This is a genomic window from Streptomyces sp. NPDC001020 (assembly GCF_053599115.1).
In genome coordinates, this window is sequence record NZ_JBSFLQ010000002.1 from 172,884 (window position 1) to 286,105 (window position 113,222).

Consider the following 113,222-nt stretch of genomic DNA (forward strand, 5'->3'; position numbering starts at 1 on the left):
GCCTCGAGGCCGACGAGCGCGACCTTCGCGCCGCGCGCCGACAGCTTGCGGGCCAGCAGCTCGCCGACGCCGCGCGCGGCGCCCGTGACGACCGCGACCTGCCCCTCCAGGCTCACCCTGCTCATGCGCCCTCCTCCATCCTGGCGTTCGTCCCGTACGCGGTGACAAGGTGCCGGATCCTCCCGGTCACCAGATCCGGCGCCTCCACCGGTGTCATATGGCCGAGCCCGAACAACTCCGTGCTGCCCACGCAGTTCGGCAGGGCGGCGGCCAGTGCCCGTGCGTGCACGGGTGGAGTCAGCCGGTCCGCCGTGCCGACGACGACCTCCGTCGGCATCGTCAACTCACCTGTTCCGTGGTCGAGATCCAGCGTTTCGAGCACGTACGACCAGGCGTGGCGCACATCGCGCGGACAGGCGTGCACCACCCGCGCGCAGGCCTCGACCATCTCCGGCGCCGAACCGACGCCCATGGTCGCCCACTTGAGGACACTCTTGGCCACAGGTGTGACCGGCCCGAGCGGGAGCCGGGAACCGAGGATGCGCGCCGTGAGCCAGGTGCGCGCACGCCCCGCGCGCATCGGCACCACGCGCGCCTCGGCGACCAGGCGCGTACTCCCCGTGCTGCACAGCAGAACGGCCGCCGTGTGCGCCCGGAAGCGGGGGCGCCCGGCCGCGGCCAGCACGGCCATCCCGCCCATGGAGTGCCCCCCGATCACGGCCCGTTCGCCCGGCGCGAGCGTGGCGGCGAGCACCGCCTCCAGGTCGTCGGCGAGCGCGTCGGCGGAGCACCTGGCGCTGGCCGGGCTGCGCCCGTGCCCCCGCTGGTCGTAGGCGATCACACGGTGGTCGACGGCGAGGTCCCGTATCTGCGCCGCCCAGAAGGCGGTCGAGCAGGTCCAGCCGTGCGCGAGGACGACGGGGGGCGCGCCGTCGGGCCCGTGCACCTCGGCGTGCAGCCGCGCTCCGTCGGCGGAGACGACGGTCAGCTCCCGGACGGGAGCACAGGGCGCGTACGGACCGCTCACGACATGCGCCGGCCGGCTCATGCGCTCGCCTCCGCGGCCGGAACCCGCTCCTCGTCCGCCGCGGCACCACTCACCCGGGGCGCCCTCAGCACCTCGTACTCCCCCAGGTCCACGCGCCGTGTCGCGCCCCGGAACTCCGTCGTCGTACCGGGCCAGACGGTGGTGTTGCGGCCGTTCGCGTCGAGGTACCAGCTGGTGCAGCCGCCGGTGTTCCACACCGTGCGCTTCATGCGCTCCTGCACCTTGTGGTTCCAGGCGTCGACGGCGCGCGGCCGGGCGTCGAGCGCGGCCCCGTCACCGAGGACGTCCAACTGCTTCAGGTACTCGGCCATGTAGTTCAGCTGGGACTCGATCATCAGGATCATCGAGGAGTTCCCGAGCCCGGTGTTGGGCCCGATGATCGTCATCCAGTTGGGGAACCCGGAGGCGGTCGCGCCGCGCAGCGCCTTCATGCCTCCGCTCCAGGACTCCGCGAGCGTGCGGCCGTCGGCGCCGACGACCCGCTCGGCGATCGGCATGTCCGTGACGTGGAAGCCCGTACCGAAGACGATCGCGTCGACCTCGGCCTCGGTGCCGTCGGCGGCGACGACGGTCGATCCGCGGACCTCGGCGAGCCCGCTCGCGACGACGTCCACGTTGGGCCGTGCCAGGGCCGGGTAGTACGTGTTGGAGAGCAGGATCCGCTTGCAGCCGATGCGGTAGTCGGGGGTCAGTTTGGCCCGCAGGACCGGGTCCTTGATGGCGCGGGCCATGTTGTACTTGGCCAGCTTCTCGACGAAGCCCAGCTCGCCCGGGCGTTTGGTGAACGCCTGGACCTGCAACTCCCGGATGCCCCACAGCAGTCCGCGCCGCAGTTGTGTGGTGAGCGGCATCGCGCGGTGCAGCGCGCGTTCGGGGCCGCTGATGGCGCGGTCGACGCGGGGCATCACCCACGGCGGGGTGCGCTGGAAGAGGACGAGCCTCGCGACCTCGGGCTGGATGGACGGCACGATCTGGATCGCGGACGCGCCCGTGCCGACCATGGCGACCCGCTTGCCGCGCAGGTCGTAGTCGTGGTCCCAGCGGGCGGAGTGGAAGACCTTGCCGGGGAACGAGTCGATGCCCGGGATGTCCGGGGTCTTCGGGTCGGACAGCGGGCCGGTGGCGGAGACGACGACGTCCGCGGAGAGGCTGCCACCGCTGGTCTCGATGTCCCAGCGCAACTTCTGCGTGTTCCAGGCCATCCGCTTCACCTCACAGCCGAAGCGGAGGTGGGGCCGCAGCCGGTAGACGTCCGCCACGTGCTCCAGGTACGCGCGGATGTGCTCCTGCCCGGAGAAGGTGCGCGGCCAGTCGGGGTTGGGCGCGAAAGAGAACGAGTAGAGGTGGGACGGGACGTCGCAGGCGCAGCCCGGATAGGTGTTGTCGCGCCAGGTGCCGCCGACGCCGTCCGCCCGTTCCAGGACCACGAAGTCGGTGATCCCCTCCCGGCGCAGCCTTACGGCGGCCCCGAGCCCGCCGAACCCGGACCCGATCACCGCCACCCGTACATGCTCGTGCTCGGCCATCCCGAAGCCTCCCGGTCCGCCATGACTCTGCCAGTGAATACTGGCGCAATGGGAGAGTAGGGCAGCGGCGTACCGATGGGTAGGGGGAAGGGCGAGGAAGTTACCGTGGGTACGACGTAGGGTGCGGGCGTGGCAGATCACGGGGAGCGGCGCGAGTACCGCATGGAGGAGCTGGCCAAAGAGGCCGGTATCACGGTGCGCACCCTGCGCTTCTACCGCGAGCGCAAGCTGATCCAGCCGCCGCGGCGCGAGGGCCGGATCGCCTGGTACGACGAATCGCACCTGGCCCGGCTGCGCACCATCTCGGCGCTCCTGGAACGCGGTCACACCCTGAGCGGGATCGCGGAACTGGCCGAGGCCTTCGACCACGGGCGCGACGTCGGTGACCTGCTCGGCCTCGACGCCCCCACCGAGGAGATCCCCGTCCGGCTCACCCCCGAGGCCCTGGCCGACGTGTTCGGCGCCGAGGCGACCCCGGAGAACCTGGCCGCGGCTCTCGACCTCGGCTACCTCGGCATGGACGGCAGCGAGATAGTCCACATCAGCCGCCGGCTGCTGGAGGTCTCGGCGGCCCTGGTGCGCGAGGGCATCCCGCTCGCGGACGTCCTGACCGCCGCCCGCCGGGTCCGCGACCACGCGGAGGCTCTCGCGGACGTCTTCACCGACCTGATGGCCGCCCACGACCGCTCGCCGCAGGACACCCAACGTCTGCGGCCCCTGGCGAAGAGCGTGGTGGAGGCGGAACTGTCCCTGGCTCTGGACCGGCGGCTGCCCAAGCAGGCGTGACCGCCCCCGGGGCCGGGGAGAGCAGGCCTTACAGGTCGTACACGACCGTCACAGGGGCATGGTCGGACCATCGCTCGGCATGGGTGGCCGCGCGCTCCACGACCCCCTTGACGGCCTTGGCGGCGAGGCCGGGCGTGGCCCCGTGGTAGTCGATCCGCCATCCCGTGTCGTTGTCGAAGGCCCGCCCCCGGTACGACCACCAGCTGTACGGCCCCTCGACCTCCGGATGCAGCGCTCGCACCACATCCACGTATCCGCCGTCCGCCGGGTCGAAGACCCGGGTCAGCCACTCCCGCTCCTCGGGCAGGAAGCCGGAGTTCTTGGTGTTGCCGCGCCAGTTCTTCAGGTCGGCCTGCTGGTGAGCGATGTTCCAGTCGCCGCAGACGAGCACCTCGCGCCCGTCGGCGGCGGCCCGCTCCCGCAGTTCCTTGAGGTAGGCGAGGAACTCGCCCATGAAGCGGATCTTCTCGTCCTGCCGCTCGGTGCCGACCTCGCCCGAGGGGAGGTAGAGAGAGGCGACCGTCACACCCGGCAGGTCGACCTCGACGTACCGCCCACTCGCGTCGAACTCCGAGGACCCGAAGCCGACCTGGACCCGGTCCGGCTCACGACGGGAGTAGAGGGAGACGCCCGCGCGGCCCTTGGCGGCGGCGGGCGCGTGCACGACGTGCCAGCCCTCGGGCGTGCGCACGTGCTCGGGCAGTTGCTGCGGCTCGGCGCGCACCTCCTGCAGACACAGCACGTCTGCCCCGGTACCCGCGAGCCACTCGACGAAGCCCTTCTTGGCGGCGGCACGCAGCCCGTTCACATTGGCGGAGGTCACAGTCAACACCCGGGCACCCTACCCGCACACTGGACGAGGCCCCGCAAGGGACCTCCTGCTGTCCCGCCTGTCACTCACTGCACGGATATACGGTTACGAAATGCTCATCCGCCCCGTTCCCTTCGACCATCCGGACGCCGTCAAGCTCAACGACGAGGTCCAGGCCGAGTACGACGTCCGCTACGGCGACGGCGGCGACGCCACGCAGCTGGACCCGGCCGACTTCCGGCCGCCGAACGGCCTGTACCTGATCGCGTACGACGTGGACGGCACCCCCGTCGCCACGGGTGGCTGGCGCAGTCAGGACAAGAACGCCGAGGGGAACGAGGACGGCGACGCCGAGCTCAAGCGCATGTTCGTCGTCGCCGACATGCGCGGCCGGGGGCTGGCCCGACGCATCCTGGCGGCCCTGGAGGAGGACGCCCGCGCGGCGGGCCGCATCCGCATGGTCCTGGAGACGGGCACCAAGCAGCCCGAGGCGGTCGCCCTGTACGCCTCCAGCGGATACGAGCCGTGCGAGAAGTTCGGCTACTACCGCTCCTACGACAACAGCCTTTGCTACGCCAAGCCGCTGCGGCCGTAGCGGACGGCCGGGTGCGGCTCATGTGACGTGCTACTCACGCAGCCCGATGGCCTCGACGGGACGGGAGCGCAGGGCGAGTTTCGTCGGCACCAGGACCGCACCCGCGGCAAGCGTGGAAGTGGCCGCGACGACACCCAGATACATGAGCGGCGGAATGTATGGCACGAGCGACCGGGTCAGGCCGAAACTCACCGTCGTCAGTGGCAACAGCGGAATGACCGTGCCGACCACGACGGCGATGAGAATGAGCACACCGGTTTCGATCCGCATCATCCATGTCACCTGTTCCCGGGTCGCACCCACGAGCCTGAGCATGGCGAACTCCCTGCCCCGGGACAGCGTCGTCATCACAAGCGTGTTGGCGACGGCTACGGCGATGTAGCCGAAGACCAGCAGGAGCGGCAACGCGCTGCCGACCAGGTTGGCGACGGCCATCTCACGCTGGGCCGACGACAGGCCTCCCTTGTTCATGACCTTGATGCCGGGGTAACGCTGACCCAGTGCGGTGAGTTCGTCGGCGACCTCGTCCTTGTCCGCCCCGTCCGCGACACGCACGAGCACCGAGTCGTACAGCCGCTTCGAGCTGTGCCGCAGCACCGTCTGGTAGGAGAGCGTCACGTCGCCGAATCCCAGCCCGCGCGCGTACACGGCGACGACCTTCGGCCGCACAGTGGCACCGTCGGGCAGATGCAGCCTGACCGTGCGCCCCACATCCGCGCCCAGCGTGAAGGCGGCCGACTCGCTGAGGGCCACGGTGTCCGCCGACAGGTCGTCCAGGCTGCCCTTGCGGACATCCAGGTCGAGGAGCTGTCCGGTCTTGCCGGGGGTCAGCCCCTGGGCCTGGTAGTCGAAGACCTCCGGCGAGCCCAGCAACTTGCGGGAGGCGAACAGGTCCACACGCACAGTGCCCGCGGCCGCCGAAACGCCGGAGAGACGGCGTACGTCGTCCGAGACCCCGACCGGCAGTCCCCCGGCCCCTCCGCTGATGGTGAAGTCGGCGACGGTGCCCTGCGTCGCCTGCTTCTCGGCCGCGTGTGAGGTGGTGGTGGGGATGAACAACTGGAGCGAGGCGAAGCCGATCGCGAGGATGAGCGGACCGATCCCCGCTGCGAGCCGCCGGGAATTGGCCCGGGTGTTGGCCACGGCCAGATAGCCGAGGTTTCCGAACCGCCGCTGGAAGGGCCGGGCCAGCATCCGGGCCATGAGGCCGACCACCGGGGGCGCAAGGACCAGCACCGCGATGACCATGACCAGGCCACCGCTGCCCGCGGCGGCCACCGCGAAGATGCTGCCGAAGAAGAGGGGCAGCAACGAGGCCACAAGGCCCAGCACCAGCAGCAGTACGCCGAAGAAGATCCGGACTCGGCCGAGCTTCGGCTCCTCGGCTCGGGACACGCTCAGCGCCTCCACCGGACGGATGGCGACCACCCGGCGGGCGACCGCGAATCCCGCGACCTGGGCCGCCACGACTGCGATGAACACGGCGGCGATCATCGGCAGCGGACCGTACGAGAAGGAGAAATCCTCCGGCAACACCCCGATGACGGACAGCGCCTTGCGCATCACACCGGCCGCCAGCGCACCGGGCACGCAGCCGAGCGCCGACGCGAGCAGCGCGATCACCAGGACCTCGCCGGCGATCATCTTGTGGATCTGCTTCGGAGTGGCACCCGATACCCTCAACAGAGCCAGTTCACGGCGCCTTTGATGCATGTTCAGGGCCAGTGTGCTGCCGACCACCATCATGGTGATGAGGATGACCGTGGCGCCGAGCGAGCCCGCCAGTTCCTTCAGACTGCCGCGGGCCGAGGCCACATCCGGGTTCTCCACGCTGCTGCGCCCGTCACCGGTGTAGAACTCGACGCGCGCACCGTCCAGCGCGTCCCCGACCCGGTCCGCGAGCCGTCCCGCGTCCGTGCCCTTGGCAGCGACCACCCCAATCGCGCTGACCAGGTCGTCGCGCCCGTACAAGGCACGCGCCTCATCCTCCGCGAAGCACACCGGCGGGGTACGCAGCGCCCCGCCGCCTCCCTTGTACGTCACCACGCCGACGACCCGGTAGGTGCCGGCAGGCCCGGTGGAGGCGATCCGGACCCGGTCGCCGGTCTTCACTCCCGCATGCTCGGCCAGTGACTTCTCCAGCACCACCTCGCCGGCGTGCTCCGGTGCCCGCCCCTGCCGTTCGAACGGGCCGAGGGAGGCACTGGCCCAGTTGACGCCGACGGAGCGGTGGCCGTCCGCACCTTTGACCAGGCCGCCGCCCTCGTCGACGACCTGCGCGGGGAACCGCAGCACGCCCACGGCCTCGGCCGCGCCCTCGGCCCGGGCCGCTTCGGCCACCAGGTCGGTCGGCACACCGACCTCGTCCTGGAGAGGTTTCGTCTTGGTGTGCTTGCCCTCGTGGACCGAGAACGACTTCTTCCCGCCGACGACAACGGCCGCGTCCGCGTACCGCTGCACCGGAACGCCGTTACCGATGCCCGACTGGAGGATGATCCCGAACGCTGTTATCAGCACGGACGCCCCGAACAACGCCACGAAGGCACCCACGAACCCTGACTTGCGCTGGGCAAGGGTCTGCAGAACAAGCCGGACCACTGGCTACCACTCCCCCAGCCGTGTCATGCGCTCCGCGACGCGCTCCGGCGTAGGACGTGTCATCTCCTCCAGATAGCGTCCGTCGGCGAGGAACGCCACGCGGTGGGCGAAGGAGGCGGCGACCGGGTCGTGGGTGACCATGATCACGGTCTGCCCCATGTCGTCCACGACGTCCCGAAGCAACTGCACCACCTGCCGGGCGGTGCGTGTGTCCAGCGCTCCGGTGGGCTCGTCGGCGAAGACGACCTCCGGGCGGGCGGCCAGCGCGCGGGCGATGGCGACCCGCTGCTGCTGACCGCCGGAGAGCTGGTCCGGTCGATGGTGCAGCCGGTCGGTGAGCCCCACTTGGCCGACCACCTGGTTCAGCCACTGGGCGTCGGGCTGTCGACCGGAGAGCATCAGCGGCAGGGTGATGTTGTCCGCCACGGTCAGCGCGGACATCAGGTTGTACGCCTGGAAGACGAAGCCGACGCGCTCACGGCGCAGGATCGTCAATTCCACTTCGTCCAGCGTCGACAGATCCGTACCGCCGAGGACGACCGTGCCGGTGTCCGGGCGGTCGAGGCCCGCCGCGCAGTGCAGGAAGGTGCTCTTACCGGCCCCGGAAGGACCCATCACGGCCGTGAACGAGCCGCGCGCGAAGGCCAGTGACAGATCGCGCAGCACGTGCACCGCACCGGCGCCCTTGCCGTAGGTCTTTCGTACTCCGTCAAGTCGTACGACCTCGTGAGCGACCAGCGGCGAACCGACGTCGGCGCGGTACCCGGGAACCGCGCTCCCCTCCGTGTCCCCGACGTCCTCGACCCGCCCCGCCCGTCCCCTTCTGCTCACGTCAGGTCCTCTCCCCGTGGTAGTGCTGCGGCTTGCTCCCGAAGGACGGTAGGTGGGCAGTCCGGCCACGGACCATGACGTGCACTGGAGACTCTCAGGTGCACTTAACTGCCCCTCTGCGAGATCACTCCCGCTGGTAGGCTGCCCCCGATGTCGACTCGGGAGCGTCGAAGAACGGTGCGAGCACCCGGTCTCCGCGCATCAGGGCGCGCGCATCCCGAGCTCTGGGTCCGCCGGACGGTGATCCGCTTCCCATCAGCCATCACCTACATCTTCGTGAGCCTGGGCACCGGGTTGCTCGGTGTGGCGCTGCTGTACCTGGTCGTCATCGTCTTCGTGCTCTGCCTTGTGGGCACCGGATTCCTGCTGCTCCCGAGCACGCTGCGGCTGCTGCGTCGGTACGCGAACTTCCACCGCGGGCAAGTCGGCCGGCTGACCGAGCGGCCCCTGCAGACCACTTACCGCGACCAGGCCCCGCACGCGCCACCACGTTCTCGGCCTTCGCTGCGTGACCCCGCGGTACGCAAGGATCTGGTGTGGCTCCCGGCGCATGCCATTCCGGGCAGCGCGCTGTGCCTGCTGACGCTGAGCGTGTGCGGAAGAGTGGCCAACTGGCTTACCACGCCGCTGTGGTGGAAGCTTGCCCCCGGCGAACGCGATGCGATCCTCGCCCTCACCGTCGACTCCTGGGGCAAGGCGGTCGCCGCACTGTTCGTGGGCCTCGTAGGCTCCGTGATCGCGATGCGCGTGACCTGGCTGCTGGCCCGGGCACACGGCGAGGCCTCCCGGTGGCTGCTGACCGCCCGGCCGCAGGTGCGACTGGATCAACGAGTACGCGAGTTGGCGGCCAGTCGAGCCGAGGCGCTGGACGCGCACGCCGCCGAACTGCGGCGCATCGAGCGCGATCTGCACGACGGGGCCCAGGCCGGAATCGTCGCCGTGTCGCTGCGCCTGGGCATGATCAAGCGTGCTCTCGCCCAACGGCCGGAGCAGGTTCCGGAGATGGTGGAAGCAACGCAGCAACTGACCGAGCAGGCCCTGAAGTCGCTGCGGAATCTGGTGCGCGGAATCTATCCGCCCGTCCTCGCCGACCGCGGTCTGGTCGACGCCGTACGGACCCTGGCGGCCCTGTCCGAGGTGCCGGTGAGAATCGACGCGGACGGGACGACGGACCGGGCTCCCGCCGCGGTGGAGACGGCGGCCTACTTCGTCGTGTCCGAGGCGCTGGCCAATGTCGCCAAGCACAGCGGCGCGCAGGCCGCGCTGGTATGGCTGCGCATCACCGAAAAAGCGATCTCCATCAGAATCGAGGACGACGGCCGCGGAGGCGCGTCGGCGGACGCCGGCGGCGGAATTCTCGGCCTCAAGCGCCGGGTTGCCGCATTCGACGGCACCACGGAACTGGTCAGTCCGCACGGCGGACCGACCGTACTGAAAGTGGAGATTCCATGCGGATCCTGATTGCCGAGGACAACGTTCTGCTGCGCGACGGACTGGAGCTGCTGCTGACCGGCGAGGGGCACGACGTGTGCGCGACCGTCGACAACGCGGACGATCTGCCCGGTGCGCTGCTCGGGCACCGCCCCGATGTGGCCGTCGTGGACGTACGCCTCCCGCCCGACTTCCGGGACGGCGGCCTCAGGGCAGTGGTCGAGGTTCGCAAGAGCCTGCCGGACCTCCCGGTCCTGGTGCTCTCTCAGTACGTCGAGCGGGCCTACGCCTCGGAACTGCTGGCACAGAGCGCATCCGGGGTCGGCTATCTCCTCAAGGACCGGGTGGGACGCACCGACGAGTTTCTGGAGGCTCTGCAGCGAGTCGCCGAGGGCGGGACCGTGATGGATCCCGAGGTCATCTCCCAGCTGATGATCCCTGCGGTCGGCGACGATCCGCTGGCCTCGCTGACACGCCGGGAGCGCGAGGTGCTCGCCCTGATGGCGCAGGGGCACAACAACAGCACCATCGCCGAGACGCTGTTCATCGTGGAAAGCTCGGTGAACAAGCACATCGGGAACATCTTCGCCAAGCTCGGCATGCCCACACCGGAGAGCGGCCACCGCCGGGTTCTCGCGGTGCTGGCCTATCTGCGGGCTTGAGGGCGCGGTGTGCTTCCGCTCGGCCCACAGGGCGTGGCCGTCGGCGACTGCTCAAGGACAGGCGCGACGACGGGGTGTAGAGAACTGCACCCGGAGATCGGAAGCCAGCCTCACTGAAATGCGCGGTCGCCCGGCCCAGGATGGTCCGAGGGCCCCCGGCCCGACACCGTTCAGCAGCGAGGAGCAGCCATGCCAGAACCCAGCGGATGGAAGCCGGCCAAAGAACGCCCCATGTGGCCCTGGGTCGTCCTTGCGGCGGTCGTGGTCGGCGTGATCATCAACGTCTTCCTCACGATCTGAGATCACTGCCAGAAGATCTCTACGGGTCCTTGGCGGTGACCAGTTCGGCGCGGGCCTCGTCGACAATCTTCTGGGCCGGCTCAGGCAGTCCATCGCGGTCGGCCAGAGCGTCGAACCGCCAGTCCATCTGCCAAGGCGGTCCCATGAACTCGTCGGTCACTGGCCAGGCTCCGTGTCCCGCGCCCTGTGGCGGATCCTCGAAGCTTCCTCGAGGAGGGCCTTGGCCTCGGCGATGTCGGTGGACTCTGCCGCGCGGTGGTGGAGGTCAGCCATGTGGGCGTCAAGCTCGGGATCACGTGCGATCGCGTACTCACCCCACCAACGGGCCATGAACGCCGGCAGCGGCCCGATGTCGTAGGTATCGGCGATCGTCCGCTTCCAGTGCTCGTCGAAGTCGGGAAGAAGTTGGGGAGCGTGCTTCGCGATGGCAGCGCGCAGCGCCTTCGGGTTCCGCTCGGGCATGGGCGGGATGACCGGCGTGGACTCTGCGGCGTGTGCACTCATGGCCGGATGTACTCCTTCGTGCTCCTTTGACGCACCGTGTCTTCGACGACAGCCCGCCTCGACGGCCCGGGTGAGCCGTTCGCTGCCAGGTCCCCTTGCTGGGTCCAGTACCCGGCACGGGGGATCACGACCGAGCGCCCGGGTTGTCACCAGTTCCGTCGCCGGACTCACGGCCGGTGGCGTCTTCACTGTCCTGCGTGGGCAGGCGTCGGCCGCGGGACTCCGCGAAGCGCAGTACGTCGGCGAGGCATTCGGACAGCCGGATCGCGGCGTACCGCACCTCGACGTTCGGGGACAGAGGATCACCCAGCACCCGTCGTGCCTCGACGAGCACCTCCAGGCCCTCGGTGAGTTGCAGGGCCTCGGTCTCGTCGGCCATCCGCGAGAGGTATCCGCCCTCGGCGGCGTTAGCGAGGAAGCAGGGTTTGCCGTCGGGCGGGAGCCAGGGCAGCAGCCGAAGCGTGGTGCGGGCATCCATCAGGCCACCGCCTTCTCCGCACCGATCACACGCCGGTTGAGGTACGCGGGGTGATGGCGGTGGAGGCGAGGGGCGCCCGCGCGGTGGGTTCCGGTGCCGGGGCCGAAGAGAAGCCTCAGCCCATGAGCGGTGCGGCGGATAAGGTCGTACATGTCGACGCTCCTGGTAAGCGTTGGCCGTGCCCCGGGGCCCTGCCAGGCCGCCGGGGTCTTCATGTTGTCTGCCCACTCTGCATCAGGGTGCGTTAGGTAGCAATAGGAAGCATGTGGTTGCATCCATATGTGGTGCCGCGCTACTCGGCGCTTTAGCGTGCATCCATGGCTGATGAGCGTGATTGGCGACCCGACCCGGCAAGTCACGTCTACGTGTATCTCCAGGTCGTGCACCACATCGCCGAGCAGATTCAGACCGGGCGGCTGCCTGTGGGTGCACGCCTTCCCGCCGAGCGCGACCTCGCGGAGCAGTACGGCGTAGCCGTCAACACCATCCGCCGAGCCGTCCGCGATCTACGCGATCAAGGTCTGGTCATCACCGTCCCGATCAAGGGAACCTTCGTACGCCCTGAGACGCCCTCCGCCGACGCACCGGCGAACGAGGACGGGCCGACAGACTGACGGCCCCGCCTGCCGCCCGACCCAACTCCCCCGAAATGAACGGCTGACCCACCACCAGCGGACGAACTGCCCCGGGTCTGCGGCGAGTTTGGCATCACCATCCCCGCCGACGGCGTCGGCGACGTCAAGGCCACTGAGTTCCAGCAGGACATCGATTCCTGCCCGACGGCTGATGATTGCCGCCTACGACCCCATCCGCCACACCACGAAGGCATCCACGGCCGTCTCCAAGCGTGACGGGACCGACATCGGCAACGCCACCCCTCGAACAGACCCCGGAAACGACGAAGATCCCGCCCGGTCTTCCGACCGAACGGGATCTTTTCAACTCCCTGAGACTCAAGGAGTTGTTGCGGTGGACCTGAGGGGATTTGAACCCCTGGCCCCCTCGATGCGAACGAGGTGCGCTACCGGACTGCGCCACAGGCCCTTGCAACGAGTGAAACTCTAGCATCCCGATCGGCGAGTCCGGAAATCCGTTCCGCCCAGGTCAGCACCACGGGGTGCGGCAGGCCGCCGGGACACCTACTCGTTGGCGGCCCGCGGCCGTTCCCCGTCCTCGTACTGGTCGAACAGTGGCGTACGCCCCCGCTCCCGGGACCGCCGCGCGGACGCCGCCCGTCGGGCGTCGCTCCGGCCGCCGTCCCCGGGCTCCGCCGCCCCGGCTCCGGGCTGCCCCGGCTCCGGCTCGGCCCCGGACACCGACGCCCCAGGTACCGGCGCTGTCGCCTCCGCCGCGCTCGACCGGGCGGAACTCCACGCGTCCGGCGCCCCGAGGTCCACGCTCGGCGTCGCCCGCGGGGCGACCGGCGCGGTCACATACGTCGGCAGCGGCACCGGGACCGGGTCCCAGGTCTCCCCGTGGCCCGGCCGGCGCTGCCGCTCGCGCTGCTGGTCCACCCACTCCGCGTGGTCGGTCTGCTCGACGAGCGCCCGGCGGTCGGCGGCGAGCGCGGACATCCCGGGGTCGCTTTCCGGCTCGGGCCCGTCCTCAGGTTCGTCCAAGTGGGGGTCGACCGGGGGCCGGCGCCTGGGCTGCCGCTCCCTGAGCCGCTGCGCCGCCGCCTCGGCCCGCCGCCGGTCCATCGTGTACGTGTACCGCTTCCGCTCCTGCACCCGCAGATACACGATGTACGCGCTCAGCAGCACGGCGGGCGCGCCGGGCGCCCACAGGAAGGCGAGGCCTCCGACCGCGGCGACGATCGCGCCGAGCGTGAACGCGACGAAGAGCGCCACAGTCGTACGCTGCCGGCGCGCGAGCACCTTCGAGCGTCGGGCGCGCGCCGCAGCCTCCGCCGAGGGTGCCTTCCGCGCCCGGGGCACACGCTTGTCCACAGGCGGCCGCTCGGCCGCCGGCTCCGCACCGGAGGGTGCCTGCGCCGCAGGCCTGGGCGCCACCTTGCCCGCCGACCCTCTTCGGGGGCCCTCCGGCTCCGCGCCCGGCCGTGCCTGCGGCTCGGTCGGAGGCATGGCGAAGTCCCGGACGTCCACCGAGCTGGTGACGCCGTCCGGGAGGGCACTGTGCTCCCCCTCTTCGGCGGAGCGCGCCCGCAGGTCCTTGGCGTATCGACGCTCCATGCCCGCCCGTCCGGACAGCAGCCGGATGGCGGTACTGAAGCGTTCTGTCGGACGAGACTCGTTCAACTCGTCCTGCCTACGGAGCCACATCGGCACCAAGTAGGCGGCCCAGGCCCCGACAATGACTGCGTAGATGAGGCCGCTGCTGCTCACGTCTCACACGGTAGAGGGGATTGCGTGAGGCCATCCGCCAATTGGGCCGGTGTGTCGCACGATCTGGCTGATATTTCGAGCTTTTTTTGGGACCGATGCGATCAGCAGGCCACCGGAACCGCTAATTCAGAGGACCGAGACAATCAGTAACCGATCGATTTCGAACATATTTTTTATTTCAGTGGGTTGACCGGCTTCCCCGGATCCGTGCCCGCTCTCCGCGCCCGCGAACCCGGGCCCGGCGTGCCGGTCTGTCCGTAGCGCGCACGGTGCCAGCGCGCCAGCAATCCCTCGGGCAGCTCTTCCACGGTGAGCGCGAAGACGAGGTGGTCCCGCCACGCCCCGTCGATGTGCAGATAACGCGGCCGGAGCCCTTCCTCGCGGAATCCGAGCTTCTCCACCACCCGGCGGCTCGGCCCGTTCTCGGGGCGAATGCAGACTTCGATGCGGTGCAACCCGACGGTCCGGAAGCAGTGGTCGACGGCGAGGGCCACGGCCGTCGGCGTCACCCCGCGGCCGGCGACCGCCTCGTCCACCCAGTAGCCGATGTGGCCCGAGCACATCGATCCCCAGGTGATCCCGGCCACCGTCAACTGTCCGGCGAGCCGACCCTGGTACTCGATGACGAAGGGCAGCATCCGGCCCGCGTTGGCCTCGCCGCGCAGATGCCGGACCATCTGGCGGTAGGTCGGCCGGTGCGTGATCGGGCCGCCGGGCGTGGGTGGCGGAATGGTCGCCTCCCACGGCCGCAGCCAGTTCCGGTTGCGGCGGTTGACCTCGCGCCAGACCCGCTGGTCGCGCAGCTTTATCGGCCGGAGGACGACATCGCCGTCCGCCAGTTCGACGGGCCAGGATGGGCTGTTCAGCTCGCACCCCCACTCGGTCCGGGGTCCTCGCCGGTCACGGAGCCGCCCGCGTCGGCCCTGCGGTGGTCGCCGCCGCGGATCTGGTCGACGGCGTGCATCAGCAGGGGTTCCAGGACGGCCAGTCCGTCCTTCACGCCGCCGGTGGATCCCGGCAGGTTGACGATCAAGGTCCCTTCGGCGACGCCGGCGAGACCCCGGGACAGCGACGCCGTGGGCACCTTCTCCCTTCCGAACGCTCTGATGGCCTCGGGAATGCCCGGCACCTCGTAGTCGATCACCGCACGGGTGGCCTCGGGGGTGCGGTCGGTGGGCGAGACACCGGTGCCGCCGGTGGTCACGATCACGTCGTAGCCCGCGCGAGAGCCGACCCGCAGCGCGTTCTCCACCGGTTCCCCGTCCGGAACCACCCACGGTCCGTCGACCGCGAAGCCGGACCGGATGAGCGCCTCCGCGATCAGAGGCCCTCCCTTGTCCTCGTACACGCCCGCCGCCGCGCGGTTCGACGCGGTCACCACCAGGGCGGAGTACGCCGCCGAGAGAGCGTTCCCCGTCGGCGGCTCGACCGGGGCCGTCACGCCCGGCTCCAGTCGCCCGAGGTGCCGCCCGTCTTCTCCTCCACGCGCACGTCCGTGATCACCGCCCCCTTGTCGACCGCCTTGACCATGTCGATCACGGTCAGAGCCGCGACGCTGACCGCGGTGAGGGCCTCCATCTCGACGCCCGTGCGGTCGGTGGTCTTCACGGTGGCCGTGATCTCGACGGCGTCGTCCGCCACCGACAGATCCAGCTTCACGCCCGACACCGCCAGCGGATGGCACAGCGGGATCAGGTCGGGTGTGCGCTTGGCGCCCATGATCCCCGCGATCCGCGCCGTGGCGAGCGCGTCGCCCTTGGGGACGCCCTCGCCGCGCAGCAGCTCCACCACGCGCGGCGAGACCAGGACACGGCCGCTGGCGCGCGCGGTGCGCGCGGTCACGTCCTTCCCGGAGACGTCGACCATGCGGGCGGCTCCCGCGTCGTCGATGTGGGTCAGTCGGTCGTGCGTACTCATGTGCTGCGGCGCTCCCGGTCCGGGCCCGACGCGGTACGGCATGCGGGCCTGCTGTGCGCGACACGGTACCGCCAAGTCGACGCGTGCAGGCGAAGCCCTGGAGCCTCTCGTCCGGATCTGGTGCTGCGACCGGACCGCTCAGCCGAGCAGGACCACCTCGACCTCGGTGCCCGGCTCGACCGCCGTGTCGGCCTCGGGCACGACGATCAGCGCGTCGGCCTGTGCGAGGGCCGCGATCAGGTGAGATCCGGCGCCGCCGACCGGGGTCACCGCGCCGTCGCCGTACTTCCCGCGCAGGAACTGCCGACGGCCCGCGGGCGAGGTCAGCGCCTTGTCCGCGTGCAGGACGGCGCTGGTTCTGGGCCGGTGGACGTCCTCCAGGCCCATCAGGGTGCGGATCACGGGGCGGACAAACAGCTCGAAGGAGACGTACGACGACACCGGGTTGCCCGGCAGTGCGAGCAGCGGCGTGTGGTCGGGGCCGATCAATCCGAAGCCCTGGGGTTTGCCGGGCTGCATGGCGAGCTTGCGGAACTCGACGCCGCGGCCCGCTTCATCACCGTCGCCGCCGCCGTCACCGTCGCCGTCGTCGTCGCCGGCGCGGTTGTCGTCGCCGACAGCGGAGAGCGCCTCCTTCACCACGTCGTACGCCCCCACGCTCACTCCTCCGGTGGTGACCATGAGGTCGGCACGGACGAGCTGGTCCTCGATGGCGGAGCGCAGCGTCTCGGCGTCGTCGGCGACCGCGCCGACCCGGTAGGCGATGGCACCGGCGTCCCGGGCGGCGGCGGTGAGGGCGAAGCTGTTGGAGTCGTAGATCTGGCCGCTCGCCAATTCCTCGTCGGGCTGGACGAGTTCGCTCCCGGTGGACATGACGACCACGCGTGGGCGCGGGCGCACACGTACCGTGCCGCAGCCGATCGCCGCGAGCAGCGCGATCTGCGACGGACCGAGGACGGTGCCCGCCGCGAGGGCGAGGTCACCGGCCTTCACGTCGCTGCCCTTCGCGCGCACATGCGCGCGGGCCTCGACCGGACGGTGGACCCGCACCTGCCCGGTGGCGCCCTCGGGTGACAGGCTGCCGGCGCGCATCCCGGAGACCGGGCCGCCGCCCAGCCCGCCGTCGGTCCACTCCACGGGCACGACGGCCTCGGCGCCGGGCGGCAGCGGGGCGCCGGTCATGATGCGCGCGGCCTGACCGGGCCCGACGTCAAGCAGGTCGGCCGAGCCCGCCGCGACATCCCCGATCACCGTGAGGGAGGCCGGGAACTCCTCGCTCGCGCCCTCGACGTCGGCGACCCGCACCGCGTATCCGTCCATCGAGCTGTTGTCGAACGGCGGCAACGAGACCGGCACCGTGACCTCGTCGACCAGAACGCAGCCCTGGGCGTCGAGCAGGTTCAGCTCGATGGGTTCCAGGGGGCGGACGGTGGCGAGGATGTCCTTCAGGTGTTCATCCACCGACCAGAGGTGTTCCTGCCCGCTGGTCCGGGTCACGGCGGCGCTCAAGATCGCTACATCTCCTCGGCTACAAAACTGCGAAGCCAGGTCCGGAAGTCCGGGCCCAGGTCTTCACGTTCGCACGCGAGCCTGACAATGGCACGCAGGTAGTCGCCACGATCGCCGGTGTCATAGCGGCGGCCCTCGAAGACGACGCCGTGCACCGGGCCCCCGACCTTCTCGTCCTCGGCGAGTTGCTGGAGGGCGTCGGTGAGTTGGATCTCGCCGCCGCGGCCCGGCTCGGTGTTGCGGAGGATGCCGAAGATGTTCGGGTCGAGGACGTAGCGGCCGATGACCGCGTAGTTCGACGGGGCGTCCGCCGGGTCCGGCTTCTCGATCAGGCCGGTCACCTTGACGACGTCGCCGTCCTCGGTGGACTCCACGGCGGCGCATCCGTAGAGGTGGATCTGCTCCGGAGCGACCTCCATGAGCGCGACGACGCTGCCGCCGTGCTGCTCCTGGACCTCGACCATGCGCGCCAGCAGGGGGTCGCGCGGGTCGATCAGGTCGTCGCCGAGGAGGACGGCGAAGGGCTCGTGGCCGACGTGCGGGGCGGCGCACAGCACGGCATGACCGAGGCCCTTGGGATTGCCCTGGCGGACGTAGTGGATGGTGGCGAGATCGCTGGACTCCTGGACCCTCGCGAGCCGTTCGGCGTCCTGCTTCTTCTCCAGGGCCGACTCGAGTTCATAGTTGCGGTCGAAGTGGTCCTCGAGAGGGCGCTTGTTGCGGCCGGTGATCATCAGGACGTCATCGAGACCAGCGGCCACGGCCTCCTCGACCACGTACTGGATCGCGGGCTTGTCCACGACCGGCAGCATCTCCTTGGGAGTGGCTTTGGTGGCCGGCAGGAACCGGGTGCCAAGGCCCGCCGCGGGAATGACAGCCTTGGTGATCCTGGGGTGCGACTCAGTCATGCTCGCAACCATATCCGCTGGCTATGCACGGAATCTGTACTTCCAGACAATTGGCTCTCATATGAGCGCATTTACGAAAGGTGGGGTAGTGACCTGTGGTTCCCATGGGACACGAGACAGAGGCTGACAAAAGAAGGTTGCGGCGCGACTTCCTCGCGGTGAGAAGCGGGTTGACCGCGGATGACGTGCGCGAAGCGGCGGCGGCGCTCGCCGGGCACGCGCTGGAGCTGACCGAACTCGGGCACGCACGCACGGTCGCCGCGTACGTCTCCGTGGGAAGCGAACCGGGCACTCTCGCGCTCCTGGACGCGCTGCGCGCGCGGGGTGTGCGGGTTCTGCTCCCGGCGCTCCTGCCCGACAACGACCTCGACTGGGCGGTGTACGCCGGGCCGGACTCCCTCGTACGCGTCCGGCACGGCGGGCGGATGGCCCTCCTGGAGCCCGCCGGGGAGCGGCTGGGCCCGGAGGCCGTCGAGGAGGCCGACGCCGTGCTGCTACCCGGCCTGGCCGTCGACGCGCGCGGCATGCGGCTGGGGCGCGGCGGCGGCTCGTACGACCGGGTACTGGACCGCCTGGAGCGTGCGGGCACCGACCCCGCGCTGGTGGTGCTGCTGTACGACACGGAGGTCGTCGAGCGGGTTCCCGAGGAGGCGCACGACCGGCCGGTGCACGCGGTGGTGACGCCGTCGGGCGTACGCCGCTTTCGCTGAGCCCCGCCGTCGGGCTCCCGGCTGCCCCGATCCGTGCCCGTACGCGAAACGGCCCTCCACGCGCGCGTGGAGGGCCGTTTCCTGCCGGGACCGTCAGGTCAGGGCTTGAGCACCAGGGTGTCGGTCGTGTTCTTGTCGACCGCGCCCTTCGAGAAGTGCCACGACAGCAGTTCGCCCTTGGCCCACTTGTCCGTCTGATCGGTGTAGTGGTCGCTGTAGGCGTGGCCCGAGGCACCGGAGAGGTTTATCCACTTGGACTTGTCGAGGTCGTCCAGGTTGACCACCATCCGCATCGACGGCACCCAGATCGCGCTGTAGCCGCCCGCCGCGTTCCAGCCGGTGGCGTTCACCGTCGCCTCACCGCCGTCGATCTTCCAGGGACCGCGGTTGAGCATGTACCGCACTATGCCGGGACCGCCGGTGCCCAGGGTCTGGTTCTTCAGGAACAGGCGGTGCAGCCGGCCCCAGCTCCAGGTGTCGATGTCCTTGCCGAGCTTGGCGGTCAGCTCCCAGCGGGCGTCCTTCAAGGCGCGCGCGAACAGTTCGTCGCGCGTCTCCGTGGCCGGCTCGGTGCGCGTCTTGGGCGACTGCCACCAGTCGTTCTTCTGATCGTCGATGATGTTGCGCACCACCTCGAACCAGCGGTCGCCACCGTCCGGCTGCGCCTGGTCCGCGTCGCGCTGACCGCACTCGCGCACCTTCTGGTTCTCGTCCGCGGGCCCGGTGCTGGTGACCGGCTCCACCCACAGGCACTGCCCCTTGACCCGCAGCTCCTTGGGCAGCTTGTTGCCGAAGGCGAGCTTGAGGATGTTGCGCCAGACGGCGTTGAAGTACGCGGCCGCCGCCGAGTCGGAGTTCTGGGTGTAGTCCCAGCCCTCCAGCAGCTTCTGCGCCTCACGGACGTACTTGTCGGAGACGTCGATCTTGAGCAGCTTGGGCACCAGGAGCCTGGCGATCTCGCTGCTGTTGTCGAGCTGCATCTGCCGCATGTCGTCGGTCGAGATCTTGCCGCCGCCCTTGATCTTCGACTCGATCAGGTCGGCGATCCGCTGGCTGCGCGTGCCGTAGCCCCAGTCCGTGGTGAGCGTGTAGGGGTACTTGTCCTTGTCGATCACGGCCTGGTTGGCGGTGACGATGTAGCCGCGCTTCGGGTCGAACTCGTAGGGCAGCGCGTCCTGCGGGATGTACTGATCATTCCAGCTGTACTTCGAGTCCCAGCCCGGCACCGGGAGCGAACCGCCGTCGCCCTTCTTGCGCGCCGGGATCCTTCCGGGCAGCTGGTAGCCGATGTGGCCCTCGGTGTCGGCGTAGATCAGGTTCTGCGAGGGAACGTCGAAGGACCGGGCTCCCTGGCGGAACTCCGTCCAGTTCGAGGCCTTGTCTATCGCGAAGACGGCGTCCATGGACTTGCCGGGGTCCAGGGCGGTCCAGCGCAGCGCTATGCCGTAGCCGTCGCCGCGGTCGGGCGCGGCGGTGGCGACGCCGGCCTTCTTGCCGACCTTGACGAGCTCGTCGTCGCGGTCGGACAGCAGGGGGCCGTTGTTCGTCTCACGCACGACGATCTTCTTGGACCCGCCGCCGGCGATCTTGATCGTTTCGGTGCGGGTGGTGAACGGCTTCACCTTGCCGTCGTACAGGTAGCCGTCGCCGGACAGCTTCTCCAGGTAGAGGTCGGTGACGTCGACACCGGAGTTGGTCATGCCCCAGGCGATGTTCTGGTTGTGGCCGATGATCACGCCGGGCATACCCGCGAAGGTGTAACCCGTGACGTCGTACTGGCACTTGCTGGAGACCGCCGTGCAGTGCAGGCCCATCTGGTACCAGACCGACGGCAACGAGGCCGACAGGTGCGGGTCGTTGGCCAGCAGCGGCTTGTTGGTGATGGTGTGCTTGCCGGCGACGACCCAGGAGTTGGAGCCGATGCCGTGGCCGTTCACGCCGACGGCCGTCGGCACGTTGTCCAGGACCTTGTAGAGGCCCGTCAGCTGGCTCTGCAGAGCCGAGCCGGCCGACATCGTGGTCGCGGTCGACGTCGAGGTTCCGTTCGTCGCGGTCGACTGCGTGCCCGCCGTCGAGCCCCGTGCGAACGTCTGGGTCAGGGCGTTGTACTGGCCCTCCTGGACGATCGCCTTGTTGCGTGCGTACGGGTACTGCGGGTACAGGTCGGCGATCTGCTTCGGGCCGAGGCGGCTGGTCATCAAGGAACGGTCGATCTCGTCCTGCATGTTGCCGCGCAGGTCCCAGGCCATCGCCTTGAGCCAGGCGACCGAGTCGACGGGGGTCCAGGCCTCGGGCGTGTAGTCGTGGGAGAAGCCCAGGGCCGCGTACTCCAGGGAGATGTCCTTGTTGTCCTTGCCCTTCAGGTAGGCGTTGACGCCCTTGGCATACGCCTGGAGGTACGCCTTGGTGGAGGCCGACAGCTTGGTGTCGTACTCCTTGCGGGCCACCCGGTCCCAGCCCAGGGTGCGCAGGAACTCGTCGGTCTTCACCTGGCTCTTGCCGAACATCTCGGACAGGCGTCCGGACGTCATGTGGCGGCGCACGTCCATCTCGTAGAACCGGTCCTGCGCCTGGACGTAACCCTGCGCCATGAACAGGTCCGCGTCCGACGAGGCGTAGATCTGCGGCACCCCGTAGCCGTCGCGCTTGACGTCGACGGGGCCCGAGAGGCCGTCGAGGGTGACCGAGCCGCTGGTCTGCGGGAAGGAGGCGCGCACGGTACTGACGGACCAGTACCCGCCGTAGCCGACGCCTCCCACGAGAGCCAGAACCAGGACGATCACGAGCAGACGGGCTCTGCGCCCCTTCTTCCTGCCGGACTTGCCGGGCTTCTGGCCGGAAGAGGCGGTGGTGTTGGGGGGCATCGCTGTCCTTGCTGTCCTTACGCGAGCGGCAGGGCGGGCTGTGCTTCGTACTGAGCGCTGGAGCAACCATAGGCGCAGGATCCGCCTTGCCTTGACGCGGAGTCGGGAACCCGCCCGGACCGGAGTTCGAGTGCCGTCGCCGCGGAGCGTCAAGAAAGCGTCAAGAGTTAGGTAAAGTAATGAAGTAGTTGCGTTGAAGTCCGTGGTAGCAACCGGCTTCACGTGCTCGGATCGAAGCGTTCGCATCGCGGCGCGCGGATCAGCGAGAAGGGAACGGCCACTGACTGTCCACCACCTCAACCAACTCCTGCTCATCTGCGCACTCGTACTGCTCGTCGCGGTGGCAGCCGTCCGGATCTCGTCGCGCAGCGGGCTCCCCAGCCTGCTCCTCTACCTGGGCATCGGCATGGCCCTGGGCCAGGACGGGTTCGGCCACGTCTACTTCAGCAGCGCGGCGCTGACCCAGGTCATGGGGTACGCGGCCCTGGTCGTCATCCTGGCCGAGGGCGGCCTGGGCACGAAGTGGAAGGAGATCAGACCGGCCCTGCCGGCGGCCTCCTCACTGGCCCTCGTGGGCGTCACGGTGAGCGTCGGCATCACCGCCGCCGCCGCACACTACCTGACCGGTCTCGGGTGGCGGCAGGCGCTCATCATCGGAGCGGTGGTGTCCTCGACGGACGCGGCGGCCGTCTTCTCGGTACTGCGGAAAGTACCCCTCCCCGCGCGCGTGAAGGGCGTTCTGGAGGCCGAGTCCGGCTTCAACGACGCCCCGGTGGTCATCCTCGTCGTCGCCTTCTCCACCGCGGGTCCGCTCGAACACTGGTACGTACTCCTGGGCGAGATAGCGCTGGAGCTGGCCATCGGTGCCGCCATCGGCCTCGCGGTGGGCTGGCTCGGCTCCTGGGGCCTGCGGCACGTGGCGCTGCCCGCCTCCGGCCTCTACCCCATCGCCGTCATGGCCATCGCGGTCACCGCCTACGCGGCCGGCGCACTGGCACACGGCAGCGGCTTCCTCGCCGTCTACCTCGCGTCCATGGTGCTCGGCAACGCGAAGCTGCCGCACTGGCCCGCCACGCGCGGTTTCGCCGAGGGTCTCGGCTGGATCGCCCAGATCGGGATGTTCGTCCTGCTCGGACTGCTGGTCACCCCGCACGAGCTGGGCGGCGACATCCTGCCCGCCCTGGTGATCGGCCTGGTGCTGACCATGGTGGCGCGGCCACTGAGCGTGGTCGCGAGCCTGGCGCCCTTCCGGGTGCCGTGGCAGGAGCAGGCACTGTTGTCGTGGGCCGGGCTACGCGGCGCGGTGCCCGTCATCCTGGCGACGATTCCCATGGTCAACGGCGTCGACGCCACCCACCGCATCTTCAACATCGTCTTCGTACTGGTCGTCGTCTACACCCTGGTCCAGGGGCCGACGCTGCCGTGGCTCGCCCGCAGCCTGCGCCTGGGCGAGGGCCCCGAGGCCGCCGACCTCGGCATCGAGTCGGCACCCCTGGAGAGGCTGCGCGGACATCTGCTGTCCGTGGCGATCCCCAAGGGGTCACGGATGCACGGCGTCGAGATCAACGAGCTGCGGCTGCCGGCCGGGTCCGCCGTCACCCTCGTCGTGAGGGACGGGAAGTCCTCCGTGCCGCTGCCGACGACGGTGCTGCAGCACGGCGACGAACTCCTCGTGGTCGCCACGGACCAGGTCCGCGACGCGGCGGAGAGACGGCTTCGGGCCGTCGGCCAGGGTGGCAAGCTGGCCGACTGGCTGGGGACGCCCGAGAAGGCGGCGCCCGGCCGCTGACGGGATTCCGCAGCGTTCGGCGCGGCCTCGCGGGCGCGCTCCGGGGCGGGCGTGACGCCGGCGCGAGCGTCGATCAAGGGTGGGTTTCGTACGGTTCACACCCACTGGTAATCCCAGGTGGAAGCCCCAGCGCCACCTGTTTTCACAGGTTGCTCGAACCCATGTTCTGTACAATCAAGGCGCACCCTGATCGAACCAACTCTGCCTGACGCAGAGCTGGCGCGACCGTATGGCGGCCGGGGCGCCCCTCTCTGCGGGCGTCGGCATCTACCGCAGTCCGCGCAAGAGGACAGCTCTCGGCGCCCCCGTACGGGGGCGCTACCAGGCGGCAGAAAGGCACGGGCCGTGGCGTCCACGGTCACCTCGAAGTCGTCCCGTCCGGGCTACGGACAGTTGCTGCGCACCCGTGGCTCCTGGACGTTTCTGCTCCCCGGCTTCGCGGCGCGCCAGCCGTTCGCGATGCTCACCATCTCCATCGTGCTGCTCGTGCAGCACACGACCGACTCGTACGGGGCCGCGGGTGCCGTCGCGGCGGTCACCGGCGTCTCCATGGCGCTGTTCGCGCCGTACGGCGGCCGGCTCGCCGACCGCTACGGCCAGCGCGCGGTACTGCTCCCCGGCGTCCTTGCGCACTCTGTCTCCGGTGTGTCCCTGACGGCGCTCGCACTGGCCCACGCCCCCCTGTGGGCACTGTTCGCGGCGGCCGTCCCGACCGGCGCCTCGGTGCCGCAGATCGGCCCCATGGTGCGCGCCCGCTGGGGCGTGAAGCTCCAGGACTCCCCGCTGATGACAACGGCGGCCGCCTTCGAGTCCGTCACCGACGAGCTGACCTTCGTGCTCGGCCCCCTGCTGGCGACGGCCCTGTGCACCACCGTGGCCCCGGCCGCGGGCCTGCTCACCGAGGCGGCGCTGACGCTGGCCGGCGGTCTGCTGTTCGCGGCACAGAAGAGCACGCAGCCGCCCGTCGCCGCCGCGGCGCACGCGCGCGTGGAGCACGCTTCCGCCCTGCGCGTCCCCGGGGTGCGCGTTCTGGCCGTGATCTTCCTGGGCATCGGTTCCGTCTTCGGCGGCATGCAGGTCTCGCTCGCCGCGTTCAGCGAGTCGATCGGCAAGCCCGGCCTGAACGGCGTCCTGTACGGCGTCTTCGCCGTCGGCAACATGCTCTCCGGTGTCGTGTGCGGCGCCATCGCCTGGAAGGCCGCCCCGCAGCGGCGCCTCGTCATCGGCTACGCGGCCCTTGCACTCACCGCATCCGGCCTGTGGACCGCGCACTCCGTGGTCGTCCTGGCGGGCCTCGGCCTCCTGGTGGGCATGTGCGTCGCGCCCGCCCTGATCACCGGCTACACGCTGGTCGAGGGCCTGGTCCCGGCCGGAGCCCGCACCGAGGCCTTCACCTGGCTGACCGGTGCGGTCGCGCTCGGCCAGGCGGCCGCGGTCACGGTGGCCGGGCAGCTCGAGGACCACCTGTGGGACGGCGCCGGTTTCCTGGTCCCGATGGCCGGTACGGTGCTTGCGCTGGCGACCCTGGTGTCACTGCGGTCGTGGCTGGCGACGGAGCCCCGCGACCGCACCGCCGCACGTGGCGTCGGTCACCGCGTACCGGCATCAGTGGACTGATCCCGAGGAATACGCCACTATGGAACGTCGTTAGCACTCATTGAGTGAGAGTGCCAGGAGGAAGACAAGTGCCGACCTACCAGTACCAGTGCACCGAGTGCGGCGAGGGCCTCGAGGCGGTGCAGAAGTTCACCGACGACGCCCTGACCGAGTGCCCCAACTGCGGTGGGCGCCTGAAGAAGGTGTTCTCCGCCGTCGGCATCGTCTTCAAGGGCTCCGGCTTCTACCGCAACGACAGCCGCGGCTCGTCCTCGAGCAGCAGCCCCGCGTCGTCGAAGCCGTCGAGTTCCTCCACGGCCTCGAAGCCGTCGAGTTCCTCGTCGTCCGACTCCGGGTCTTCGTCCGGCTCCGGGTCGTCGTCGGGCAGCACCACCTCCTCCAGCTCCGCCGCATAAGGTCCGGCCGGAAGACCCCACCGTCGTGACGACGGCGGGGTCTTCGGTGTTTCCCGGGCCAGCTACTGTGCTCGCCATGGAGAACGCAGAGATCGGTGTCATCGGCGGCTCGGGCTTCTATTCCTTCCTGGACGACGTGACCGAGGTCCAGGTCGACACCCCCTACGGCGCACCCAGCGACTCCCTCTTCCTCGGCGAGATCGCCGGTCGGCGGGTCGCCTTCCTCCCCCGTCACGGCCGCGGCCACCATCTGCCGCCGCACCGCATCAACTACCGCGCCAACCTGTGGGCGCTGCGTTCGGTCGGGGCGCGGCAGGTGCTCGGGCCGTGCGCGGTGGGCGGGCTGCGCGCCGAGTACGGCCCCGGGACGCTGCTCGTACCGGACCAGCTGGTGGATCGTACGAAGAGCCGCACGCAGACGTACTTCGACGGGCTGCCGCTGCCCGACGGGACCGTGCCGCACGTGGTGCACGTCTCGCTCGCCGACCCGTACTGCCCCGTCGGCCGCAAGACCGCGCTGGAGGCGGCGCGCGGGCGGGACTGGGAGCCGGTGGACGGCGGCACGCTGGTCGTGGTCGAGGGCCCCCGGTTCTCCACCCGCGCCGAATCGTTGTGGCACCAGGCACAGGGCTGGTCCGTGGTAGGCATGACCGGCCACCCCGAGGCCGCGCTCGCTCGTGAACTGGAGCTGTGCTACACGTCGTTGACCCTGGTCACGGACCTGGACGCGGGCGCCGAGACTGGCGAGGGCGTCTCGCACGACGAGGTGCTCCAGGTGTTCGCGGCGAACGTGGACCGGCTGCGCGGTGTGCTGTTCGACGCGGTCGCGGGACTTCCGGCGAACGAGTCGCGGGACTGCCTGTGCACGACGGCGCTGGGTGGCATGGATCCGGGCTTCGAGCTGCCGTAGGGTCGCCCCAAGAGCCTGGAACCTCCCGTTCGGGGGAGCGAGTTGTCCACAACCGGCCGGTAGTCCACGGCCGCCGACGAGCTTCCTCCGAAGGCCTCATCGTGGATGGCGTCTCGATCTCGTCGATCTCGCGATGCAGGTGGTGGTCAGCATGGCTCAGCTCCCCCTTTCCGCAAGCCCGCTGCGCTCGGATGCTTCCGTACGCCCGCCGGACCGGGGCTCGGACATCGCGGTGCGGCCGCCGGACACGGACATCGGGGTGCGTGCGGACACGCCGCCGACCTGCACCGTGCCGCACTTCGCCCCCGTACGCGTACGCGGCGGCCGGCTGCGGCGTCTCATGAGGAACCGGAGGCGGGTTCTGGCCGTGGGCCTGGCGGTCACCGCCACCGCACTCGTGGCGGCGGGCCCGCGCGGCCCCGAGGGGGCGCGGGGACATCCTGACGCCGAAGCACGCCCCACGACGGCCGGACCCGAACGGGCGCGACGCCCGGTCGAGACGGTGACGGCGCCGGTGCGGATCGCCGACGGCGCGACGGTGCGGATGCTGCGGCCCGGCGACCGGGTCGACGTGATCGCGGCCGACGGCGGCGCCTCGAAGGTGGTAGCTGCCGGGGCCCGCGTGACACGGGTGCCGGACGTCGACCTCACGGAGAGCGGCGCGCTGCTCCTGCTTTCCGTACCGCGTGCCACGGCCGCGCGCCTGGCCGGTGCAGGCGCGACCTCACGGCTGGCGGTGACGTTGTGCTGAGCACGTCCGGACAGCGGCCGGGCACCCGGTTCCTGGTTCCTTGCGCCGCTGGGTTCAGATGTGGTGGGGCGGCTTCTCGTCGAGGAAGCGCTTCAGGTCGGCCGCGCTGTCGTTGTCGGTGCGTGGCTGCTCGCCCCACCCGCGGTCCGTGTCGTCCGTGGACTGCTGGTCCAACGGGTCGTCGAAGATCAACACGTTCTTGGGATCGCGCGGTTCGGGGGCAGTGCTCATGCCCCCAGGGTACGTCTCTGGGTGCGGTCCGGGCCGCGACGGTCCAGCGGCCCGGACCCCGCTTGCCGTCGGCCTCGTGGGGTACGTGGTGCGAGTGGGGCGCAAGGTGCGCGAGGGAGCCGACGCGCCCCCTCCCGGCCCGCTCGAAGTCCGCCACTTCCGCTGACAGCCCGGCGCTCTCACAGGTGTCCGCACTCCAGCAGGTGGGCGTTCCTGTGGGGTTGTCTGATCTTCGCCTCGACGGCGGCGGTGACCACGGCACTTGAGGCCACGGTGCCTGCGGGAGTGACACGACGGCGCCAAAGGCCGCGTGTGAGGTCAAGTTTGCCGAGTGGCAAGTAATCATGAGCTCTTGGCATGCTCCCCCTCCTGATGGAGGGGGATTCCTACGGCTCGCGCTGTAGGGGTTCCTGCTTCATCGCCGACTGCCCGCCCGGAGTGCTCCGTTGAGGTCTTACACCGGCTCCACAGGCCGACACCGCCAGCCCGGCGGCCAGAAGGTTCTTCGCGGCATTCTCGTCGCGGTCGTGGGTGATGCAGCAGTCGCCACACGTCCAGGTGCGGACACTCAGCGGCATCTTGTTCTGCAGGCTTCCGCAGTTCGAGCACAACTTGGAGGACGGGAACCAGCGGTCGATCACGATCACCTCGCGGCCGTACCAGCGGGCCTTGTACTCCAGCATGCTACGGAACTCGCTCCACGCCGCATCCGAGATAGCGCGGGCAAGACGGCCGTTCTTCAACAGGTTCCGAACGGTGAGATCCTCGATCACGATCGTTTGGTTCTCACGAACGAGCCGAGTGGTGAGCTTGTGCAGGTAGTCGCGCCTGCGGTCGGCGATGCGAGCATGGATGCGGGCGACCTTCTGGCGGGCCTTGGCCCGGTTGGCGCCCTCGCCCCTAGCCTTACGGGACAACTCCCGCTGGGCCCTGGCCAGGCGTGCGCGGTCACGCCGCTCATGGCGGGGGTTGTGGACCTTCTCCCCGGTGGACAGGGTCAACAGGTGGTCGAGCCCCGCGTCCACACCGACAGCGTTATCGCTGCCCGTGAACGGTTTGACGGTCGGGTCCTCACACAGGAGAGACACGAACCAGCGTCCGGCCGCGTACTGCGACACCGTCACCGTGGACGCAGTGGCACCCTCCGGCAGAGGACGCGACCACACGATGTCCAACGGCTGCGCCATCTTCGCCAGTGTCAGCTCCCCCTCACGGAAACGGAACGCGCTGGTGGTGTACTCGGCACACTTGCGGGACTTCTTCCGCGACTTGAAGCGCGGGTACTTGGCACGCTTGGCGAAGAAGTGGGTGAACGCCGTCTGAAGATGGCGCAGGGCCTGCTGCAGCGTCCACGCCTCCGTGCGAGCCGCGAGCGCGAGGTTGTAGACCTTCCGCACACACCCGAACGTCCGCGACAGCTCGGCTGCCTGCGCATCGGTCGGATAGAAGCGGTACTTGAACGCCCGCTTCACAGAGGTGACCCCCACCACTCACACGCTAGCCCGTCGCCTTGTGGGTCGTGTGGCAGTTACGGAAAGTGCGCCGGTCCGCCCTGACGGCGAGCCGGCGTCCCCTGCCCTGCTCCGCAGGGGTTCGATTCTCCCCCGCAAGCGGGAGGCACCCCCACCCCGCCCTGAAGGACGGGGTTTCCTCGAAGGAGACCAGATGACAGTTGACGCTCTGACGGATGTCGCGGGCCTGCGGGTAGGGCACGCCACACGGATCGGGGAGGGTTGGCTCACCGGCACCACGGTCGTACTCGCCCCCGAGGGCGGTGCGGTCGCGGCCGTGGATGTGCGCGGTGGGGGCCCCGGAACCAAGGAGACCGACGCACTCGATCCGCGCAACCTCGTGCAGAAGGTCGAGGCGGTCGTCCTGACGGGCGGCAGTGCGTACGGGCTCGACGCGGCATCGGGTGTGATGGCCTGGCTGGAGGAGCGCGGACGCGGAGTGCGGGTCGGCCCCGACCCGGCGCACGTGGTGCCGGTGGTACCCGCCGCCTGCGTCTTCGACCTGGGCCGTGGTGGCGACTTCAAGGCCCGGCCGGACGCGGCCGTCGGCCGGGCAGCGGTCGAGGCCGCCGCCGGGAGTGGGCCGGGTGCGTCCGTCGCGGAGGGCTGCGTGGGCGCGGGCACGGGCGCGGTGGTCGGGCCGATCAGGGGCGGGGTAGGCACGGCGAGCACGGTGCTCGCCTCGGGAATCACGGTCGGCGCCTTGGTCGTGGCCAACGCAGCGGGTTCGGCGGTGGAGCCGGCGACGGGCGCCCTGTACGGGGAGTTGATCCAGGGCCAGGTCGAACACCCGGCGCGCGAAGTGCACGAGGCCGCGCGGCGGCGGCTTGCCGAGGTCGGCGCGGAGAACCGGCAGCCCACGCTGAACACGACCCTCGCGGTCGTGGCGACCGATGCCGATCTCACCAAGGCACAGGCGCAGAAGCTCGCGGGAACCGCGCACGACGGAATCGCGCGTGCAGTGCGGCCGGTTCATCTGCTCAACGACGGGGACACGGTGTTCGCGCTGGCGACCGGCGCGCGCGAGCTGGCCCCGGCACGTCCCCTCGCCCTCAACGAGGTCCTCGCGGCGGGCGCGGACCTGGTGACGCGCGCGATCGTCAGCGCCCTGCGCGCCGCCGAGCCGGTGGCCGGGCCGGGCGGCACCTGGCCGTCGTACGAGGAGTTGTACGGAGGACGGTAGGCACCAGGGCCGGGCGATTGTCCCGGTTCTGTCACGCGATACCGCCCACCGCGGTGGGTTGGAACGCTTTGGCGCGGCGTTCGCTCTTCGTCCACGTACCCGAACAGATCACGCACACCACGACAACGACCTGGAGAAGCCCGTGACAACGCCGGACCTGCGAGCGCGGCGCGTACTGGGGGCCAGTGCCGCCCTGGTGATCGGCGCCCTCACCCTCACCGGCTGCGGCGGAAGTGCCAACGCCGACAACGACAAGGACGGCAAGCACTCGGCCAAGACCTCCTCCGCGGAGATCACCATCTCCGCGAAGGACGGTTCGACGGGTGTGTCGATCAACGGGACCGGGGTGAAGGTCAGTGACGGGAAGCTGACCGACGTGAAGATGACGGTGGTCGGGACGGGCACGGCCGTTCCGGGAGAGATCTCCACGGACGGTACGTCCTGGAAGCCGAAGGAGAGGCTGGAGCGGGGGACGAAGTACGAGATCAACGCCACTGCCAAGGACATGGACGACCGCGTGGCGGCCGCCAACTCCATCTTCACGACGCTCACATCGGCCAACAGCTTCATCGGGACGTACACGCCCGACGACGGGACGACGGTCGGCGTCGGCATGCCGGTGTCGTTCACCTTCGACAAGGCGATCACCGACCGGAAAACCGTGCAGTCGCACATCACGGTGACCTCGAGCAGCGGGCAGCAGGTCGTGGGGCACTGGTTCGATGCGCAGCGGCTGGACTTCCGGCCCGAGGAGTACTGGAAGGCCGGCTCCAAGGTCACGATGAAGATCGACCTGGACAGGGTGCGGGGCGCGAACGGCGTCTACGGCGTGCAGAAGAAGACCGTGACCTTCACCATCGGCCGCTCGCAGGTCTCCACAGTGGACGCGCACACGCAGACGATGACGGTCGTGCGGGACGGGCAGACCGTCAAGACGATTCCGGTGTCGACGGGCAGCCCCCAGAACACCACGTACAACGGGCAGATGGTGATCTCGGAGAAGTTCGAGCAGACGCGCATGAACAGCCAGTCCGTCGGCTTGGGCGGCGAGTACGACATCCCTGACGTGCCACACGCGATGCGCCTGACGACCTCCGGCACCTTCATCCACGGCAACTACTGGTACAACCAGAGCAACCCGCCCTTCGGACGCCAGGGCACCAGCCACGGGTGTGTGGGGATGACAGACGTGCAGGGCGGACAGGGCGCCACTGCCGCCAAGTGGTTCTACGACAACTCGCTCATGGGGGACGTCGTGATCGTCAAGAACTCCCCCGACAGGACGGTCGCGCCGGACAACGGCCTCAATGGCTGGAACGTGCCGTGGAGCGCGTGGACCGCCGGGAGCGCCGTCTGAACTGGGCGGTATGGAGAGTTGACGGGCCGCACGGGAACTCGTCGCGCGGCCCGCCCGTTTTCCCCGTACGTTTTCTCGGTTCTCGGACATGATGTCCGACCGAGGGGCTACGGTATGCACCCACAAGGTGACATGCAGCAACGCCGGGAGGGACCTTGAGCGTTCCGTACGAGACGGCAGCGTACGAGCCACCTGAGTCGGCCGAGTCTCCTGAGGAGCACCTCGCCCGACTCCTCGGCCGCACCCTGAACTCCTTCGAGCTGCCCGACGAGACCATCGGGCAGCTCGACTGCGCGCTGGCGTACGACAGTTCACTGCACTCCGCGCACCACAGCGCCGGGCTGTACCGGGAGACGTACCGGCATACCTGGCTGCTCGCGGACGGCTCGGCGGTCACCTTGTGGGAACTCGCCCACAACACGGGACCGGGCGGTCTTCTGGAGCACGAGATGTACGTGGACGAGGAGGAGCTGCGCGCCGCCACGGCCCGGCTTCCGCTGCCGCAGGACGCACCCGATGTCGAACTGCCCGTCCTCGTGCAGTTGTCGCCGGCCCCCGAGCCCCGCCACGCGTACCTGCCGGACGATTCCGCGGACCACGCGCGCCGGCTGCTGCGCCGGGCGGAGAACGTGGACCGGCCGGGCCCGGACCTGGCGACGTTACTGCTGCGCTCGGCCTTCGCGCATGAGATCACCCAGGCCTTCGGGCGGCCCTCGCGCGCGGGGCGGGCGGGGCTGTGCTTCTCGCTCTACGAGCACGCGTTCCTGTTACGGGACGGCCGGGAGCTGTCCCTGTGGGAGGTCGAGCACACGGCGACGCCGGACGGACGGCACATGTGCGAGGTGTACGCCACCGAGGAGGCGGCACGGCAGGCGATGGAACGACGCGCCGCGACGCTCGGCCGAGGCGGCTGAGCACTTCCGGCGCCGCTCGGCCCCGTCGCGCTCCCGCGGCCCACGGAAGAGTGGGGCACCGCCCCCGCTCGCGCGAAGCGAGGGTGTGGAAGGAGCCGGGCGCGGTTAAGTCCGGCCGCCGCATCACACAACAGCGCCCGGCGAATCGCGTTTCGCGCGAGTCCCGCCGGGCGCCTTCGACAACCGCCCCGGATACCGGCACCGTTCAGGAGACGAGCACCCGCTCCTCGGCCGCCTCCACGCCGGTGGCCGCCTCCGGGCCGTCTGTGCCCTCCAGGTGCTGCGCCGGCCGCTTCGGCAGGGCGAACATCAGCAGGAAGATCACCACCAGCACGGCCGCGACCCAGCCGAGGGCGTGCTGGAAGGCGTGCACGAACGCCGGGCCCACCTGCTGCAGGGTCAGCCGGTCGCCGATCTCACCGAAGAAGACCACCGACACCAACCCGAGGCCCAGTGCGTTGCCCATCTGCTGCACCGTGTTGATCAGGCCCGATGCCGAACCGGAGTGCTCCCGCGGCACCCCGGACAGGACCGCGTCCGTCAGCGGGGCCACGATCAGGCCCATGCCCAACCCCATGACCACCAGCGGCAGCGCCATCTGCCAGGGGGCGATGGCCAGGCCGTACCGGTCGGACTCGACGATGTAGAGAAGGACGCCGGCCGCCATCACCAGCGCACCCGCCTGCAGCACCTTACGACCGAAGCGCGGGACGAGCTTCTGCACGGACATCCCGGCCGCCACCGAGACCGCGATCGAGAACGGCACCCCCGTCAGGCCGGCTCGCAGTGCGCTCCAGCCCAGCCCGACCTGCATGTACAGCGTCCAGACCAGGAAGAAGATGCCGAGGCCGACCCCGAACACCGTCTGCACGGCGATACCCGCCGCGAAGCTCTTGACCCGGAAGAGGGACAGCTCGATGAGCGGGGATCCGTCGCGTGCCGCCTTCCGCTTCTCGTACGCCACCAGCACCGCGAAGACGACCAGCGCGCCCACCATCGACAGGTGGCCCCACAGCGGCCAGCCCAGCTCACGGCCTCGAGTGAGCGGGTAGAGCAGCATCAGCAGGCCGAGGGTGACCAGGGCTACACCGACGAGGTCCAGCCGCAGGGCCCGCGGGGCCTTCGACTCCGTGATGAACCGCCGGCCCAGGACGAGCGCCACGATGCCGACCGGCAGGTTGATCAGGAAGATGGGCCGCCATTCCAGCCCGAACAGGTTCCACTCGGTGAGCAGTGCGCCGAGCAGCGGCCCCGAGACCGCCCCCAGTCCGACGATCGCGCCGAAGAGCCCGAAGACCTTGCCCCGCTCGTGCGCCGGGAAGGTGGCGTGCACGATCGCCAGCACCTGCGGCACCATCAGCGCTGCCATCGCGCCCTGCAGGATCCGCGAGGCGACGAGCATCTCCGGGTTCACGGCGAAGCCGCACAGCGCCGAGGCGAGCGTGAACCCGGCCACACCGGCGAGGAAGAGGCGTTTGCGGCCGTGGATGTCACCGAGGCGGCCACCGGTGATGAGCCCGGCTGCGAAGGCGAGCGCGTAACCAGCGGTGATCCACTGGATCTGACTGAACGACGCGCCCGCGTCCCGCTGGATCGACGGGATCGCGATGTTGACGATCGTGACGTCGACGAGGTCCATGAAGGCCGCGGTCATCACGATCGCGAGCGCGAACCAGCGACGCCGGTCGCCCGCGCCCGCGGTGGTACTGAGTGTGCTCTCGGTGCAGGTCATGCAGCAAAGCTATGCAGGCATTAGGACAGATTGTGTCCTAATACTGAGGCATGCTGGCACATATGACGACCGACACTCCGGCGCGGCTCCTTCAGCTCCTCTCCCTCCTCCAGACCCCACGCGAGTGGCCTGGCGGCGAACTCGCCGAGCGGCTGCGGGTCTCCCGGCGCACCGTCCGGCGGGACATCGACCGGCTGCGCGAGCTGGGCTATCCGGTTCAGGCCACCAAGGGGGCCGACGGCGGATACCGGCTGGCAGCCGGGAAGGCCATGCCGCCGCTGGTGCTCGACGACGAGGAGGCCGTGGCGATCGCAGTGGGACTGCGCGCCGGCGCCGGGCACGCGGTGGAAGGCGTGGACGAGGCGTCCGTACGGGCCCTGGCCAAGCTGGAGCAGGTGTTGCCGAGCCGGCTGCGCCACCGCGTCGCCACCCTCCAGGCCGCCACCACGCCTCTGGCCAGTGGTGACGGGGCGAGCATCGCGCCCGAGACGCTCACCGTGATGGCCTCGGCGATCGCGGGCCACGAGCGGCTGCGCTTCGCCTACCTCTCCGGGGACGGAACGCCGTCGCGGCGCCTCACTGAACCGTACCGGCTGGTTTCGACCGGGCGCCGCTGGTACCTGGTGGCATACGACCTCGATCGCGACGACTGGCGCACGTTCCGGGTCGACCGGGTCGGTGAGCCGTTCGCGACGGGGGCCCGGTTCGCGCCGCGGGAGCTGCCGGCGGGGAACGCGGCGGAATATCTGCGGCAGTCGATGCACCGGCGGCAGGAGACGTACGAGTTCGAGGCGACCTTCGCCGCACCGGCCGACCTCGTCGCGGCGCGCCTGCCCCGCTGGTTCGGCGCGCCCGAGCCGCTCGACGAGCAGAGCTGTCGGCTGCGCGGCACGTCGAACGACTCCGTGGACTGGCTGGCCGTACGCCTCGCGCTGGTCGACTGCGAGTTCACGGTGCATCGACCGTCCGAACTCATCGCGCGTGTAAGGGAGGTGGGGGAGCGGATGAGTCGGGCGGCGGAGTCGCGGAGGACGTGAGGGGACCGGCTCAGGCGCTCTGCCAAGTGGTCCCGCCGCCTCGTCGGCGACCTCCGCAGGGGTCGCCACCTTGCGCCGCCCGTCCCGCGATTACCGGCCATCGGGTGGAGTGGGTACGTGGTCCTGCTCGCGGAGTGACACCGATCGGGGACAGCGTGTTACTTCGCTGTGGCACAATCTGCCGTCCGGGCCGCCCCGGGGTTCAGGTGCGGGGCGGCCCCTCAGCTCTGTCTCCGTCCCGGAAACCCGGTCCGCACACGCTCCAGGCGTGCGCCGTCTCGCGTCGGGCATGAGAGGAGCCGGGCCCGGCGCCCGGGGGAATAGCGCCGAAGCCCGGCTCTGGGAAGAGCCCCGGCGCCGGGGGGAGTGCGTCGGGACTCGGGTCTGGGGGGCGCGAGCCGTATGGCCCGGCGCCTGCCGACGAGGGACTCGCTGGTCTTGTTCCCCGGTCCGCGAGGTTGAAGCGGCGCATCAGCGCCACATCGTCAGAGACGGGAGCGCCACCGGGCCGACGGTGCGGCCGTCGGCCCGCGGACGCCGGTCCTTACGCCGCGGCGTCGAACCCCGTGTCCCGCGCCAGCTTCTTCAGCTCCAGCAGCGCGTGCTTCTCAATCTGGCGGATCCGCTCACGCGTCAGGCCGTGCTCCTTGCCGACCTCTGTCAGCGTGCGCTCCCGGCCGTCCTCGATGCCGTACCGCATCTTGATGATCGAGGCTGTGCGCTGGTCGAGCCGGCCGATGAGGTCGTCCAGCTCCTCGCTGCGCAGCAGCGTCAGTACCGACTGCTCGGGCGACACAGCCGAGGTGTCCTCGAGCAGATCACCGAACTGCGTCTCGCCCTCGTCGTCCACCGACATGTTCAGCGAGACCGGGTCACGGGCCCAGTCGAGCACATCGATGATGCGCTCCTCGGTCGCGCCGAGTTCGGCCGCGATCTCGGCCGGTTCCGGCTCCCGCCCGTGCTCACGGTTGAACTCCCGCTGCACACGGCGGATCCGGCCCAGCTCCTCGACCAGGTGGACGGGCAGCCGGATGGTTCGCGACTGGTCGGCGATGGACCGTGTGATGGCCTGGCGGATCCACCACGTCGCGTATGTCGAGAACTTGAAGCCCTTGCGGTAGTCGAACTTCTCGACCGCGCGCACCAGGCCGGCGTTACCCTCCTGGATCAGGTCGAGCAGCGGAAGACCGCTGCGTGGATAGCGGCGCGCCACAGCGACGACGAGCCGGAGGTTCGAGCGGATGAAGACGTCCTTCGCCCGCTCCCCTTCGGCGACCAGGGCCTCCAGCTCCTCTCGGGTGGCATCGGCCTTGGCCTTCTCCTCACCTTCGAGGATCTGTCGCGCGAACACACCGGCCTCGATGATCTGGGACAGCTCGACCTCCCTTGCGGCGTCGAGCAGCGGCGTACGCGCGATCTCGTCGAGGTACATGCCGACCAGGTCGCGATCGGCGATCTCGCCGCCATGGGCGCGAACACTGTGTGCCGCGTCGCTGGTCTCGCCTTCGGCGGACTTGCGACGGGCGACGGCACGGGTTGCCATGCGTGCTCCCTTGCGGTTGGGGGTCCCCCGCTCGGCCGGAGCCGAGATGAGGGGAGGGCTGGCGATGGTCCTGTGACGCTTCGGCCACTCTTTCGGGTGCCCGGCATCTGATGGAAACAACGACTGGAATCCGGACAGAATTCCCAACCTGCCCCTCAATTTTTGTGATCATGCAGTACCCTGCGCCGCCACGAAGGGGGGCCGGACACCGACGGAACGTGATGAGGCGCAGGTCAGACCAGGAGGCGAAGGTGACCTCGCAGCCCTCACGGGCGTCCACAGCCACTCAGTACGCGAGACGCCCGTCACATTCGACACCGAAGCCTTCGGACCGTAGGAGCGACACCCTTGGCTGCTCTCCCACCGTGAAGACGGCTCGCACCGGCTGAAGGTTGCTGCGGTCGAGCACTCACGGGCGATCCGGCGTACGCCGCATCCAGCGCCCTTCCGCCCGGATGCGACCTCGCATCTCGCACCTCGTAGGAGAAAGGAACTCCGCCCGGGACCAGGCTCCGTTGCCCCCTCAGGACATCAGAGCCCGGTCCGCTACCCGAACTGCACCGACCTCTTGGCGAGCCCCATCCAGAACCCGTCGATCACCGACCGCTGCGCGTCCAGTTCGCCCGTCGCGTCCGCCGCGCCCATCGTCACGAAGAGCGGGGCGAAGTGCTCCGTGCGCGGATGGGCGAGACGGCCCGCCGGGGACTTGTGGGTGAAGTCGAGAAGGGCGTCGACGTCGCCGGCTTCGAGGGCGCGGTGGCCCCAGTCGTCGAACTCCGCCGACCAGCCGGGCACTCCCCCGCCCACGTGACGAAGAGCCGCGAGGTTGTGGGTGAAGAAGCCGGAACCGATGATCAGGACACCCTGGTCGCGCAGCGGCGCCAGCTTGCGGCCGACCTCCATCAGCTTGACCGGGTCGAGGGTCGGCAGGGAGATCTGCAGGACCGGGATGTCAGCCTCGGGGAACATCTCGACGAGCGGGACGTACGCGCCGTGGTCCAGGCCGCGGTCCGGGAAGTCCTGTACGGGGATTCCGGGGGCGCGCAGCAACTTGCCTACCTGCTCGGCCAGTTCGGGAGCTCCGGGGGCCGCGTAGGTCACCCGGTAGTAGTGCTCGGGGAAGCCCCAGAAGTCGTGGACCAGCGGGACCGTCCGCACCGCGCCGAGGGCGAGCGGGGCCTCCTCCCAGTGGGCGGAGACCATGAGGATCGCCTCGGGTCGCGGCAGACCGGCGGACCATGCGGCGAGCTGTCCGGGCCAGACCGGGTCGTCGGCCAGCGGGGGTGCGCCGTGACTCAGATAGAGGGCGGGCATGCGCTCGGGCACAGCGCGCCCCCCGGCGACGACGGACATGACGGCGGCTCCTTTCTCGGGCCTACGCGAGATCCTCGCTATTTGAAGTCTCAAGTTCTACCCGCACAGCGTAACGCCCACTTGTTTAATGTTCAATAAGCGCTCTCGTACAGTGGTACCCATGAGGACGGCATCCGCTGACGACAAACGCTGGCTCACCGACGAGGAACAGCGCACCTGGCGCGCGTACATGCACGCCGTCACCCTTCTCGAGGACCATCTCGACCGCCAGTTGCAACGGGACGCGGGCATGCCGCACGTGTACTACGGCCTGCTCGTCCAGCTCGCCGAGGCGCCGCACCGTCGGCTGCGGATGACCGAGCTGGCCATGCAAGCGAAGATCACCCGTTCGCGGCTCTCGCACGCCGTCGCCCGCCTGGAGAAAAGCGGCTGGGTGCGGCGCGAGGACTGCCCCTCCGACAAGCGCGGGCAGCTCGCCGTCCTCACGGACGAGGGCTACGAGGTGTTGGCGCACACCGCGCCCGGCCATGTGGCGGCGGTACGCCAGGCCCTCTTCGACCGGCTCACCCCCGAGCAGCAGAATTCCCTCGGCGAGATCATGACGATCGTCGCCGAGGGGCTGCAGCCGAAGGAGGCAGGGGCTGACCTGCCCTGGTGCCGCTGAGCCCCGGGCGGAACGTCCCGGACACGGCTGACCCCAGGTGTCCGCGCTCAGGCAGCACGGTGCGCCCACCGCTCACACGACCGGCCCCGTGCCGGCCCTCTTGCTCGAGCTTTCCTGGTCATCACCCCTTCCGCACCGGAGAATCCCTCGTTCGGTCCGCTCGACGAGCGTCCCCGCACGCCGCGCCACAGGGTGATCGCAGGGGTGCAGCCGGACACCGGCGGCTGCCGTGGAGCGAAGGGCACCGCATGCAGCCGTCCAGCCGCCGGATACGCCCGCGCCGTGTCGCCGCACTCGCCTCGGTCACCGTTCTGACGCTGGCGGTCAGCACCTCCGCCACCAATGGGCACCTGTTGACGGATTCCACGACGGCGGGCCCCATAGCCCCGACCCGCTCCTTCGCGCTCCGCCCCTGCCTGATCCACGGCCGCGCCGGCGTCCAGATGTCGGAGGGCATCCCGACCGTCTCCGGCTACGCCCGCTCCACCGGCACCGTCCGCGCACTGAACCTCATGATCGACTTCGCCGACGCGCCCGGTCAGGGCCGCGCGCTCGACCGGTTCGCGGAGTTCTTCCCGCAGACCCAGAGATGGTTCGGCACCAGTTCGTACGGGCGCCTCGACTACCGCCCGGAGGCGCCGATACGCCACTGGCTGCGCATGCCCAAGCCGTTCAAGGCCTACGGGATAGAACGCGGCGCCCCCTTCGACCCCGGCTACCGCGCACTCGTCCAGGACATCGCGGCCGCCGCCGGACCCAAGGTGGACTTCCACCACTACGACCTGCTGAACGTGCTGGTCACGCCGAACGCGGGCCCCTCCGCACTGGACACCGTCCTGTCGGTGACCTTCGCCGCCAACACCGAGGCGCCGGATGCCGACGGCGTGCCGGTCGCGAACGCGTCTTTCATATACGGCCGCCAGGACGACGGCTCCGGCTCGTACGCCCTGACCGGCTACCGGGTCCTGCCCCACGAGAACAGCCACATCTTCGGCCTGCCCGACCTCTACACCCAGGAGGGCGGGACCGCGGTCGGGCACTGGGACATCATGAGCGAGGACTGGGGCGCGAGCAACGACCTGCTCGCCTGGCACAAGTGGAAGCTGGGCTGGCTGGACGACTCCCAGGTCAGCTGCGTGACCAGACGTGGCACCGCCGACTACACGCTGACGCCGTTGGGCCGCGCCGGGGGCCGCAAGCTGGTCTTCGTACCGATCAGCTCCAGCGCCGGGTACGCCCTGGAACTGCGCACCCCCGAAGGCAACGACGCGGTGGTGTGCCGGCCCGGCATCCTCATCTACAAGGTCGACGCGAACGTCGACACCGGCAACGGACCCGTCACGGTCTACGACTCCCGGCGCGACAGCGGCGGCTGCACCCGCAGCCCCAACGTCCAGGCCGAACTGTCCGACGCGCCGTTCACCCCTGGGCAGACCTTCAAGGATCCCAAGGGCGGCATAGTCGTCACCGTCGCGGGGACCAACCCCTCCGGTGGCTACCGGGTGCGTGTGACGCGAGGGTGACGGGACAGAACCGCGGCCCTTCCCCCTGTCCCGCGAACCGCATCGGCCCGCTCCGACCGGTGGTGTGATCATCGGTCGACATGACCTATACTTGATCATGAGCCGGTCACCAGAACTCCTGGTACCCGCCCATGCGTTGGTGGTCCAAGGAAAGACGCCCCACTTCCTGTGGGGAGATGCAGGTGCAAGGCCTGCCCGGCGCTCGAACGGAACCCCATTCCGCACACTGCGGGGTGGGGTTCCTGCGTTGCCCGCCCCTATGACCGCTCCCTGAGGCCGAGCAAAGTGATGGTGGACCTGGAGCGCCTGCCTTCCGGTGGGTGGCGGGTTACGCGATGCAGCACGCCGAGGTCGTCGCCAAGAACATCATCGCCCAGATCAAGGGCGAGGAGCCGACGGAGACCTACCAGCCGCTGGGCTTCCCGATGATCCTTCTCCCACTGGGCGCCAAGGGCGGCGTCGGCCAACTTCCCTCACCCGAGGGCCCGTTCATGGCCACGGCCGAAATGGTCTCCGAGTACAAGGGCCAGGACCTGTACACCGGCCGCTTCGTCGGCACGCTGGGCCCCACGGCCGCCTGACCGGTCGCCGTCGGCCGACCCTCGCACCACGGCACCACCACGCGATGCAACCACCGCACCACCGCACCACCCGACCTCGCCGCGGAAGCGCCGGCCCTCCTGAATCCCCCGAATCTCCTGACTCGGACCGGCGAGCCCGCGCGGCGTCTGCGCTTCCCGATCCCTTGGCGACCCGTCGGCTGAAGGGCTTCCGCCAGGACAGCAAGTCAGCCCACCCCCTGCGACACTCCCGCCGCGAGTGCCTGCATACGGCGCCCGGGGTGACCTTCTGGTCCACCTCGGCCAGGCCTGGGTGAACGACTCCGTCACCCGAGCACTCAACGCGATCCACTCCTACCGGCACCCAGCAGGTCACCGTGCCCCGGTCCCCCAGCACCCAGCACAAGATCCCCAGCGAGCCGCATCCCCCGAACGCCGAGCACGCCACCCGCTACACTGGCGGCGGCGAGCAGGCCCTCACGGGCCGATCGCCAACCTGTCCAAAACAGGTCAGGAAGCGATTCCAAGCGCGGCATCGTTTCGGACACGTTCACGGACAGTTCCCCGCCTTCGTAGCTCAGGGGATAGAGCACCGCTCTCCTAAAGCGGGTGTCGCAGGTTCGAATCCTGCCGGGGGCACAACGCTTTACCGCTCTGACCTGGGGTTTATCCCCCAGGGAGGGCTCCTACTCGGCCTCGGACTCCTCGTCCGGGGCCGTTTGCGTGAGCGGTGCGTGAGCGGATGGAGAGTTGATCTCCGAAATTCCTCCCAACGGATCAGCATCATCCGGCACGGCCTCCGGGCCGGGATGCTCCGCGTCGTTGGGCTCGGCCTCCGCCTCGGGGGCGGTGTTCTCGGAGGTGGCACGGGCGCGCGGGACGAGCCGGGCTGCGGCCTCGGCGATCGCCAGGTCCGCCTCGGGGAGCAGGCTCGTGTACGTGTCGGCCGTGATGGTGATCGAGGAGTGGCCGAGCATCTCCTGGATGTCCTTCAGGTCGGCCCCGGCCGCGTGGGCGAGGGTCGCGGCACCGTGGCGAAGGTCGTGGAGCCGGACCGGCGGGAGACCGATCTCCTCGTACAGCTCGATGAACCGCCGTGTGACGTTGGCGGGGTGGAGCAACTCGCCGTTCTCCTTGGTGAAGACGCGTCCGGTCTCCACCCAGGCGTTCTCCCACTCCTTACGGTCCTTGTCCTGCTGGGCGCGGTGCCGCTTGAGGGCCTGGACCGTGTCGGAGTCGAGCGCGATGGTCCGCGCGCCGGCGTCCGTCTTGGGGTCGTCCTCGTACACCTCCCAACCGTCCACGACGAGTTGCTTGGCGACGGTGATGAGACCGGCGTCCAGGTTGGTGTCGGTCCACTTCTGCCCGCATGCCTCGCCCCGCCGCAGTCCGCGGAACGCAATCAGGTGGAACAGGGCATACAGGCGGTCCTCCGCGACGTGGTCAAGGAAGAGGCCGGTGTGCTCCGGCGTCCAGACCATCACTGACGAGGGCTTCTCGCCGGTGCGCTTCCAGTGGAGGATGCGCTCTTCGGTCCATACGAGGGCCTTGGGTCGCTTGCCCGCCTCCAACTCGACGTGGGCGGCCGGGTTGAAGGTGATGAGTTGCTGGGCGGTCGCGGCGTTGAGTGCGGCCCGGAGGGTGGAACGGACGCGCTGGCGGGTGGCCGGACCGACGATGCGGCGGTACGGCTCCATCTCGGCGATGGCTGCCTTCATCGCCTTGCGGCGAGCGCGGGGCTCGCGGCCCTTCCAAGGGATCTGGGCGAGGTCCTCGAACGCCTTGCGGCGGGCCGCGTTGCCTTCGGCGATCTCGACGTTGGCCTCGGCAATGGCCTCGAACATCTCCGACAGGTGGGCGACCCGGAGGCGGTCGAGCCGGTAGTGCCCGATCCGTGGTTTGAGGTGGACGCGGATGTTGCTCTCGTCGCGGCTGATGGCGCTCTGCCGCCCCTTCTTGCCCGCCAGCCACATGTCCAGCCACTCGCCGACCGTGAGCCTGCTCGTCAGGTCCAGGCCGTGACTGAGGCGCCTGCGGGTCGCCTCGATGTTCGGCAGCGGAGCCTTATCGTCGGCCACCTTCTCCAACAACTCGGCTATCTGGGCCAGGCCCTCGGAGTCGTCGGCGTCGGCCAGGCCGACGAGCGCGCGCACGTGGTCGAGGTCCGCCTGGGCGGCCTTGAGGGAGTCGTAGCCAGCGCGGCTGAAGGAGCGGCGGGTGCCGTCTTCGCGGGGCGGGAGCTCCTGGCGTATGGAGTACGAGCCGTGCTTGCGGCTTGAGAGCTTGGGGCATTTCTTGCCAAGTGGCTTGCCCGTGTGGGGGTCGCGGCAGTAGCAGCGGCGGTGGGTGGAGCCCTTCAAGGGCGTTCCTCCGGGGTGGTTTCGGTATCGGGTTCGGGTGGGTCGACGTCGCCCAGTGCGGGTGGCAGATCGGGCGGGGTGGCCCCCTCCTCGCGGAGGTCGCGGCGGAGGTAGCGGAGCCTGTACTTGGCCGAGACGGCTTGATCGGCGTACTTGGCCTGCTGGCGCTCGGCTTCTTCCTTCTCGGCGCGGCTGGTGGCCGTCTTGGCCGCGAACCGGGCGCGTTCTTCCTCTTCGAGCGCGGCGAGAGCGGTGCGGACGAGGCTGGCGTGGAGTTCGAAGTCGGGGACGAGGCCCGCGTCGTGGCCGGGCACGTCCTCTTCCCCGGTGAAGCGCCGTAGGGCGTCCCAGGTGGGCACGAGGTGCTGGAACGGCAGTTCCTGGGTCTCCTCGACGTAGCCGACCGGGAAGATCAGGCAGACCGGGTACGTCTCCAGGGCGGCAGCCAGGACCATGACGTCCACAAGGGGGAGGGTGGCCCGGCGCCCGGACTCCATGTTGGCGATCACGTTGCGCGGGATGGGATGCCCGAGCTGCTCGCACCGGTCCGCCAGGTCCTGCGCACTCCATCCCATCTCTTTCCTTCTGCGCCGCACTTCGCCGGCGACGTTGGCCTTGATCCGGTCCGCCCACTCAGGGACGTCGTCCTCGTCACTTCCATCATCGAAACGGTGTTGTGTCATGAAGACACATTAGCTTGGCCATCCTGGTTTGTAGGCGCCTGGAGCCGGATGTGATGACCGCGTTCGCCGAGGGCTGCATGGAAAGGGACGCACTGCATGCGCGACGACGCGATGGCCGGAGACTCGAAGCACTCGAAGGGGATGAGCCGGGAAGAGGTACTCGCCCTTCCCGTGGCGGTTGACCTGGACACCAGCAATCGAGCGCTCGGGCTCGGCCGGAGCAAGGGCTATGAGTTGGCGAAGCGGGGCGCCTACCCGTGCAAGGTGCTGCGGCTGGGCAACGCCTACCGGGTGGTGACCGCAGATCTGTGGGAGCTGCTCGGGCTGGCGGCGTGAAGGCGGGGGAGCGTAGCAGACAGTTCTGCGCTGAGCTGACACAGAAACGCTGGACTGTTGCATGGGCTGGACGTACTGTCCGTGTTCCCTCGGGGAGCAGACCGAGTGTCCCGACTCGGGACAGAGCACGTGTTCGGTCGCTGAACACAGCGAGCCTCCGGCGCGGCAACGCCGGAGGCTCGGGAATCCCCGTCGCCCGCATCCAACGAACGATCCGCGCCGCTGGGCCTGCATGCCCGGCGGCGCAGAAGAGGAGCCACCTGGTGCAACCTGAGAACCCCGCGCCCTATTCCACCCCCGTACCCCTTGCCACCGCATGGCCGCCGGTCGCAGTGCCGGGCAAGCCCGACCAGGGCGAACCTGAGCCGACTGCGCAGGGCGAGGCGGTCGAGACTCCGGCACCGGATCCGGAGCCGACCGTCGGCTCGGCGCTGCTGGACGAACTACGTGCGCAGATAGCGAAGTTCGTGATCCTGCCCTCGTCGGAGGCGCTGGATGCGGTGACGCTGTGGGTTGCGGCGACGCATCTGCAGCCCGCCTGGCAGCACGCACCGCGCCTGGCGGTGGTGGGGCCGGCGAAGCGGTGCGGCAAGTCGCGGCTGCTGGACGTGCTGACCGAGACGGTCCACGACCCGATGCTCACCATCAACACCACACCGGCGGCGGTGTTCCGGTCGATCACCGAGGAGCCGCCCACGCTCCTGGTGGACGAGGCGGACACCATCTTCGGCACGCCGAAGCAGGCGGAGAAGAACGAGGAGATGCGCGGCCTGCTCAACGCCGGCCACCAACGCAACCGCTACGTCACGCGGGTGGTCGGCAACGACCACACCCCGCACCGGTTCGCCACCTTCGCCATGGCGGCGCTGGCGGGGATCGGTGACCTGCCCGACACGATCATGGATCGGGCTGTGGTGATCCGTATGCGCCGCCGGGCGGAGGGCGAGCGCGTCAAGCCCTTCCGTTCCCGACGCGACATCCCCGCTCTGCACGACCTGCGCGACCGGATCGCTGCATGGGCAAGGCCGCTGCTGGATGAGGCAGCGGACCTGGAGCCGGACATGCCGGTGGAGGACCGGGCCGCAGACACCTGGGAGCCGTTGGTCATCATCGCGGACCTGGCCGCCGGATCCTGGCCCCGTCGCGCCCGCGAGGCGTGCGCACGGATGGTCGCCGCAGAGGTCGAGGCAGAGGAGGACCGGCCCGGCGGAGCCCGAATCCTCGCCGACATCCGCAGGGTGTTCGTAGCCCAGCGCGAGCCCGACAGCCTTACCACGGACGAACTACTCCACCAGCTCCGGCTGGATGCCGAGAGCCCCTGGGCGGAGTGGGGACGCAACGGGCTGAACGCCAAGGACCTGGCAGCGATGCTCCGAGAGTTCGATATCAGGCCCGGCAACGTTCGCCTCCCCGACGGAACCCAGCGCAAGGGCTACATGCGCAACAAGTTCCTCGACCCGTGGCGGCGCTACTGCCCCACTGTCCACCCAGTGGATACCGAGCCTGCCGCCCCCAGCGCAGACTGACCCCCGCATCCCCCGGGTGGGCGTCCCTGCCGTCCCTCCCGTGATTCCGCAGGTCAAGGCACGTGTAGGCAAGACGGCAACCGGCGACAAGACGGCAACACGATCATGGTGAGTTGCGGCCGTCGAGAGGACGCCGCCCGGACCCGTCTTGCGCCGTCCCACGCGTCCTCGCCGTATCACCACAGGTCACAGCCCCGCCGAGCAGGACGGCACAACGTAGCAGTGCCGTCCTGACCGGCAGGGGGACACGACGAGACGCCGCCGGCAGGCCGCTGGCCGTCAGGCCGCGCCGCACACGCCGGAAGACCCCGAACGCCGCCGGTACGGCACATCCACGCCCTGCCGTACCGGCCCTGACCTGCGCTTGCAACGGCCAAGACGGCAAGACGGATCACACCACCAAAGCCCAGGAGCACCCCGCTTGACCCTCCCCACCCCCATACCCACCCGTCGGGGGCACCGCCCCGACGGAGGACGGCTGTCGATGACGAAGAAGGACATCGAGCGATACACGCTCGGTGCGGCCGGGGTCGTCATCGTCGCCCTCACCATCAGCGGATTCTGGCTGTCGTACGCACACCTCGCCGAGGTCGCCGGACAGCACGGGCTGCGCAACTCTCCCACCCGCCGCTGGGCCTGGCCGGCGACCCTCGACGCCTTCATCGTCGCGGGCGAACTGCTCATGCTCCGCGCGGGCCTGCGCCGGGTCACCGACAGGTGGGCGATCGCCCTCACGGCCACCGGATCGGTCGGCTCCATCGCGCTCAACGTCGCCGGAGTCAACGGCACCGGCAGCGCAGCCACCGTGCCGCTGCTCGACTACGTGGTCGCCGCAGTCCCCCCGACCGCAGACCTGCTGGCCTTCGGCGTCCTGATGCGGCAGATCCACCAGCTCGTCGACCAGCCTGCGGGCCATCCGGAACCCGCGCCGGTCCAGGCGCCGGTTCCACCGGTCACCGCACCCGCCACGCTCGGCGAGCCACCGGCCGAGCCCGCCCAGCCAGTGACGCCGACCGCCCTGTCCGCCCAGCCGACGGAACCGGCTTCCGAGGTTGCGGAGAGCAGGCCGCGCGGCGGCCGCCCGCCCAGCGCCACGCTTGACGAACTCGTGGAGATCGGCCGGATCGCCCTCGCCGAACACGGCACGCTCACCCGGTCACTGCTCCGAAAGGCCGTTAAGGCCAAGGGGCTGACGATCAGCAGCGAGCGGCAGACCGACGTGATGGCCACCCTCCGGCCCGAAATCGAAGCTGCCGCCGAGACCGGTCCGGACAGCGGCTGACCGGAATCCTCACGGCGTGACCGGAACCCTTCCGGTCACGCCGGCCAGTCGGCCACCCGTCTCACTCGCCGCCCGCTTCTCCACATCTGTGGACGACGCGGTGACCGCCCCCACTCCGCCGCCCCCTCCTGCGGAACTGCCCGCCTTCCCCACCTCTTCTGGAGCACCGCCCGTGACGCACGACCCGCACCGCCCCAAAGACACTCACGACGTGCCGATACCGCTGACGAAGTCCCCTACGCTGATGAGCCGTCTGCGGCTTGCGTTCGGACGGGTGGCCCCCGGCGGAGCCAGTAGTACCCCGAGTCCGACTCAAGGCCGGCCTTCGGGGATCTCCGCCCCAGGGGAGGCGGAGACGGCCCAGCGCCAGGGGGCGCAGGACCAGGAGGCCGTGGCCGAGGGCGGCCCCGACCCGGACACACTCCACGCCGTCCAGCGCGAAGTTCTCCACCCTGCCCCCACCGCCGAGACTTCCGCCGGCGAGCCCGTTGTGCAGAACGTGCAGCCCACCATCCGCCGCTTCAACGGCACCAAACGCGACGAGCGCGTCGGCCCCCTGCGCTTCACCCCCGACCAGCTCGCCCTGCTTCAGGACACTGCCGCCCAGCATGGCTACAAGGGCCACTCCGGCTTCGCCGCCGACATCGTCCTCGCCTTCGTCACTGGACGGTTCACCGCCAACCTGCCTCTATCCGAGGACCGCCGCCGCACTCATATCTTCCGCGCCCAGGTTCTGCGCCAGCTCAACCGGATCGGCGTCAACGTCAACCAGATCGCCCGCGCCCTCAACAGCGACCACACCCCACCCGACATCCGTCAGCGCCTGAACGAACTCCAACAGCTGCTGGAGCTGATCGCCGAGGCCATGCGCCAGCCCGTCGATCCAGAGACGGAGGCGGCCGCGTGATCGCCGCCATCAAGCCGGCCGGGTCCAACACCCGCGGCCTGCTCGCCTACCTCTACGGTCCCGGACGCCACGACGAACACCTCGACCCACACATCGTCGCGGGGTTCGCCATGCTCGGGATGCCCGACCCCGGCCGTGACGAGAACGCCACCCTCACCGAACTCGCCCGTTACCTCGACGAACCCGTGCGGCTGCGCAACAGTGAGTTTGGACAGAAGGTTACCGATCACGTGTGGCACTGCCCTGTCCGCGCCGCGCCGCGCCCGAAGACCGCTATCTCTCCGACGCCGAGTGGGGCGAGATCGCCCAGCGCATCGTCCAGGCCGCCGGCATCGCCCCCGCCGGTGACGACCTGGCCTGCCGCTGGATCGCCGTACGACATGCCGACGACCACATCCACATCCTCGCCACCACCGTCCGCGAGGACGGCCGCCGCCCCAAACTCCACGACAGCGGCCTGCGCGTCGGTGACGCCTGCCGAGAGGTCGAGAAGGTCTACGGGCTGCGGCAACTGAAGAAGGGTGACCGTACTGGGGCCCTCCGGCCTACCCAGGCCGAGATGCACAAGGCCGAACGCCTCGGCTGGGACCAGATCAGTGCCGAGTGGCTCCAGGACCGCATCCGCGCCGCCATCCCCCACGTGACAGGCGCCGAGGAGTTCATCGCCTACCTTGAAGCCGACGGCATCGAGGTCAAGGCCAGGCGCGGACCGTCAGGCGACCTCCTCGGTTACGCTGTCGGCCGCCCCGGCGACCTCAACGACAACGGTGAGCAGATCTTCCACCCCGGAGGCAAGATCTCCCCCGACCTTTCCCTGCCCAAGATCAAGGCACGCCTCGAATCCGGCCGGCCTGAAGAGCACCCCACCGCCCGCCGCAACCGCCCCAGCACCCCCTGGCACCAGGCCACCGAGGCACTCGACACCCTCCACACCGACCTCACCGACGACACACACGCCCAGGCTCACATCGCAGCCCTCGGCGAGCTGCTCGAAGCCACCGCCCAGAAGGCACCCGCCAACCTGCGCGCCGAACTCCAAGCCGCATCCAAGGCGTTCGCCCGAGCCCAGCGCTCCCAGATTCGCGCCGAAGACCGAGCCGCCCACGCCCTGCGCAACGCGGCACGCGACATCGCCCACACCGCCACCGGCCCGGACGGCAGCACACTCGCCGCCATGCTCGCAGCCCTCCTCTGGGCAACCATCGTCGCCAGGCGCTGGCACGAAGCGAAGTACCACGCCCACCAGGCCGACGCCGCCCGCCAGGCCGTCCAACACCTCCAGACAGCCGCAGGCCGCGCCCTCGCCCCGACGCTCACCGAACTCGTAGCCCGACCGCCCAGGGACCAAGCCCGCCGCGTTCTCGCGAGCGACGTACGGGCAGCTGTCCCCGACCACGCCGAACGGATCCTCTCCGACCCGGCCTGGCCCGCGCTCGCCACCGTCCTCGCCGACGCGGAAGCCCGCGGCCACCAACCCCACCAGCTCCTCAGGGAGGCCGCCGCCCAACGCGAACTGACCACCGCCCGCCACCCCGCCCGCGTCCTGATCACCCGTATCCAGCACACCGGCCGAAACCCGGCCCCCAACCGCCGCGCCGAAGCCGCCCGCCGGCGCTCGACCATCGCGGGCTCGGTCGGCACTTCCCAGAGCCGTGGCCACCAGATCACAGCTGCGGCATCGACGCTCACCGAACAGCAGCACCAGCAGCGTCGGTAGGGACCAACACTGCCTGCGCCCCGGCGACATAGCTGTCAACACTGATGCCCTCGCTCCTTCTTGGTGACGAGGGCATCAGCGATTCCTGTGGTTTTGCCACGTTAGGCGACCTTCGCTTCACATGGGACGCCTGAGGCATCAGCCCGCGCGACGCGCAACAGGGCGGCACAAGCCAGGACCTCGACCAGGTGCTCGGCCAGGAGCCCGACGTGCGGGTCCGGCTGGATTAGGGCGGTGACATGACCACGGGCGGTGCGCTCCCTGGCCCACTCGTGGTCGAGGTTGCTGAAGTCGTCGTCGATCCAGATGGCGGGCGCGTCGCCGAGCCAGGCGTCGACGTGGTCGCGTTTCCACAGGTAGCCGTTGGGGTGGCTGGTCGTGATCTGCGGACGCGGCAGGTCGACGTGCGGCAGGGGCGGGAGGCCGAGGAGCGGGCCTATGAGCGTGGTGGCGTCCTGGCGCCAGCTGGTGCACCAGACGGGGGTGACCAGGCCGGTCCGGATCACGTGCATGAGCAGGGGGCCGTGCGTGGGGTTGAGCCAGATGGTGAGCGGGTTGTCGGCGGTCCGGCCGGTGGGTACGACATCGTGGCGCGTGTGGGTCTCGGGGCCGGCTCCTTCCGCGTCCGGGAAGGGGATGAGGACGCCGTCGATGTCGAGAAGTAGGTAGGACGGGCGCATCGGGTTCTCCCAGGGGGCCGGGGGCTGGGGTCAGAGCTTGCGCGCGGTGATCAGCAGAGTGGTGGGCCAGAGGCCGTGGCGGGCGTCGTGGAACTCCTGGGCCGAGGCGAGCCAGAGACCCGCTCGTCCGAGGTGCTTCTCCCAGCGCTCGGCGTCGAACTCCCAGCGTGCGATGGGCAGGCGTGTGCGGTCGGGGAGGGTGACGTAGTCGCGGCTGGGCCGGTCGTCGGTGGAAGGGCGCCTGCCGCCCCGCTGGGGGTGGGGTACGGAGAAGGCGAGGGTGCATCCGGGTTTGAGGTGCTGGGCGATGGCCGGGAGCAGCAGTTCGGGGGCTACGAGTCCGATCGCTCCGAAGACGGAGTAGATCGCGTCGAATCGCTCGTCGGAAGCCTGCAGGTAGTGCAGGGCGTGTCCGGTGACGAAGGTGAGGTTGTTCAGCCGTCCGTAGTGGGAGCGGGCTCGGCGGACCTGTAGGCCGACGAGGTCGACGCCGGTGACGTGGACGCCGTAGCGGGTGGCGAGGTGGGCGGCGTTGTGGCCGGGGCCGCAGCCGAGTTCCAGCAGTCGCTTGCGGCGCAGATCCGGTGCGAGGATCTCGGCGCCGGGTCCGCTGCCGGGCCGTGTGGTCCATTCCATCCGCGCGGGGACGGACAGGGGCTCGGCGAGGGCGGCCGTGGTGCGCTGGAGCGCGTGGACGTACCAGGGGGACGCCTGGGCGAGCACGTCAGACCTCCAGGAGGTGGAGGACATCGGTGAGGTGCCGGCGTGCGGCCTTGATGTAGGCCGGGTCGGTGGCCGGGTCGTTGATCCAGCGGATCGACTGCTCCATGAACCACTCGACGGCCCAGACGCGGTGCCAGCCCAGCGCCCACTTCTCCGCCGGAAGCCCGCCACGCTCAGCGAGGGCGTCAGGGGTGCCGCCCTCGGTGACGTACGTCTCCAGGAAGACCCGCAGACGTACGGGGTCGGGGTCCTCGATGGTGCCGTGCCAGCTGGCGAGGTCGAGCAGGCCGGGGCCGGTGAAGGCGCGGGCGAAGTCCAGCAGCCGCCAGCCGCGCCGGCCGATGTGGAGGCTGGTGGGGTGGAACTCGGAGTGCACCCAGCCGAACGGGCCGATCGTGGCGTCGGCCGAGCGCGTCTCGGCGGCTTGGGCGATGTGGTCGAGAGCGTCCTCGATGTCGTGGGTGTCCTCCCACCGGTCGGCCTTGCGCAGGTGGCCGAGGTGTTCCAAGGCTCGTGCCGGGAGGCGGCGCAGACCTTCCTGGTCGAGGACAGGCAGGGCGGCGGCCGTGCGGGTGCGGTGCAGGGCCACGGCTGCGGCGGCGCCGTCGAGGTCATCGGCTTCGCGGATGGGAGCGCCGAGGTCTTCCAGCAGCATCCCGAGCCAGCCGTCCAGGACTGCGGAGGCGTGAACGGAAGGGACGGGGACGCCGAGCGTTTTTGCCAACCGGAGTGCCTGGTCCTCCCTGTTGAAGGGCCTTCTGGCGTACTTGAAGATGGCGGTGCTGCCGTCGGTGAAGGTCAGGCGCTCGACGCCGGACATGGACCAGACGCGCACCTGGTCACGGGATGCGCAGGTTTGGTTGGCGAGGGTCAGCAGGTTGTCCAGGAGTTCGGCGTTGAGGGTCGCGTCCATGAAGGGCTCTCCAGTGCGGTGGTGGCGTCCGGGGCGAGCGAGAGGTGCCTGCCCGCCCCGGAGCCGGGTGTGTGGTGCGGGTGCTATGCGGCAGGGCTGACGCGGTGGGCGTAGACCTGCTCGATCCAGCCGGTCTTGAAGGCCGCGAGGTCGTCGCGGAAGGCGGTCATCGAGGCACCGTAGGGTGCGACGACGCCGCCGGACTGGTCCGGCACGGACTGGCAGCCGTGCACGAGCCGACCGCCAAGGGCGGCGTGGGCCTTGATGGACTCGATGCGGCGGTGCTCGTTGAACCAGCCGCCGTGGTAGACCTCGTCCAGCGTCCCGCCCATCTCGTCGTCCAGGTCGAAGACGACCGAGGTGGCGGCCGGGAAGAACCAGCACGGGCCGACGTTGGAGATGTGCCCGTCCAGCTCGACCTTGTTGAGTGCCATCAGGGTGGCGGCCTCGCGTAGCATCCGCAGGTGCTCGGCGGTGATCTGCGGCAGGCCGAGCCCGGCGAGGTGTTCGTCGCGGAACAGGTAGGCGTACACCTCGTAGGCGGTGGACAGTACGCGGGCGGCGTCCGAGGTGGACTCGCCGTGGGCCTTGATGAAGTCCAGGGCGAGCTGCTCGACCGCGCTCTCGGTGGTTTCCTCCACGCCCAGGAGCTGGGACTTGACCAGCTCCCAGTCGGCGATGAGCCAGGTGTTGGACTCGAAGCGGAAGAAGTACTCGGCCGGGTCGATCGTGATGCGCCGGCCGTCGACCTGGATGCCCGGCAGGCGGTTCCAGCGTGCGTCGAACGCCTGGGGCAGCTCGACCGTGATGGCCGTGGTGTCGATGGTGGTCACCGTGTCTCCGTCTCTGATCGGCCGGGTTCGGGCGCAGGCATGCCTGAACCCGGAGCGGTGGTACGGAACTTCGGGGAGCCGCCCGGCCGAAGGGGGGAGCCTGGTCACAGTGTCGGACCGGGCCGGGCGGCTGATATTCAGTGAACACGCCGTCACGCACAGTGGGTACGGTGAGAGGCAGTCGAAGCGGTATACGCGGTTTACAGCTCCGGAGCGGAGGCGATCGTGGCAGCGCAGAGAGAACCCAACTCCCGCCTGCGCGAGACCATCGAGGCGACGGGCTGCACCTACGAGGCTCTGGCGAAGGACATCCGACGCATCGCTGCCGAGAACGGCGAGACCCTCCAGACCAACAAGTCGGCTGTCTCCCATTGGGTGAACGGCAACCGCCAGCCGACCGGCCGGACCGCCGGGTACCTCGCCGAGGCACTGTCCCGGCGAGCAGGCCGCACGGTCACTGAGACGGAGATCGGTCTCCGCGGGGGCGAGGCACCGACCGAGCAGGCTGATCCCGTCCTCGCCGCGACCGACCTGGGCCGTGCCGACGTCGAACGCCGACGCTTCCTGGCCGTAGCCGCCTTCACCGCGGCCGGCGTCGCCATGCCCCTTGCCTATGACCACGAAGCCACAGCGCGCATGCTTCGAGCCCGCACCGGTAGCTCGCTGGTCGGTGCGGAGGACGTGGAGGTCGTACGCCAGATCACCGCAGCTTTCAGTGCCGCCGACGAGCGTCTCGGTGGCGGCCATGGGCTCACCACCGTCACCGCGTATCTCGCCGACACCGCAGCCCCCATGCTCCGCGGACGGTTCCCGAACGAAGCCTTACGCCGAGCAGCCTTCGGAGCGGTCGCAGAACTCGCCTACCTCGCAGGCTGGAAGCACCACGACCTCGGTCAGGAAGGCGCCGCCCAGCGCTACTACCAAGTCGGATACCAACTCGCCTGCGAAGCCGACCCACACGGCCACGCCGCCTGGATGATGCGTGCCCTCGCCCACCAGGCCCTCAGCCTCAAGCAACCCCACCACTGCGTCGACCTCGTCGAGGGCGCACTGACCCGCGGCCTGGACCACGTCGACGGCCAGACCGAGGCGCTGCTCCACATCACCCACGCCCGCGCGTACGCCGCCGTGGGCGAGAAGCCCGCAGCCGCCCGCGCCCTGCTCGCTGCCGAAGACGCCCTCCTGCGCGATGATGGCCCACAGCCCAGCTACTCCCGCGTCAGCGGCCCGGCCGCCGGCACCGTCGCCAGCCACACCGCCCGCACCTTGACCGACCTCGCCGACCACGTCGGCACCGAGCAGCAGCACCGCGATGCCCTGGTCCGCTGGGACCCGGAGAAGTACAAACGGGTCCACGCGCTCACCTACGCCGACCTCGGCGACAGCCTTGCCGCCCAAGCCCGAGCCGACGAGGCCGTCGCCGCCTGGTCCCAGGCCCTGTCCCTCATGGAGGGAATGACCTCGGACCGCACCCGCAAGGCAATCACCTCACTCCGCTCCACCCTCGCCATCTACCAGCGGCGCAAAGTGCCCGGAGCCGCCGAACTCGCCCGCCGCACACGCGAAGCACTGGCCTAAGCTGCCCACCAACCGGCCGACGAAGGGACACCCAACCGTGGCTAAGCGGACAACCGACGACCAGCCCAACGCCCTCCCGCCCGCCCTCGAATCCATGACCCTGCTGGTCGCCGCCGTCATCGTCCACGACAAGGCCACCAACCGCGTCGTCCTCCTCCAGCGCAGCCAGAACGCCAAGTTCGCCCAGGGCATGTGGGACCTACCGGTCGGCAAGAGCGAACCCGGTGAGCCGATTACCGAGACCGCCGTACGCGAGCTGTACGAGGAGACCGGCCTGACCGTGAAGCCGGAGGCCCTGAAGGTCGCCCACGTCATCCATGGCGCTTGGGGCGTCGAAGCTCCCAACGGCTTCCTCACGGTGGTCTTCGCCGCGCACGACTGGACCGGCGAACCGGAGAACCGCGAACCTCGAAAGCACGCTCAGGTCTGCTGGGTCGATGCCGATGCCATCCCAGAGGAGTTCGTGGACACCACCGCGAGCGCCCTCCACCGCTATCTCACCGGTGGCCCTCAGGTATCGCTGGATGGGTGGAAGTAGGGATCAGCACGGCGGCAGCGTGGCCTGCGCAACTCGGAGCAGGGCCGTGATTATTTGTTACGCGCCGTGTTCCAGAGGTTAAAGACCTTGCGCGGCCGGCTGCCGGATGCTTGCCCGCATCCCCGACCGACCAGCCGCGCGTATGGCAGAACTGACACTGCCTGGCCGCCCTCCGGCCCCACATGATCCGCTCTCGGGCCATCACCACGACCCGCCTCGCCCACGCACAGCTCGCCCAGGGCGCCCCCGATGCCGCCACGGCCATCGCGATGAAGGTCCCCGCCGAATCCGCCACCCACCACGCCTGGGTCGCGCGCATGCTGCAGGAGTTCGGGGCCGCGCTGCGCGCCACCGCGCCGGGCAACTCCACCGTGCAGACCTGGAAGTCTCGGAGTACGTCCAGCGGGGCCTCGTTGAACAGGTTGGGCGCACAGACGGGGCGTCCGAGCGGGGCCGGTGCTCGTCTTAGCATCTACCAGCCCGTAATGACAGGAAACCTCTACCCTGGACACCGATTATCTGGTGCGTCTGGAACGTGAGGGCTGCGAGTGAGACTGAGGCAAGAGGCTCGTGTCCTCAAGGAGAAGGCCGTTTCTTCGATGGTTGCGGCGGCCGAGGCATTCAACTCGCCGCACAACCGAGGGCGAGAAACGAAGGTACTTCTGCACCTTCAGCACTCCTTCGAGATGCTGCTGAAAGCCGCGCTCGTCCAGAAGGGCATTAGCGTCTTCGACCCGGCCCTGGGCCGGTCACTCGGATTTGAGACCTGCGTACGCAAGGCTGCCGAACACCCAGACATCAAGCTCAGCGAGCCTGACGCAGGAACGCTCAGAGCCATCGACGCCATGCGTGATGACGAGCAGCACTGGTTCAACCAGGTTTCCGAGCAGCTGCTGTACGTGCATGCCCGAGCTGCCGTGACACTCTTCGACGACCTGCTCAGGGGCGTATTCAAGGAGTCGCTCGCTGACCACCTGCCCGACCGCGTACTGCCGGTGTCGGTTGACCCGCCCCGTGACCTTGGGCTCCTCCTGGACGAGGAATACACACAGATCGCAGCCCTACTCAAGCCGGGCCGACGCGCGACGCACGAGGCACGAGCCAGGATTCGAACCTTGTTGGCGATGGAGGCCCACACCGGGCCAGAGACCCGCGTCTCGAGTAAGGACGTCGATCGCGTTCAGACCGGCATACGCGGGGGAGCGACGCGCTCGGAAGTCTTCCCTCGCTTGGAGGAGCTGGCCACTGCTACGGACGGTGAGGGACTGCTGATCAAGGTGCGCTTCGTCAAGAACCAGGCGGCTCCGCCTGTGCGTTATGCAGCTGATGAATCCGTGCCGGCGGCCGCGATCCGAGAGGTGGATCTCCAGGCCAAGTACCACCGCTCGGCGGCCGAGCTCGCCGAGGCCCTTGACTTGACCCAGCCGAAGTGCCTCGCGTTGCGGCGTCACCTGGGCATCGACGCTGATCCCGCGTGCAGCCACGAGTTCGTCTTCAGCTCCCAACGCCTGAAGCGCTTTTCCGACAACGCCTTCACCCGCATGCGCACCGCGCGCGACACGTTGGATCTGGAAGCCGTCTGGCGAGCTCACAACCCGTCCGCCCGCCAACTGGAGTCCTGCAAAGTGCCCGGCTGTCGAGCTGGGTGACCGTCGCGACGCACGGCGATCTTTGATTACTTGCGGAGACCATCGTGCTCTGGACGTCGGAGTATCGCCACCAACGATTGCCGAGTGCCCTGCTCGTGTCAGTGGGCTGCGCTAGCCTGCATCCGCTCTGCCGCTGTCGCCGCCGAAGGCGCAGCCTGCTCAACCAGGCACTGAGGGGAAGCAATGCGTCAAGAAGAAATCACCGAAGACTGCCCTGGGACAGGACAGGACGGGTACATGGACGAAAGTGCACCAGGCGACGAGTGGTACGTGATCTGCCCGGTCTGCAGGATGAAGTGGGCAGGAGGCAGCACCCTCATCGAACCCCACAAAGACTGGCGCAAACGCTGAGGTCGGAGTCTGGCAGTAGGCGGGCGGGCCTTGACCCAAGGCCCGCTTACTGGGGCGCGACGTGCGTGCTGCCGTATCTATGAATCCACCTGCTGATCGATCGCTGCTTCGTAGAAGGCATCCGCGAGGGCGACGATGATCGAGTTGATGGCCGGCCCGTCGGTGAAGAAGTAGTCAGCCATCGTGTTATGGGCGTCCTGGTTGTCTGCGACCGCCTCCGTAACAGCTGCTTGGAAGTCTGGTGACTCCACGAACTGCTTCTTGGAGTTCACCTTGGTCTGCCTTATCAGGTTCGGGTCGGCGAGCAACCGCTGAACGAGTCCCTGCACGAACTCCCTGACCTGGGACTCGGCGAACGACTCGGCGCCGAAGAGGTCGTTCATCTTGTCTATGACGACCTGGAGCGCGACGTACTTCGGATCCTTCTTCATTCCCGTGCCGGCTGCGTTGATGCCTTTCAGCTGCCCGTCGCCCACGAGCGAGATGTTGACCGGGATTGCCTTGTTGTGCTTGACCCCGACCAGCACCACGTCGGAGAGGTCCACGTCGGCCGCCCAAGCGGACTCGGCGATGACTTTCTCCAGCAGGCGCAGGAAGATCGAGAGCATCTCCATGTAGGGGTCGCCGTAGTCGACGATCTGGGACATGAAGTCATAGAGACGTACGTAGGTGGAGACATCCTTGCGGAACAGGTCGAGCGCCTGGAGCGTGACCTTGTCCTCCTCCTCGATCGCCCGCGCGTAGCGGCGCCGGAAGTCGTGCTGCGCCGGGCTGATCGCTGCCGAGAGCGCGTTGTTGCCCTTCCGGGTCACCCACAGCTCGGCGACCTTGCGAACGTCGTCCTCGGTGTAGATTCCGGCCTGGGCCAGCTTGTTAGCCAGGTGGACGACGACGTACGGATCGGTCTCGGTCTCCAGGGTCGCGTTCTTGAAGTACGGCTCGAAGGCTGCCTTGATGTCCTCGGGCTTGTTGGCGAAGTCGATGACGAACGTCTTGCGCTTCTGCTCCCCACCAGCGGTGCGATGTGTGCGGTTGAGCCGCGAGAGCGTCTGCACCGCGGTGACCCCTGACAGCTTCTTGTCGATGTACATCGCCGAGAGTAAGGGCTGGTCGAAGCCCGTTTGGAACTTGTTGGCGACCAGCATGATCTTGTACGTCTCGCCCTTGAATGCGGCTGCCAGATCAGCCCCTGCGCCGGGGTTCATGTTGGCCTCGGTGAACTCGTCATCCTTCGACGGCTGCGCGCCCCAGTCGCTGTGCCAGGTCTCGTCCTCGGTCATCGTTACCCCGGCGGAAAAGGCGACCAAGGTGCGGTAGTTGTACGAGGCGTCCTCGGTGCGGCGCCTGGCGATGTAGGCGTCGATGGCCAGCTTGTACTTCACTGCGGACTTGCGCGAGTCGGTCACCACCATCGCCTTCGCCTTGCCTTCGAGGAGGTAGGCAACGTTGGCGTGGAAGTGCTCGACAATGATCTGCACCTTCTGGCTGATGTTCGTCGGGTGGAGCTGCACCCACCGCATCAGACCCTTGCGGGCGGCGGCCTCCTCGACCTCATCCCCGTTACCGCTTTCGGCCCTGCCGGCGATCTTCAACGCGGTGTCGTAGGACTGAAAGCCCCTGAGCACGTCGAGGATGTAGCCCTCCTCGATCGCCTGCTTCATCGAGTACAGGTGGAACTCGCGCGGCTTGCCGTCGGGCCCCTTGCGGCCGAACAGCTCGAGCGTCTTGTTCTTCGGCGTCGCGGTGAAGGCGAAGTAGGAGATGTTCTCCGACTCGGCCCGCTCGGTCATCTCCGATGCCAGCACCGACTCCACATCGACCTGTCCGCCCTCCTCGATCTCCTTGACCTCCTCGGCAGTCAGCACCTGCTTCAGCTTCGAGGAGATCTGACCCGACTGGGAGGAGTGCGCCTCATCGGCGATGACGGCGAACCGCTTGCCCTTCAGGCCAGCGTCGGTCCGGATCTCGTTCAGCGCATGTGGGAAGGTCTGCACCGTCACCGCGATGATGAGCTCACCGTTCTTCAACGCCTGCGCCAGCAGACCCGACTTCGACTTCGCGCCAGCCTTGCGGACGTCCTCGGGGCTGATAGTCGCGACGATCTTGCCCGTGCCGTCGATCTGCCGGATCGCATCCTGCAGCTGGGAGTCGAGCACGGTGCGGTCCACGACCACGATGACCGAGTCGAAGACCTTCCGATCATCGACATGCAGTCGCGCCAGCCGGTGGGCTGTCCAGGCGATGGTGTTCGTCTTTCCCGACCCGGCCGAGTGCTCAATCAGGTACCGCTGCCCGACACCCTCCTCCTTCACTGCGTCAACGATGTTCGTGACGGCCTCCCACTGGTGGAACCGTGGGAAGAGCATGCTCGTACGTCGCACCGACGTGCCGGTGGTGACGTCCCACTCCTCCTTGGTCTGCACGATCATCAGTCGCCCGATGATGTTCAGCCAGGCGTCTTTCTCCCAGACGCGTTCCCACAGGTACGCCGTCGACGACCGCCCGTCCGCGCCGGGCGGGTTGCCGGCACCGCTGTCGAAGCCCATGTTGAACGGCAAGAAGTGGGTCTTCTCCCCCTCCAGCCTCGTGGTCATCGCCGCCAGGTCATTCGAGGCCGCGAAGTGCACCAGCGCCCGGTGACCGAACGACAGCAACGGCTCCGGTCGGCCGTTCGTCAACGGATTGCGGTCCTGCTTGTATTGGTTGACCGCCTCGTCCAGCGACTGGGTGAAGTCGGTCTTCAGCTCCACCGTGGCCACCGGGAGCCCATTCACGAAGAACACGAGATCGATACTGCGCTGGTCGGCGGTCGAGAAGTGCACCTGCCGCACCACCCGCACCCGCATCGCCTCATAGTGCGCCATGGTGGTCTCGTTGAGCGACGTCTCGGGACGGAACTGCGCCATCTTCATCCGGCCACCGCCGATGTACTGCACCCCGTTACGCAGGATGTTCAGCGTTCCACCGCCATGTTCCAGCGGCCGGTCGAGCGCCGCGGTCAGCACGTCGAGGAACTTCGCCTGCGACCCCGCCGCCTTCAATGCCTTCGCGTACGCCGGCCTCTGCGTCTCCTCCAGCCACGCGAACAGGTCTGCCGGGAACAGCGCCCGCTCCCGGTCGTACTCACCATCGTCACGGTCGTTCTTCGAGTACAGCCAGCCGTGATCACGCAGGTACTCGCAGATCTCCGCCTCGAAGACCACCTCGTTATGGTCGGACATCACGCCACCTCTGGCACGTCGATCTGCCCTGTCACTGCCGCCGTGATCAACGCCGACCGGCGCTCCCGCGAGAGCTCGATGAACCGCTCAGCCTCCGCAACGAGTTCGTCGATCTTGGTCGTCTGCTCGTCGAGATACGCAACGATCTGGCGCTGCTCCGCGAGACTCGGCAGCCAGATCGGCGTTGTGCGCAAGATCGGCAGTCGAACATTCGCCACCGTCGAGCCATTTGCCGAGAGCAGGAAGTGGTCCTGCACGCGGTCCGAGTAGATCTGCCACATCAGAAACTCCCCTACACAAACTGCGTCGTCGATCCGAAGCAGGACCATGCGCTGGCCGAGGCAGATCTGCTCATTAGGAACCATGCATGCCTCACCGGCGGGCGCCTCACGCGTGAACAACACGTCGCCGATGGACGGTGCGCCTCCAGCGTTTCGGGCCTCCCATGTCACCGCACTGACAGGCAGTCCGTTTCCCGGCCGGAACTTTCCATTCCTGACCGAGGCAGTTCGGACTGCCTCGTATGCGCCGTCTTCCGCAACCTCCGGCGTCGTATGTGGGCAGTCGACGACGTCTGCGCATGCGTTCCGCAGTCGGGTGTTGACCGGCTGGGCTTCGAAGACTCCGTTGATAAGCGAGTGGCGACGCTCGTGGAGCAACTCGATCAGCCGTTGCTGCTCCTCAATGAGCGTGTCGATGCGGGCCGTCTCGCGGTCGAGGTAGTCAGCGATGGCTCGCTGCTCGTCGGCCGGGGGCAGTACTAGAGGAATGCGAGCGAAGGTACTCCAGTTGCGGAAGTCAACGCTGCGCTCGCGCACGTTCGGCGCCTGGGTGGCGAGGAAGCCGGAGGTGCCAAGGTGCCGTAGCAGGCGGGCAAGGTAAGCGGGATCGTCGCCCGCCACAGGCTCACAGACGTGGTAGACGGGTGAGCCGTTGCCATGGCTGTCCGAGACTCCGACGGCGCCAGCAAAACCGTCGAGGGCGTGGAAAACCAGGTCGCCGGGGCGGATCTCCTGATAGCCGTTCTCGGTGTCAGAGAAGGTGTAGCCGTCCTCACGGCGGTTCGAGCGCAGAGTGACTGTGCCATCCCGATAGGCGGTGACAACACCCATCCCCGACCGAGCAGGTCGGTTCAGCAGGCGCAACACTCGCCGCACCGTTGTCTCACGCCAGTCGGACGGCGGCGTGGTGATCACTGCTCCACCTCCCGGAGGAGATCGAGAATTTTGGCGACCTGCTTCTCCAGGTCGGCGTCGATCTCGGCTAGCGGGCGGGGGGGTACGTACTTGTAGAACTGGCGGGTGAAGGGGATCTCGTAGCCGGTCTTTGTCTTGGCCCAGTCGATCCAGGCGTCAGGAACGTGCGGCTTCACCTCAGCCTCGAAGTACGACTGGATGACTTCGCGCTCCCCTGCGGCGCCGGCGGTTGAGCCGCCGTAGGTAAAGGGCACAATTTCGGTGTCACGCTTTTTCGAGTCGGGCTTGGGATTGCCCTTGCGGTCGACGACAGGGTTCCCGTCCTCATCGAGCACGGGACGCTCGACGGTGATGGTCCAGTAGCCGAACTCGTCGTTTCGCAGCACCTTGGAGAAGTCAGGGTCGGCGTCCTCGAAGTCGGCGTACAGCCGCACGACCTCGGCGCGGTCATGGTCGCTTATCTCGCGTCCCTTGGACCCGAGGTTCTTACGCATCTTGGTCCAGAACGACGTGCCGTCGATGAGCTGGACCTTGCCCTGGCGGTCGGGGTGCTTGGTGTTGTCGAGGATCCAGATGTAGGTGGCGATGCCGGTGTTGAAGAACATGTTGGTCGGCAGCGCGACGATCGCCTCGACCAGGTCATTCTCCAGCAACCACTTGCGGATGTTGGAGGGACCGGATTCGGCGGCGCCGTTGAAGAGCGGCGAGCCGTTCATGATGATGCCGACGCGGCCGCCGCCGTCCTCGGGTGCGCGCATCTTGTGGGCCAAGTGGAGCAGGAAGAGCATCTGGCCGTCCGAGGTCGCGGGGAGTCCCGGCGCGAACCGGCCGTAGGGGCCGGCGGAGTCGCGCTCCGCCTTGACCGCCTTGGCATACTGCTTCCAGTCCACCCCGTAGGGCGGGTTGGACATGCAATAGTCGAACTGGCGGCCCTTGAAGGCGTCGTCGGTAAGCGTGTTGCCGAAAGCGATGTTGGTCGTGTCGTGTCCCTTGGCGAGCAGGTCGGACTTGCAGATGGCGTACGACTGCGGGTTGTACTCCTGGCCGTACAGGCTCAGCTTCGCCTCGGAGTTTTGGGCGAGCAGGTGCTCCTCTGCCAGGGAGAGCATGCCGCCGGTACCGGCGGTGGGGTCGTACAGCGACCTGATGATGCTGCCCTCGGAGAGTTCGACGTCCTTCTCCGCGAAGAGCAGGTCGACCAGCAGCCGGATCGCGTCGCGCGGCGTGTAGTGGTCTCCGGAGGTCTCGTTCGCGGCCTCGTTGAACTTGCGGATGATGTACTCGAAGGCGTCGCCCATGTCGGAGTTCGACACCACATCGGGGTGGAGATCGACAGCGCCGAAGGACTTGACGACCTCGCGCAGGAGCCCGGCCTTCTCCAGGGCCAAGATCTCCTTCTTGAAGTCGAAGTACTCGAACACGTCCACGTCGGCGGAGAACCGGTCGATGTAGTCAGCGAGGTTGTCCGCCAGCCCGTCCGCATCGGCCAGCAGGTTCGCGAACTCGTAGTTGGAGGTGTTGTAGAACGTCCGTCCCGTGGCCTTCTTAACCTCGACCTTGAGCCGGTTCGGGTTCTCGTACCTCGCAGCCAGCTCCCGTACCACCGCACGGTCCGGCTCAAGCACGCAGTCGAGCCGTCTCAAGATCGTGAACGGAAGAATCACAGTCCCGTACTGGTTGGGGCGATAGGGGCCCCGAAGCTGGTCAGCGATCGACCAGATGAAGCTACCGAGCGTGCTCACAGGGTTCCTCACGAGAATCGTCTAGCAGTGACGATCACTTTGCCAAAGGGAGCAGCCAGCATCCCATGGTTCAGCTATACGGAGCCCTCGACGTGCTCTCGCCGATCGGCCCGGAGATGCGTCGGCACGACACCGAGGTACCTCGGGTGCGTGAGCGATGCGTGAGCGGACTGCCCGATACAGCGCGTCATGATCCGGATCAAGTGGCTCGCCGCGCGGCTCTGACCAGGGGAAACAGCACCGCGCGGCAGCGCCAGGCATCCCCCGGCAAGGATTCGATCCCACTCCTTAAAGCGGGTGTCGCAGGTTCGAATCCTGCCGGGGGCACAACGCATTACGCCGCTGACCTGGGGGTTTCTTCCCCAGGGGCCGTGTTGGTCGGCCTCGGACTCCCCATCCGGGGCCGTTTTGCGTGAGCGGACGGCGACTTGCCCCTGTCTCCCAAGGTCGGTTACAACTCCGTTCCGGTTGCCCGGTCGGTGCTGTGTCCACCGGCAGCGCGTGCGCGCGGCACGAGCAGCGCAGCGGCCTTGCCGGGCACGCGCTGTCTGCTTCGGGGGAGCAGGCTCGTGTACGCCGTGGTCGTGTTACCGGAGACGATGCGTCCGGTGTTCGGGGCCCGCGGGGACGGCCGCCATCGGCGTCCCGCTGGTCCACACCTACGTCCTCGACCCGGCGACCATGAGCTACCGGACCGGCGACATGTTCACCGGTGTCGTCAAGGCTTCCGCTCCCTCCACCGTGGAGATCGACCCCGGCCGGCTCTGACCTCCCGGCAGGCCGGCGGCGCACCGGCCTCACATTCCGGTGCGCTGTGTTGTCGAACTGTTGAGGGCAGATGCGACCGAGGGAGCTGTCGACACCATGACCACCCGACCTGGACCAGAACAGAATCGGCCCGATCCGGGCCTGGACGCGATCATGAGCGAGCGGCGTCAGCTGATCAGTCTCGCGTACCGTCTTCTGGGCTCCCTGGCCGAGGCCGAGGACGCCGTCCAGGAGACGTACACCCGCTGGTACGCCATGTCCCAGCAGCGGCGGGACGCCATCGAGTCGCCCGGCGCCTGGCTGACGACGGTCGCCAGTCGCATCTGCCTCAACCTGCTCACCTCGGCACGGGCCCGGCGAGAGACCTACGTGGGTGAATGGATTCCCGAGCCGCTGCCCGGGCGTGCGGAGTGGATCAGCGGGCGGCCGGCCGGAGCGACCGTCGATCCGGCCGACCGGGTCACCTTGGACGAGTCGATCAACCTGGCGTTCCTGGTCGTGCTCGAGTCGATGACGCCGGCCGAGCGCGTCGCGTTCATCCTGCACGATGTCTTCTGCCACTCCTTCGCCGAAGTGGCCGAGATCGTCGGCCGTAGCCCGGCGGCATGCCGCCAGCTGGCCTCCTCGGCCCGCCGCCGCGTCCGGGACTCGCGGCCTTCGGCGACTCCGACAGCCCAACGCGCCGACGTCGTCAGGGACTTCAAGAAGGCATGGGAGGCCAAGGACATCGACGTCCTGATCGGCCTGCTCGACCCCGACGCCACGGCGATCGCTGACGGCGGCGGCCTCGTCACTGCCTTCCTGCACCCCATCGAGGGCGGCGAGCAGATCGCGCACGCCTGGGTCGAAATCGCCCGCCGGAAGCCTGGCAACATGACGTTCCTGGAGCGTACGGTCAACGGTCAGCCCGGCCTGGTGGCCCAGCAGGACGGCGTGACCGTGTCGGTGTTCGCGTTCGAGGTCGCGGGCGACCGGATCAAGCACATCTGGGTGGTACGCAACCCCGAGAAGCTCCTTCGCTGGACGGCGAGTTGAGGCGCGTCTCCTCACCACCGGGTCCGCGGGCTCGATACGTTCCGGCTGTCAGTTCTCCAGGCGCACTGGCATCAGTATCGAGAACGTCTCCTCGTCGTCGAGCCGACGGATCGCCATGGGCGCCGTGGGAACGCCGAACTCGAGGATCAGTCGGTCCCGGTCTCCGGCGGCGAGTGCGTCCAGCAGGAACTCGCGGTTGACGGCTACCTGGTTCTGATCGTCGTCATCGTCATCGTCACAGACGACCACGGTGCCGTCGTGTGCGACCTTCAGCACGCTGAGGTCGTAGGAGGCTCCGTCCTGGTTGCGTACCTCGTTCGTGCGGACGGGTCCGCTCTCGACCGCCTTCCGGAAAGCCGGCACCTCGACGAGGGCGCGGCGTCCGGTCGGCAGTTGGACGAGCCGACGGTAGTCGGGGAAGTCGTGGTCAAGACTCTGGCCGGATGTCTGACCGTCCCCCGTCTCCAGTGCGACTCGGTCATCGTCCACAGCGAGCCGTACGGGTCCTTCGCGGTTCAGCAACGCCCGCATCGCGTCGGCGAGCGGGGCGGGCACGATGACCTGTACGGGGGGTCCGTCGTGCCCGGTGGCGCCGGCTTGTCCGACAGCCATCCGGTACCGGTCGGTGGCCACGACGTGAAGTGTCTCGCCGTCGATGTCGAAGAGGACGCCGCCGAGCATCGGCAGTTCCGGGTCGGTACTGGCCGCGAAACGTACCGCGTCCAACGCGGCTGCCAGCTCAGTAGCGGAGGCGGTCAGTCGGGTGGTGGTTCGACTGGAAGTCATGGGGTTCTCCCTGTGCGTGAGCAGTTCCTGAAGCGTGGAGAACTCATCGCGGGCATCGGACAGACTGCGTTCGAGACGGCGCAAGTGTGCCTGAAGCAGTTCGCTCACCAGGTCCTTGTCCGCGCCGGACCAGCCGGCCAGGACGAGGCGGATGTCCGCCAGCGGCATACCGGCCCGGCGCAACCGGGCCAGCATTCGGGCCTCCTCGAGCTGGGCGGGGCCGTACCAGCGATAGCCGCTCACCGGGTCCACCCAGGCTGGGACCAGCACACCGGTGCGGTCGTAGAAACGCAGGGCACTCACGCCCAGGCCGCTGTCCCGGGCCATCTCACCAATGCTGCGCATCTCGCTCTCCACGCCCCGAACTCTGGGCCCTGCACAAGGTCGAGGGTCAACCTCGGTTTTCCGGGAGCCGACCGCAGGGAGGCGTCCTCGGCAGCCCTCCTGCCTCTGCTCGTCGACCGACGAAGGCGCCCCGCCGCATGCCGAGGCGGTCGCCGCCCGTGCCGCCGAGCTCCTCAGTCTCTCCTGCTACTGGCTCGCCTGACAAAGGGCAGCCGCCAACCGGCCGGGGTGTGACACCTCTGGAAGGAAGACGTGCGCACCTGCGGATCACCGCAGGCGACAGGCCGATCCCGAACACGTCCACACCCCGGGCATGCCCGGCCCGCCGCGACCGCGTCCGCCCTCACACAGACGACCTTCTTCGGCCGGCGACAGGTCACGTATGGTCGGCCGACCGGACCTCGGTCCGGACCGACCGTCAACGGAACCGACATCCTGGGATGTGAAGATGACCTCGCAGTCCTATCTCGCCGAACTCTTCTCGCTTCAGGACCGGGTCGCGCTCGTCACCGGTGGGAGTTCGGGGATCGGTCGGGCCATCACCGAAGCCCTCGCGCGGGCCGGGGCGAAAGTCGTGGTCGTCGCGCGCAGGGAGGTGGAACTGACCGCCACCGTCGATGAGTTGACGGCTCATGGCTGCCAGGCGGGCTGGGTGAGCGCCGACCTGAGCACGCGCGACGGCGTGCGGGCCGCGGCCGAGAAGGCGGCGGCGGTGTTCGGCGAGCCGGACATCCTCGTCAACTCCGCCGGGATCAACCTGCGCCCGCCGATGGGCGATCTGTCCGACGAGGTGTGGGACGCCACCATGGCCGTGAACCTGGAGGCGCCCTACCTGCTCGGGCAGCGTTTCGGCCCGGGTATGGCCGAGCGGGGCTTCGGACGGATCATCCACGTCACCTCCCAGCAGGCGCACCGGGCCTTCGTGCAGAGTGGCGCGTACGGCGTGTCCAAGGGCGGCCTCGAGTCGCTGGCCCGCTCACAGGCGGAGGCGTGGTCCCCGTACGGCGTGACCTGCAACACCCTTGTCCCGGGCTTCGTGATGACCCCGCTGAACCAGCGACTGTCCTCCGATCCCGTCAAGGTGGCGGAACTCGCCGCCCGCACGATGGTCGGGCGCAACGGTCTGGCGGAGGACTTCGCGGGCGCGGCGGTGTTCCTGGCGAGCCGCGCGTCCGCGTATGTCACCGGCCAGTCGGTCTTCGTCGACGGCGGCCTCTCGGTCCACTGACGCGCCCGCCCCGACCGGCCCGGCACCGCACCCGCAGGGCGGCCGGATCGCCCGGGCCCGGTCGGTCCAAGGGCCCTGCGGCGGGCAGGCCGATGGTCCGACGACCGACGGCCCGTTCCTCGGCCACGGCGTTCCTCGTGCACGTCGGACGACACCCACCGACGACTTTGCCTTCTCTTTACAACCTGCGCTGTCGCTGCCTCGTCTCTCCGCTCGATCCGTACCCCACCCGCCGTACCGGGCGGACCGACGAAAGAGAGCAACCCGATGCGCCGAACCGTCCTCAGCGCCATGGCGCTCGCATGCACCGCCGTGCTGGCGACCACCGTGCCCGCCTTCGCCGACGAGGCGAGCCAATCCCCCTCGCCCCGCCCGTCCACCGCCGCCCCGTCTCCCAGCGTTTCCAAGCCGCCCACCTCCGCCTCCTCGGCTCCCAGCCCCGTGCCGAGCCGGCCGCAGGCCTCCGTCAGTTCGCCTCCGAGCGCCGAGCCGAGCCGGCCGCCGGCGGGGTCCCAGGTTTCCGTCGTGCCGAAGGGCGCGCCCGACACCGGAGTGACATCGGCGTCCTCGGGGTCCGGGAACGAGGGTGCGCTGATCGGCGGGGGCGCCGCCGCGGTGCTCGCCGCGGCCGGCACGGCGGTCTTCGTCGTACGTCGCCGGCGGGCGACCGGGGCATGACCCCGCTCTCCAGGCGCGCCTTCGCCACCGCGGCGATGGCCTCGCTGCTGGTGGGCTGCGGCGGCCCCGACGCCCCCCGGCCCGGAGCCACCGGCACAGGCACAGGCACAGGCAGTACGCCACCGCCTTCGTCGCCCTCCGCGAACGCGGCGCACGCCCTGGCGCGTTCGGTCCCGGTCAGGCTGCGGATCCCGGCCATCGGGGTCGACACCCCGGTCATCCGGCTGGGCCTGGCGCCGGACGGCAGTGTGCAGGTGCCCCCGATCACGGCGCACGACCGGGCGGGCTGGTACCAGCACTCGCCGACCCCCGGCCAGACCGGTCCGTCGGTCATCCTCGGCCATGTCACGGTCGGCGCCTACGGGGACGGGGTCTTCCGTCACCTCGCGCGGCTGCGCCGGGGCGAGGCGATCGTGGCGCGTCTGGAGAACGGCACGGAGGCCGTGTTCACCGTCGACTCCGTACGGACGGTCGCCAAGGCGGACTTCCCGGCGGACGACGTCTACGGGGACGTGGACCGTCCGGAGCTGCGGCTCATCACGTGTGGCGGTCCCCTTACCGGCGACGGCTATCTCGACAACGTGATTGTCTTCGCCGCGCTGAGCTCCACCACGTCCTGACCGTCCCGGATCCCAGGCCCAGGCAACGCGATGCCGACGGCCTGGGATCCTTCCCCACGAGTGCCCTCACGACCATGGAGAGCGTTGAAACGGTCCCGTGACAAGGCGGCGTCCGAGCTGTTCGCCGCCCTCTACCCGCGCCTCGCCGGCTGGTGCCGCCGTCTCGTCGACGACGACGAGACGGCCCACGAGGTCGCCTCGGAGGCCTTCACCCGGCTCTGGGCCCGCTGGACGTCCGTGGAGGAGCCCCGCGGCTTCCTCTACGTCACCGCGGCCAACCTTGTCCGGGACCACTGGCGCAAGCTGGAGCGCGAGCGCCGGGCCCTGCGCCGCGTCACCTCGGAAGCCGCTGTCCACCCCCACACCGAACAGGCCGACCCGTCCGTGCGCCTGCTCGTACAGTCGCTGCCGGAACGACTGCGCGTCCCGATCCTGCTGCACTACTACGCTGACATGCCGATCCGGGAGGTGTCCGCACTGACCGGGCGCAAGGAAGGAACTGTCAAGGCCGACCTCCACGCGGCCCGAGAACTGCTCCGCGTCCACCTGAGGAGAAGCCTTGAGCACACGCTTTGACGACGGCCCGCAGTTCGACCCCGACGACCCGCTCGTGGTGGTCCTGCGGCCCTCCTCCGACCACCTCGGCCCGCCGCCCGGCCGCTACGAGGCGATCCGCCGCGCCGCGGCCCGCCGCCGGATACTGCGTGCCGCGGCCGGGGTGGGCCTGTCCTGCGCTGTCGCCGTGCTCATCGCGCTGCCGTTCCACCGCGGGGCACCCGGGGCACCGGCGTCCCCGGCGGTCCCGCTCGCACCGCCGCCCGCGAGCCGCCCTGCGGGGTCCACCAGCCCGTCCGCGTCTCCCGCGCCCGTCGTCTCCCGTCCCCCCACCGGCCCCCAGCCCCACGTGTCCACCACTCCGACCCGCCCGCCGGAGCCCACCAGCGAAGTCTCCGAACCGCCGGGCCCGGCACAGGGCACGCCGTCGACACGGGGGACCAAGGCCGTCCCCTCACCCTCGAGTCCCGCCGAGCCGTAGTGCCTTTCGTCTGGACCGCGTCGGCTCAACGGTCCCCTGCCAGAGGGCGCTTGCCGACTGCGGCCGCCCGCGCCGTGCCTTCCGGTTCCGGGCGGTTCCGGTTCCGTGCCGGCCGGGCCAACGTCAGCGTCACCAGGATCGAGGCCGCCGCCATCACCGACATCGCCGCCGCCGGCGTGGTGAGCTGGGCCACCCCGCCGGCCAGCGCCGCGCTCACCCCCTGCATCGTGAGCATGCCCGACGAGTGCAGGCCGAGGGCGTGGCCGCTCAGTTCCTCCGGGGTCAGCCGCATCAACTGCTCCTGCTGGATCAGGCTCGCGCCGAAGCCCACCGAGGCCAGTGCCACACAGGCCGCCGCCGCGGGCACGGCGGGGCGCAGGGCGAACAGCAGGTACGGGGCCGCCAGGAGCAGCAGGAACGGGATGCCCAGGCGGCGGCGCAGGGCGGGCGGCAGCAAGCGGCCCGTCGTGACGTCCCCGACGAACATGCCGAACGCCGCGCACGCGAACAGTGCGCCGGCCCGCTCGGGGGCGTAGGAGACGTACAACGACTCGCAGCCGACGACCAGGCCGTTGGGGATCCAGAGCAGCAGGTACGTCGTGCGGCGCGGCGGGGACGACCACAGCAGGGCGTTGGTGCGCCAGGTCTGCGCGATCGACGGGCGGCCGGAGGTACGGGGAGCGCGGCGGCTCAGGCCGAGACGGACACCGATCGCCGCGGCGAGGTAGAGGGCCGCGGCCACGACGAGCGTGGTGCGCGGTGACAGCACCGCCACCAGGACGCCTCCCGTCGCGTATCCGGTGATCTGCATGATCCCGCTCATCATGTTGAAGACCGAACGCCCCAGCAGATAGCCGTCCTTGGACAGGATCTCGTTCAGCAGGCCCCAGCGGACCCCGCCGCCGAGCGACTGGACCAGGCCGAGGAACAGGAGCAGTGCGAAGACCCAAGCGATCGGCAGGCCAGGGACCGCCATCAGCGCCGTACCGGCCGCGAACGCGCACGCGATGCCCGTCATCGTCCCGCGCGGCGCCAGCCGGTCCGCCGCCGACAGCAGCGTCGTCGCGCCCACGACCTGCGCCAGTTGCGGGCCGAACATGCTGATGGCCGACAGCAGGGGCGAGTCGGTGGCCCGGTACACCAGGGTGCCGAGCGCCAGGCCGCCGAGCGTCATCGCGGCCGTCTGCAGAGAGGTGGACAGGAAGAGCGGGGTGAACTCCCGGGTGCGGAAAAGGTCGGAGTAGCTGCGCATGTGCGGAGTCTGAGCAGGTGCGGAAGGCGGTCGTTATTGTTTCGCGTACACGCGAAACATGGAGGGGTGCGTCGCCGTGGGGCTCTGGTACGTCAACGCCGACACCCTCGCCGGGAGCCGGTTCCTGCTCTCGCCGCTCGCCGAGGTCTTCGCGAGCCTGAAACTGCTGAACTCGGGCGCCGCCTCCCACCCCGGGGAGCGCGCCTGGCTGGACGCCCATCTGTCCGCCTACCGCAGGCGGTTGGCCGCTGATCCGGTGACCGCACTGCTGGTGCGCTGCGGGCTGGGACCGGAGTGGATCGCGGACTTCCTCACGCCCACCCCGAGGGACGGCGAGAGCTTCGAGGAGGGCGTGGCCCATGTCCGCGCGGCCTCTCCCTCCGAGGCCCGCGGCAACATCACCGTCGCCCTGCGCGGGCCGCTCCCCGCCCGCCTGGACCGGGACGACCTGCCCGAACGTGCCGCCGATCTGCTCACCTGGGTGTGGACGCAGGCCGTACGGCCGTACTGGGACCGGCGGCGACGCATCCTGGAAGCCGACGTGATCGCCCGGACCGCCCAGCTGAGCCGGGGCGGCTGGGCGGCCGCGATGGATGCCCTGCGGCCTGGCCGTACGCGCTGGCTCGGCGGCAACCGGCTCCAGGTCAATCTCCACGAGTACCCGCCGCGCGAGATCTCCGGCGCCGAGCTGGTCTTCGTCCCCGTCACCCCGACGACCGGCTGGGTGTCCTGGGAGGAGCCCGACCGGTACGCCGTCGTCTACCCGTGCGCGGGCGTACTGGCCCAGGGGCCGCGTACGACGGTGCCGACGAGCCTCGGCGCGCTGCTCGGCCCGGCTCGCGCCGGAGTCCTCGTCCTTCTCCACTCCCCCATGAGCACGAGCCAGTTGGTCGCGGTGACCGGGCAGGGGCTCGGCTCGGTCGGGCGCCACCTCAAGGTGCTGCTGGAGGCACGGCTGGTGGAGCGGCGGCGGGTGGGGCGGTCGGTGCTGTACTCCCGCACGGCTGCCGGTGAGGTGCTCGTCACGGCGCAGCGGGACTGATGCCCGTCGCGCGGCACCAGTGCGTGGCGCGCCTTGACCTTGCCCCTGGGGCAGACTGGAGCGTCCTGGTCGCCGGGCCGAAGGCGCCCGGTGACGGAGGATGACGGCGTGGACGACGATCTGCTCACCATCGGTGCGTTCGCCGCCCGGTCACGGCTGTCGCCGAAGGCGCTGCGGCTGTACGACCGGCTGGGGCTCCTCGCACCCGCGCACGTCGACGAGGCCAGCGGTTACCGCTATTACCGCGCCGCCCAGATCGAACGCGCCCGCATGGTCGCGCTGCTGCGCCGACTCGACATGCCTCTCGCGCGGATCGCCGACGTGGTGACGGCGCACGAGTCGGACGGCGCACGGGCGGCCGCGCTCCTCGCCGACTGTGGCCGACGAGGCGGCGGCGCGGGCGTGGGCCGAGGAGCGGGGCCGGGCGTGGCAGACCCGGGTGCGGGTCGAGCCGGAGCAGCGGCTGGCCTACACCCGTATCACCAAGGCGCAGGTGGCGCATCCGCAGATCCTGGCGGCGTTCGAGGCGGTGGAGAGGTGGATCGCGGAACAGGGGCTCACCTGCGCGGGTCCCTGCCGCGAGGTGTACTTCGCGGACTGGGACGCGGCGGGACCCGAGGACGCGGTGTGCGATGTGGCGTTCCCCGTGAAGTGAGGCCCCGGGCCTGTCGTCAGCGCAGCTCCTGCGGGCACGGCGTGCCCCGCGGGAGCTGGTACGGCGCGCCCAGGTGGTAGGTGCCCGGGCGCGGGGCCAGCAGCTCCGTCCACTTGTCGCCCGACGCGTCCTCGGGCGCCTCCATCAGGCAGCCGTTGAGGTTGTCGTAACTCCTCGGCGTGCCCTCCGACCGGTGCTTCGACTCCTTGGTCTCCTGCGGCGGCTTGACGCCCTTGCCGTCCGCGTCGACCAGGCCCAGCCAGGGCGAGTACGGGATGCGGATCAGGACGCGGCCCGCCTTCTGCACGTCGATCGTCAGCTCGCCCTGCTCGGCCCGTTGGACCACCCCCGGCGGGTCCGCCATCGGGGTGGGGTCGGTCATCGCGAACAGCTGCCAGTTGCCGTTGCCCCAGACCTGCTTCAGGTAGGGCATACCGCGCTGGACGAGTGCGCGTTCGCGTTGGCCGCCACTCCCGTCCGGCTCCCCCTTCGGCAGCACCACGTAGTGCACCGCCCAGCGCTGCAGCCACGCGTGGTAGTTCGCCGAGTTGAGGGTGTCGTCGTAGAAGAGCGGGTTGCGTTCCATGTCGGCCTGCCGGTTCCAGCCGCGGGCCAGGTTCACGTACGGGGCCAGCGCCGACGCCTCGCGGTGCGAGCGTGCCGGGACCACCTCCACCCGGCCCTTCTCCGCGCCGACCACCTGGAGTTGGTTCACGAGCGGCGCGAGTTCGCGTGCCCAGGACGCCGCCGGGCTCGTGTGGATGATGTCGTCGACCGTCTTGACCCCGATCCAGACGAAGAAGCCGACGGTGGCGACGACGAGGGCGTACCACTTGCGGCTGCGCGGCACCGTGAACGGCAGTGCCGCGACCAGCACCACGCCCGCGAACAGCATCGCGAGCCGGGTGATGTTCGAGCCGATCTGGGAGCTGATCAGCCAGACCAGGAGCACGGCGAGCGCGTACACCGCCGACGTGATCCGTACCGTCTTCCATTCCGTGGGAACCAGGAAGAGGACGAGGACCCCGTAGATGAACGGCAGGCTCGCCGACCCGGGCCCCATCGGCTGCGTTCCGGAGAACGGGAACAGCCACGCCGACAACGCGACCACCACGGACGGTGCGAGACCCAGCGCCCACGCGCCCGGCCGGCGCTTCTGCAGGAACAGCGCCACCGCGACCAGACCGACGAACAGGCCCGCCACCGGGGACGACATCGTGGCCAGCGCGGCCAGGGGCGCGGCACACAACGCCTTCGCCCAGCGCTTGTAGCGCCAGCGGTGAGGCCAGCAGAAGACGCACGCCGTCGCGCCCAGCGCGAACGCCATGCCCAGGCCGAAGGTCACCCGCCCCGAGATGGCGTTGCACACCAGCCCGAACACCCCGGCCAGGGCCGGCCACCACGGGTCGCGGACCGCGCGGCTGCGGATGAGGACGAGCATCAGCAGCCCGGCCGAGATGGTCCCGGCGATCATCATGGTCGTACGGACGCCGAGCACGGACATCAGATACGGCGACACCACGCTGTACGACACCGGGTGCATGCCCCCGTACCAGGCGAGGTTGTACGCCGAGTCCGGGTGCCGTCCCACGAACTCCGCCCACGCGTCCTGCGCCGCGAGGTCACCGCCACCGTTCGCGAAAGTGAAGAACCAGACGAGGTGCAGCACCCCGGCGAGACCCGTGACCGCAAGGACGGGGTGGCGGCGGGCCAGGTCCGCGCAGCGGGAGGACCGCAGACGGGTCAGCAGTGCGCGCGGAAGGGGCTCATCGGTCGGCGCGCCGTGCGGTATTCGCGGGGCCGATGCTCCGTCCGGGCAACGACCCGGATCGGCGTCGTCGGCGTGTGTCTCCGCTGTGGCCACCTGAAGGCACTCCCGTGGTTCTTGTAGTTGCCGTGGCGCCTGCCCGCCACCGGAAGCCGCCGTCCCGTCATACTGCCCCAGTCGGGACGCTAGCACGCAGGGTGAACGCCGCAGGCTCGCGGAGCCCCGACAGGGGGCGGCGTACGCGGGCCGGCCGCCACCCCCTCCCGGGGCGGCGGCCGGCATGTCTTCCCGGTCAGCCCAGGCGGGTCAGCTTGTCCTTGAAGCCGGGTTCGACCAGGTCCTTCTCAAGAGCGACGGGGATCTTCACCGCTCCGTCCGCGTCGCCGTCGCCGTCGCCGACGGTGAGCGCGCCCACCGTGGTGCCCGCCTTCGCGGTGTGCGGCAGCTCGCCGGAGGTGAAGGACAGCTTCACCTCCAGCCCGGCCCAGCCGATCGCGGTGACGTCCTTGGTGACCACGACCGGGGTCCGGCCGCCGAGGCGGTCGTCCACGTACCCGACCACGTCACCCTTCTTCAGGATCTTCGCCGAGGTCGGCGCCTTCTTGGCAGCGAGCAGCGCGGTCTTGCTGACCGCGTTGACCGTCTCGAGGATGCGCGGTTTGTACTGACCGAGGATGGCGCCGACGATGGTCACCGTCCGGCCGCCGACCTCTTTGTGGGCGGCGAAGAGCAGGTTGCCTCCGGCCGCGGTGGTGGAGCCGGTCTTGATGCCGATCGCGCCGATGGTGAAGGGCAACTCGTTGTAGTTGTTCCAGTAATGGTTGGTCGGATCCGTCCAGCTCGCCGCGCTGGTGACCTCCACCATGGCCGGGATCCTCATGGCCGCGACACCGAGCTTCACCTGGTCCTCGGCGGTGGAGACGGTGGACTTGGTCAGGCCGGACGGGTCGGTGTACGTCGTGTTGGTCATGCCCAGCTCCTTGGCGGTGTCGTTCATCTTCTTGACGAACGCCTCCGTGGAACCCGCGTCCCACCGCGCCAGCAGGCGCGCGATGTTGTTCGCGGAAGGAATCATGACGGCGGACAGGGCCTGCTTCTCGGTGAGGACGTCACCCTCCTTGACGGTGTTGAGCGTGGACTCGTCACCGGTCACGTCGTAGCCGGCCTCCTTCGCCGCCGTCGGGTCGATCGTGATCTTGGGACCTTCCTGCCCCGGCTTGAGCGGGTGGTCCCTGAGGATGATGTACGCCGTCATGGTCTTGGTGACCGAAGCGATGGGCACCGGCTTCTGCTTGCCGAAGTGACCCATCTCGCCTATGCCGTCGACGGCCATCCAGCCCTGGCCCTCACTCGGCCAGGGCAGGGTGAGCTTGTCGCCCTCGAACTGGTACGTGTCCTTGGCGGTGAGGCTGAGGGACGGGGGCGGCAGCGGACGTAGCGACTGCGCGATCGCAAAGACGACCGCCAGCAGCACGACGAGCGGCGTCCAGATCTTGAACCGCCGCACTATGGTGCGCACCGGAGTCGGCGGCGGCGGCGGGGTGTTGGTCAGCTCGGCGAGCAGGTCCATCGGCGGCTTCGGCGGAAGCGGCTGCTGGGTCGTGCGCTCGGGGCCGACCTGAGGCAGCGCGGCGGTCGGCTCGGCGGGACCGGCGGCGGGCTTCGGCTTCGTCGGGGCCGCCGCGTCCAGCGGCTTGAGCGCGACGAACTTGCTGGTGCGTTCGGTGTCGGACGTCGCGTCGGACGGCTCGGCAGTGCGCCCGGCACCGGACTTCGCGGCGGACGCGGGCTTGTCGGCGGCGGGGGCCTCGGGCGACTTGGCCGCCCACGACGGGCCGGGCTTACGCGCGGCCTTGTCGGCGGGCTCGTCGGCGTTCTCGCCGGAGGGCTTGGTGTCCCGAAGCTTGAGCATGGTCGTGGGCTGATCCACGGCCGGCTCACGAACCTTGAAGACGGCGGTGGGCTGGTCGACGGGGGCCTTGGGGCCCGCCGGGCCGTTCTCGCCTTCGGTCACGACCTCGGAGTCGTCCTTGGAGCCGTCCTTGGAGCCGTCCTCGGAGCCGGACTCGGGGCCGCCGTCAGCGCCGGAAGCCTCCTCGGCCCCGGACTTCCCGTCAGCCTGGGAACCGACCTCGGACTCGGGGGCCCGCTCGCTCTCGTAAGCGTCCTTCGCGCCGGCTTCGGAGTCCGCGGGTTCGGTGTCGTCCTCGGAGGCGTCCTCGGCTCCGAGGACGACACCGGTTGCGGAGTTCTCCTCGGCTCCGGCCTCGCGGGCTTCCTCGGTCACGGCCTCACCGGGTCCGTCGCTCTCGCCCTCGGCGCCATCGGTCTCCTCGACCTCCACGACTGCCTCGGCGTCACCGGTCCGCTCGACCTGAAGGGCCTCCTCGGCCCCCTTCTCCGCAGGCTCCTCCCCGGCCTTCGCAGACGACGCGCCGTCGACCTCCTCCGGCGACTTGCCCGAGGTCTGCTCGGCCGACTCATCCGCAGCCTTCCCAGAGGCCGCTTCCTCCGCGCCACCGTGCGACGTCCCGTCGGAAGCCCGACGCACCGCACCCGACTTGGACCCGGCGGTCGCGCCCTCGACGGCGTCTTTCGCATCGTCGCCGGACTTCACCCCGGCACCCGCACCGGAACCGCCCTCGGCCTCCTCCGCGCTGCGCACCCAGGAAGCCAGCGACGCCCGCCGCGCGGTGTCATCCCCGGCACCCTTCGCGCGCGCCGCGGCACTCCCGGGTGCCGCACCGGTCTCGTCCACGGACGAACCGGCGACGCCCCACAACGCCCGCGTGGAGAACACCGCCGTCGCCTGGTCGACCCCCGCCTTCTCCCCGGCCATCGCGAGCCGGGGGTCACGGTCGGCCCCGGCCGACCCCGGAACCGAAGCCCCGCTCCCCGACGTCGCTTCCGCCGACGACCCGTGCTGCTTCGACCTGTCGGGGGACTCGCCCGCCACCGATGCCTCCTCATTGCGCCACGCGCCCACTCGCGCGACTTGCCGAACCGTGAACCGCCGCCCGGACGCATCTGTCCGAACCATGTACCAGTGTCCTGTCTGAGAGATTGACCCATGCGCTAGACGAGAACGACATACCTACTGGTTCCAGCACATTCCGGTCAGGCACTCTCGACAGACCAATGTGAGAGGGGTCACCCTGTCATGCATCCACGCGGGGAGGCATGGATGGGCAGGAGCCGCAGAACACTTCCGGAAGAACTTCTGCTGTTGGCACTGGACCCGGCCACGGGTACCACTGCACAGCCGCAGTCGCTCGACCTCGGTTTGGCCGGAGCACAGCTCGTGGAGCTGGCGCTGGCCGGACGGATAGCCCCAGACGGGGATCGTATCGCCGTGGTGGTGCCACGGCCGACTGGAGATCCGACTCTGGACTGCGCGTTGGAGTTGCTGCGAAGGCGCGGCGCTCCGGTACGGGCCGTCCACTGGATCGGCGGGCCGCGTCTCGGGCTCCGCCAGACCTACCTCTCGCATCTGGAGCGGTGCGGCATGGTCGCCGCCGTGCCCGGCCAGATGTGCGGGGTGCTGCCGACGACGCGCTACCAGGCGACGGAAACGGCCATCAGCCGGGAGATCAGGGCCCGGCTGGACACTGCGATCCGTACCGGCGTTCCGCCGGACCCGCGGACCGCGGCACTCGCCGCGCTGGCCCACGCGGTCGGCCTGGGCAAGCACCTGTATCCGGGCAACGAGGGGCGCTCGTCCCGCTCCCGGCTACGGGACCTGATCAGGCACGATCCCATGGGCGGCCTCGTGGCGCACGCTGTGATGGACGTCCAGAACGGCGCGGCCGCACAGCCACGCCGAGGCCCCGCACCGGCTCGCCGCCCGGCCGCCGGAGCCAAGGCCGCCGCGGAACCCGCGGGCAGTGTTCCGATGCAGCCGCACCACGGGTCCATGGCGCGCGTCGTGGCCCACTGAGTCCCACGGCCCGGCCGGACCCCCGGCAGGACCATCCGCTGAACCGGCACGGCTGGTACAGCGGCTCCGCACGACCTGGAACGCGCAGCTTTTCCCGAGACCCGGTTCGGGAACGACCGGCCGCGCGGGACGATGAGACCGTACGTCCGGACGACGACACGGTCTCACCGCCCCGCGCGGCCGCACGTCCGCGCCGTACATGAATTCCCGCTCCCGGACGGGTACTTCACACGGCGAAGGGAGAATCGTACGGCATCCCTGGTGCCGCAGGGGAAAATTCCGGCCAAGTGCCACCCAATTGACGTGCGCGCATCGCATATCCGCTGTTTCCCAGCGGTAGGAAACACCTTGGTGGCAATCTGCTCAGCAGCAGATACGCAAAGCAGAGGCACGCAGCCGGAGGTGCACGTCCGTGGCGTCGAATGTCAATCCCACCGTCCGGCGACGCAGGCTGGGCCAGGAACTACGTCGGCTCCGTGAACTCAAGGGCATGACGGCCGAAGAGGTCGCCGAGCGACTGCTGGTCTCGCAGTCGAAGATCAGCCGCCTGGAGAACGGCCGCCGCAGCATCAGCCAGCGCGACGTCCGCGACCTGTGCGGTGTGTACGAGGTCGAGGACCAGCGCGTCGTGGAGTCCCTGATGGAAATGGCGCGGGACTCGCGCCAGCAGGGCTGGTGGCACGCCTTCGGAGACATCCCCTACAGCGTCTACATCGGCCTGGAGACCGACGCGGAGTCGCTGCGGGTGTACGAACCCCAGATCGTCACCGGCCTGTTGCAGACCCGCGCCTACGCCGAGGCCCTCATCCAGGGTGCGCTGCCCGAGACGTCGCCGGCCGACATCGACAAGCGCGTCAAGGTGCGGATGCGGCGGCAGGATCGCATCGCCGCCGAGAACCCGCTGCGCCTGTGGGTGGTGCTCGACGAGGCCGCGCTGCGCCGGGTCGTGGGCAACAAGGAGGTGATGCGCGAGCAGTTGGACCACCTGGCGGAGATGTCCCGGCTCCCGCACGTCACCGTGCAGGTGCTGCCGTTCGACGTGGGGGCGCATCCCGGGCTCAACGGCCAGTACGCGATCCTGGAGTTCGCCGACGCCGCCGACTCGAGCGTGGTCTACCTCGAAGGCGTCACCAGCGACCTCTATCTGGAAAAGGCTCACGATGTGCAGAAGTACGCCGTGATGTACGAGCATTTGCGGGCACAGGCCCTGAATGTCGACAAGTCCCGGGAACTCATCGCCGATATGGCGAAGGAATATGCGCGTTGACCCATCCGCCCCACGAGGCGCCGGACCCTACACCAGTTAAACCTTCACACGTAAGGCTTTACTGGAATATGCCATCCGGTCGGGTGAACGGACACTCCGGGCAGGGATGTTGCCGAGTAGCTTCCATCACGCCATCAGCAATCAGGTTGGCGCGGATCGCAGCATGGGCATGTGCTGCGACCGCGAGGCGATGACAGCAATTCAGCAACTCGCTACCGGAGTGAACAATGGCAGCTCTTCAGGGATCCATGACAACGTGGACCAAATCGTCGTACTCGGCCGGAAACGGCGCCTGTGTCGAGGTGAAGTCCCCCGTCCCGTCGGAACTGAAGGTCCGGGACTCGAAGATCACCGGGGGTCCGATGCTGACCTTCCCCACGAACTCCTGGAACACGTTCGTGGCAGCGGTGGGCCAGGGGGCGTTCGGCCTCGACTGACGCGTCGATGACCGCATCCATAGCCGCACAGGCGTCACTGAAAGAGCCCTCTCGACTGGCCCGCCGTCCCGGCCGAGGGGGCCCTTGCCGTTCCGGGCCCGGTACGTCCGGCGGCTTCGGTGAAGTCGTCGAGCCGGTACGACGTCTACGCCCGGGGTCGGCAACTGTTCCCCGGGGAGTGCGCAGAGAGTCGCTTCGACTCGACCGTGTGATGGTCAGCTCTCAGGCTTGCAACGCCCTGAGCCGGTCGGGTCAACGTGATCACGCGGCCCGGGTGATCCGTTCCGGGCGGTGCCGTCGATGAGCACCTGGACTCCGTCGAGGAGGCGGTCGAGCCCGAAGTCGAGCGGATCGAGGCCCGTGTCGGTGAACGCGCCCTCGGCGACGGCCTTGGTCAGCGCGGGGAAGCGGTCGGCGTGCCGATCGAGGAGTTCGCCGGTGAGGCGGTTCCATTCCTGGTCGTGCTCCTCGTCGAAGTCGACAAGCTGCTGGGCGAGGTTGCGGACCAGTCCGATCGCCAGCAGGAAGACCTGGTGGCGCTGGGGAGCGGTGAGGCCGGTCGGTTCCAGCACGGCCAGCGCCGCGTCCAGCCACTGGAGCTGGTGGGGGCCCATGACCTGACGGCGCATGGCCACGGCGGCCAGCGCCCAGCGGTGGTCCTGGTACACCCGCAGACACTGCCGGGCCCATTCCCGCATCCCGGCCCGCCAGTCACCGCCCGCGACGGCCGACAGGTCGGGACCCTCGGCCAGCACCGACTCGACCATCAGCGCGACGAGTTCGGCCTTCCCGGGCACATAGCGGTACAGCGCCATCGCCGAGACACCGAAACCGGCGGCGACCTTGTTCATCGACACGGCGTCCAGTCCCTCGGCGTCGGCGAGGTCGACGGCGGCCGCGGCGATCCGTTGCGGGGACAGGCTGGGCTTGGGTCCGCGGGTCGGCCGGTCCTGTTCACCCCACAGCAGCGCGAGGCTCGCACGCAGGTCGCGGGGCTTGACCTGGTCCGCACTCCTGCTGCGGCTCACTGCATTCGCCTTCGGCATGACGATCCTCTCCAACTCCGTGCTCCGCGCAGCTCGTTGACTCCACCACCAACTGTATATACCGTAAACCGAAGCAGCATCTGCTGACGCCGTAAACAGTTTAGGGGGACAACTCATGCTCGGGACGATCATCACGGCCTCCGCCGCGACCCTCCTCGCCGCCCCGGTGGCCGGCCTGCTCGGCTACCGCCACCTCAGGCGCTCCGCGAACGCCGGGCGCCTGCGCATCACCACCCCGAACGGCATCGACGAGGCCGGGTACGTCCGCATCGGCGGCATCGACCAGTGGATCTCCCTGCGCGGCGAGGACCTGGACAACCCCGTGATCCTGGAGATCCACGGCGGGCCCGGCGCGTCCAATCTGATCCACGCCCCGCGCACCCGTGCCTGGGAGCGGCACTTCACCGTTGTGCGGTGGGACATGCGCGGCGCCGGCCGGACCTTCGCCCACGGCGGCCCGGACGGACAGGGCGAGATGAGCCTCGACCGGCTCCACCGGGACGCCCTGGAGGTGACCGAGTACGTCCGCGCCCGCCTCGGTGTCGACAAGGTCGTGCTGGTCGCGAACTCCTTCGGCACGGTCACCGGCCTACGCCTGGCCCGCAACCACCCGGAGTTGTATTCCGCCTACGTCGGCACGGACCAGAACGTCATCGGAGGCGGACGTGACCGATCGGCGTACGAGGCGCTGCTCGGCCGCCTGGAGAAGTCGGGCAGGCGCAAGGAACTGGCCGCGATCACGGCGATGGGCCCGGACAGGTCGGCATGGACGGCACAGGAGTGGTCGCGTTACGCCAAGACCGTCGTCACCACCGATCCGCTGACCTACGACACCATGAAGACCGTGGTGATCCGCTCGCTGTGGTTCTCCCCCCTGCACACCCTGCGGGGGCTGCGCTCCTACCTCAAGGGCATGACCTTCGCGGAGCAGTTGGGCCCGCAGGCCATGACCGTCGACGAGTGGGCCGAGGGCACCGAGTTCCGTCTCCCGTTCTTCGTCTTCCAGGGAGACAGCGACGTCCTCACCCCGCCGGAACCGGCCCGCCGCCTCTTCGAGTCCGTGTCCGCCCCGGTCAAGGATTTCGCTCTCATCCGCGACGCGAGCCACTTCGCGTCCTTCCGCCGTCCCGACCAGTTCCTGGACCTGATGCTCACGAAGGTACGGCCGGTGGTGACCGCCGCGGAGTCGGCCACTTGCTGAAGTGCGGGACCCGACCCGACCCGGCACAGCACGGTGCCCCGAGACCGAGGCCTCGGGGCACCGCCACACGCACTGAGGTTACGGGGTCGCCTGCCGGCAAACCGGCCGGACTTCAGATCCCCCCGTGGCGATTGTCCCCCATTTGGAGGTCGGCGAACGCTTCATCGTTCACGCCCAGCCGCCCGCGCTCGATGAACGGGAAGCGGGCCAGCCCGACCCCCGCTACCTCGCACCCGCAGTCATCGTTGTCGCGCCGCTCAAGCCGCTCGCGCTCGATCCACCTCGATCCGCTCACGCTCGATCCGCTCACGCTCGAACCGCTCACGGTCGATCCGCTCACGCTCGAACCGCTCGAACCGCTCACGCTCGAACCGCTCACGGTCGATCCGCTCACGCTCGAACCGCTCGAACCGCTCACGGTCGATCCGCTCACGGTCGATCCGCTCGCGCTCGATGACTGGGAAGAGGGGCAGATCGTCCCCGAAGTCGAATCGCGCGGGTCGGGCGTTGTCATCGTCGTGCCGCACTCGCCGCACCCGACACGCGGATCCGAGCTGTGCAGCATCGAGTCGACGCCGCCGGACCTCTGCATCGTGTCGGCGAAGGCTGTCGCGCCCGAGGCCACGTTGAGCGATACGGCGAGTGCGCCGGCCGCCAGCAAGGAGATGGACTTCACGCGTGAACTTCTGATCGTTCTACGGCTCACAGGGAACCTTTCCTCACGAACTTCCAGGGGTCAGACCGCAAGCACGCACTCGATGCGCATCATTCGCACAGGCGTCACGTCGCTTCCGGCTGCAGACGGAGCCAGCTTTCACGCACAGTGATCGAATGAGCATGATTCAAAACGCGTCTCAGGTGAAGATCACCCGTGCGGCCCCCAAACACGGACTGCCCCAGTCCATCGGTGGAGGCCAGACCTGCCGGCCGCCCGATGTGCCTACGCCGCCTCCCTCACGGTCCCCCGGCAGTCCCGGCACCGACCGGGTCCAGGCGCCCGGAACGCACGATCGCAGCCGTCGCAGGTCTGGAGCGGGTCCGGAAGGAGGGTGCTCTCGGGGCGTGGTCGGGCGACGGGGAGGGGCGGCGGCAGAAGAGAAGCGAGGCGGTGGGCCAGGAATGCCGCCGGGTGCTTGATCGGGTCCTGGGGCAGGCCGGTTGTCAGTGTGCGCACCACTGCGGTGGGTGGCACGCCACGGTCCAGCCATGCGGAGACCGCCGGTGCCAGACGGTATACGTCCCGTTCCGTGAGGAGCAGGCGGGAGTCATGGGCGCGTAGGCCGGAGAGCAGGTCGGTGGCCGCACAGCGGTCTGCGTCCGCGGAAGGCGGCTCGGGCGGGGCGGTCGAGCGGTCAGGCTCGGGGACTCCGGCGGTATCGGCGTGCCGTGGCCTGTTGTACGAGGTCGTCCGGGTCGTCACTCGGCCCGATTGAAGACGCTCCTTGGTGCGCGACAGGTAACCGTGTTCCTCCAACTCCCGCAGGGCTGCGGCGATTCGGATCTCTCCCTCGGGGAACTTCCCGGCCAGCGTCTTGATCCCGACGGGCGTGCCCTTCGGCAGCGACTGGATGTGGACCGCCAAGCCGATCGCCGTCAGGGACAACTCGGCGTGCTGGGCGAGGTGGTTGCCGACCACGGTGAAGTTCTCGTGGTGGGGTTCGTTCACATGGGTGACACCGCTGCTGGAACGGCCGGACTTGGCGCGCGCGGGCGCGCTAGGGTGCTTGTCAGTCATCGGGAAGGTCCTGCTTCCTCGGTGATCAGGCCCTCGCATTGGGATGCCAGTCCCGGCGGGGGCCGATGCATGTGTGCGGTTGTTGAGGCAGACGCTGCACCACAACCGCCGTGCCACGCCAGCTGAGTTGGGCATATTCACTCCGGCGAGTGATCGACGGGGGCGGTGGGGGTGGGTTGGTTCTTTCCCCGGTTCTTTGGTCTTTGGCGTCGGGCCGCGCCGGATCGCGATTACCCGCGACCCGGCTGCAGTTCGGCCCACACCGTCTTGGCGTGGGCGGGTGCCTCGTCGACGCCCCAACGGGACGCGTACGCCTCGACGATCCGCAGCCCCCGCCCGGATTCGGCATCGGCCACCACCGGGTCCTGGATACGCGGAACCCGGTCGCCCCGCGCGTCGGTCACCTCGATCCGCAGGGTGCCGTCGACGCAGAGCTTGAGTCCCAGCCGGAAGTCCCGTCCCCGGACGTGCCCATGGAGCACCGCGTTCGAGGTCAGCTCGGCGACGACCTGCACCGCGGACGTGAAGGGCACGCCCCAGTCGTCGAGTTGGCGCTCCGCGAGCAGACGGGCGAGTCGGGCGCCTCTTCGCGTGGCGGACAACTGGATCGCGAATTGGGCCTTGACAGAGGTGACCTGGGAGGGGGAATTTCCGCTCATGTCACCCAGCGTGGCCGTTCTGTCCCTACGCTGACCAGCAACGACCTCGGTACCGAACGTGACCGTCCGGACGCGCTGCGGGGTCGTACGGCTCGTACACCGGGAGGGGACGACATGGAGGACGAGGAGGCCGAGGCCGTACTCAGGACGGTCGGTCGGCAGATCAAGATGTGGCGGGAGGCCGCCGGGCTGAAGCAGGTGGAACTCGGGGCGGCGATCGGGTACGGCGAGGAGATGGTCTCGTCGGTGGAGCGCGGGCGGAGGATTCCGAAGCCGGACTTTCTCGACAACGCGGACGAGGCACTTGGGGCGGGCGGAAAGCTCTCCGCGATGAAGGACGACGTGGAGAGGGCCCGCTACCCGAAGAAGGTGCGGGATCTGGCGAAGCTGGAGGATGAGTCGGTCGAGCTCGGGGCCTACGCCAGCCATCACATCCACGGTCTGCTTCAGACCCCGGAGTATGCACAGGCGTTGTATGCCATGCGGAGGCCGGCGTATACGGAAGACGAGATCGAGCGCCTTGTCGCAGCGCGCATGGCGCGGAAGGCCGTCTTCGAGCGCACGCCCCGGCCACAGATCACCTTTGTTCAAGAGGAGGTGACGCTTCGGCGGCCCATCGGGGGCAGAATGGCCCTTCGTGGTCAGCTCGAACGTCTACTTGAGATCGGCGCGTTGCGGCACGTCTCGATCCAAGTGATGCCGACTGACCGAGAGGATCACGCGGGCATGGCCGGACCGATCCGGCTGTTGAAGCTTCGGGACGGCAAAACGCTCGGGCACTCCGAGGCCCAGCTCCACAGTCGGGTGATCAGCAATCCTCGCGACGTCCAGATCCTGGAGATGCGCTATGGAATGATCCGGGCGCAGGCCCTCCCGCCCCGAGAGTCACTGGCCTTCATCGAGAAAGTGCTGGGAGAAGAGACATGCCCTCCACCACCCTGACGTGGTTCAAGAGCAGCTACAGCAGCAACGACGGCCCTGATTGCGTCGAGGTCGCCGTAGCCCCCACCACCGTCCACGTCCGCGACTCCAAGAACAAGAACGGCGCCCAGCTCGCCTTCACTCAGGACCCGTGGTCGGAGTTCCTGATGTTCGCGGCGAGGCGTTGAGCCGGGCCAGGGCTTCCAGCGCCCAGGTGTAGCCCGGCCGCAGCTCGACCGCGCGGTTCAGGTCGGCCAAGGCCTGCTCCCTGCGGCCGAGGTTGGCCAGCGACACTCCTCGGCTCGCGTATGCCGACGCGTACGCGGGGTCGAGGGCGATCGCGATGTCGTAGTCGGCCAGGGCCTCCTCGTCGCGGCCGGCCACGCGTAGGGCGTCGCCTCGTTCGCAGCGGCCCCATTTCCAGTCCGGTTGCAGGGTGAGGGCGCGGTTCAGATCGTCCAGTTGCCGTGCGGGCTCGCCGCGCCCTCGCCACACGCGGGCCCGGCGGGCGAGAGCCCATACGTAGTCCGGTTTGATTTCCAGCGCCTGGTTCAGGTCGGCGAGCGCGGCGTCGAAGTCGCCGTTGCGTTCGTACGTGGCGCCGCGGGAGGCCCAGGCGAACTCGCTGGCCGGGTTGTGGCGGATCCCCTCGCTCAGGTCGCGGACCGCCTCGTCGTAGTGGCGCAGGAGGCGGTGGATCTCGCCGCGCAGGATGACGTTCCAGGAGTTGTCCGGCTCCAGTTCCTGTAGCCGGTCGAGGAGAACGAGGGCGGCTTCGTGGTCGCCCGTCGCGCTCAGGCTGACCGCCTTCGCGCGGTGGGCCCGTACCAGGTCGGGGTCGAGGGCCAGAGCCCGGTCGTAGTCCTCCAGCGCACGCGTGTCCGCGCCGTCCCGCGCAAGAGCGTCGCCGCGCAGCGCCCATGCCTTGGCCCGCCACGGCTCGTCGCCCCGGGCGCGGGTCAGCAGCAGCCGTAGCGCCTCGGCGGGCCCGCCGCCCGTGAGCGCCGCCGAGAGGTCGTGCCCCCAGGTCCGTACGGCCTCCGCGTCCGTGTCCTCGCCCGCCTCGGCCAGCAGCCGCACCCAGCGCCGCAGCTCCTCGTCCCCGAAGACGCCGGCGTCGACGAGATCACCCAGCGCCCCGGGCAGCGCGGCGCGGGGTGTCGCGCACAACGCGTGGTAGGTCTCGGCGAGTCGCAGCTCGCGCCAGCGCTCGTCCGACCAGCGCTCCTCCTCCCCGAGACCGGCTTCGGCGTCCTCCCGCCACCGGCCGAAAGCCTCGGCGAGCCGCCGGTGATGGTCGGCCCAGGCCCGGGGCGACCGCCTCCGCAACAGCCGCAGCATCGGTGCCCGTACGACATCGTGGTACCGCACCCGCGCCCCGCGCTCGTCGGTGAACGGCAGGTCCCTCAACCACTCGTACAAGGCGTCGAGTTCGATCTCCTCGCCGTCCGTCACGACCCGGAACACATCCGCGTCCAGCCAGCGGGGCAGCGCACACGCCAGCGCGACCCCTCGTCGTACCGGGTCCTGCTCCCACTTCAGGAACCGTTCCACGGCCGTCGCGCTCGGGTCGCCCACGTCGTCCGGATCCGCGGGGCGGGCCTGGGCGAGGGTGGAGACCAGCACGGGCAGTCCTCCGGTAAGCCGCAGCACCTCCCCGACGACGGGCTCGTTCACCACTCCCTTGGCCGCGAGCAGCCCGCGCGCCTCGGCGTCGGTGAACGGTTCGAGCGGCAGGTCCTGGACGAAGTCCGCGAAGCCACCCCAGCGGGCCGTGTCCAGCGGGAGCTGACCGGCGGTGACCACGACCACGGTCGCGGGCAGAGCACCGTGCCGGTCCGTCGTCATGACCTCGTGCAGCCAGCCGTCCAGGAACGGTCCGGTCCGCTCGTACGTGTCGAAGAACAGGACGATCCACGGCGCCTGGGCCGCCGCGTTCGACAGTTCGCCCAGCAGCACGGGGGTGAGCACCCGCTCTGGCGAGAGGACCATCTGCACGTCCTCCTGGTCGCGCAGGCGCGCGCCGATCCCGGCCCGCAGCCGGTCCGCCTGCCGGGCGAGCCGGTCCGCGTCGAGCGCCCCGGCGAAGGCACCGATCCCCGGCACCATGCCCAGCCCGACCAGTCCGGCCCGTGCCGCCACCAGACTGCCGGTCGAAGGCCCCTCCGGCTCGGATTCGAGCGTGGCGACCACCGCCGCCTCCGCCTCGTGCCTGCGCTCCCGGTGCGCGGCCAGCAGCCGATCCAGGTCCTTGAAGCGGTGCCCCTGCGCCGCGAACCGGCGACTGATCGCCGCCATCGCCTCCGGCACGCTGCCGGCGCTCTCGTCGATGTACGCCGTCAGTGCGCCGCGTTCGCGCGCGATCTGTTCCAACTCGCCGACGAGGAAGGTCTTTCCGACGCCCGCGTTGCCGTGCACATGGAAGAGGAAGCGGTGCCGTTCATCCTCGGGGAGCACGGTGAAGTTGGCGCGGAACGCCGCCCGTTCGGCGCCGCGCCCCACGAATCCGGCGCGGCTGCGCTGCCGGATCAGTTCCTGCATCGACGGCCGCGCCTGCGCCACCCGTTCGCCCCCCTCGTCCGCCCTTACCAGAGCCCGCGCACACCATTCTTGCTCAGTGCGCGCGGGCCCGTTGCCGGACGACGGCTGCGCTTCAGCTCTCCAACACCGGGAGGAGCGCCGGCAGATGACCGTCGGACACCGCCGCCGTGCGCCGCCGCTCCTCCGGGACCTCGCCGTACAGGGTCGTACGGGGCCTCGCCGGGCGGCCCGCCGCCTCCGCCACCGCGACCAGGTCCTTGACCGACTTGTACGAGCCGTAGGACGAGCCCGCCATACGGGAGATGGTCTCCTCCATCAGGGTGCCGCCCAGGTCGTTGGCGCCCGAGCGGAGCATCTCCGCCGCACCCTCCGAGCCCAGTTTCACCCAGCTTGTCTGGATGTTGGGGATCCACGGGTGCAGCAGGAGCCGCGCCATCGCCGTCACCGCACGGTTGTCGCGCATCGTCGGGCCGGGGCGGGCGATGCCCGCCAGGTACACCGGGGCGTTGGTGTGGATGAAGGGCAGCGTGACGAACTCCGTGAACCCACCGGTCTGTTGCTGGATACGGGCGAGAGTGCGGAAGTGACCGAGCCAGTGGCGGGGCTGGTCGACGTGGCCGTACATCATCGTCGACGAGGAGCGGATACCCAGTTCGTGCGCCGTCGTCACGACCTCGATCCAGGTCGCCGTCGGCAACTTGCCCTTGGTCAGGACCCAGCGGACCTCGTCGTCCAGGATCTCGGCCGCCGTACCGGGGATCGAGTCCAGACCCGCCTCCTTCGCCGCCGCCAGCCAGTCACGGATCGACATACCGGTGCGGGTCGCGCCGTTCACCACCTCCATGGGCGAGAAGGCGTGGACGTGCATGCCGGGGACCCGCTCCTTCACCGCCTTCGCGATGTCGAAGTAGGCAGTCCCGGGCAGGTCCGGGTGGATCCCGCCCTGCATGCACACCTCGACCGCGCCCACGTCCCACGCCTGCTGGGCGCGGTCGGCGACCTGCTCCAGGGAGAGCGTGTACGCGTCGGCGTCCGTGCGGCGCTGCGCGAACGCGCAGAAGCGGCAGCCGGTGTAGCAGACGTTCGTGAAGTTGATGTTCCGGGTGACGATGTAGGTGACGTCGTCACCGACCGCGGAGCGGCGCACGTCGTCCGCCACCCGGCACAACGCGTCCAGCGCCGGGCCGTCCGCGTGCAGCAGGGCCAGCGCCTCGTCGTCCGTCAGCTTCGTCGGGTCGTCCGCCGCCGTGCGCAGCGCCGCCCGTACGTCCGCGTCGATACGCTGCGGAGCCATCCCGGGGGCTGCCGCCTCCCGCAGTGCCTCCCAGTCGCCGTACACGTCGTCGAAGTCGTCCCGGCGGTCGCCCGTACGGCCGTCGGTGTCGATGGTGCGGTGCAGATCCGTACGGCCCGAGGGGACGAACACCTCCTCCGGTTCCTGCCACGGATGCCCCTCGACCACCGCGTCCGGGCGCGCCAGGCCCGTCTCGGGGTCCGCGAGCGCCCTCACGTGCGGCAGCAGCCTCGGGTCCAGCCACGGCTCGCCACGCCGCACGAACTCCGGGTAGACGCAGAGGCGTTCACGCAGTTCGAAGCCCGCCGCCGCGGAACGCCGCTCCAGCAGTTCGGTCTGCGGCCAGGGGCGCTCGGGGTTCACATGGTCGATGGTCAGCGGTGAGACGCCGCCCCAGTCGTCGATGCCCGCGCCGATGAGCCGCTCATACTCGTCGTCGACCAGGTTCGGCGGCGCCTGGAGGCAGGCACTCGGGCCCATGATGTGCCGGGCCACGGCCACCGTGGCGACCAGTTCGTCCAACTCCGCGTCCGGCATACCGCGCATCGCGGTGTCCGGCTTGGCGCGGAAGTTCTGGATGATCAGCTCCTGGATGCCGTGGTAGGCCCGCGCCACCTTCCGCAGCGCGAACAGTGACTCCGCGCGCTCCTCGTAGGTCTCGCCGATGCCGATCAGCAGCCCGCTGGTGAACGGGACCGAGGAACGGCCGGCGTCCTGAAGGACCCGCAGCCGGACGGCCGGTTCCTTGTCGGGCGAGCCGTGGTGCGGGCCGCCCGGCTCGGACCACAGGCGCCTCGCCGTGGTCTCCAGCATCATGCCCATCGACGGGGCGACCGGCTTGAGCCGCTGGAAGTCGGTCCAGGACATCACCCCGGGATTGAGGTGGGGCAGCAGGCCCGTCTCCTCCAGGATGCGGATGGAGATGGCGCGGACGTAGGCGATGGTGTCGTCGTACCCGTGCGCATCCAGCCACTCGCGCGCCTCGGGCCAGCGGTCCTCCGGCTTGTCGCCGAGGGTGATCAGGGCTTCCTTGCAGCCGAGGGCCGCGCCCTTGCGGGCGATGTCGAGGACCTCGTCCGGGGACATGAACATCCCGTGTCCGGCGCGGCGCAGCTTGCCCGGGACCGTGACGAAGGTGCAGTAGTGGCACTTGTCCCGGCACAGGCGGGTGAGCGGGACGAAGACGCTCTTGGAGTAGGTGATGACACCGGGACGGCCCGCGGCCTCGAGGCCCGCGTCGCGCACCCGGGCGGCCGAGGCGGCCAGGTCCTCGAGGTCCGCGTCACGGGCCTGGAGGAGTACGGCGGCCTCGGCGACATCGAGCGCGACACCGTCACGGGCGCGTTTGAGAGCGCGACGCATGGAGTTCTCGGTGGGACCCGTTCCGGAGGTCGCGGAAGTCGTCATCCCCTGAGCATACGTTCGCGGTGATCAGGTCATACAGGGCGGACGTGGGCCGGTGGGACGCTTCGGTCGTTACGGGGTGCCACTGGTCGGGGCGGTCATCCGCTGTCATGCCGTCACGTGGCTGTCGTTCGACTTCCCTTGCATCGGAGTTAACGGCTGAATACGAGAGTGGTACGCGCCACCTCCGCACCATCCCCGCACCATCCCTGTCATCCGACACGTTGGGAGCACGGCATGTGCGAGAACGACCAGGGCATCGGCAGACGCGCGCTGTTCGTGACGGGCGCCGCCGCCGCGCTTACGTTGGGAACCGTGAGCTTCCCCAACGGCGCCGCCGCGGCGGCGGCGAACGGCCAGGAGACGAGGACCGTGCGCGGCACCCTGCCGACCGGCTCCCCCGACTTCGTCTACCTGCCCGTCGAGGTCCCCAGGGGCGTCCGGGAGATCCAGGTCGCCTACACCTATGACAAACCGTCCGTCCCGGCCGGCGCCCAGGGCAACGCCCTCGACATCGGCATCTTCGACGAACGCGGCACCGAGCTGGGCGGCAAGGGGTTCCGCGGCTGGTCCGGCGGCGCGCGCAGCGAGTTCTTCATCCGCGCGGACGACGCCACCCCGGGCTACATCCCGGGCCCGGTGCGCTCCGGCACCTGGCACATCGCGCTGGGCCCGTACACGGTGGCGCCGCAGGGTCTCGTGTACGAGGTGACGATCACGCTCAGCTACGGCGAGCCCGGCCGTACCCCGAAACCCGTGTACCCGCCGTCCCGGGCGAAGGGCCGGGGCCGCGCCTGGTACCGCGGCGACTGCCATCTGCACTCCTGGTACTCGGACGGCCGCCGGACACCGGCGGAGATCGCGGCGCTGGCGCGGGCCGCCGGCCTCGACTTCATCAACACCTCGGACCACAACACCCACTCCTCGCACCCGCACTGGGCCGACCATGCCGGCGAGGACCTGCTGATCATGCTGGGCGAGGAGGTCACGACACGCAACGGCCATGTGGTGGCCCTGGGCACCGACCCCGGGACGTTCGTCGACTGGCGCTACCGGGCGCGCGACAACCGCTTCGGCCGGTTCGCCCGGGAGATCCGCCGGGCGGGCGGACTGGTCGTCCCGGCCCATCCGCACGCCACATGCATCGGCTGCGGCTGGAAGTTCGGCTTCGCCGAGGCGGACGCGGTCGAGGTGTGGAACGGCCCGTACACGCCGGACGACGAGGTGGCGCTCGCGGAGTGGGACAACACGCTGGTGACGGCTGTCCGGGAGGGGCACGGTAGCTGGCTCCCGGCGATGGGCAGCAGCGACGCGCATCGCGACCCCGACGCGGTGGGCACCCCGCAGACGGTGGTCCTCGCCGACGACCTGAGCCGTCAGGCGATCCAGGAGGGCATCCGCGCGGGCCGCTCGTACGTCGCCGAGTCGAAGAACGTGTCGCTGACCTTCACGGCCGCCGGTGGCCGCGGTGAACACGCGGGCATCGGCGAACGGTTGGAGGTGGACCGGGATGCGCCGGTCACGGTCCGGCTTCAGGCGCAGGGCGCACCCCGCTGCACGGTCCGGCTGGTCACCGACCAGGGGGTGCTGTTCACGAGCGATCCGCTGCCGGTGTCCGGGGAGGGCACTGTGGAGTGGCGCACGACGCCCGCGTACGCGGCGTACGTACGGGCGGAGCTGCGACACGAGACGGCTGCGGGTCCGCTGCCCGGGGCACTGGCCGCGTTCACGAACCCGATCTTCCTCGGCGGGGCGTGAGGAACGGACCGGGTGCGTTCACGATCGGTTGGCGTTCACGGTGCGGCGGTCGGGCCCGGTCGGCTGCCGGGCCGTGAACGCAGTGGATCGACCGGTTCGACGACGTGTCGGCGCTTCCCGGCCGTGCGGCGCGGCAAGCTGGGCCCCGGAGGGGTGAACGGCACGTCGAAGCGCGTTCACCCGTCCGGCTGGTCTGGGTGATCCGGGCCGATCCGGCTGATCCACGCCACCCGGCGTGGCGCGTCACACGGTAAACGGTAAGGGGAGCAAGGAGCCATGTCAGAGCACGTCGATCGCAAGTACCGGGCGGTCACGGCATTCCAGCGCCGGATCAATCCGGTGCTGCGCCGCCTGCCGCTCCAGACGGTCCTGGAGACGACGGGCCGCGTCTCGGGTCGGCCCCGCCGGACCCCGGTGGGCGGGCGCCGCGTCGGCGACTCGTTCTGGATGGTCTCCGAGTACGGCGAGCGGTCCCAGTACATCCGCAACATCCGGGCGGACCCGCGCGTCCGGGTCCGTATCCAGGGGCGCTGGCACACCGGCACGGCCCATCCGCTCCCGGACGACGACCCACGGGCCCGACTCAGGAAGCTGCCGCGCCTGAACAGCATGGCGGTACGCGCCTTCGGGGCGGACCTGTTGACGGTTCGGGTGGATCTGGACAGCTAGATCCTCGGCCAGATCCTTCCTGCGGCAGCGCTACCCTGACGCTTCGTCAATATCCTTGCGAGGGGCTTGCGGGTCGCCGCACGTGGGGAGACCGTGTGTGGGTCTTGTGATGCACCACGCCGCGGCCTGTGATCGCCGTCTCGCACAGCTGACGTATCCGGCGTGAACAAGGCAAACTGTCCTCTTGGTCGTGAAGGGTTCGGAAGCGTGCCAGGGGGCAGCGATGGACGGTGTACCGCGGGTTCCGGAGCAAGGGGCTCCCGAGGAATCAGCGGCGCTGCGCTTCGGATTGCTCGGACCGGTGCGCGCCTGGCACGGCGACGAGCCGCTGGCCATGGGCTCACCGCAGCAGCGCGCCCTGCTGGCCGCGCTGCTGTTGCGCGAGGGCCGTACGGCGACGGCGTCCGAGCTGATCGACGCGCTGTGGGGAGACGGCCCGCCACCGCGGGCGTTGGCGGCCGTACGGACGTACGCGTCCCGGCTGCGAAAGGTCCTCTCCCCCGGGGTGCTGGTCAGCGAGTCAGGCGGATACGCGCTGCGTGTCGGTGATCCGCGCTGCCTGGACCTCGTGGCGGCCCAGGAACTGGCCGTGGAGGCGGAGAAGGCGAAGGGTTCCGCGGACCTGAGCCGGGCCCGGAAGCTTCTGAACGAGGCGCTGGCGCTGTGGGACGGCGAACCGCTGGCCGGCGTGCCGGGCCCGTACGCGGACACCCAGCGGACGCGCCTGGAGGAGTGGCGCCTCCAACTCCTCGAGTCCCGGCTTGACATGGACCTGGAACAGGGCTGCCACGCGGAGGCGGTCTCGGAACTGACCGCGCTGACCGCGGCGCACCCGCTGCGCGAGCGGCTGCGGGAACTGCTGATGCTGGCGCTGTACCGGTCGGGCCGTCAGGCGGAGGCCCTGGCCGTGTACGCGGACACACGCCGTCTGCTGGCCGACGAACTCGGAGTGGACCCGCGGCCAGGCCTGAAGGACCTCCAGCAGCGGATCCTGCAGGCCGACCCGGGCCTGGCGGAACCGTCGGCCCCGGCTCCGGAGCCGGCCGCCGCTCCCGTCCGCCCGGCCCAACTTCCTGCGACCGTCCCGGACTTCACGGGTCGTGCGTCCTTCGTCGACGAGCTGGGCGAGGTACTGGCGTCGGCGGAGGGCCGGGTGATGGCGGTCTCGGCACTGGCGGGCATCGGAGGCGTGGGCAAGACGACCCTCGCCGTCCATGTGGCCCACCAGGCCCGCGCCGCCTTCCCGGACGGCCAGTTGTACGTGGACCTGCAGGGCGCGGGCCAGCGGGCGGCGGAGCCGGAGACGGTCCTGGGGTCGTTCCTGCGCGCCCTGGGCACCGCGGACTCGGCGATCCCGGACTCGCTGGAGGAACGGGCGGCGCTGTACCGCTCGGTCCTGGACGGCCGACGGGTACTGGTCCTGCTGGACAACGCCAAGGACGCGGCGCAGGTACGACCGCTGCTGCCGGGCACGGACGGCTGCGCCGCGCTGGTGACGTCGCGAGTGCGGATGGTGGACCTGGCGGGCGCCCACCTGGTGGACCTGGACGTGATGTCGCCGGACGAGGCGTTGTCGCTGTTCACGAAGATCGTGGGCGAGGAGCGGGTGACGTCGGAGCGGGAGGCGGCGCTCGACGTGGTCGCGGCCTGCGGCTTCCTGCCCCTGGCGATCCGCATCGCCGCGTCCCGCCTGGCGGCGCGCCGCACCTGGACGGTCACGGTCCTGGCGAGGAAGCTCGCGGACGAGCGGCGGCGGTTGGATGAGTTGCAGGCCGGCGACCTGGCCGTGAAGGCGACGTTCGAACTGGGCTACGGCCAACTGGAGCCGGCCCAGGCCCGTGCGTTCCGTCTGCTGGGCCTGGCGGACGGCCCGGACATCTCCCTGGCAGCGGCCGCGGCGGTCCTGGACCTCCCGTTGGAGGACACGGAGGACCTGCTGGAGTCCCTGGTCGACACGTCACTGCTGGAGTCGGCGGCACCCGGCCGGTACAGGTACCACGACCTGGTCCGACTCTACGCGCGTGCATGCGCGGAACGGGACGAGCAGCCGCCGAGCGAGCGGGATGCGGCGATGTCGCGGTTGCTGGACTTCTATCTGGCCACTGTTGCGGGGGTTTACCTGATCGAACGGCCCGAAGACCGGCTGGTGGACCACTTGGAGCGCACGGAGTACCCGGGGCTCACTTTCTCGGACCGGCGTGCAGCTCAGGACTGGCTGTACTCGGAGGCTGTTTCCCTGCTGGCGTGCGTACGGCAGTCCGCGCAGCAGCCACATAGGCTGCGGCGCGCCGTGGACGTCCTGTGGGCGGCGGTCGACCTGGCCGAGTCCGGCGCCAACTCCAAGGAGTACGAGGCGGTCGCGGAATTTTTGCGGAAGGCTTCGCAGGAGGCCGGAGACGGCCGAACCGAGGGGCGGGCACTGACGGCGCTGGCCTTTGTGCACCACATCTCCGGCAGCAGGTTCGACGTGGCCGTCCAGGAGGCCCAAACCGCCTCGGAGTTGGCGCGTGTGGCCGACGACCCGCTCACTGGCTGTTGGTCGTCCAATATCAGCGGTGTGGTCGCGTTGTACCAGAACCGACACGAGGAGGGCGCGGAGCACTTCACCCACGCCATCGAGAGTTTCCGCGCACTCGGGGACCGTCCCGGGGAGGCGAGCGCCTTGTGCAACCTGTCCCGCATCCATCTGGCGACAGGGCGTACTGAGAGCGCGGTGGAGTTGGCCCAGCAGGGCACGGTGATGTACGACGACATGGAGCATGCTCTGAAGGGGGCCAACGGCCGCTATGCACTGGGCCTCGCACTCACCGCGAACAGGAGATTCTCCGAGGCGGCCGAGTGCCTGCACCAGGCCTTGCAAGTGTTCCGGGACAGCCGCCAGCGCCTGTGGGAAGGCATGACCCTGTTCCGTCTGGCCGAGCTCGATCTGGCAGCCCGGCGGCCCGCTCTGGCCGCGCCGAACGCCGAGACGGCACTGACACTGCTGCGCGGCATCGGCGGGGAATGGCGTCGAGGCAATGTCCTCACAGTGCTCGGACGAGCCCTGAACGGGATAGGTCAGTTCGACCGCGCCCAGGTGTGCTGGACCGAGGCACTGCAGATCTTCGAGTCGCTGGGCGCACCGGAAGTAGACGAAGTGAGGGGGCTTCTGAAGTCGGCCGCCGTGGCCTGACCAGGCGGCCTGCCCGCGAAGGCACTCGTTCATCATTCGTTTATCGCCGCCTGACACTCTCAATTGTGTCGAGCCGTCGCCACGGGGGGCAGACGGAACGGCGAGGGGTCGGCCCTCTAAGGTGTACCGGCCCAGCAGGATCCGCCCGGCAACCACGGGGGAGTTGCCAGGCGGATCCTGCCAACCCATCGCACGACACTGCCAGGGGAGCCAGCGAGATGAGCGACGAGAACACCACGGACAACGTCCACGCCACGATCAAGCCGGTCGGCGACGCGTCGACGGACAACGTCCACGCCACGAGTGAGCCGGTCACCATCAAGAACGTCCACGCAACCACCGAACCGCTCAAGCTTGCGGGCGGGGACACCGGCACGGCCACGACGGACAACGTCCACGCCACGGACGAGAAGGCCTGACCAGACTTACCTTCACACGGGGATCGGCCGCGACGGCGCGGAGGGGGAGCCGTCGCGGCCGAGGTGTGTCCAGAGCAGGGTTCCAGTCAACTCTTGGCGTGAACCGTTCGATCCACTCGAACAATTGCCCCCCCGGACACTAGCGTCACTCCTGACACGGACGTCGCCGCTATTCCTGAGGAGTTGGGATGACCCGCACCAAGAAGATTCTCGTCACTGCCGCCATCGCGGTCGCCGCAGTGGGTGGGACCTCGGCCTCGGCATTCGCGAACACGCACGTCACTGTCACGCCGGACAACATCCACATCAGCGGCACGACGGACGCCGGCACGGACAACATCCACATCAGCGGCACGACGGACGCCGGCACGGACAACATCCACATCAGCTGATCGGGAACCCGACTCTCACCGGTGGGGCCGAGCACGTGCTCGGCCCCACTGCCGTATCTGCACGTCGGCATCACACTCTCCAGCTCTTCAGCGGCCCCGCTCCACCTCGCACCACACCGTCTTGTCCGACGCCCCTTGCTCCACACCCCACCGCACCGCCATCGCGTCGAGGAGAGCCAAGCCTCGGCTGGACTCGTCGTCCTGTGCCGCGCGCAGAAGGACGGGAAGCGCGCGCGGATCCGGGTCGGTGACCTCTACGCGAATCCGGCCATCAGCAAGCGCGGCGCGTACCCGTACCGGGGTTCCCTCCCCCACGTGCCCGATGACGTTTGCGACCAGCTCGGTGACGCACAGCTCGGCGTCGACGCACGGCCCGCCCAAGTATTCCCGCACAGCGCAGCGCAGCTCTGGCACTGCCTTGGGCAAGGCGAGCAGGTCGAGTCGGAGGTCAGGGAGTGCGGGGGCGTTCAACGCTCGGCCGCCTTCCGGAGGACCTCCGCCAGATGCCGCCCGGTGGCGGTGTGGCAGTTGCCGAGCGCGATCAGGCCGGCGGGAGGCCGGTACGCCCCCGCGAAACTCGGCAGGTCCACGCTGAGGGAGCATGCCCGCCTCGCCCGAGCCCGCCTCTTCGACGACGACCCGGTGACCCCCGAGTACTGGGTGATCCTCCACGAATCGCTGCTGCGGCTGTCCATCCTTCCTTCGCCAAAGATGGCCGAACAACTCGACCACCTGGTGAAGTTGGCGCAGCGTCCTCGGATCACTCCACAGGTGCTCCCGTGGAATTGCGGGCCGCACCCGTTCATGTTCGGCACCGCGACGCTCATGACCTTCCCCGACGCCCCGCCCCTGGTCTACACGGAGTCCCTCCACACCGGGGACACCATCGATGATCCGAGCCTCGTTAAGGAGTACCGCAGGTCGTACGATCGGCTTCGGGCCGCCGCTTTGCCGCCGGAGGCGTCCCTCGCCATGATCGAGGAAGCGGCTGAGGACTACCGAAATGGCAAGCAACGCCTTTGACTTGAGCACCGCCCGCTGGCGGAGGAGCAGCTACAGCAATGCGAGCGGCGGAGACTGCGTCGAGGTCGCCCCCTGCCTCCCCGGCGTAATCCCCGTCCGCGACTCCAAGCGGGCCGAGGAGAGTCCCATACTCCTCTTCAAGGCCCCTGCCTGGTCTTCCTGGCCTCCCTCAAGGGCTGACCGGCACCAGGAAGAGCGACTGGCAGATCCGTCGAGAACGCCGACCGGGCGGCGTACGCCGACGCGTTGTCGGAGTACGCCGCCCTGGCGCGGGACGAGCGGCGGGAAGCGACCCGCGCTCAAGTCGCCTACTTCGGGTCGCGGTTGAACTGGGCCTGCGACCAGCGGTAGCCGAGCGCCGCCAGGCCGACGCACCAGACGATGGTGATCCACCAGTTGTTGCCGATCTCGGTGCCGAGCAGCAGGCCGCGCAGGGTCTCGATGGCCGGCGTGAACGGCTGGTACTGGGCGATCGGCTGGAACCAGCCCGGCATCGCGTCGACCGGGACGAAGGCGCTGGAGATGAGCGGCAGGAGGATTAGCGGCATCGCGTTGTTGCCGGCCGCCTCCGCGTTCGGGCTGCTCATGCCCATCCCGACCGCGATCCAGGTGAACGCCAGGGCGAACAGCGCCAGCAGCCCGAACGCCGCGAGCCACTCCACAGCGGTGGCATCCGTGGACCGGAAGCCCATGGCGACCGCGACGGCGCCGACGAGGACCACACTGATGAGCGCCTGCAGCACACTGCCGACGACGTGTCCGAAGAGCATGGACCCGCGGTGGATCGCCATTGTGCGGAAGCGGGCGGTGATGCCCTCTGTCATGTCGTTGGAGACGGACACCGCGGTGCCGACCAGGGTTCCGCCGATGGTCATCAGCAGGATGCCCGGAACGATGTACGCGATGTACGCGGAGCGGTCCGCGCCGCCCCCCATGCCGGAGCTCATCACGTCGCCGAAGACGTAGACGAAGAGCAGCAACAGCATGATGGGCGTCAGCAGGAGGTTCAGGGTCATGGACGGGTAGCGGCGCGCGTGCAGGAGGTTGCGCCGCAGCATCGTGGACGAGTCGCGTACGGCGAGAGAGAAGGAGCTCATCGGGCGGCCTCCTTGGGCTGGTTCGGCTGGGTGGGCACGTTGGAGCCGGTCAGGGCGAAGAACACGTCGTCGAGGTCGGGAGTGTGGACGGTCAGTTCGTCGGCCTCGATACCGACGGAGTCCAGCCAGTCGAGGATGGAGCGCAGCTCGCGCTGGCTGCCGTCACTGGGGATCTGCAACGCCAGTGCCTCGTCGATGGGGGTCCCCCCGCGCGAGCGAAGCCGAGCGTGGGGGAGCGCGATGTTGCGCAGCTCGGAGGCGGCCGACTGGTACGCGCCCGGGTCGGAGAAGCGAAGTCGTACGTGTCCGCCGGGGATGAGCCGCTTCAGCTCGTCGGCGGTGCCCTCGGCGGCGATCCTGCCGCCGTTCAGCACGGCGATACGGTCGGCGAGCTCGTCGGCCTCCTCCAGGTACTGGGTGGTGAGGAAGACGGTGACGCCGTCGGAGACCAGCCCGCGGACGATCTGCCACATGTTGTGCCGGGAACGCGGGTCGAGCCCGGTGGTCGGCTCGTCGAGGAAGATGATCCGCGGGTTGCCGACCAGGGTCATGGCGATGTCCAGGCGGCGCTTCATGCCGCCGGAGTAGCTCTGGGCGGGCTTCTTGGCGACGTCGGTCAGGTCGAACCGCTCCAGCAGTTCGGCGGCGACCCGCCGCCCCTCGCGCTTGGACAGGTGGTGCAGGTCCGCCATGAGGAGCATGTTCTCCTCGCCGGTGATCAGCCCGTCGACGGCGGAGAACTGGCCGGTGACACCGATCGCGGCCCGCACCCCGTCCGGGGACGTGGCGACGTCGTGGCCCGCGACCTGGGCCTGCCCGCCGTCGGCGGTGATGAGCGTGGACAGGATCTTCACAACGGTGGTCTTGCCGGCGCCGTTGGGCCCGAGGAGCGCGAACACGGACCCGGCGGGAATGCGTAGATCGATGCCGTCGAGGACGGTCTTGTCGCCGTACGACTTGCGCAGGCCGGTGGTGGAGATGGCGGCGGGCGACTGCGGACCGTCACCCTGCCTGGGCGTGGGCATGACAGATGAAGGCATGAGGCCCTCCCGTTCGAAGGCTGAAGTGACTGGGGATCGGGTGATGTGGGACCGGTGCGCGGGATGGGGGCGACGCTCAGGCCTTGGCGCGACGGATGTCGATGTTGCCGTACCGGGTGCGGGCGCGGACCTCGACGGTGTCCTCGGTCTGCTCCGGGGCCTCGGCGGCGGTGAGCGTGTTGCGTACCTGCCCGAAGCCGGAGGAAGCGTCGATCCAGGCAGCGGTGCCCTCGCGGATGCCGACCTCGATGGAACCGTAGGAGGTCTCCAACTGGACGGTGCCACGGGCGGCTTCGGCCAGGCGCAGGGTGCCGTGGGCAACGGTGGCCGTGACCGAACTCTCGGCACGCTCGATGTCGATGTTGCCGTTGGCGCCATTCACCCGCAGCTCACCGGTCGCGGCGCCGACCGTCGTGGTGCCGTGCGAGTTCTTCAGGACGGCGGAACCGTCGACGAGGCCGACGCGCAGGCTGCCGTTGCTGGTGGTGATCTCGGCCGCGCCCTCGACCCGGTCCACGGTGATCGAGCCGTTGGAGGCGGTCAGTCGGAGCGGGCCGGTCGTGTCGAGGCGGACGTCGTTGGACGAGGTCTTCACCCGGACCTCGCCGAGCCGGCCCTCACCGAGCACCTGGGTCCAGGCGCCGGTCACGTCGACGTGCGAGCCCGTGGGCAGTTCGACCGTCACGCCGACGGTACCGACGGGTCCGATGAGGCGGCGCTCCTTCGTCCTGACGGTCAGGACGCCGCTCGCGTACGTGACCTCGGTCTGCTCGGCGGCCCGCACGTCTTTGTCCCGCTTCGGGTCGAGGGGCCGCACCTGAACGACGGTGTCGGGGCGGTCGCCCGCGGTGAACCGGATGGAGCCGGCGCCCACGTGGGCGGTGACCGAGATCGGTTCGGGCGTGTCGAAAGTAGGCATGGCTGTCCCGTCCTCTTGGGTCTTTGGGTCGTCCCTGCTGGTGGGACGTGGTGTGGGTGAAGTGGGGCGGGCGGGGTGCGGCTAACGCACCCAGCCCGTGAAGCTCTGTCCGGTGGTGCGGGTCTTCTCCGGCTTACGCGGCGCGGCGCCGCCGTCGACCGCGGCCGACACGGCGCGCACCAGCCACGCGTTGACCGACAGACCCGCGCGGCTCGCGGCCTCCTCGGCGCGGGCCTTGAGGTGGGCCGGCAGCCGCAGATTGACGCGGGCGGTGCCACCCTCGTCGCCCTCGGCCGGGGCCAGGGTCTTGGGCGCTTCGACGGGCTCGGTCGGCTTCACGGGGGCGCCGCCTTCGGCGGGCGGCAGTGTCACCACGAAGTCGGGGTCGAGCCCGCGCAGTCTTACGTCGACCGAGCCGGGGGCGAGTTCGCGGGTGACCTCGTCCATCGCGGCGGAGAGCACGTTGAGCATGGCCAGCCGGGTCGCCGACTCCAGGGGCGCGGTGAGCCTCTCGGCCAGCTCGCGGGCTTCGTCGCCGCCGGCTTCGGCGGCCACCGCGAGCTCACGGCGGAGAGTGTCGACATACGGGGTGAGGTCCATGACGTCATCATGGCACCATGATGGCGCCATACGCAAGCCTTAATGGCGCCACGCGGGGATGGGGTTGGAAAAAACGACCGTGACCTGCGGAGATACCGAGAGAAGGACTTGAGCGGATGTGACATCCCGCGTGCTCATGCGCCATTGAGGACTCGAAATGGCGCCATGTGACACCGGGTGGCGCCAAGTGGTGGCGCGCGGCATCATGTGACGCCATGTGACGCCATATGAGCCTGCCCGGCCGTCGGCCGATCGTGGGCCCGGACGCCGCGCCACGATTCGTCGTGGTTCAGGCGGTCCGGGCCGTCCCCGTACCCTTCTCCGCGTCCAGGGCGTACACGCAGCGGTCCTTGCTGCACGCGTACACCACGCCGTCCCGCACCACCGGGGCGCCGGTGATCTCGCCGCCGGTCGCCAGCTTCCAGCGCAGCCGGCCGTCGTCGGCCTTCAGCGTGTACAGCAGGTGGTCCGTGGAGCCGAAGTGGATACGGCCCTCCGCCACCGCCGGGGTGCCCACGATGTCGCCGCCCGCCTGGAAGCGCCACTTTGGAGTGCCGGTGACCGCATCCAGCGTGTAGAGGCCCTTGCCGCTGCCCACGTGGACCTGGCCCCCGGCCACCAGCACCGGCTCGATGGTCGTCCGCGCCTCCGTGGCGATGCGCCAGCGGTCGCGGCCGTCCGTAGCGTCCAGGGCGTAGACGGTGCCCAGGTAGTCGGCGAGATAGACACCGCCTCCGGTCACCGCCGGTCCCGGCACGAAGGCCGGCGGGCACAGGAACACCGCCGGCGCCTCGAAGTGCCAGCGCACCATGCCGCTCGCCACCTCGATGGCCAGGACCCGGGAGCCGGCCGAGACGTAGACGTAGCCGTCGGGTGCCTGCGCCAGGCGCACGGGTACGCCGCCGCACGACGCCGCGTCCCCGACCGGGTAGGACCAACGTTCCTCGCCCGTACGCGCCTCCAGGGCCCGCAGCCGGGCGTCCTTCCACACGTACACCGTGCCGTCCTGGACCACCGGTCCTGCCTCGGGCGTCTCGAAGTCCGTCTGCGCCCCGGTGATCTCCCACAGCCTCTGGCCGTTCGACGCCTCCCAGGCCTGGACTCCGCCGCCGCGGGTCCCGGTGACGACCGTGCCGCGGTCAGCCGTGAGTGAGTACACCCAGCCATCCATGGACAGCCGCCACAGATCCGTGCCCTCACGGGAGTCCAGGGCGAAGAGCGTAGGACCGTCGGAGGCGTGGACACGGCCGTCCGCGACCGCCATCGACCAGGCCACGTCCCGTGTCTTGAAGCGGCGGCGGCCCGTCGCCACGTCCAGGGCGTGCACCTCGAAGGAGGTGACGTAGACGAGGTCGCCGTCGACCGAGGGCGTGCCCCAGACGTCGTTCGACATGCGGAAGCGCCACGGGCGCCAGCCGGCTGCCGCCTCCGGGGGCACGGCCGGAGCCGCCCCCACGGGCCCGGCGCCGCCCACACCACCGGCCGGTCGGGACCAGGACGCGACGAGACCCGCCTCCGGAGGAGGCGCCTTCACCGCGGCGGCGCGCGCGTCGGCGACCCGCGGCCCGGGGCCGATGGGCACGGACGCGCCCGCGAGCCGCACCGGCCCGGAGTCGGGCACGCCGGCCGGCACGGGCGAGGGGGAGTGCGAGGGCGGGGCCGGCATGACCGGCCGCGCGGCGGATCCGCCACGACTGCCGGAAGGTGACGGCCTGAGCGGCGGGCGTCCTCCGCGCCGCGCCTCGATCAGGCCGACCGCCTTCTCGGGCAGCCACGCCGACGCCGTACCGCTGTCGTCGGAGCCCGAACCGAAGAGATGGGGCGCAAGCTGGGCCTGGAGGTCGGCCGGGTTCGGGCGGCCGGTGGCCTCCATCCGCATACAGGAGTCGATGAGCGGACGCAGCTCGTCCGGCAGACCCGACAGGTCCGGTCCCTCGCGCAGCAGCATGAAGACGGTCTCGACCGGGTTGGCGCCATGGAAGGGCGGATGCCCGGTGGCCGCGAAGACGAGCATCGAGCCGAGCGAGAAGACATCGCTCGCGCCGGTCACGCTGCGCGAGTCCTTGGCCTGCTCGGGGGACATGTAGGCGGGCGTGCCGACCGCGACGTTCGTCAGCGTCAAACGCGTGTTCGACACTCCGGAGGCGATACCGAAGTCGATCACCCGCGGGCCGTCCTCGACGACGAGGACGTTGGAGGGCTTCAGGTCCCGGTGCACGAGACCCGCCCCATGGATGGACTGCAGCGCCTCGGCCACACCCGCGGCCAGCCAGCGCACCGCCTGGGCCGGCAGTGGCCCGCACTCGGTCACTATCTCCTCGAGGGAGGGCGCGGGCACGTAAGCGGTGGCGAGCCACGGTACGGCCGCGCGCGGGTCGGCGTCGACCACGGCCGCCGTGTAGAAGCCGGACACCGCCCGCGCGGCCTCGACCTCACGCGTGAAGCGCACCCGGAACAACTGGTCCTCGGCGAGTTCCGTGCGCACCGTCTTGATCGCCACTCGCCGACCGGACGCCGAGCGCGCGAGATAGACCAGCCCCATGCCGCCGGCACCCAGCCGCCCCAGCACCTCGAACGGCCCGATCCGCCGCGGATCGTGCTGCGTCAGCTGATCCACCACTTGCCTGCCACCTCCCCGTACGGGCCGCGTCGTCCACCTTGTACGCGACCCCGTGCAGCGTCTCACCACCGCACCGCCGTGGCGGCACGCCCCCTGATTCTTCCTGTCCGGGCCACTGGTTGCGAACCCGGGTGCGGATCGGGGTGTCTCAGGACAAAATCACGAAGCGGCACTCGAGCGGTACTCCTCGTGGAGCGGACACCCGCATGAGGGAACGCCCGTCGCGCCCTCGGAACGGCGCCTTCGGCCACCCGGCTACCGCTGGAGCAGCGCGAAGGAGGCCCCCTGATCGTCCGCGACGACCGCCACCCGTCCGTACGAGGTGTCGAACGGCGGTACCTGTACGCGACCGCCCAGCCGGGCCACCGCGGCAAGCGCCGCCGCGCCGTCCCGGACGCCGAAGTGGACGAGGAAGTGCGGCGGCATCTCGGCGGGGAAGACACTCTCGACCGGGGCGCGCCCGAAGTCGGGGGCGGCACCGGGCCCGAACAGGGCGTCGTGGAAGAGACGCGTGTAGAAGGCGTTCGCGGCGGCGGTGTCCCGCGCGTACAGCTCGGCCCAGGTGAAGGAACCGGGTTCGTGCCGCTTGCCGAAGCCCACGTGGGTGCCGGCCTGCCACAGGCCGAAGACGGCGCCCTCGGGGTCGGCGGCCAGCGCCGCGGTGCCCAGGGTGTCCACGGGGGTGGGCGGGATGACGACCTGGCCGCCACCCGACCGGATCCGCCCGGTGAACGCGGCCACGTCGGGCGCCGCGAAGTACACCGTCCAGACCGTGGGCATCCGACCGTCCCGCTTGGGCACCAGCGCGGCCACCGGACTGCCGCCGAGCTGCGCCCACACGGAGGAGCCGTGCGCCTCCTCGAAGGTCCACCCGAAGAGCTCACCGTAGAACCGCTTGCCCGCCTCGACGTCGGGCAGCAGGACGTCGATCCAGCAGGGGACCCCCTCGGGGAAGGCGGCGGCCTCCGAAGCACCGGGCGGGGAGCCGCTTTCCCGGTCGGGGGCGGCACCGTTCCCGGGCCCGGCGGGGGCGCCGTTCCCGCGGGGCGGCGGTGATGGCGGAATTTCGGCCATACCGCCCAAGCTAAAGGGCTTTCACTCAGGTCGCGCGCGGACGTACTCCCATCTCACAGGCCTGTAGGCGGGCGCGCGCCCGCCCCACTCCCCATTTGCAGTCGGCCGAATAGCGCTCTGATCACCCCTCGGTAAGCTGACGGCATGACAGGACAAGTACGCACCGTCGACGGCCGCGTAGCCGGTCGGCGAGGGCAGGCGACCAGGCAGAAACTGCTCGACTGCCTCAGCGAGATGCTCAGCTCCTCGCCGTACCGGGACGTCAAAGTCATTGATGTCGCCCGGAAGGCGGGGACGTCGCCCGCGACCTTCTACCAGTACTTCCCGGACGTCGAAGGGGCCGTGTTGGAGATCGCGGAGCAAATGGCCGCGGATGGCGCGGGATTGACCGAGCTGCTCGAAGGCCGCTCGTGGGCCGGCAAGGCCGGCTGGCAGACCGCGCAGGAACTCGTGGGCGGTTTCCTGGACTTCTGGCGCAGGAACGACGCCATCCTGCGGGTCGTCGACCTGGGCGCGGCCGAGGGCGACAAGCGCTTCAACAAGCTACGGATGAAGATCCTGAACTCCGTGAACACCCCCCTCGCGGACTCGATCGCCGAACTCCAGTCCAGGGGCCGGATCGACAAGGACGTGAACCCGGCCGCCGTGGCCGGTTCGCTCGTGACGATGCTCGCGTCGGTGGCCTCGCACCAGAAGGGCTTCCAGTCCTGGGGCGTCAAGCAGGCCGAACTCAAGCCGAACCTCGCGCTGTTGGTGCACCTGGGTGTGACGGGGAGGAAGCCGACGAAGTAGTACACGCGATACGCGGTGAGCGACGCGGCGCGCGTTCAGGCGCGCCCGTGCGGTCGGCTGCTCGAGCCAAAGTTCTGTCAGGCGGGCGGTGGTCCACTCCGGTGGGCCACCGCCCGCTGCTCGTGCCCGCGCACCGCACCGGGCACGGTGGCGGGGCCGGGCATCCGGTGCGGCCGGTACGGCGGGTGATACTCGGGTCCATGGGAACGGATCTTCACGAGCTGCTCAGCTCCCTGCGGGTGTGGGCTCCGGAAAACACCGAACTGCCCGCCTTCGACCCGGCGTCGGCGCCCGCGGAGCCGCTGGAACTGTTCACGCGGTGGTTCGCGCAGGCGGTGGCGGCGGGGCAGACCGAGCCGCACACGATGTCGCTGGCGACCGCGGACGCGGACGGCACGCCTGACGTCCGGATCGTGATGCTCCACGGCGCGGACGCGGACGGCTGGGCCTTCGCGACGCACACGGGAAGCCGCAAGGGAAGACAGCTCGCGGCCCGGCCGTATGCCGCCCTCGCTTTCTACTGGTCCGCCCAGGGCCGGCAGATCCGGCTGCGCGGGCCGGTCACGCCCGGGTCGGCCGAGGAAGGGCAGGCCGATCTGCGGGCCCGCTCGACCGGAGCGCTGGCGGCGGCGCTGACCGGGCACCAGAGTGACGTACTCGGTTCACCCGAGGAGTTGGCGCGGGCATCGGCGGCGGCCTGGGAGCGAGCGCGGCGCGAGCCGGGCGCCCCGGTCCCCTCCTGGACGCTCTACCGCCTCCAGCCGGAGGAGGTGGAGTTCTTCCAGGGGGACGGGGAGCGCCGGCACGTACGGCTCGTCTACCGCCGCACGGACGGAGGGTGGGGCAGGCAGCTCCTGTGGCCCTGACCAGGCCACCCGGCGCCGTACAAGGGTGCCCGCCGCGCCCCTGCGCCGGGAACTCGTGCACCGCGAACTCCGCCACCGCCCGGTACCCGAGCCGCTGGTAGAGCCCGTTGCTCGTGGGGTTGGCGAGGTCGGTGAAGAGCAGCACCTCTTCGGCGCCGCGGTCGAGCGCGGCCCTGGTGACCGCGGCGGTGGCGGCACCCGCGTAGCCACGGCCGCGCAGCGGGGCGGGGGTGTAGACGGGGGCCACGCGGACCTGCCCGGCGACTTCCGGCGTGGCACCCGCCATCGCGACGGGCCTACCGTCCGGCGTCTCCCACAGCGTCACCCCGCCGTACGCGATACGGCTTGCGGCCAGGCGGTGCGGGTCCTGCCCGGCAGGCTCGCCGACGTCCGCGTGGAACCGGGCGTACCAGCGCGCAGGACCGTGGCCCGTACGCCGCCGTCCTCGTCCGCGAGCCAGCCGAAGTACGGCGCTTCCTCACCGAGCGCGTTCGGACCTTCCGTCCGCAGCCGGTCTGCGACCGTCAACTGCACGGTGTGCAGTGCTGGTCGGGACCGCAGGAAGGACCCGGCCCGGCCGAGGAACTCCGCCAGGTCATCGGTGAAACGCCAGTCGTACGCGTCGGAAGTCATGTCTCCGACGATTCCGCGACCGAACGTCTCCCGCACCCGGATTTACACCCGGTCCGGGTTCAGGGAAACACAGGCTCGGGGTCGCTCGCGATCCGTGCATGCAGATGCACGTCCCGGAACGCGTCCTTGCGCCCCGCCTCGAACATCGCGCCGCGCAGCGTTCCCTCGTACGGGAAGCCGCACCGCTGCGCGATACGGCAGGACGCCTCGTGGCCGAGGGCATGGCCCAGTTCCAGGCGGTTCAGGCCCAGGTCGGTCAGGGCCCAGCGGCCGGCGACGGCCAGGGCGCGGGTGGCGACGCCCCGGCCGCGGGCTTCGGGCAGTACCCAGTAGCCGACGCGGGCGACCCGCACGACACGGTCGATGCAGTTGACGCCGACTTGGCCCAGCGTCGTGCCGTCGGCCGCGTCCGTGACGCGGAACGTCGCGTCGAGGCCCTCCTCGGCGCGGCTGGCCTTGGATCGCAGCGACTCCCGTGCGTCGTCCCTGTTCCGTACCTCCTTGAGCGGCGTGTTCCACCGCACGAAGTCGGGGTCCGTCAGCCCCCGGAACCACGCCTCCACATGGGCTTCCGATTCCGGGTCCCACGCGGTCAGCCGCAGGCCGTGGCCATGCAACTCCGGGAAGGGGTGAGGGCGGGAGTCATCTCGTATACCGACCATCGGGCCATTCAACCAACGATCCGCTGCCAGCTGTCGGCAGCGGGAGCGGAACACGTGCACGGCCTCCCGGAACCGTCGCCTCCATCCATCCCCTTCAGCCGTGACCAACTCGCAACCCATTCCGGTCTTGACCGAGACCCATCAACGGAACGGCTGGTTACGCTCCCGCTCATGGCCGACTCGACCGCAGTTTCGCCGCGCCCCCAGGTGCCGTCCCACGAGGACCGGCCGGTCTACGTCATCGGCGGCGGGCCGGGCGGGCTCGCCGCGGCGTACGCGCTGCGCGCCCAGGGCGTACGGGCCGTCGTACTGGAGAGGTCCGACCGCGTCGGGGCGTCCTGGCGGCGCCACTACGACCGGCTGCGCCTGCACACCACGCGCCGCCTGTCGTCCCTGCCCGGCCTGCCGATACCGCGGTCGTTCGGGCGGTGGGTGTCCCGCGACAATCTGGTGCGCTACCTGGAGAAGTACGCCGAGCACCACCAACTGGAGATCGTCACCGGCGTCGAGGTCTCGCGCGTCGAGCCCGCCCCGGACGGCACCGGCTGGCTGCTGCGCGCCACCGGCGGCCGTGAGCTGACCGGCAGCGCGGTGGTCGTCGCCACCGGCTGCAACCACACCCCGCGCGTGCCCGAGTGGCCCGGCCGCGACGCCTACACCGGCCAGTTCCTGCACGCCGGCGAGTACCGCGACGCGGCTCCTTACCAAGACCGGGACGTCCTCGTCGTCGGCGTCGGCAACACGGGTGCCGAGATAGCCGTCGACCTGGTGGAGGGCGGGGCCGCCCGGGTGCGGCTGGCGGTGCGCACCACGCCCCACATCGTGCGCCGGTCCGTCCTGGGATGGGCGGCCCAGTTCACCGGGATCGCCGTCCGACGGCTGCCGGTGCGGCTCGTCGACGCACTGGCCGGGCCGGTGGCCAGGCTCTGTGTGCCGGACCTGTCGGCGCACGGGCTGCCCCGGCCCGACACCGGGCTCTACTCCCGCGTCGCCGAGGGCTCGATCCCCGTGCAGGACGTCGGCCTCGTCAAAGCCGTACGCAAGGGGAGGGTCGAGGTCGTGGCGGCCGTGGAGGGCTTCGAGAACGGCAAGGCCGTCCTCGCCGACGGCAGCCGGATCGACCCCGACGTCGTGATCGCCGCGACCGGGTACCAGCGCGCTCTGGAGGGGCTCGTGGGCCACCTCGGGGTCCTCGACGACCGCGGCAGGCCGGTCGTCCACGGCGCCCGCTGCCCGCGGAACGCCCCGGGCCTTTACTTCACCGGGTTCACCAACCCGATCAGCGGCATGCTCCGGGAAGTGGCCATCGACGCACAGAAGATCGCGAGGGCGGTGGCGCGCCGCGTGCGACGGGTCCGCGCGGCGCGCTGAGGCGAACCGGTTCCCGCCGGGCGCCGGGCGCACTGCCTGCCCCCTGACCGCGCCCTTCGCCGCAGCCCTGATGAACCTCGTCAGCTTTCAAGCGGACACAGGTCGCCTGCGGATCATCAGCGCCATCAGGGCAGCCGCCGCACACAGCGCGCCCGACGCGTACCAGACCATGTCGTACGAGCCGAACACGTCCCGTGCCACACCTCCGAGGAAGGCCACCAGGGCCGCTCCGACCTGGTGGGAGGCGAGCACCCAGCCGAAGACGATGGCGCTGTCCTCGCCGTACTGCTCGCGGCACAGCGCCAGGGTGGGCGGGACGGTGGCGACCCAGTCCAGGCCGTAGAAGACGATGAAGAAGATCATCGGCGGGTGGACGGAGGGGGCCAGCAGCATGGGCAGGAAGAGGAGCGAGATGCCGCGCAGGGCGTAGTACACCGCGAGCAGGCGGCGCGATTCGAAGCGGTCCGTGAACCAGCCCGAGGCGATCGTGCCTGCCACGTCGAAGACACCGATGACCGCGAGGAGCGAGGCCGCCGCCGTGATCGGCATGCCGTGGTCGTGGGCCGCCGGGACGAAATGCGTCTGGATCAGGCCGTTGGTGGAGGCACCGCAGATCGCGAAGGTGCCGGCCAGCAGCCAGAACGGGCCCGTGCGCACCGCCGAGAGGAGCACGGTGATGGTCCGCCGGGCGGCGCCGGACACGGGTTCCGGCTTCGGCACGAACTCCGTTGCCCCGTACGGCTTCAGACCCACGTCCGCCGGGTGGTCCCGCAGCAGCAGCCAGACGAAGGGGACGACCGCGAGGGCGGCGAGGGACACCGTCACGGCGGCGGGGCGCCAGCCGTGGTTCTGCACCATCCAGGACAGTACGGGGAGAAAGATCAACTGCCCCGAGGCCGATGCGGCGGTGAGGATGCCGCTCACCAGACCGCGCCGCTCGGTGAACCAGCGGTTGGTGACCGTCGCCGCGAACGCCAGCGCCATCGAGCCCGTACCCAGACCGACCAACAGGCCCCAGCACAGCAGCAGTTGCCAGGCCGTGGTCATCCACACGGTCGCGCCCGAGCCGAGCGCGATGACCGCGAGGGCCACGGCGACGACCCTGCGGATGCCGAAGCGGTCCATCAGGGCGGCGGCGAAGGGAGCGGTCAGGCCGTAGAGGGCGAGGTTGACCGACACGGCCGCGCCGATCGTGCCGCGCGACCAGTGGAACTCCTGGTGCAGCGGGTCGATGAGCAGGCCCGGCAGGGTACGGAAGGCCGCCGCTCCGATGATCGTCACGAAGGTGACGGCGGCGACGAACCAGGCGCGATGGATACGGGGCGGCCGGCTGGGCCGCGGGTCCTCGACGGTTGCTGCGGCTGCGGTTGTCTGGGTCACGCCGTAGAGCATCCGTCTGCAACGCCCAGCAAACGAGTGGCCCGAAGGACAGTGTTCGCTAGGATCGGGCCATGACTGCTGTCGATGGGTTCCGCCGCCACCGCGTCGTCGTCCTTGCCCTCGACGGGCTGCTGCCCTTCGAACTGGGCATCCCGCAGCGAATCTTCAGACTCGCCAGGGACGCACAGGGGCGACGGTTGTACGACGTCGTCACCTGCTCGATCCGGCCACCGGGTCCGGTGCGGACCGACGCCGACTTCGCCGTCCTCGTCGAGAATGGTCCGGAGGCCCTGGCCACCGCCGACACCGTGGTCGTGCCGGCCTCGTACGAGCTGGGCCCAGTGCACGAAGAGGGCGTCCTCACCGACGAACTGGCCGCCGCCCTCGCCCGTGTCCGGCCCGGCACACGGCTCGTCGCCATCTGCACCGGTGGTTATGTCCTGGCCGCGGCGGGCTGGCTCAACGGCCGTCCGGCGACCACGCACTGGTCGTCCGCCGAGCACTTCCAGCAGCTCTTCCCGGAGATCAGGGTCGACGCGGACGTGCTGTTCGTCGACGACGGCGACGTGCTGACCTCCGCCGGGGTCGCGGCCGGCATCGACCTGTGCCTGCACATCGTGCGCCGCGACCACGGCAGCGCCGTCGCCAACGACGTGGCTCGCCGCACCGTGGTCCCACCGCACCGCGACGGCGGCCAGGCGCAGTACATCCAGCGCCCGATGCCCGAACCGCAGCTGGCGACCACGACGGCTGCCCGCGCCTGGGCGCTCGGCCGCCTCCACGAGCCCATCCAGCTTCGTGACTTGGCGGAGCAGGAGTCCATGTCCGTGCGCACCTTCACACGGCGCTTCCGCGAGGAGGTCGGCGTCAGTCCCGGACAGTGGCTGACCCAGCAGCGCGTCGAACGGGCCCGCCACCTACTGGAGTCCACCGATCTGTCGATCGACCAGGTGGCGCGGGACGCCGGCTTCGGCACGGCCCAGTCGATGCGCCAGCACCTACAGGGGGTGCTCGGAGTCACGCCCACCGCGTACCGGCGGACGTTCCGCCCCGGTGGTGGGGACACCGGTGGCCACATCGGTACCCGTTCCCTCGACGGCGACGTCCTTACCACCACCGAGGGTTGACGCCGGGCGTCGTACCCGCTCGCCCAGCGCTCCCACCAGCGTGAGCGCCAGGGTCAGGGCGACGCCGGCCAGGATCGCCGTCGACGGCGCGACGAAGTGGAGCAGGGCGCCCGCGAGGGAGCCCGTGGCCGCGTAGCCGACGCCCACCGCCGCGTACATCACCGAGTAGCCCGCCGCCAGGGCGCCCGCCGGGACGGCCTCTCGCAGAGACAGGTTGCGGGTGACCATCACGGCCGCCTGCAACACGCCCGCGACGACCAGGGCGACGGCGATCCATGCCGTGCCCGGTATCAGCGCGGCCAGCGTCACACACGCCGAGACCCCGCACATCAGCACCAGGCTCCGCGCGCCCAGTCCGCCCGGCCACGAGCGCAGCCCGTACACGAACGCACCCACCGCCGAGCCCACAGCAAGCCCTGTCAGCAGCGGGCCCGACCAGCCGACGGCCACGCCGCGCTGCTCGAGCAGGGCGGGCAGGACGAGTTCGGCCAGAGAGAGCAGGGCCAGGCTGGCCGCGCCCGTCATATACACCGGCCAGGCGCGGGCGAGCAGCCGGAGCGTCGACGGGCCCTCCTGGTCCGCGGGGTCGGTGTCCCAGCCGGGCGGCAGCAGCCACAGGCCGGCCACCGACGCGGCCATCAGGGCGGCCGCCAGCAGCAGCGGCACCCGGGGTGCCACGCCGAGGGCGAGGCCGGTGACCGCGGCCGGGGAGACGGCCCATATGCCGGACATCAGCATCGACTCGGCGGACAGAGCCTGGGCGACGGCCCGCTGCGGTACGAGCGCGGTGAGCAGGGCGCGCAGACCGCCAGGGGCCGCGGCCGGAGCGCCACCGGCCAAAAGCGCGCACCCGGCGAGAACCAC

The 113,222-nt window shown here is 69.8% G+C and carries 99 protein-coding genes, 2 tRNA genes and 6 pseudogenes (2 of these 107 cut by a window edge); 54 read left to right on the forward strand and 53 right to left on the reverse strand.

Translation table 11 applies throughout. The features are described 5' to 3' along the window. The 3 genes in view from ACWDEX_RS02400 to ACWDEX_RS02410 are tightly spaced (each overlapping or abutting the next) and all read right to left on the reverse strand, a layout consistent with a single transcriptional unit that may run on beyond the window. Positions 1 to 125, reverse strand: partial view of an SDR family oxidoreductase gene (locus tag ACWDEX_RS02400; protein WP_450461254.1) — the 5' portion only. Its footprint begins 760 nt before the window's first position; 125 of the gene's 885 nt are visible here — the first part of the coding sequence; it begins with the start codon at positions 123 to 125; its stop codon lies off the left edge, out of view. After that, positions 122 to 1,048, reverse strand: coding sequence for an alpha/beta fold hydrolase (locus ACWDEX_RS02405; RefSeq protein WP_450461256.1), 927 nt, complete (start codon positions 1,046 to 1,048; stop codon positions 122 to 124). Before ACWDEX_RS02405 ends, ACWDEX_RS02400 begins: the two co-directional genes overlap by 4 nt. Further along, a complete protein-coding gene (locus ACWDEX_RS02410; protein WP_450461257.1) occupies positions 1,045 to 2,574 on the reverse strand; it encodes a flavin-containing monooxygenase in 1,530 nt (509 codons plus the stop codon). Before ACWDEX_RS02410 ends, ACWDEX_RS02405 begins: the two co-directional genes overlap by 4 nt. Before the next feature lie 129 nt (positions 2,575 to 2,703). Between ACWDEX_RS02410 and ACWDEX_RS02415 the strand changes: the two genes are divergently transcribed. Next, positions 2,704 to 3,360: a MerR family transcriptional regulator gene (locus ACWDEX_RS02415; RefSeq protein ID WP_450461258.1), complete on the forward strand. Its 657-nt coding sequence runs from the start codon at positions 2,704 to 2,706 to the stop codon at positions 3,358 to 3,360. 28 nt (positions 3,361 to 3,388) lie between these two features. Here the strand turns inward: ACWDEX_RS02415 and ACWDEX_RS02420 are convergent, their stop codons facing one another. Beyond that, positions 3,389 to 4,192: an exodeoxyribonuclease III gene (locus tag ACWDEX_RS02420; RefSeq protein ID WP_450461259.1), complete on the reverse strand. Its 804-nt coding sequence runs from the start codon at positions 4,190 to 4,192 to the stop codon at positions 3,389 to 3,391. Between the two features lie 91 nt (positions 4,193 to 4,283). On the opposite strand from ACWDEX_RS02420, the gene ACWDEX_RS02425 reads away from it, so the two are divergent. Further along, entirely contained in the window at positions 4,284 to 4,766 is a 483-nt protein-coding gene (locus ACWDEX_RS02425) for a GNAT family N-acetyltransferase (RefSeq protein WP_450461260.1), read from the forward strand. 30 nt (positions 4,767 to 4,796) lie between these two features. On the opposite strand, the gene ACWDEX_RS02430 is transcribed toward ACWDEX_RS02425, so the two are convergent. Next, a complete protein-coding gene (locus ACWDEX_RS02430) occupies positions 4,797 to 7,364 on the reverse strand; it encodes an FtsX-like permease family protein (RefSeq protein ID WP_450461261.1) in 2,568 nt (855 codons plus the stop codon). Between the two features lie 3 nt (positions 7,365 to 7,367). After that, complete coding sequence (locus tag ACWDEX_RS02435; RefSeq protein ID WP_450461367.1) at positions 7,368 to 8,102, reverse strand: ABC transporter ATP-binding protein; 735 nt, start codon at positions 8,100 to 8,102, stop codon at positions 7,368 to 7,370. Between the two features lie 369 nt (positions 8,103 to 8,471). On the opposite strand from ACWDEX_RS02435, the gene ACWDEX_RS02440 reads away from it, so the two are divergent. Continuing rightward, positions 8,472 to 9,656, forward strand: a complete 1,185-nt coding sequence (locus ACWDEX_RS02440; protein WP_450461262.1) for a sensor histidine kinase — start codon at positions 8,472 to 8,474, stop codon at positions 9,654 to 9,656. Then, complete coding sequence (locus tag ACWDEX_RS02445; protein ID WP_450461263.1) at positions 9,644 to 10,288, forward strand: LuxR C-terminal-related transcriptional regulator; 645 nt, start codon at positions 9,644 to 9,646, stop codon at positions 10,286 to 10,288. Before ACWDEX_RS02440 ends, ACWDEX_RS02445 begins: the two co-directional genes overlap by 13 nt. Positions 10,289 to 10,607: 319 nt before the next feature. Here ACWDEX_RS02445 and ACWDEX_RS02450 read toward each other — a convergent pair whose 3' ends face one another. The 4 genes from ACWDEX_RS02450 to ACWDEX_RS02465 form a co-directional block, all read right to left on the reverse strand. After that, positions 10,608 to 10,748 carry a hypothetical protein gene (locus ACWDEX_RS02450; protein WP_450461264.1) on the reverse strand — a complete coding sequence of 47 codons (141 nt, stop codon included), beginning with the start codon at positions 10,746 to 10,748 and terminating at the stop codon, positions 10,608 to 10,610. After that, on the reverse strand, positions 10,745 to 11,092 hold the full coding sequence (locus ACWDEX_RS02455; RefSeq protein ID WP_450461265.1) for a DUF6247 family protein: 348 nt from the start codon (positions 11,090 to 11,092) through the stop codon (positions 10,745 to 10,747). The genes ACWDEX_RS02450 and ACWDEX_RS02455 overlap by 4 nt, the downstream gene beginning before the upstream one ends. 124 nt (positions 11,093 to 11,216) lie before the next feature. Beyond that, positions 11,217 to 11,570, reverse strand: coding sequence for a hypothetical protein (locus ACWDEX_RS02460; protein ID WP_450461266.1), 354 nt, complete (start codon positions 11,568 to 11,570; stop codon positions 11,217 to 11,219). Beyond that, positions 11,570 to 11,722, reverse strand: a complete 153-nt coding sequence (locus ACWDEX_RS02465; RefSeq protein ID WP_450461267.1) for a hypothetical protein — start codon at positions 11,720 to 11,722, stop codon at positions 11,570 to 11,572. Before ACWDEX_RS02465 ends, ACWDEX_RS02460 begins: the two co-directional genes overlap by 1 nt. Before the next feature lie 165 nt (positions 11,723 to 11,887). Here ACWDEX_RS02465 and ACWDEX_RS02470 point away from each other — a divergent pair, with 165 nt between their 5' ends. Then, positions 11,888 to 12,184: a winged helix-turn-helix domain-containing protein gene (locus ACWDEX_RS02470; RefSeq protein WP_450461268.1), complete on the forward strand. Its 297-nt coding sequence runs from the start codon at positions 11,888 to 11,890 to the stop codon at positions 12,182 to 12,184. Between the two features lie 356 nt (positions 12,185 to 12,540). On the opposite strand, the gene ACWDEX_RS02475 is transcribed toward ACWDEX_RS02470, so the two are convergent. The 7 genes from ACWDEX_RS02475 to galU all read right to left on the reverse strand — a co-directional run bounded on the left by ACWDEX_RS02475 (position 12,541) and on the right by galU (position 18,249). Next, positions 12,541 to 12,614 (reverse strand) — tRNA-Ala (locus tag ACWDEX_RS02475). A gap of 95 nt (positions 12,615 to 12,709) precedes the next feature. Next, entirely contained in the window at positions 12,710 to 13,915 is a 1,206-nt protein-coding gene (gene sepX, locus ACWDEX_RS02480) for a divisome protein SepX/GlpR (protein ID WP_450461269.1), read from the reverse strand. A 173-nt stretch (positions 13,916 to 14,088) separates the two neighbouring features. Next, a complete protein-coding gene (locus ACWDEX_RS02485; RefSeq protein WP_450461368.1) occupies positions 14,089 to 14,781 on the reverse strand; it encodes a GNAT family N-acetyltransferase in 693 nt (230 codons plus the stop codon). After that, positions 14,778 to 15,356 (reverse strand): MogA/MoaB family molybdenum cofactor biosynthesis protein, encoded by a 579-nt coding sequence (locus tag ACWDEX_RS02490; protein ID WP_450461270.1) that lies wholly within the window; start codon positions 15,354 to 15,356, stop codon positions 14,778 to 14,780. The genes ACWDEX_RS02485 and ACWDEX_RS02490 overlap by 4 nt, the downstream gene beginning before the upstream one ends. After that, entirely contained in the window at positions 15,353 to 15,832 is a 480-nt protein-coding gene (moaC, locus tag ACWDEX_RS02495; protein ID WP_450461271.1) for a cyclic pyranopterin monophosphate synthase MoaC, read from the reverse strand. Before moaC ends, ACWDEX_RS02490 begins: the two co-directional genes overlap by 4 nt. Positions 15,833 to 15,970: 138 nt before the next feature. Next, positions 15,971 to 17,341 carry a molybdotransferase-like divisome protein Glp gene (glp, locus tag ACWDEX_RS02500; RefSeq protein WP_450461272.1) on the reverse strand — a complete coding sequence of 457 codons (1,371 nt, stop codon included), beginning with the start codon at positions 17,339 to 17,341 and terminating at the stop codon, positions 15,971 to 15,973. A gap of 5 nt (positions 17,342 to 17,346) precedes the next feature. Further along, positions 17,347 to 18,249, reverse strand: coding sequence for a UTP--glucose-1-phosphate uridylyltransferase GalU (gene galU, locus ACWDEX_RS02505; protein WP_450461273.1), 903 nt, complete (start codon positions 18,247 to 18,249; stop codon positions 17,347 to 17,349). Between the two features lie 104 nt (positions 18,250 to 18,353). On the opposite strand from galU, the gene ACWDEX_RS02510 reads away from it, so the two are divergent. After that, positions 18,354 to 18,959 carry a 5-formyltetrahydrofolate cyclo-ligase gene (locus tag ACWDEX_RS02510; RefSeq protein WP_450461274.1) on the forward strand — a complete coding sequence of 202 codons (606 nt, stop codon included), beginning with the start codon at positions 18,354 to 18,356 and terminating at the stop codon, positions 18,957 to 18,959. A 98-nt stretch (positions 18,960 to 19,057) separates the two neighbouring features. On the opposite strand, the gene ACWDEX_RS02515 is transcribed toward ACWDEX_RS02510, so the two are convergent. Next, complete coding sequence (locus ACWDEX_RS02515) at positions 19,058 to 21,823, reverse strand: penicillin acylase family protein (RefSeq protein WP_450461275.1); 2,766 nt, start codon at positions 21,821 to 21,823, stop codon at positions 19,058 to 19,060. Positions 21,824 to 22,067: 244 nt separating this feature from the next. On the opposite strand from ACWDEX_RS02515, the gene ACWDEX_RS02520 reads away from it, so the two are divergent. The 5 genes from ACWDEX_RS02520 to ACWDEX_RS02540 all read left to right on the forward strand — a co-directional run bounded on the left by ACWDEX_RS02520 (position 22,068) and on the right by ACWDEX_RS02540 (position 27,285). After that, the gene (locus ACWDEX_RS02520; RefSeq protein WP_450461369.1) at positions 22,068 to 23,612 is read left to right on the forward strand and encodes a potassium/proton antiporter; all 1,545 of its coding nucleotides are present in this window, start codon (positions 22,068 to 22,070) and stop codon (positions 23,610 to 23,612) included. A gap of 345 nt (positions 23,613 to 23,957) precedes the next feature. Next, entirely contained in the window at positions 23,958 to 25,229 is a 1,272-nt protein-coding gene (locus ACWDEX_RS02525; protein ID WP_450461276.1) for an MFS transporter, read from the forward strand. A 68-nt stretch (positions 25,230 to 25,297) separates the two neighbouring features. Further along, positions 25,298 to 25,624, forward strand: coding sequence for an FmdB family zinc ribbon protein (locus ACWDEX_RS02530; protein WP_450461277.1), 327 nt, complete (start codon positions 25,298 to 25,300; stop codon positions 25,622 to 25,624). Positions 25,625 to 25,700: 76 nt separating this feature from the next. Continuing rightward, entirely contained in the window at positions 25,701 to 26,534 is an 834-nt protein-coding gene (locus ACWDEX_RS02535; RefSeq protein WP_450461279.1) for an S-methyl-5'-thioadenosine phosphorylase, read from the forward strand. 151 nt (positions 26,535 to 26,685) lie between these two features. Further along, positions 26,686 to 27,285 (forward strand): hypothetical protein, encoded by a 600-nt coding sequence (locus ACWDEX_RS02540; RefSeq protein WP_450461280.1) that lies wholly within the window; start codon positions 26,686 to 26,688, stop codon positions 27,283 to 27,285. Between the two features lie 54 nt (positions 27,286 to 27,339). Here the strand turns inward: ACWDEX_RS02540 and ACWDEX_RS02545 are convergent, their stop codons facing one another. Continuing rightward, entirely contained in the window at positions 27,340 to 27,516 is a 177-nt protein-coding gene (locus ACWDEX_RS02545) for a hypothetical protein (RefSeq protein WP_450461281.1), read from the reverse strand. A 386-nt stretch (positions 27,517 to 27,902) separates the two neighbouring features. Beyond that, a complete protein-coding gene (locus ACWDEX_RS02550) occupies positions 27,903 to 29,003 on the reverse strand; it encodes an RNA-guided endonuclease InsQ/TnpB family protein (protein WP_450461282.1) in 1,101 nt (366 codons plus the stop codon). Between the two features lie 178 nt (positions 29,004 to 29,181). On the opposite strand from ACWDEX_RS02550, the gene ACWDEX_RS02555 reads away from it, so the two are divergent. The 3 genes from ACWDEX_RS02555 (at position 29,182) to ACWDEX_RS02565 (ending at position 32,481) form a co-directional block, all read left to right on the forward strand. After that, positions 29,182 to 30,210: a P1 family peptidase gene (locus ACWDEX_RS02555; protein ID WP_450461283.1), complete on the forward strand. Its 1,029-nt coding sequence runs from the start codon at positions 29,182 to 29,184 to the stop codon at positions 30,208 to 30,210. A gap of 142 nt (positions 30,211 to 30,352) precedes the next feature. Then, positions 30,353 to 31,567, forward strand: a complete 1,215-nt coding sequence (locus tag ACWDEX_RS02560; RefSeq protein WP_450461284.1) for a L,D-transpeptidase — start codon at positions 30,353 to 30,355, stop codon at positions 31,565 to 31,567. A gap of 155 nt (positions 31,568 to 31,722) precedes the next feature. Further along, positions 31,723 to 32,481, forward strand: a complete 759-nt coding sequence (locus tag ACWDEX_RS02565) for a DUF6227 family protein (protein ID WP_450461285.1) — start codon at positions 31,723 to 31,725, stop codon at positions 32,479 to 32,481. A 205-nt stretch (positions 32,482 to 32,686) separates the two neighbouring features. Here ACWDEX_RS02565 and ACWDEX_RS02570 read toward each other — a convergent pair whose 3' ends face one another. Then, entirely contained in the window at positions 32,687 to 34,213 is a 1,527-nt protein-coding gene (locus ACWDEX_RS02570) for an MFS transporter (RefSeq protein WP_450461286.1), read from the reverse strand. A 62-nt stretch (positions 34,214 to 34,275) separates the two neighbouring features. Here ACWDEX_RS02570 and ACWDEX_RS02575 point away from each other — a divergent pair, with 62 nt between their 5' ends. Further along, complete coding sequence (locus ACWDEX_RS02575; RefSeq protein WP_450461287.1) at positions 34,276 to 35,250, forward strand: helix-turn-helix transcriptional regulator; 975 nt, start codon at positions 34,276 to 34,278, stop codon at positions 35,248 to 35,250. Between the two features lie 544 nt (positions 35,251 to 35,794). Here ACWDEX_RS02575 and ACWDEX_RS02580 read toward each other — a convergent pair. Continuing rightward, complete coding sequence (locus tag ACWDEX_RS02580) at positions 35,795 to 36,793, reverse strand: sigma-70 family RNA polymerase sigma factor (protein WP_450461288.1); 999 nt, start codon at positions 36,791 to 36,793, stop codon at positions 35,795 to 35,797. A 546-nt stretch (positions 36,794 to 37,339) separates the two neighbouring features. After that, positions 37,340 to 38,146 (reverse strand): dioxygenase family protein, encoded by an 807-nt coding sequence (locus tag ACWDEX_RS02585; RefSeq protein ID WP_450461289.1) that lies wholly within the window; start codon positions 38,144 to 38,146, stop codon positions 37,340 to 37,342. A gap of 121 nt (positions 38,147 to 38,267) precedes the next feature. Between ACWDEX_RS02585 and ACWDEX_RS02590 the strand changes: the two genes are divergently transcribed. From ACWDEX_RS02590 to ACWDEX_RS02605, 4 genes are all read left to right on the forward strand, one after another. Then, positions 38,268 to 38,771: a MarR family winged helix-turn-helix transcriptional regulator gene (locus tag ACWDEX_RS02590; RefSeq protein ID WP_450461290.1), complete on the forward strand. Its 504-nt coding sequence runs from the start codon at positions 38,268 to 38,270 to the stop codon at positions 38,769 to 38,771. A gap of 248 nt (positions 38,772 to 39,019) precedes the next feature. Then, positions 39,020 to 40,294, forward strand: a complete 1,275-nt coding sequence (locus ACWDEX_RS02595) for a M6 family metalloprotease domain-containing protein (protein WP_450461291.1) — start codon at positions 39,020 to 39,022, stop codon at positions 40,292 to 40,294. A gap of 335 nt (positions 40,295 to 40,629) precedes the next feature. Continuing rightward, the gene (locus ACWDEX_RS02600; RefSeq protein ID WP_450461292.1) at positions 40,630 to 40,875 is read left to right on the forward strand and encodes a hypothetical protein; all 246 of its coding nucleotides are present in this window, start codon (positions 40,630 to 40,632) and stop codon (positions 40,873 to 40,875) included. Between the two features lie 545 nt (positions 40,876 to 41,420). Further along, positions 41,421 to 41,493: transfer RNA gene (locus ACWDEX_RS02605), tRNA-Arg, on the forward strand. 47 nt (positions 41,494 to 41,540) lie between these two features. Here the strand turns inward: ACWDEX_RS02605 and ACWDEX_RS02610 are convergent. Together ACWDEX_RS02610 and ACWDEX_RS02615 are read right to left on the reverse strand one after the other, a co-directional pair. Further along, positions 41,541 to 43,214, reverse strand: coding sequence for a site-specific integrase (locus tag ACWDEX_RS02610; RefSeq protein ID WP_450461293.1), 1,674 nt, complete (start codon positions 43,212 to 43,214; stop codon positions 41,541 to 41,543). Then, positions 43,211 to 43,897: a helix-turn-helix domain-containing protein gene (locus ACWDEX_RS02615; RefSeq protein WP_450461295.1), complete on the reverse strand. Its 687-nt coding sequence runs from the start codon at positions 43,895 to 43,897 to the stop codon at positions 43,211 to 43,213. Before ACWDEX_RS02615 ends, ACWDEX_RS02610 begins: the two co-directional genes overlap by 4 nt. Positions 43,898 to 43,993: 96 nt before the next feature. On the opposite strand from ACWDEX_RS02615, the gene ACWDEX_RS02620 reads away from it, so the two are divergent. From ACWDEX_RS02620 to ACWDEX_RS02640, 5 genes and pseudogenes are all read left to right on the forward strand, one after another. After that, on the forward strand, positions 43,994 to 44,233 hold the full coding sequence (locus ACWDEX_RS02620) for a hypothetical protein (RefSeq protein ID WP_450461296.1): 240 nt from the start codon (positions 43,994 to 43,996) through the stop codon (positions 44,231 to 44,233). Positions 44,234 to 44,496: 263 nt separating this feature from the next. Next, entirely contained in the window at positions 44,497 to 45,759 is a 1,263-nt protein-coding gene (locus ACWDEX_RS02625; RefSeq protein ID WP_450461297.1) for a DUF3631 domain-containing protein, read from the forward strand. Between the two features lie 484 nt (positions 45,760 to 46,243). Next, entirely contained in the window at positions 46,244 to 47,041 is a 798-nt protein-coding gene (locus ACWDEX_RS02630; protein ID WP_450461370.1) for a DUF2637 domain-containing protein, read from the forward strand. Positions 47,042 to 47,057: 16 nt separating this feature from the next. Continuing rightward, on the forward strand, positions 47,058 to 47,948 hold the full coding sequence (locus ACWDEX_RS02635; protein WP_450461298.1) for a MobC family plasmid mobilization relaxosome protein: 891 nt from the start codon (positions 47,058 to 47,060) through the stop codon (positions 47,946 to 47,948). Beyond that, a pseudogene (locus ACWDEX_RS02640) lies at positions 47,945 to 49,665 on the forward strand (relaxase/mobilization nuclease domain-containing protein). The gene ACWDEX_RS02635 and the pseudogene ACWDEX_RS02640 overlap by 4 nt, the downstream one beginning before the upstream one ends. 101 nt (positions 49,666 to 49,766) lie before the next feature. Here the strand turns inward: ACWDEX_RS02640 and ACWDEX_RS02645 are convergent. The 4 genes from ACWDEX_RS02645 to ACWDEX_RS02660 form a co-directional block, all read right to left on the reverse strand. After that, positions 49,767 to 50,345, reverse strand: coding sequence for an HAD domain-containing protein (locus ACWDEX_RS02645; protein WP_450461299.1), 579 nt, complete (start codon positions 50,343 to 50,345; stop codon positions 49,767 to 49,769). Positions 50,346 to 50,375: 30 nt separating this feature from the next. After that, positions 50,376 to 51,068: a class I SAM-dependent methyltransferase gene (locus ACWDEX_RS02650; RefSeq protein ID WP_450461300.1), complete on the reverse strand. Its 693-nt coding sequence runs from the start codon at positions 51,066 to 51,068 to the stop codon at positions 50,376 to 50,378. A gap of 1 nt (position 51,069) precedes the next feature. Then, a complete protein-coding gene (locus ACWDEX_RS02655; RefSeq protein WP_450461302.1) occupies positions 51,070 to 51,981 on the reverse strand; it encodes an aminoglycoside phosphotransferase family protein in 912 nt (303 codons plus the stop codon). 83 nt (positions 51,982 to 52,064) lie between these two features. After that, entirely contained in the window at positions 52,065 to 52,814 is a 750-nt protein-coding gene (locus ACWDEX_RS02660; protein ID WP_450461303.1) for a hypothetical protein, read from the reverse strand. Between the two features lie 225 nt (positions 52,815 to 53,039). Here ACWDEX_RS02660 and ACWDEX_RS02665 point away from each other — a divergent pair, with 225 nt between their 5' ends. The 4 genes and pseudogenes from ACWDEX_RS02665 (at position 53,040) to ACWDEX_RS02680 (ending at position 56,579) form a co-directional block, all read left to right on the forward strand. Next, complete coding sequence (locus ACWDEX_RS02665; protein ID WP_450461304.1) at positions 53,040 to 54,392, forward strand: tetratricopeptide repeat protein; 1,353 nt, start codon at positions 53,040 to 53,042, stop codon at positions 54,390 to 54,392. 37 nt (positions 54,393 to 54,429) lie between these two features. Next, entirely contained in the window at positions 54,430 to 54,930 is a 501-nt protein-coding gene (locus ACWDEX_RS02670; protein ID WP_450461305.1) for an NUDIX domain-containing protein, read from the forward strand. A 158-nt stretch (positions 54,931 to 55,088) separates the two neighbouring features. Next, positions 55,089 to 55,331, forward strand: a pseudogene (locus tag ACWDEX_RS02675) (hypothetical protein); the annotation flags it as partial. Between the two features lie 147 nt (positions 55,332 to 55,478). Next, on the forward strand, positions 55,479 to 56,579 hold the full coding sequence (locus tag ACWDEX_RS02680; RefSeq protein ID WP_450461306.1) for a DUF3644 domain-containing protein: 1,101 nt from the start codon (positions 55,479 to 55,481) through the stop codon (positions 56,577 to 56,579). A gap of 428 nt (positions 56,580 to 57,007) precedes the next feature. On the opposite strand, the gene ACWDEX_RS02685 is transcribed toward ACWDEX_RS02680, so the two are convergent. The 3 genes from ACWDEX_RS02685 to ACWDEX_RS02695 are packed head-to-tail and all read right to left on the reverse strand — an operon-like array spanning position 57,008 to position 63,089. Continuing rightward, on the reverse strand, positions 57,008 to 60,151 hold the full coding sequence (locus ACWDEX_RS02685) for a type I restriction endonuclease subunit R (RefSeq protein WP_450461307.1): 3,144 nt from the start codon (positions 60,149 to 60,151) through the stop codon (positions 57,008 to 57,010). Beyond that, complete coding sequence (locus ACWDEX_RS02690) at positions 60,151 to 61,347, reverse strand: restriction endonuclease subunit S (RefSeq protein ID WP_450461308.1); 1,197 nt, start codon at positions 61,345 to 61,347, stop codon at positions 60,151 to 60,153. Before ACWDEX_RS02690 ends, ACWDEX_RS02685 begins: the two co-directional genes overlap by 1 nt. Continuing rightward, a complete protein-coding gene (locus tag ACWDEX_RS02695; protein ID WP_450461309.1) occupies positions 61,344 to 63,089 on the reverse strand; it encodes a type I restriction-modification system subunit M in 1,746 nt (581 codons plus the stop codon). The genes ACWDEX_RS02690 and ACWDEX_RS02695 overlap by 4 nt, the downstream gene beginning before the upstream one ends. 864 nt (positions 63,090 to 63,953) lie before the next feature. Here ACWDEX_RS02695 and sigJ point away from each other — a divergent pair. Further along, positions 63,954 to 64,892 carry an RNA polymerase sigma factor SigJ gene (sigJ, locus tag ACWDEX_RS02700; RefSeq protein ID WP_450461310.1) on the forward strand — a complete coding sequence of 313 codons (939 nt, stop codon included), beginning with the start codon at positions 63,954 to 63,956 and terminating at the stop codon, positions 64,890 to 64,892. Positions 64,893 to 64,940: 48 nt separating this feature from the next. Here sigJ and ACWDEX_RS02705 read toward each other — a convergent pair whose 3' ends face one another. Further along, positions 64,941 to 66,023, reverse strand: a complete 1,083-nt coding sequence (locus ACWDEX_RS02705; protein WP_450461311.1) for a DNA polymerase III subunit beta family protein — start codon at positions 66,021 to 66,023, stop codon at positions 64,941 to 64,943. 448 nt (positions 66,024 to 66,471) lie between these two features. Here ACWDEX_RS02705 and ACWDEX_RS02710 point away from each other — a divergent pair, with 448 nt between their 5' ends. From ACWDEX_RS02710 to ACWDEX_RS02730, 5 genes are all read left to right on the forward strand, one after another. Then, entirely contained in the window at positions 66,472 to 67,251 is a 780-nt protein-coding gene (locus ACWDEX_RS02710) for an SDR family NAD(P)-dependent oxidoreductase (protein ID WP_450461312.1), read from the forward strand. A gap of 267 nt (positions 67,252 to 67,518) precedes the next feature. Further along, a complete protein-coding gene (locus ACWDEX_RS02715) occupies positions 67,519 to 67,929 on the forward strand; it encodes a sortase-dependent protein (RefSeq protein ID WP_450461313.1) in 411 nt (136 codons plus the stop codon). After that, a complete protein-coding gene (locus ACWDEX_RS02720) occupies positions 67,926 to 68,549 on the forward strand; it encodes a class F sortase (RefSeq protein WP_450461314.1) in 624 nt (207 codons plus the stop codon). Before ACWDEX_RS02715 ends, ACWDEX_RS02720 begins: the two co-directional genes overlap by 4 nt. A gap of 84 nt (positions 68,550 to 68,633) precedes the next feature. Then, positions 68,634 to 69,125, forward strand: a complete 492-nt coding sequence (locus ACWDEX_RS02725; protein ID WP_450461315.1) for an RNA polymerase sigma factor — start codon at positions 68,634 to 68,636, stop codon at positions 69,123 to 69,125. Further along, complete coding sequence (locus tag ACWDEX_RS02730; protein WP_450461316.1) at positions 69,109 to 69,585, forward strand: hypothetical protein; 477 nt, start codon at positions 69,109 to 69,111, stop codon at positions 69,583 to 69,585. The genes ACWDEX_RS02725 and ACWDEX_RS02730 overlap by 17 nt, the downstream gene beginning before the upstream one ends. A 25-nt stretch (positions 69,586 to 69,610) precedes the next feature. Here the strand turns inward: ACWDEX_RS02730 and ACWDEX_RS02735 are convergent, their stop codons facing one another. Continuing rightward, positions 69,611 to 70,837 (reverse strand): MFS transporter, encoded by a 1,227-nt coding sequence (locus ACWDEX_RS02735; RefSeq protein WP_450461317.1) that lies wholly within the window; start codon positions 70,835 to 70,837, stop codon positions 69,611 to 69,613. 76 nt (positions 70,838 to 70,913) lie between these two features. Between ACWDEX_RS02735 and ACWDEX_RS02740 the strand changes: the two genes are divergently transcribed. Both ACWDEX_RS02740 and ACWDEX_RS02745 read left to right on the forward strand, forming a co-directional pair. After that, entirely contained in the window at positions 70,914 to 71,879 is a 966-nt protein-coding gene (locus tag ACWDEX_RS02740; RefSeq protein WP_450461371.1) for an ArsR/SmtB family transcription factor, read from the forward strand. Between the two features lie 90 nt (positions 71,880 to 71,969). Then, positions 71,970 to 72,534 (forward strand): annotated as a pseudogene (locus ACWDEX_RS02745) (MerR family transcriptional regulator). Between the two features lie 16 nt (positions 72,535 to 72,550). Here the strand turns inward: ACWDEX_RS02745 and ACWDEX_RS02750 are convergent. Beyond that, entirely contained in the window at positions 72,551 to 74,398 is a 1,848-nt protein-coding gene (locus tag ACWDEX_RS02750) for an MFS transporter (protein ID WP_450461318.1), read from the reverse strand. 196 nt (positions 74,399 to 74,594) lie between these two features. Continuing rightward, a complete protein-coding gene (locus ACWDEX_RS02755; RefSeq protein ID WP_450461319.1) occupies positions 74,595 to 77,258 on the reverse strand; it encodes a D-alanyl-D-alanine carboxypeptidase in 2,664 nt (887 codons plus the stop codon). 228 nt (positions 77,259 to 77,486) lie between these two features. Between ACWDEX_RS02755 and ACWDEX_RS02760 the strand changes: the two genes are divergently transcribed. The 3 genes from ACWDEX_RS02760 to ACWDEX_RS02770 all read left to right on the forward strand — a co-directional run bounded on the left by ACWDEX_RS02760 (position 77,487) and on the right by ACWDEX_RS02770 (position 79,943). Further along, positions 77,487 to 78,239 carry a GOLPH3/VPS74 family protein gene (locus ACWDEX_RS02760; RefSeq protein ID WP_450461320.1) on the forward strand — a complete coding sequence of 251 codons (753 nt, stop codon included), beginning with the start codon at positions 77,487 to 77,489 and terminating at the stop codon, positions 78,237 to 78,239. 412 nt (positions 78,240 to 78,651) lie between these two features. Continuing rightward, positions 78,652 to 79,506 (forward strand): helix-turn-helix domain-containing protein, encoded by an 855-nt coding sequence (locus ACWDEX_RS02765; protein ID WP_450461321.1) that lies wholly within the window; start codon positions 78,652 to 78,654, stop codon positions 79,504 to 79,506. Positions 79,507 to 79,733: 227 nt separating this feature from the next. Beyond that, entirely contained in the window at positions 79,734 to 79,943 is a 210-nt protein-coding gene (locus tag ACWDEX_RS02770; protein WP_450461322.1) for a DUF397 domain-containing protein, read from the forward strand. A 215-nt stretch (positions 79,944 to 80,158) separates the two neighbouring features. Here the strand turns inward: ACWDEX_RS02770 and ACWDEX_RS02775 are convergent, their stop codons facing one another. Then, positions 80,159 to 80,989 (reverse strand): TetR/AcrR family transcriptional regulator, encoded by an 831-nt coding sequence (locus tag ACWDEX_RS02775; RefSeq protein WP_450461323.1) that lies wholly within the window; start codon positions 80,987 to 80,989, stop codon positions 80,159 to 80,161. A 115-nt stretch (positions 80,990 to 81,104) separates the two neighbouring features. Between ACWDEX_RS02775 and ACWDEX_RS02780 the strand changes: the two genes are divergently transcribed. Further along, the gene (locus tag ACWDEX_RS02780) at positions 81,105 to 82,190 is read left to right on the forward strand and encodes an alpha/beta fold hydrolase (RefSeq protein WP_450461324.1); all 1,086 of its coding nucleotides are present in this window, start codon (positions 81,105 to 81,107) and stop codon (positions 82,188 to 82,190) included. Positions 82,191 to 82,381: 191 nt separating this feature from the next. Further along, on the forward strand, positions 82,382 to 83,017 hold the full coding sequence (locus tag ACWDEX_RS02785; RefSeq protein ID WP_450461325.1) for a hypothetical protein: 636 nt from the start codon (positions 82,382 to 82,384) through the stop codon (positions 83,015 to 83,017). A gap of 113 nt (positions 83,018 to 83,130) precedes the next feature. On the opposite strand, the gene ACWDEX_RS02790 is transcribed toward ACWDEX_RS02785, so the two are convergent. After that, positions 83,131 to 83,925, reverse strand: coding sequence for a helix-turn-helix domain-containing protein (locus tag ACWDEX_RS02790; RefSeq protein ID WP_450461327.1), 795 nt, complete (start codon positions 83,923 to 83,925; stop codon positions 83,131 to 83,133). 230 nt (positions 83,926 to 84,155) lie between these two features. Further along, a complete protein-coding gene (locus tag ACWDEX_RS02795) occupies positions 84,156 to 84,584 on the reverse strand; it encodes an ATP-binding protein (protein ID WP_450461329.1) in 429 nt (142 codons plus the stop codon). A 114-nt stretch (positions 84,585 to 84,698) separates the two neighbouring features. Between ACWDEX_RS02795 and ACWDEX_RS02800 the strand changes: the two genes are divergently transcribed. Then, a complete protein-coding gene (locus ACWDEX_RS02800) occupies positions 84,699 to 85,526 on the forward strand; it encodes a helix-turn-helix domain-containing protein (RefSeq protein WP_450461330.1) in 828 nt (275 codons plus the stop codon). After that, entirely contained in the window at positions 85,508 to 85,693 is a 186-nt protein-coding gene (locus ACWDEX_RS02805; protein ID WP_450461331.1) for a DUF397 domain-containing protein, read from the forward strand. The genes ACWDEX_RS02800 and ACWDEX_RS02805 overlap by 19 nt, the downstream gene beginning before the upstream one ends. Here ACWDEX_RS02805 and ACWDEX_RS02810 read toward each other — a convergent pair. Both ACWDEX_RS02810 and ACWDEX_RS02815 read right to left on the reverse strand, forming a co-directional pair. After that, positions 85,644 to 88,046 carry a tetratricopeptide repeat protein gene (locus tag ACWDEX_RS02810; protein WP_450461332.1) on the reverse strand — a complete coding sequence of 801 codons (2,403 nt, stop codon included), beginning with the start codon at positions 88,044 to 88,046 and terminating at the stop codon, positions 85,644 to 85,646. The genes ACWDEX_RS02805 and ACWDEX_RS02810 overlap by 50 nt on opposite strands. 112 nt (positions 88,047 to 88,158) lie before the next feature. Beyond that, positions 88,159 to 90,747 (reverse strand): bifunctional FO biosynthesis protein CofGH, encoded by a 2,589-nt coding sequence (locus tag ACWDEX_RS02815; RefSeq protein ID WP_450461333.1) that lies wholly within the window; start codon positions 90,745 to 90,747, stop codon positions 88,159 to 88,161. Between the two features lie 234 nt (positions 90,748 to 90,981). Here ACWDEX_RS02815 and ACWDEX_RS02820 point away from each other — a divergent pair, with 234 nt between their 5' ends. The 5 genes from ACWDEX_RS02820 to ACWDEX_RS02840 all read left to right on the forward strand — a co-directional run bounded on the left by ACWDEX_RS02820 (position 90,982) and on the right by ACWDEX_RS02840 (position 97,154). After that, the gene (locus ACWDEX_RS02820; RefSeq protein ID WP_450461334.1) at positions 90,982 to 92,502 is read left to right on the forward strand and encodes a CehA/McbA family metallohydrolase; all 1,521 of its coding nucleotides are present in this window, start codon (positions 90,982 to 90,984) and stop codon (positions 92,500 to 92,502) included. Between the two features lie 276 nt (positions 92,503 to 92,778). Then, positions 92,779 to 93,171, forward strand: coding sequence for a nitroreductase family deazaflavin-dependent oxidoreductase (locus ACWDEX_RS02825; RefSeq protein ID WP_450461335.1), 393 nt, complete (start codon positions 92,779 to 92,781; stop codon positions 93,169 to 93,171). 223 nt (positions 93,172 to 93,394) lie between these two features. Next, positions 93,395 to 96,343, forward strand: a complete 2,949-nt coding sequence (locus ACWDEX_RS02830) for a BTAD domain-containing putative transcriptional regulator (RefSeq protein ID WP_450461336.1) — start codon at positions 93,395 to 93,397, stop codon at positions 96,341 to 96,343. A 218-nt stretch (positions 96,344 to 96,561) separates the two neighbouring features. Beyond that, on the forward strand, positions 96,562 to 96,762 hold the full coding sequence (locus tag ACWDEX_RS02835; protein WP_450461337.1) for a hypothetical protein: 201 nt from the start codon (positions 96,562 to 96,564) through the stop codon (positions 96,760 to 96,762). A gap of 188 nt (positions 96,763 to 96,950) precedes the next feature. Beyond that, on the forward strand, positions 96,951 to 97,154 hold the full coding sequence (locus ACWDEX_RS02840; RefSeq protein ID WP_450461338.1) for a hypothetical protein: 204 nt from the start codon (positions 96,951 to 96,953) through the stop codon (positions 97,152 to 97,154). Positions 97,155 to 97,241: 87 nt separating this feature from the next. Here the strand turns inward: ACWDEX_RS02840 and ACWDEX_RS02845 are convergent, their stop codons facing one another. Beyond that, a complete protein-coding gene (locus ACWDEX_RS02845) occupies positions 97,242 to 97,625 on the reverse strand; it encodes an ATP-binding protein (RefSeq protein WP_450461339.1) in 384 nt (127 codons plus the stop codon). 132 nt (positions 97,626 to 97,757) lie between these two features. On the opposite strand from ACWDEX_RS02845, the pseudogene ACWDEX_RS02850 reads away from it, so the two are divergent. Then, a pseudogene (locus ACWDEX_RS02850) lies at positions 97,758 to 98,177 on the forward strand (DUF5753 domain-containing protein); the annotation flags it as partial. After that, positions 98,158 to 98,505, forward strand: a complete 348-nt coding sequence (locus tag ACWDEX_RS02855; protein WP_450461340.1) for a DUF397 domain-containing protein — start codon at positions 98,158 to 98,160, stop codon at positions 98,503 to 98,505. The pseudogene ACWDEX_RS02850 and the gene ACWDEX_RS02855, both read left to right, overlap by 20 nt. Here the strand turns inward: ACWDEX_RS02855 and ACWDEX_RS02860 are convergent. From ACWDEX_RS02860 to ACWDEX_RS02885, 6 genes are all read right to left on the reverse strand, one after another. Beyond that, entirely contained in the window at positions 98,486 to 99,274 is a 789-nt protein-coding gene (locus ACWDEX_RS02860; RefSeq protein WP_450461341.1) for an ABC transporter permease, read from the reverse strand. The two genes, ACWDEX_RS02855 and ACWDEX_RS02860, sit on opposite strands and share 20 nt — an antisense overlap. Continuing rightward, positions 99,271 to 100,314 (reverse strand): ATP-binding cassette domain-containing protein, encoded by a 1,044-nt coding sequence (locus ACWDEX_RS02865; RefSeq protein ID WP_450461342.1) that lies wholly within the window; start codon positions 100,312 to 100,314, stop codon positions 99,271 to 99,273. The genes ACWDEX_RS02860 and ACWDEX_RS02865 overlap by 4 nt, the downstream gene beginning before the upstream one ends. A gap of 76 nt (positions 100,315 to 100,390) precedes the next feature. Then, positions 100,391 to 101,233, reverse strand: a complete 843-nt coding sequence (locus ACWDEX_RS02870) for a DUF4097 family beta strand repeat-containing protein (protein WP_450461343.1) — start codon at positions 101,231 to 101,233, stop codon at positions 100,391 to 100,393. Between the two features lie 81 nt (positions 101,234 to 101,314). Beyond that, entirely contained in the window at positions 101,315 to 101,833 is a 519-nt protein-coding gene (locus ACWDEX_RS02875) for a hypothetical protein (protein ID WP_450461344.1), read from the reverse strand. A gap of 289 nt (positions 101,834 to 102,122) precedes the next feature. Further along, positions 102,123 to 104,453, reverse strand: a complete 2,331-nt coding sequence (locus ACWDEX_RS02880) for an outer membrane protein assembly factor BamB family protein (protein ID WP_450461345.1) — start codon at positions 104,451 to 104,453, stop codon at positions 102,123 to 102,125. A 255-nt stretch (positions 104,454 to 104,708) separates the two neighbouring features. Next, complete coding sequence (locus ACWDEX_RS02885; RefSeq protein ID WP_450461346.1) at positions 104,709 to 105,527, reverse strand: VOC family protein; 819 nt, start codon at positions 105,525 to 105,527, stop codon at positions 104,709 to 104,711. A gap of 144 nt (positions 105,528 to 105,671) precedes the next feature. Here ACWDEX_RS02885 and ACWDEX_RS02890 point away from each other — a divergent pair, with 144 nt between their 5' ends. Together ACWDEX_RS02890 and ACWDEX_RS02895 are read left to right on the forward strand one after the other, a co-directional pair. Continuing rightward, complete coding sequence (locus ACWDEX_RS02890) at positions 105,672 to 106,319, forward strand: TetR family transcriptional regulator (RefSeq protein ID WP_450461347.1); 648 nt, start codon at positions 105,672 to 105,674, stop codon at positions 106,317 to 106,319. Positions 106,320 to 106,519: 200 nt separating this feature from the next. Further along, positions 106,520 to 107,185, forward strand: a complete 666-nt coding sequence (locus tag ACWDEX_RS02895; protein ID WP_450461348.1) for a pyridoxine/pyridoxamine 5'-phosphate oxidase — start codon at positions 106,520 to 106,522, stop codon at positions 107,183 to 107,185. A gap of 133 nt (positions 107,186 to 107,318) precedes the next feature. Here the strand turns inward: ACWDEX_RS02895 and ACWDEX_RS02900 are convergent. From ACWDEX_RS02900 to ACWDEX_RS02910, 3 genes and pseudogenes are all read right to left on the reverse strand, one after another. Beyond that, positions 107,319 to 107,471, reverse strand: a pseudogene (locus ACWDEX_RS02900) (GNAT family N-acetyltransferase); the annotation flags it as partial. Positions 107,472 to 107,506: 35 nt separating this feature from the next. Further along, on the reverse strand, positions 107,507 to 107,818 hold the full coding sequence (locus tag ACWDEX_RS02905) for a hypothetical protein (RefSeq protein ID WP_450461349.1): 312 nt from the start codon (positions 107,816 to 107,818) through the stop codon (positions 107,507 to 107,509). A gap of 59 nt (positions 107,819 to 107,877) precedes the next feature. Next, positions 107,878 to 108,480, reverse strand: a complete 603-nt coding sequence (locus ACWDEX_RS02910; protein ID WP_450461350.1) for a GNAT family N-acetyltransferase — start codon at positions 108,478 to 108,480, stop codon at positions 107,878 to 107,880. Between the two features lie 171 nt (positions 108,481 to 108,651). Here ACWDEX_RS02910 and ACWDEX_RS02915 point away from each other — a divergent pair, with 171 nt between their 5' ends. Next, a complete protein-coding gene (locus ACWDEX_RS02915) occupies positions 108,652 to 109,851 on the forward strand; it encodes a flavin-containing monooxygenase (protein ID WP_450461351.1) in 1,200 nt (399 codons plus the stop codon). Between the two features lie 87 nt (positions 109,852 to 109,938). Here ACWDEX_RS02915 and ACWDEX_RS02920 read toward each other — a convergent pair whose 3' ends face one another. Beyond that, a complete protein-coding gene (locus ACWDEX_RS02920; protein ID WP_450461352.1) occupies positions 109,939 to 111,231 on the reverse strand; it encodes an MFS transporter in 1,293 nt (430 codons plus the stop codon). Between the two features lie 71 nt (positions 111,232 to 111,302). Between ACWDEX_RS02920 and ACWDEX_RS02925 the strand changes: the two genes are divergently transcribed. Next, a complete protein-coding gene (locus ACWDEX_RS02925; protein ID WP_450461353.1) occupies positions 111,303 to 112,358 on the forward strand; it encodes a GlxA family transcriptional regulator in 1,056 nt (351 codons plus the stop codon). Here the strand turns inward: ACWDEX_RS02925 and ACWDEX_RS02930 are convergent. Continuing rightward, positions 112,242 to 113,222: pseudogene (locus tag ACWDEX_RS02930) on the reverse strand (MFS transporter) (its annotated part continues 297 nt past the right edge of the window); the annotation flags it as partial. The gene ACWDEX_RS02925 and the pseudogene ACWDEX_RS02930 overlap by 117 nt on opposite strands.

Excerpts from the sequence above, each read along its gene's own strand:
- ACWDEX_RS02615 (WP_450461295.1), bottom strand. The coding sequence starts at position 43,897 with ATGACACAACACCGTTTCGATGATGGAAGTGACGAGGACGACGTCCCT.
- ACWDEX_RS02785 (WP_450461325.1), top strand. The coding sequence starts at position 82,382 with ATGAACGGGAAGCGGGCCAGCCCGACCCCCGCTACCTCGCACCCGCAG.
- ACWDEX_RS02445 (WP_450461263.1), top strand. The coding sequence starts at position 9,644 with ATGCGGATCCTGATTGCCGAGGACAACGTTCTGCTGCGCGACGGACTG.
- ACWDEX_RS02895 (WP_450461348.1), top strand. The coding sequence starts at position 106,520 with ATGGGAACGGATCTTCACGAGCTGCTCAGCTCCCTGCGGGTGTGGGCT.
- ACWDEX_RS02535 (WP_450461279.1), top strand. The coding sequence starts at position 25,701 with ATGGAGAACGCAGAGATCGGTGTCATCGGCGGCTCGGGCTTCTATTCC.
- ACWDEX_RS02570 (WP_450461286.1), bottom strand. The coding sequence starts at position 34,213 with ATGACCTGCACCGAGAGCACACTCAGTACCACCGCGGGCGCGGGCGAC.
- ACWDEX_RS02875 (WP_450461344.1), bottom strand. The coding sequence starts at position 101,833 with ATGGACCTCACCCCGTATGTCGACACTCTCCGCCGTGAGCTCGCGGTG.
- ACWDEX_RS02825 (WP_450461335.1), top strand. The coding sequence starts at position 92,779 with ATGTCAGAGCACGTCGATCGCAAGTACCGGGCGGTCACGGCATTCCAG.
- ACWDEX_RS02465 (WP_450461267.1), bottom strand. The coding sequence starts at position 11,722 with ATGTACGACCTTATCCGCCGCACCGCTCATGGGCTGAGGCTTCTCTTC.
- ACWDEX_RS02890 (WP_450461347.1), top strand. The coding sequence starts at position 105,672 with ATGACAGGACAAGTACGCACCGTCGACGGCCGCGTAGCCGGTCGGCGA.
- ACWDEX_RS02865 (WP_450461342.1), bottom strand. The coding sequence starts at position 100,314 with ATGCCTTCATCTGTCATGCCCACGCCCAGGCAGGGTGACGGTCCGCAG.
- ACWDEX_RS02590 (WP_450461290.1), top strand. The coding sequence starts at position 38,268 with ATGAGGACGGCATCCGCTGACGACAAACGCTGGCTCACCGACGAGGAA.
- ACWDEX_RS02775 (WP_450461323.1), bottom strand. The coding sequence starts at position 80,989 with ATGCCGAAGGCGAATGCAGTGAGCCGCAGCAGGAGTGCGGACCAGGTC.
- ACWDEX_RS02860 (WP_450461341.1), bottom strand. The coding sequence starts at position 99,274 with ATGAGCTCCTTCTCTCTCGCCGTACGCGACTCGTCCACGATGCTGCGG.
- ACWDEX_RS02620 (WP_450461296.1), top strand. The coding sequence starts at position 43,994 with ATGCGCGACGACGCGATGGCCGGAGACTCGAAGCACTCGAAGGGGATG.
- ACWDEX_RS02820 (WP_450461334.1), top strand. The coding sequence starts at position 90,982 with ATGTGCGAGAACGACCAGGGCATCGGCAGACGCGCGCTGTTCGTGACG.
- ACWDEX_RS02575 (WP_450461287.1), top strand. The coding sequence starts at position 34,276 with ATGACGACCGACACTCCGGCGCGGCTCCTTCAGCTCCTCTCCCTCCTC.
- ACWDEX_RS02925 (WP_450461353.1), top strand. The coding sequence starts at position 111,303 with ATGACTGCTGTCGATGGGTTCCGCCGCCACCGCGTCGTCGTCCTTGCC.
- ACWDEX_RS02835 (WP_450461337.1), top strand. The coding sequence starts at position 96,562 with ATGAGCGACGAGAACACCACGGACAACGTCCACGCCACGATCAAGCCG.
- ACWDEX_RS02510 (WP_450461274.1), top strand. The coding sequence starts at position 18,354 with ATGGGACACGAGACAGAGGCTGACAAAAGAAGGTTGCGGCGCGACTTC.
- ACWDEX_RS02425 (WP_450461260.1), top strand. The coding sequence starts at position 4,284 with ATGCTCATCCGCCCCGTTCCCTTCGACCATCCGGACGCCGTCAAGCTC.
- ACWDEX_RS02685 (WP_450461307.1), bottom strand. The coding sequence starts at position 60,151 with ATGTCCGACCATAACGAGGTGGTCTTCGAGGCGGAGATCTGCGAGTAC.
- moaC (WP_450461271.1), bottom strand. The coding sequence starts at position 15,832 with ATGAGTACGCACGACCGACTGACCCACATCGACGACGCGGGAGCCGCC.
- ACWDEX_RS02655 (WP_450461302.1), bottom strand. The coding sequence starts at position 51,981 with ATGGACGCGACCCTCAACGCCGAACTCCTGGACAACCTGCTGACCCTC.
- ACWDEX_RS02870 (WP_450461343.1), bottom strand. The coding sequence starts at position 101,233 with ATGCCTACTTTCGACACGCCCGAACCGATCTCGGTCACCGCCCACGTG.
- ACWDEX_RS02410 (WP_450461257.1), bottom strand. The coding sequence starts at position 2,574 with ATGGCCGAGCACGAGCATGTACGGGTGGCGGTGATCGGGTCCGGGTTC.
- ACWDEX_RS02780 (WP_450461324.1), top strand. The coding sequence starts at position 81,105 with ATGCTCGGGACGATCATCACGGCCTCCGCCGCGACCCTCCTCGCCGCC.
- ACWDEX_RS02705 (WP_450461311.1), bottom strand. The coding sequence starts at position 66,023 with ATGCGCAGCATTGGTGAGATGGCCCGGGACAGCGGCCTGGGCGTGAGT.
- ACWDEX_RS02840 (WP_450461338.1), top strand. The coding sequence starts at position 96,951 with ATGACCCGCACCAAGAAGATTCTCGTCACTGCCGCCATCGCGGTCGCC.
- ACWDEX_RS02645 (WP_450461299.1), bottom strand. The coding sequence starts at position 50,345 with ATGCGCCCGTCCTACCTACTTCTCGACATCGACGGCGTCCTCATCCCC.
- ACWDEX_RS02595 (WP_450461291.1), top strand. The coding sequence starts at position 39,020 with ATGCAGCCGTCCAGCCGCCGGATACGCCCGCGCCGTGTCGCCGCACTC.
- ACWDEX_RS02885 (WP_450461346.1), bottom strand. The coding sequence starts at position 105,527 with ATGGCCGAAATTCCGCCATCACCGCCGCCCCGCGGGAACGGCGCCCCC.
- ACWDEX_RS02770 (WP_450461322.1), top strand. The coding sequence starts at position 79,734 with ATGGCAGCTCTTCAGGGATCCATGACAACGTGGACCAAATCGTCGTAC.
- ACWDEX_RS02720 (WP_450461314.1), top strand. The coding sequence starts at position 67,926 with ATGACCCCGCTCTCCAGGCGCGCCTTCGCCACCGCGGCGATGGCCTCG.
- ACWDEX_RS02790 (WP_450461327.1), bottom strand. The coding sequence starts at position 83,925 with ATGACTGACAAGCACCCTAGCGCGCCCGCGCGCGCCAAGTCCGGCCGT.
- ACWDEX_RS02555 (WP_450461283.1), top strand. The coding sequence starts at position 29,182 with ATGACAGTTGACGCTCTGACGGATGTCGCGGGCCTGCGGGTAGGGCAC.
- ACWDEX_RS02830 (WP_450461336.1), top strand. The coding sequence starts at position 93,395 with ATGGACGGTGTACCGCGGGTTCCGGAGCAAGGGGCTCCCGAGGAATCA.
- ACWDEX_RS02580 (WP_450461288.1), bottom strand. The coding sequence starts at position 36,793 with ATGGCAACCCGTGCCGTCGCCCGTCGCAAGTCCGCCGAAGGCGAGACC.
- ACWDEX_RS02815 (WP_450461333.1), bottom strand. The coding sequence starts at position 90,747 with ATGACGACTTCCGCGACCTCCGGAACGGGTCCCACCGAGAACTCCATG.
- ACWDEX_RS02460 (WP_450461266.1), bottom strand. The coding sequence starts at position 11,570 with ATGGATGCCCGCACCACGCTTCGGCTGCTGCCCTGGCTCCCGCCCGAC.
- ACWDEX_RS02540 (WP_450461280.1), top strand. The coding sequence starts at position 26,686 with ATGGCTCAGCTCCCCCTTTCCGCAAGCCCGCTGCGCTCGGATGCTTCC.
- ACWDEX_RS02805 (WP_450461331.1), top strand. The coding sequence starts at position 85,508 with ATGCCCTCCACCACCCTGACGTGGTTCAAGAGCAGCTACAGCAGCAAC.
- ACWDEX_RS02905 (WP_450461349.1), bottom strand. The coding sequence starts at position 107,818 with ATGACTTCCGACGCGTACGACTGGCGTTTCACCGATGACCTGGCGGAG.
- ACWDEX_RS02405 (WP_450461256.1), bottom strand. The coding sequence starts at position 1,048 with ATGAGCCGGCCGGCGCATGTCGTGAGCGGTCCGTACGCGCCCTGTGCT.
- ACWDEX_RS02915 (WP_450461351.1), top strand. The coding sequence starts at position 108,652 with ATGGCCGACTCGACCGCAGTTTCGCCGCGCCCCCAGGTGCCGTCCCAC.
- ACWDEX_RS02715 (WP_450461313.1), top strand. The coding sequence starts at position 67,519 with ATGCGCCGAACCGTCCTCAGCGCCATGGCGCTCGCATGCACCGCCGTG.
- ACWDEX_RS02600 (WP_450461292.1), top strand. The coding sequence starts at position 40,630 with ATGCAGCACGCCGAGGTCGTCGCCAAGAACATCATCGCCCAGATCAAG.
- ACWDEX_RS02630 (WP_450461370.1), top strand. The coding sequence starts at position 46,244 with ATGACGAAGAAGGACATCGAGCGATACACGCTCGGTGCGGCCGGGGTC.
- ACWDEX_RS02795 (WP_450461329.1), bottom strand. The coding sequence starts at position 84,584 with ATGAGCGGAAATTCCCCCTCCCAGGTCACCTCTGTCAAGGCCCAATTC.
- ACWDEX_RS02470 (WP_450461268.1), top strand. The coding sequence starts at position 11,888 with ATGGCTGATGAGCGTGATTGGCGACCCGACCCGGCAAGTCACGTCTAC.
- ACWDEX_RS02515 (WP_450461275.1), bottom strand. The coding sequence starts at position 21,823 with ATGCCCCCCAACACCACCGCCTCTTCCGGCCAGAAGCCCGGCAAGTCC.
- ACWDEX_RS02760 (WP_450461320.1), top strand. The coding sequence starts at position 77,487 with ATGGGCAGGAGCCGCAGAACACTTCCGGAAGAACTTCTGCTGTTGGCA.
- galU (WP_450461273.1), bottom strand. The coding sequence starts at position 18,249 with ATGACTGAGTCGCACCCCAGGATCACCAAGGCTGTCATTCCCGCGGCG.
- sigJ (WP_450461310.1), top strand. The coding sequence starts at position 63,954 with ATGACCACCCGACCTGGACCAGAACAGAATCGGCCCGATCCGGGCCTG.
- ACWDEX_RS02735 (WP_450461317.1), bottom strand. The coding sequence starts at position 70,837 with ATGCGCAGCTACTCCGACCTTTTCCGCACCCGGGAGTTCACCCCGCTC.
- ACWDEX_RS02710 (WP_450461312.1), top strand. The coding sequence starts at position 66,472 with ATGACCTCGCAGTCCTATCTCGCCGAACTCTTCTCGCTTCAGGACCGG.
- ACWDEX_RS02545 (WP_450461281.1), bottom strand. The coding sequence starts at position 27,516 with ATGAGCACTGCCCCCGAACCGCGCGATCCCAAGAACGTGTTGATCTTC.
- ACWDEX_RS02855 (WP_450461340.1), top strand. The coding sequence starts at position 98,158 with ATGGCAAGCAACGCCTTTGACTTGAGCACCGCCCGCTGGCGGAGGAGC.
- ACWDEX_RS02585 (WP_450461289.1), bottom strand. The coding sequence starts at position 38,146 with ATGTCCGTCGTCGCCGGGGGGCGCGCTGTGCCCGAGCGCATGCCCGCC.
- ACWDEX_RS02800 (WP_450461330.1), top strand. The coding sequence starts at position 84,699 with ATGGAGGACGAGGAGGCCGAGGCCGTACTCAGGACGGTCGGTCGGCAG.
- ACWDEX_RS02910 (WP_450461350.1), bottom strand. The coding sequence starts at position 108,480 with ATGGTCGGTATACGAGATGACTCCCGCCCTCACCCCTTCCCGGAGTTG.
- ACWDEX_RS02455 (WP_450461265.1), bottom strand. The coding sequence starts at position 11,092 with ATGAGTGCACACGCCGCAGAGTCCACGCCGGTCATCCCGCCCATGCCC.
- ACWDEX_RS02810 (WP_450461332.1), bottom strand. The coding sequence starts at position 88,046 with ATGCAGGAACTGATCCGGCAGCGCAGCCGCGCCGGATTCGTGGGGCGC.